Source organism: Pseudoruegeria sp. SHC-113, from assembly GCF_025376885.1.
Taxonomy (GTDB): domain Bacteria; phylum Pseudomonadota; class Alphaproteobacteria; order Rhodobacterales; family Rhodobacteraceae; genus Pseudoruegeria.
The window spans coordinates 2393719-2505542 of sequence record NZ_JAHUBR010000001.1; the positions used below are offsets into that span (position 1 = coordinate 2393719).

Annotated in this window: 106 protein-coding genes and 1 tRNA gene (2 of these 107 only partly in view); 50 read left to right on the top strand and 57 right to left on the bottom strand. The window is 64.5% G+C overall.

Going from position 1 to position 111824, the window contains the following annotated elements; all coding sequences use genetic code 11:
- Positions 1-264 carry the 5' portion of a TRAP transporter substrate-binding protein gene (locus KVX96_RS11830; RefSeq protein WP_261194670.1) on the bottom strand. Its footprint begins 819 nt before the window's first position, so only the first 264 of its 1083 coding nucleotides appear in the window; it begins with the start codon at positions 262-264; its stop codon lies beyond the left edge, outside the window.
- A gap of 245 nt (positions 265-509) precedes the next feature.
- Here KVX96_RS11830 and KVX96_RS11835 point away from each other — a divergent pair, with 245 nt between their 5' ends.
- Both KVX96_RS11835 and KVX96_RS11840 read left to right on the top strand, forming a co-directional pair.
- Entirely contained in the window at positions 510-1940 is a 1431-nt protein-coding gene (locus tag KVX96_RS11835; RefSeq protein ID WP_261194671.1) for a cache domain-containing protein, read from the top strand.
- Positions 1937-2578, top strand: coding sequence for a response regulator transcription factor (locus tag KVX96_RS11840; protein WP_261194672.1), 642 nt, complete (start codon positions 1937-1939; stop codon positions 2576-2578). The genes KVX96_RS11835 and KVX96_RS11840 overlap by 4 nt, the downstream gene beginning before the upstream one ends.
- Positions 2579-2587: 9 nt before the next feature.
- On the opposite strand, the gene KVX96_RS11845 is transcribed toward KVX96_RS11840, so the two are convergent.
- On the bottom strand, positions 2588-2944 hold the full coding sequence (locus tag KVX96_RS11845) for a VOC family protein (protein WP_261194674.1): 357 nt from the start codon (positions 2942-2944) through the stop codon (positions 2588-2590).
- A 95-nt stretch (positions 2945-3039) separates the two neighbouring features.
- Here KVX96_RS11845 and KVX96_RS11850 point away from each other — a divergent pair, with 95 nt between their 5' ends.
- The gene (locus KVX96_RS11850) at positions 3040-3774 is read left to right on the top strand and encodes a helix-turn-helix transcriptional regulator (RefSeq protein WP_261194675.1); all 735 of its coding nucleotides are present in this window, start codon (positions 3040-3042) and stop codon (positions 3772-3774) included.
- Between the two features lie 6 nt (positions 3775-3780).
- Here KVX96_RS11850 and KVX96_RS11855 read toward each other — a convergent pair whose 3' ends face one another.
- The 4 genes from KVX96_RS11855 to KVX96_RS11870 all read right to left on the bottom strand — a co-directional run bounded on the left by KVX96_RS11855 (position 3781) and on the right by KVX96_RS11870 (position 6166).
- Positions 3781-4986: an MFS transporter gene (locus KVX96_RS11855; RefSeq protein WP_261194676.1), complete on the bottom strand. Its 1206-nt coding sequence runs from the start codon at positions 4984-4986 to the stop codon at positions 3781-3783.
- Between the two features lie 265 nt (positions 4987-5251).
- Complete coding sequence (locus KVX96_RS11860) at positions 5252-5509, bottom strand: hypothetical protein (RefSeq protein WP_261194677.1); 258 nt, start codon at positions 5507-5509, stop codon at positions 5252-5254.
- Positions 5509-5679 carry a hypothetical protein gene (locus tag KVX96_RS11865; protein WP_261194678.1) on the bottom strand — a complete coding sequence of 57 codons (171 nt, stop codon included), beginning with the start codon at positions 5677-5679 and terminating at the stop codon, positions 5509-5511. Before KVX96_RS11865 ends, KVX96_RS11860 begins: the two co-directional genes overlap by 1 nt.
- Positions 5680-5905: 226 nt before the next feature.
- Positions 5906-6166: a hypothetical protein gene (locus KVX96_RS11870; protein WP_261194679.1), complete on the bottom strand. Its 261-nt coding sequence runs from the start codon at positions 6164-6166 to the stop codon at positions 5906-5908.
- Between the two features lie 459 nt (positions 6167-6625).
- Here KVX96_RS11870 and KVX96_RS11875 point away from each other — a divergent pair, with 459 nt between their 5' ends.
- From KVX96_RS11875 to KVX96_RS11885, 3 genes are all read left to right on the top strand, one after another.
- Positions 6626-8380 (top strand): acetolactate synthase 3 large subunit, encoded by a 1755-nt coding sequence (locus KVX96_RS11875; RefSeq protein ID WP_261194680.1) that lies wholly within the window; start codon positions 6626-6628, stop codon positions 8378-8380.
- 12 nt (positions 8381-8392) lie between these two features.
- Entirely contained in the window at positions 8393-8956 is a 564-nt protein-coding gene (gene ilvN / locus KVX96_RS11880) for an acetolactate synthase small subunit (protein WP_261194681.1), read from the top strand.
- A gap of 156 nt (positions 8957-9112) precedes the next feature.
- Positions 9113-10021: a homocysteine S-methyltransferase family protein gene (locus KVX96_RS11885; protein ID WP_261194682.1), complete on the top strand. Its 909-nt coding sequence runs from the start codon at positions 9113-9115 to the stop codon at positions 10019-10021.
- Between the two features lies 1 nt (position 10022).
- Here KVX96_RS11885 and KVX96_RS11890 read toward each other — a convergent pair whose 3' ends face one another.
- The 8 genes from KVX96_RS11890 to pdxH form a co-directional block, all read right to left on the bottom strand.
- Positions 10023-10265: a hypothetical protein gene (locus KVX96_RS11890; RefSeq protein ID WP_261194684.1), complete on the bottom strand. Its 243-nt coding sequence runs from the start codon at positions 10263-10265 to the stop codon at positions 10023-10025.
- A 477-nt stretch (positions 10266-10742) separates the two neighbouring features.
- Entirely contained in the window at positions 10743-14429 is a 3687-nt protein-coding gene (locus tag KVX96_RS11895; protein WP_261194685.1) for a vitamin B12-dependent ribonucleotide reductase, read from the bottom strand.
- Between the two features lie 443 nt (positions 14430-14872).
- On the bottom strand, positions 14873-15430 hold the full coding sequence (locus KVX96_RS11900; protein ID WP_261194686.1) for a hypothetical protein: 558 nt from the start codon (positions 15428-15430) through the stop codon (positions 14873-14875).
- A complete protein-coding gene (locus KVX96_RS11905; RefSeq protein ID WP_261194687.1) occupies positions 15430-15693 on the bottom strand; it encodes a hypothetical protein in 264 nt (87 codons plus the stop codon). The genes KVX96_RS11900 and KVX96_RS11905 overlap by 1 nt, the downstream gene beginning before the upstream one ends.
- 125 nt (positions 15694-15818) lie before the next feature.
- Positions 15819-15895 (bottom strand) — tRNA-Pro (locus KVX96_RS11910).
- 63 nt (positions 15896-15958) lie between these two features.
- Positions 15959-16441 carry a DUF192 domain-containing protein gene (locus tag KVX96_RS11915; RefSeq protein WP_261194688.1) on the bottom strand — a complete coding sequence of 161 codons (483 nt, stop codon included), beginning with the start codon at positions 16439-16441 and terminating at the stop codon, positions 15959-15961.
- A complete protein-coding gene (locus tag KVX96_RS11920; protein ID WP_261194689.1) occupies positions 16438-16989 on the bottom strand; it encodes a cold-shock protein in 552 nt (183 codons plus the stop codon). Before KVX96_RS11920 ends, KVX96_RS11915 begins: the two co-directional genes overlap by 4 nt.
- Before the next feature lie 121 nt (positions 16990-17110).
- The gene (pdxH, locus tag KVX96_RS11925) at positions 17111-17716 is read right to left on the bottom strand and encodes a pyridoxamine 5'-phosphate oxidase (protein ID WP_261194690.1); all 606 of its coding nucleotides are present in this window, start codon (positions 17714-17716) and stop codon (positions 17111-17113) included.
- Between the two features lie 143 nt (positions 17717-17859).
- Between pdxH and gpt the strand changes: the two genes are divergently transcribed.
- The 4 genes from gpt (at position 17860) to trpE (ending at position 22992) form a co-directional block, all read left to right on the top strand.
- Complete coding sequence (gene gpt, locus KVX96_RS11930) at positions 17860-18363, top strand: xanthine phosphoribosyltransferase (RefSeq protein WP_261194691.1); 504 nt, start codon at positions 17860-17862, stop codon at positions 18361-18363.
- A 13-nt stretch (positions 18364-18376) separates the two neighbouring features.
- Positions 18377-19549, top strand: coding sequence for an aminotransferase (locus KVX96_RS11935; protein WP_261194692.1), 1173 nt, complete (start codon positions 18377-18379; stop codon positions 19547-19549).
- Between the two features lie 67 nt (positions 19550-19616).
- Positions 19617-21470 (top strand): peptidylprolyl isomerase, encoded by a 1854-nt coding sequence (locus KVX96_RS11940; protein WP_261194694.1) that lies wholly within the window; start codon positions 19617-19619, stop codon positions 21468-21470.
- Positions 21471-21480: 10 nt separating this feature from the next.
- Positions 21481-22992 (top strand): anthranilate synthase component I, encoded by a 1512-nt coding sequence (trpE, locus tag KVX96_RS11945; RefSeq protein WP_261194696.1) that lies wholly within the window; start codon positions 21481-21483, stop codon positions 22990-22992.
- Between the two features lie 124 nt (positions 22993-23116).
- Here trpE and KVX96_RS11950 read toward each other — a convergent pair whose 3' ends face one another.
- Entirely contained in the window at positions 23117-23905 is a 789-nt protein-coding gene (locus KVX96_RS11950; protein WP_261194697.1) for a sulfotransferase, read from the bottom strand.
- Between the two features lie 14 nt (positions 23906-23919).
- Positions 23920-25632 carry a divergent polysaccharide deacteylase family protein gene (locus KVX96_RS11955; protein WP_261194700.1) on the bottom strand — a complete coding sequence of 571 codons (1713 nt, stop codon included), beginning with the start codon at positions 25630-25632 and terminating at the stop codon, positions 23920-23922.
- A 134-nt stretch (positions 25633-25766) separates the two neighbouring features.
- Here KVX96_RS11955 and KVX96_RS11960 point away from each other — a divergent pair, with 134 nt between their 5' ends.
- From KVX96_RS11960 to lexA, 6 genes are all read left to right on the top strand, one after another.
- Positions 25767-26348, top strand: a complete 582-nt coding sequence (locus KVX96_RS11960) for an aminodeoxychorismate/anthranilate synthase component II (RefSeq protein ID WP_261194701.1) — start codon at positions 25767-25769, stop codon at positions 26346-26348.
- Positions 26345-27364, top strand: a complete 1020-nt coding sequence (gene trpD, locus KVX96_RS11965; protein WP_261194702.1) for an anthranilate phosphoribosyltransferase — start codon at positions 26345-26347, stop codon at positions 27362-27364. The genes KVX96_RS11960 and trpD overlap by 4 nt, the downstream gene beginning before the upstream one ends.
- Before the next feature lies 1 nt (position 27365).
- A complete protein-coding gene (trpC, locus tag KVX96_RS11970) occupies positions 27366-28175 on the top strand; it encodes an indole-3-glycerol phosphate synthase TrpC (RefSeq protein WP_261194703.1) in 810 nt (269 codons plus the stop codon).
- Complete coding sequence (moaC, locus tag KVX96_RS11975; protein WP_261194704.1) at positions 28175-28657, top strand: cyclic pyranopterin monophosphate synthase MoaC; 483 nt, start codon at positions 28175-28177, stop codon at positions 28655-28657. Before trpC ends, moaC begins: the two co-directional genes overlap by 1 nt.
- A gap of 1 nt (position 28658) precedes the next feature.
- Positions 28659-29843 carry a gephyrin-like molybdotransferase Glp gene (gene glp / locus KVX96_RS11980; protein WP_261194705.1) on the top strand — a complete coding sequence of 395 codons (1185 nt, stop codon included), beginning with the start codon at positions 28659-28661 and terminating at the stop codon, positions 29841-29843.
- 137 nt (positions 29844-29980) lie between these two features.
- Complete coding sequence (gene lexA, locus KVX96_RS11985) at positions 29981-30679, top strand: transcriptional repressor LexA (protein WP_261194706.1); 699 nt, start codon at positions 29981-29983, stop codon at positions 30677-30679.
- On the opposite strand, the gene KVX96_RS11990 is transcribed toward lexA, so the two are convergent.
- Positions 30676-32763: a ComEC/Rec2 family competence protein gene (locus KVX96_RS11990; protein WP_261194707.1), complete on the bottom strand. Its 2088-nt coding sequence runs from the start codon at positions 32761-32763 to the stop codon at positions 30676-30678. The two genes, lexA and KVX96_RS11990, sit on opposite strands and share 4 nt — an antisense overlap.
- 80 nt (positions 32764-32843) lie before the next feature.
- Between KVX96_RS11990 and gltX the strand changes: the two genes are divergently transcribed.
- Together gltX and gltA are read left to right on the top strand one after the other, a co-directional pair.
- Positions 32844-34250 carry a glutamate--tRNA ligase gene (gltX, locus tag KVX96_RS11995; RefSeq protein WP_261194708.1) on the top strand — a complete coding sequence of 469 codons (1407 nt, stop codon included), beginning with the start codon at positions 32844-32846 and terminating at the stop codon, positions 34248-34250.
- An 89-nt stretch (positions 34251-34339) separates the two neighbouring features.
- The gene (gene gltA, locus KVX96_RS12000) at positions 34340-35635 is read left to right on the top strand and encodes a citrate synthase (protein WP_261194709.1); all 1296 of its coding nucleotides are present in this window, start codon (positions 34340-34342) and stop codon (positions 35633-35635) included.
- A gap of 191 nt (positions 35636-35826) precedes the next feature.
- Here the strand turns inward: gltA and KVX96_RS12005 are convergent, their stop codons facing one another.
- From KVX96_RS12005 to KVX96_RS12050, 10 genes are all read right to left on the bottom strand, one after another.
- Positions 35827-36603 (bottom strand): enoyl-CoA hydratase-related protein, encoded by a 777-nt coding sequence (locus tag KVX96_RS12005; protein ID WP_261194711.1) that lies wholly within the window; start codon positions 36601-36603, stop codon positions 35827-35829.
- A gap of 78 nt (positions 36604-36681) precedes the next feature.
- Positions 36682-37158, bottom strand: coding sequence for a cytochrome c-type biogenesis protein CcmH (locus KVX96_RS12010; protein ID WP_261194712.1), 477 nt, complete (start codon positions 37156-37158; stop codon positions 36682-36684).
- A gap of 4 nt (positions 37159-37162) precedes the next feature.
- Entirely contained in the window at positions 37163-39139 is a 1977-nt protein-coding gene (locus KVX96_RS12015; protein ID WP_261194714.1) for a heme lyase CcmF/NrfE family subunit, read from the bottom strand.
- 198 nt (positions 39140-39337) lie between these two features.
- The gene (locus tag KVX96_RS12020; RefSeq protein ID WP_261194715.1) at positions 39338-39871 is read right to left on the bottom strand and encodes a holin family protein; all 534 of its coding nucleotides are present in this window, start codon (positions 39869-39871) and stop codon (positions 39338-39340) included.
- Positions 39862-40473, bottom strand: a complete 612-nt coding sequence (locus KVX96_RS12025) for a holin-associated N-acetylmuramidase (RefSeq protein WP_261194716.1) — start codon at positions 40471-40473, stop codon at positions 39862-39864. The genes KVX96_RS12020 and KVX96_RS12025 overlap by 10 nt, the downstream gene beginning before the upstream one ends.
- 66 nt (positions 40474-40539) lie before the next feature.
- Positions 40540-40986, bottom strand: coding sequence for a cytochrome c maturation protein CcmE (gene ccmE, locus KVX96_RS12030; RefSeq protein WP_261194717.1), 447 nt, complete (start codon positions 40984-40986; stop codon positions 40540-40542).
- Positions 40987-41010: 24 nt separating this feature from the next.
- Positions 41011-42039: an N-acetyl-gamma-glutamyl-phosphate reductase gene (gene argC, locus KVX96_RS12035; protein ID WP_261194718.1), complete on the bottom strand. Its 1029-nt coding sequence runs from the start codon at positions 42037-42039 to the stop codon at positions 41011-41013.
- A gap of 57 nt (positions 42040-42096) precedes the next feature.
- Positions 42097-42909 (bottom strand): glutamate racemase, encoded by an 813-nt coding sequence (murI, locus tag KVX96_RS12040; protein WP_261194719.1) that lies wholly within the window; start codon positions 42907-42909, stop codon positions 42097-42099.
- Positions 42910-43797 (bottom strand): lysophospholipid acyltransferase family protein, encoded by an 888-nt coding sequence (locus tag KVX96_RS12045; RefSeq protein ID WP_261194721.1) that lies wholly within the window; start codon positions 43795-43797, stop codon positions 42910-42912.
- Positions 43798-43923: 126 nt separating this feature from the next.
- A complete protein-coding gene (locus tag KVX96_RS12050; RefSeq protein WP_261194722.1) occupies positions 43924-47343 on the bottom strand; it encodes an indolepyruvate ferredoxin oxidoreductase family protein in 3420 nt (1139 codons plus the stop codon).
- 159 nt (positions 47344-47502) lie between these two features.
- On the opposite strand from KVX96_RS12050, the gene KVX96_RS12055 reads away from it, so the two are divergent.
- From KVX96_RS12055 to KVX96_RS12080, 6 genes are all read left to right on the top strand, one after another.
- A complete protein-coding gene (locus tag KVX96_RS12055) occupies positions 47503-48420 on the top strand; it encodes a LysR family transcriptional regulator (protein ID WP_261194723.1) in 918 nt (305 codons plus the stop codon).
- A gap of 627 nt (positions 48421-49047) precedes the next feature.
- Positions 49048-51207 (top strand): phosphoribosylformylglycinamidine synthase subunit PurL, encoded by a 2160-nt coding sequence (purL, locus tag KVX96_RS12060; RefSeq protein WP_261194724.1) that lies wholly within the window; start codon positions 49048-49050, stop codon positions 51205-51207.
- Positions 51188-51745, top strand: a complete 558-nt coding sequence (locus KVX96_RS12065) for a hypothetical protein (RefSeq protein WP_261194725.1) — start codon at positions 51188-51190, stop codon at positions 51743-51745. The genes purL and KVX96_RS12065 overlap by 20 nt, the downstream gene beginning before the upstream one ends.
- Before the next feature lie 29 nt (positions 51746-51774).
- The gene (locus tag KVX96_RS12070; protein WP_261194727.1) at positions 51775-52017 is read left to right on the top strand and encodes a BolA/IbaG family iron-sulfur metabolism protein; all 243 of its coding nucleotides are present in this window, start codon (positions 51775-51777) and stop codon (positions 52015-52017) included.
- 24 nt (positions 52018-52041) lie between these two features.
- A complete protein-coding gene (gene grxD / locus KVX96_RS12075) occupies positions 52042-52404 on the top strand; it encodes a Grx4 family monothiol glutaredoxin (protein ID WP_261194728.1) in 363 nt (120 codons plus the stop codon).
- Between the two features lie 274 nt (positions 52405-52678).
- Complete coding sequence (locus KVX96_RS12080) at positions 52679-53026, top strand: DUF6693 family protein (protein ID WP_261194730.1); 348 nt, start codon at positions 52679-52681, stop codon at positions 53024-53026.
- Positions 53027-53036: 10 nt separating this feature from the next.
- Here KVX96_RS12080 and KVX96_RS12085 read toward each other — a convergent pair whose 3' ends face one another.
- The 4 genes from KVX96_RS12085 to KVX96_RS12100 form a co-directional block, all read right to left on the bottom strand.
- A complete protein-coding gene (locus KVX96_RS12085) occupies positions 53037-54002 on the bottom strand; it encodes a Gfo/Idh/MocA family protein (protein ID WP_261194731.1) in 966 nt (321 codons plus the stop codon).
- 57 nt (positions 54003-54059) lie between these two features.
- The gene (gene rpoH / locus KVX96_RS12090) at positions 54060-54956 is read right to left on the bottom strand and encodes an RNA polymerase sigma factor RpoH (protein ID WP_261194732.1); all 897 of its coding nucleotides are present in this window, start codon (positions 54954-54956) and stop codon (positions 54060-54062) included.
- 195 nt (positions 54957-55151) lie between these two features.
- A complete protein-coding gene (cls, locus tag KVX96_RS12095) occupies positions 55152-56591 on the bottom strand; it encodes a cardiolipin synthase (RefSeq protein WP_261194733.1) in 1440 nt (479 codons plus the stop codon).
- A gap of 35 nt (positions 56592-56626) precedes the next feature.
- On the bottom strand, positions 56627-57673 hold the full coding sequence (locus tag KVX96_RS12100) for an RluA family pseudouridine synthase (protein ID WP_261194734.1): 1047 nt from the start codon (positions 57671-57673) through the stop codon (positions 56627-56629).
- Between KVX96_RS12100 and KVX96_RS12105 the strand changes: the two genes are divergently transcribed.
- Positions 57672-57989, top strand: a complete 318-nt coding sequence (locus tag KVX96_RS12105) for a DUF6476 family protein (protein ID WP_261194735.1) — start codon at positions 57672-57674, stop codon at positions 57987-57989. The two genes, KVX96_RS12100 and KVX96_RS12105, sit on opposite strands and share 2 nt — an antisense overlap.
- Before the next feature lie 205 nt (positions 57990-58194).
- Here the strand turns inward: KVX96_RS12105 and KVX96_RS12110 are convergent, their stop codons facing one another.
- The 5 genes from KVX96_RS12110 to KVX96_RS12130 form a co-directional block, all read right to left on the bottom strand.
- On the bottom strand, positions 58195-59742 hold the full coding sequence (locus KVX96_RS12110; RefSeq protein ID WP_261194736.1) for a phospholipase D family protein: 1548 nt from the start codon (positions 59740-59742) through the stop codon (positions 58195-58197).
- A 62-nt stretch (positions 59743-59804) separates the two neighbouring features.
- A complete protein-coding gene (locus tag KVX96_RS12115; protein WP_261194737.1) occupies positions 59805-61400 on the bottom strand; it encodes a glycoside hydrolase family 43 protein in 1596 nt (531 codons plus the stop codon).
- A gap of 928 nt (positions 61401-62328) precedes the next feature.
- Positions 62329-62772, bottom strand: coding sequence for a MarR family winged helix-turn-helix transcriptional regulator (locus tag KVX96_RS12120; protein WP_261194738.1), 444 nt, complete (start codon positions 62770-62772; stop codon positions 62329-62331).
- Positions 62773-62897: 125 nt separating this feature from the next.
- Positions 62898-64022 carry a Gfo/Idh/MocA family protein gene (locus tag KVX96_RS12125; protein ID WP_261194739.1) on the bottom strand — a complete coding sequence of 375 codons (1125 nt, stop codon included), beginning with the start codon at positions 64020-64022 and terminating at the stop codon, positions 62898-62900.
- Between the two features lie 21 nt (positions 64023-64043).
- Positions 64044-64745, bottom strand: coding sequence for a GntR family transcriptional regulator (locus KVX96_RS12130; RefSeq protein ID WP_261194740.1), 702 nt, complete (start codon positions 64743-64745; stop codon positions 64044-64046).
- Between the two features lie 102 nt (positions 64746-64847).
- Between KVX96_RS12130 and KVX96_RS12135 the strand changes: the two genes are divergently transcribed.
- The 6 genes from KVX96_RS12135 to dctP all read left to right on the top strand — a co-directional run bounded on the left by KVX96_RS12135 (position 64848) and on the right by dctP (position 70476).
- Positions 64848-66005: an LLM class flavin-dependent oxidoreductase gene (locus KVX96_RS12135; RefSeq protein WP_261194742.1), complete on the top strand. Its 1158-nt coding sequence runs from the start codon at positions 64848-64850 to the stop codon at positions 66003-66005.
- On the top strand, positions 66005-66898 hold the full coding sequence (locus KVX96_RS12140) for an aldo/keto reductase family oxidoreductase (RefSeq protein ID WP_261194743.1): 894 nt from the start codon (positions 66005-66007) through the stop codon (positions 66896-66898). The genes KVX96_RS12135 and KVX96_RS12140 overlap by 1 nt, the downstream gene beginning before the upstream one ends.
- The gene (locus KVX96_RS12145; protein ID WP_409977106.1) at positions 66898-67419 is read left to right on the top strand and encodes a flavin reductase family protein; all 522 of its coding nucleotides are present in this window, start codon (positions 66898-66900) and stop codon (positions 67417-67419) included. The genes KVX96_RS12140 and KVX96_RS12145 overlap by 1 nt, the downstream gene beginning before the upstream one ends.
- A 90-nt stretch (positions 67420-67509) precedes the next feature.
- Entirely contained in the window at positions 67510-68094 is a 585-nt protein-coding gene (locus tag KVX96_RS12150; RefSeq protein WP_261194745.1) for a TRAP transporter small permease, read from the top strand.
- A gap of 1 nt (position 68095) precedes the next feature.
- Positions 68096-69385: a TRAP transporter large permease gene (locus KVX96_RS12155; RefSeq protein ID WP_261194747.1), complete on the top strand. Its 1290-nt coding sequence runs from the start codon at positions 68096-68098 to the stop codon at positions 69383-69385.
- A gap of 32 nt (positions 69386-69417) precedes the next feature.
- Positions 69418-70476, top strand: coding sequence for a TRAP transporter substrate-binding protein DctP (gene dctP, locus KVX96_RS12160; protein ID WP_261194748.1), 1059 nt, complete (start codon positions 69418-69420; stop codon positions 70474-70476).
- 68 nt (positions 70477-70544) lie between these two features.
- Here dctP and KVX96_RS12165 read toward each other — a convergent pair whose 3' ends face one another.
- The 5 genes from KVX96_RS12165 to KVX96_RS12185 form a co-directional block, all read right to left on the bottom strand.
- Positions 70545-71858: a multicopper oxidase family protein gene (locus KVX96_RS12165; protein WP_261194749.1), complete on the bottom strand. Its 1314-nt coding sequence runs from the start codon at positions 71856-71858 to the stop codon at positions 70545-70547.
- 157 nt (positions 71859-72015) lie between these two features.
- Positions 72016-72189, bottom strand: coding sequence for a hypothetical protein (locus tag KVX96_RS12170; protein ID WP_261194750.1), 174 nt, complete (start codon positions 72187-72189; stop codon positions 72016-72018).
- A gap of 3 nt (positions 72190-72192) precedes the next feature.
- Positions 72193-72486 carry a hypothetical protein gene (locus KVX96_RS12175; protein ID WP_261194751.1) on the bottom strand — a complete coding sequence of 98 codons (294 nt, stop codon included), beginning with the start codon at positions 72484-72486 and terminating at the stop codon, positions 72193-72195.
- Positions 72487-72530: 44 nt separating this feature from the next.
- Positions 72531-73160 (bottom strand): hypothetical protein, encoded by a 630-nt coding sequence (locus tag KVX96_RS12180; RefSeq protein WP_261194752.1) that lies wholly within the window; start codon positions 73158-73160, stop codon positions 72531-72533.
- 173 nt (positions 73161-73333) lie between these two features.
- Positions 73334-73804 (bottom strand): tetratricopeptide repeat protein, encoded by a 471-nt coding sequence (locus KVX96_RS12185; protein WP_261194753.1) that lies wholly within the window; start codon positions 73802-73804, stop codon positions 73334-73336.
- A 51-nt stretch (positions 73805-73855) separates the two neighbouring features.
- On the opposite strand from KVX96_RS12185, the gene KVX96_RS12190 reads away from it, so the two are divergent.
- Positions 73856-75109, top strand: a complete 1254-nt coding sequence (locus KVX96_RS12190) for a cytochrome-c peroxidase (protein WP_409977124.1) — start codon at positions 73856-73858, stop codon at positions 75107-75109.
- A gap of 172 nt (positions 75110-75281) precedes the next feature.
- On the opposite strand, the gene KVX96_RS12195 is transcribed toward KVX96_RS12190, so the two are convergent.
- Entirely contained in the window at positions 75282-76526 is a 1245-nt protein-coding gene (locus KVX96_RS12195; protein WP_261194754.1) for a glycerate kinase, read from the bottom strand.
- A 240-nt stretch (positions 76527-76766) separates the two neighbouring features.
- Between KVX96_RS12195 and KVX96_RS12200 the strand changes: the two genes are divergently transcribed.
- The 6 genes from KVX96_RS12200 to KVX96_RS12225 all read left to right on the top strand — a co-directional run bounded on the left by KVX96_RS12200 (position 76767) and on the right by KVX96_RS12225 (position 83894).
- Positions 76767-77756: a BMP family protein gene (locus tag KVX96_RS12200; protein ID WP_261194756.1), complete on the top strand. Its 990-nt coding sequence runs from the start codon at positions 76767-76769 to the stop codon at positions 77754-77756.
- Between the two features lie 40 nt (positions 77757-77796).
- Positions 77797-79314 (top strand): ABC transporter ATP-binding protein, encoded by a 1518-nt coding sequence (locus KVX96_RS12205; RefSeq protein WP_261194758.1) that lies wholly within the window; start codon positions 77797-77799, stop codon positions 79312-79314.
- On the top strand, positions 79314-80378 hold the full coding sequence (locus KVX96_RS12210; protein ID WP_261194760.1) for an ABC transporter permease: 1065 nt from the start codon (positions 79314-79316) through the stop codon (positions 80376-80378). The genes KVX96_RS12205 and KVX96_RS12210 overlap by 1 nt, the downstream gene beginning before the upstream one ends.
- On the top strand, positions 80378-81319 hold the full coding sequence (locus KVX96_RS12215; RefSeq protein WP_261195448.1) for an ABC transporter permease: 942 nt from the start codon (positions 80378-80380) through the stop codon (positions 81317-81319). Before KVX96_RS12210 ends, KVX96_RS12215 begins: the two co-directional genes overlap by 1 nt.
- A 115-nt stretch (positions 81320-81434) precedes the next feature.
- The gene (locus KVX96_RS12220; protein WP_261194761.1) at positions 81435-82727 is read left to right on the top strand and encodes an amidohydrolase family protein; all 1293 of its coding nucleotides are present in this window, start codon (positions 81435-81437) and stop codon (positions 82725-82727) included.
- A gap of 108 nt (positions 82728-82835) precedes the next feature.
- Positions 82836-83894 carry a Gfo/Idh/MocA family protein gene (locus tag KVX96_RS12225; RefSeq protein WP_261194763.1) on the top strand — a complete coding sequence of 353 codons (1059 nt, stop codon included), beginning with the start codon at positions 82836-82838 and terminating at the stop codon, positions 83892-83894.
- 85 nt (positions 83895-83979) lie between these two features.
- Here KVX96_RS12225 and KVX96_RS12230 read toward each other — a convergent pair whose 3' ends face one another.
- From KVX96_RS12230 to KVX96_RS12250, 5 genes are all read right to left on the bottom strand, one after another.
- On the bottom strand, positions 83980-86181 hold the full coding sequence (locus KVX96_RS12230; protein WP_261194764.1) for a 3-hydroxyacyl-CoA dehydrogenase NAD-binding domain-containing protein: 2202 nt from the start codon (positions 86179-86181) through the stop codon (positions 83980-83982).
- Positions 86178-86651 (bottom strand): cupin domain-containing protein, encoded by a 474-nt coding sequence (locus KVX96_RS12235; RefSeq protein ID WP_261194765.1) that lies wholly within the window; start codon positions 86649-86651, stop codon positions 86178-86180. Before KVX96_RS12235 ends, KVX96_RS12230 begins: the two co-directional genes overlap by 4 nt.
- A gap of 9 nt (positions 86652-86660) precedes the next feature.
- Positions 86661-87872, bottom strand: a complete 1212-nt coding sequence (locus KVX96_RS12240) for an acetyl-CoA C-acetyltransferase (RefSeq protein WP_261194766.1) — start codon at positions 87870-87872, stop codon at positions 86661-86663.
- Between the two features lie 78 nt (positions 87873-87950).
- Positions 87951-89108, bottom strand: a complete 1158-nt coding sequence (locus tag KVX96_RS12245) for an acyl-CoA dehydrogenase family protein (protein WP_261194767.1) — start codon at positions 89106-89108, stop codon at positions 87951-87953.
- Positions 89109-90884: an acyl-CoA dehydrogenase C-terminal domain-containing protein gene (locus KVX96_RS12250; RefSeq protein ID WP_261194768.1), complete on the bottom strand. Its 1776-nt coding sequence runs from the start codon at positions 90882-90884 to the stop codon at positions 89109-89111.
- A gap of 346 nt (positions 90885-91230) precedes the next feature.
- Here KVX96_RS12250 and KVX96_RS12255 point away from each other — a divergent pair, with 346 nt between their 5' ends.
- The gene (locus KVX96_RS12255) at positions 91231-91518 is read left to right on the top strand and encodes an SCP2 sterol-binding domain-containing protein (protein WP_261194769.1); all 288 of its coding nucleotides are present in this window, start codon (positions 91231-91233) and stop codon (positions 91516-91518) included.
- A 41-nt stretch (positions 91519-91559) separates the two neighbouring features.
- On the opposite strand, the gene KVX96_RS12260 is transcribed toward KVX96_RS12255, so the two are convergent.
- Positions 91560-92003 carry a CoxG family protein gene (locus KVX96_RS12260; protein ID WP_261194770.1) on the bottom strand — a complete coding sequence of 148 codons (444 nt, stop codon included), beginning with the start codon at positions 92001-92003 and terminating at the stop codon, positions 91560-91562.
- A gap of 75 nt (positions 92004-92078) precedes the next feature.
- On the bottom strand, positions 92079-92483 hold the full coding sequence (locus tag KVX96_RS12265) for a hypothetical protein (protein WP_261194771.1): 405 nt from the start codon (positions 92481-92483) through the stop codon (positions 92079-92081).
- Positions 92484-92614: 131 nt separating this feature from the next.
- Here KVX96_RS12265 and KVX96_RS12270 point away from each other — a divergent pair, with 131 nt between their 5' ends.
- The gene (locus tag KVX96_RS12270) at positions 92615-93622 is read left to right on the top strand and encodes a hypothetical protein (RefSeq protein ID WP_261194772.1); all 1008 of its coding nucleotides are present in this window, start codon (positions 92615-92617) and stop codon (positions 93620-93622) included.
- A 5-nt stretch (positions 93623-93627) separates the two neighbouring features.
- On the opposite strand, the gene KVX96_RS12275 is transcribed toward KVX96_RS12270, so the two are convergent.
- Positions 93628-93996, bottom strand: coding sequence for a hypothetical protein (locus KVX96_RS12275; RefSeq protein WP_261194773.1), 369 nt, complete (start codon positions 93994-93996; stop codon positions 93628-93630).
- A gap of 175 nt (positions 93997-94171) precedes the next feature.
- Between KVX96_RS12275 and KVX96_RS12280 the strand changes: the two genes are divergently transcribed.
- Positions 94172-95458, top strand: coding sequence for an O-acetylhomoserine aminocarboxypropyltransferase/cysteine synthase family protein (locus tag KVX96_RS12280; RefSeq protein WP_261194774.1), 1287 nt, complete (start codon positions 94172-94174; stop codon positions 95456-95458).
- Positions 95459-95576: 118 nt separating this feature from the next.
- Here the strand turns inward: KVX96_RS12280 and KVX96_RS12285 are convergent, their stop codons facing one another.
- The gene (locus KVX96_RS12285; RefSeq protein ID WP_261194775.1) at positions 95577-95891 is read right to left on the bottom strand and encodes a DMT family transporter; all 315 of its coding nucleotides are present in this window, start codon (positions 95889-95891) and stop codon (positions 95577-95579) included.
- Between the two features lie 128 nt (positions 95892-96019).
- A complete protein-coding gene (locus KVX96_RS12290) occupies positions 96020-96694 on the bottom strand; it encodes an SIMPL domain-containing protein (protein WP_261194776.1) in 675 nt (224 codons plus the stop codon).
- Positions 96695-96880: 186 nt separating this feature from the next.
- Here KVX96_RS12290 and KVX96_RS12295 point away from each other — a divergent pair, with 186 nt between their 5' ends.
- Positions 96881-99343: a hypothetical protein gene (locus KVX96_RS12295; RefSeq protein WP_261194777.1), complete on the top strand. Its 2463-nt coding sequence runs from the start codon at positions 96881-96883 to the stop codon at positions 99341-99343.
- A gap of 106 nt (positions 99344-99449) precedes the next feature.
- Here the strand turns inward: KVX96_RS12295 and KVX96_RS12300 are convergent, their stop codons facing one another.
- Together KVX96_RS12300 and KVX96_RS12305 are read right to left on the bottom strand one after the other, a co-directional pair.
- Positions 99450-100610, bottom strand: a complete 1161-nt coding sequence (locus KVX96_RS12300; protein ID WP_261194778.1) for a M20 aminoacylase family protein — start codon at positions 100608-100610, stop codon at positions 99450-99452.
- Positions 100611-100679: 69 nt separating this feature from the next.
- On the bottom strand, positions 100680-101561 hold the full coding sequence (locus KVX96_RS12305) for a lytic transglycosylase domain-containing protein (protein ID WP_261194779.1): 882 nt from the start codon (positions 101559-101561) through the stop codon (positions 100680-100682).
- A gap of 130 nt (positions 101562-101691) precedes the next feature.
- Between KVX96_RS12305 and mazG the strand changes: the two genes are divergently transcribed.
- Both mazG and KVX96_RS12315 read left to right on the top strand, forming a co-directional pair.
- Positions 101692-102528, top strand: a complete 837-nt coding sequence (gene mazG, locus KVX96_RS12310) for a nucleoside triphosphate pyrophosphohydrolase (RefSeq protein WP_261194781.1) — start codon at positions 101692-101694, stop codon at positions 102526-102528.
- Between the two features lie 96 nt (positions 102529-102624).
- Positions 102625-103638 carry a Fe(3+) ABC transporter substrate-binding protein gene (locus KVX96_RS12315; RefSeq protein WP_261194782.1) on the top strand — a complete coding sequence of 338 codons (1014 nt, stop codon included), beginning with the start codon at positions 102625-102627 and terminating at the stop codon, positions 103636-103638.
- A 116-nt stretch (positions 103639-103754) separates the two neighbouring features.
- Here KVX96_RS12315 and KVX96_RS12320 read toward each other — a convergent pair whose 3' ends face one another.
- A complete protein-coding gene (locus KVX96_RS12320; RefSeq protein WP_261194784.1) occupies positions 103755-104372 on the bottom strand; it encodes a thermonuclease family protein in 618 nt (205 codons plus the stop codon).
- A gap of 270 nt (positions 104373-104642) precedes the next feature.
- Between KVX96_RS12320 and KVX96_RS12325 the strand changes: the two genes are divergently transcribed.
- From KVX96_RS12325 to KVX96_RS12350, 6 genes are all read left to right on the top strand, one after another.
- Positions 104643-105587, top strand: a complete 945-nt coding sequence (locus KVX96_RS12325) for a nucleoside hydrolase (protein WP_261194786.1) — start codon at positions 104643-104645, stop codon at positions 105585-105587.
- A 199-nt stretch (positions 105588-105786) separates the two neighbouring features.
- Positions 105787-106239: a GNAT family N-acetyltransferase gene (locus KVX96_RS12330; RefSeq protein ID WP_261194788.1), complete on the top strand. Its 453-nt coding sequence runs from the start codon at positions 105787-105789 to the stop codon at positions 106237-106239.
- A 229-nt stretch (positions 106240-106468) separates the two neighbouring features.
- The gene (locus KVX96_RS12335) at positions 106469-107908 is read left to right on the top strand and encodes a protein adenylyltransferase SelO (protein WP_261194789.1); all 1440 of its coding nucleotides are present in this window, start codon (positions 106469-106471) and stop codon (positions 107906-107908) included.
- Positions 107909-107911: 3 nt separating this feature from the next.
- Positions 107912-108604 carry an endonuclease/exonuclease/phosphatase family protein gene (locus tag KVX96_RS12340; protein WP_261194790.1) on the top strand — a complete coding sequence of 231 codons (693 nt, stop codon included), beginning with the start codon at positions 107912-107914 and terminating at the stop codon, positions 108602-108604.
- 78 nt (positions 108605-108682) lie between these two features.
- On the top strand, positions 108683-109930 hold the full coding sequence (locus KVX96_RS12345; RefSeq protein WP_261194791.1) for a cation:proton antiporter: 1248 nt from the start codon (positions 108683-108685) through the stop codon (positions 109928-109930).
- A gap of 88 nt (positions 109931-110018) precedes the next feature.
- Positions 110019-110429: a Fur family transcriptional regulator gene (locus tag KVX96_RS12350; protein WP_261194792.1), complete on the top strand. Its 411-nt coding sequence runs from the start codon at positions 110019-110021 to the stop codon at positions 110427-110429.
- Between the two features lie 122 nt (positions 110430-110551).
- Here the strand turns inward: KVX96_RS12350 and lpxB are convergent, their stop codons facing one another.
- Together lpxB and KVX96_RS12360 are read right to left on the bottom strand one after the other, a co-directional pair.
- Complete coding sequence (gene lpxB, locus KVX96_RS12355; RefSeq protein WP_261194793.1) at positions 110552-111709, bottom strand: lipid-A-disaccharide synthase; 1158 nt, start codon at positions 111707-111709, stop codon at positions 110552-110554.
- On the bottom strand, positions 111694-111824 hold the 3' end of the coding sequence (locus tag KVX96_RS12360; protein ID WP_261194794.1) for an LpxI family protein. 673 nt of this gene lie beyond the right edge of the window; the window shows 131 of its 804 coding nt (coding positions 674-804); its start codon lies beyond the right edge, outside the window — the gene reads right to left on this strand; it ends in the stop codon at positions 111694-111696. The genes lpxB and KVX96_RS12360 overlap by 16 nt, the downstream gene beginning before the upstream one ends.

Genomic DNA, 111824 nt, shown 5'->3' on the forward strand with positions numbered 1-111824 from the left:
GGCGGTCACGGCGTCGAACACTTCGAAAGCGCCAACAAGCTCGCCGGCGTGCTTGACTTCGACTTCCAGCGTGTCGCCGGAGATCATGTTGATATTTTCAGCCGTTTTGTCAGCAGCATCGGCCAGACCGGCAAAGCCGCGCGGCCAGGACGTGACCATCGTGAGCTTGCGCTTGCCCTGGGCGTAGGCCGGAGCGGCCAGCGTTGCAGCGGCGGCAGCGGTGCCACCCAGTGCGCTGGTTTTCAGAAAAGAACGACGATCCATATGTTAACCTCCCAAAGATTGATTGCCCCGGCTGTTCGGGCCCGGGCGGATCGTTTCCAGTGTGGCGGAGCCTAGCGGGGCGCGTGACCTACGGGAATACCCACTCTTACGCAGAGCGCCGGTTTTTTGCGCAAGCCTGCCTACCCAAAAGCCCGTAGTTTTGGCAAAAACCCGAAGAATTGACGCCGCGCGCTCCAGCCCCCATGCTTTCGGGCACCGAGGGGAGCGCGGGGAAGAATCACGTTTTGGCAGCGGCTGACGGATCCATCTGGAGCAGGTTCAAGCTGAACTACGGGCAGAAGATCTTTCTTCTGGCCACGGTGCCGCTCGTGCTGGCGGCGGCGGCCATCGCGCTTCTGGTCGCGCATCAGTCCCGCGCATTGGCCGACCGCGAAATCGCCGCCCTCGAAGAGCATATGATCGCGGCTAAAAAGGCCGAGCTTGAGAATTACATCGCCATCGCGCGCACGGCCTTTTTCAACATCTACGGCCGCGCCCTGCCTGACGACGAAGAGGCCAAGCTTCTCGTGACGCAGATCCTCTCGGCGATGACCTACGGGCAGGACGGCTATTTCTTCGTTTTTGACTACGACGGCAACAATCTCGTCTCGCCGCGCCAGACCTATCTGATCGGCAAGAACTGGACGGGGCTGAAAGATCTGAACGGCGTGCCGATCACCGACGAGCTGATCCGCATCGCGCGCTCGGGCGCGGGCTACCACAGTTTCGACTGGCCCAAGCCCTCCACCCGCGAAACCGCGCGCATGGTCGCCTATGTCGTTGGCCTGCAGGATTGGCAGTGGGCGGTGGGCACCGGCATTTTCATAGACGATGTTCTCGAAACCACGGCCATAGCCCGCGCCGATGTGGAAGCACGCGTGCAGCGCACTTTCGTCTATATCGTGGCCATCACGCTTTCGGCCCTGTTCATGGTGTTCCTTTCGGGCATGATGATCAACATCCGCGAACGCCGTCTGGCCGATGCCAAGCTCAAGGAACTGACCCAGCGCATCTTCGACACGCAGGAAGAGGAACGCGGCCGCGTGGCGCGCGAGCTGCACGATTCCATCAGCCAGATCCTTGTCGGCGTGCGCTATGCGCTGGAACTGGCCCGCCGCCGCTTCGCCACTGCTGATGCGCGCGCCCCCGAAAGCCTCGACAAGGGGATCGACCATCTCAACGGCGCCATTCAGGAAGTGCGCCGCATCAGCCGCGATCTGCGCCCCGGCGTGCTCGACGATCTGGGCCTCGGCCCGGCCCTGCAGTCGCTGACCGAGGAATTCAGCAAGCGCACCGGCATCGAAACCGAGCTGGAAACCGTCGTCTTCCGCAACCGGCTCGATCAGGACGCCAAGATCGCGCTCTACCGCATCGCGCAGGAGGCGCTCACCAACATCGAGCGCCACGCCGAGGCCGACAAGGTCTCGATCAAGCTCTCCGGCCACACCCGCGGTGCGACGATGCGCATACAGGACAATGGCCGCGGCATCCCGCAGACCCGTGGCCGCAGCCAGCCCGTGGAGGGGCTCGGCCTGCGCAACATGATGGAACGGATCGAACAGCTCGACGGCAGCCTCCGCGTGCTCTCCAGCCGCTCCGGCACCGTCATCGAGGCGCAGGTGCCGCTCAGCCACCTGCTGCCGCCCGAAGGCAAGAACACGAAAGAAACCGCATGACGAAAACCCGTGTCGTGATCGTGGACGATCACCCGATGGTCACCGAAGGCATTCAGGCCATTCTCGAAACCTACGACGATATCGAGATCGTGGGCACGCTCACCAACGGGCAGGAGGCGATCGACAGTGTCGTGGCGCTGGCGCCGGACGTGATGCTGCTGGATCTGAACATGCCGCTGGTGAACGGGCTCTCGGCCACCGAGATCATCCTCGAAAAGCGTCCCGAAACCCGCATCCTGATCCTGTCGATGCATGACAGCGCCGAGTATATTTCCACCGCGCTCTCCCACGGCGCGCTCGGCTACGTGCTGAAGGATGTGCCCACCGAGGAAATCAAAACGGCCATCGACACTGTGATGGAGGGCGAGCAGTACCTCTGCACCGGCGCCAACGCCGCGCTCACCCCCAAAACAGCCGACGGGCGCGAACCGCTCACCAGCCGCGAGCAGACGATCCTGCTGCAGCTGGCGCAGGGCAAATCCAACAAGGACGTGGCCCTCGCCCTAGACATCTCGGTGCGCACGGTGGAAACCCACCGCAAGAACATCAAGCGCAAGCTCGGCATCAGCTCCACCGCCGGCCTCACCCGCTACGCGCTCGAACACGGCATGTTGCAGGGCACCGGCGTGAGCCTTTAGGCGCGCGCCTCAGCAGGCAAAACACAGTTTATTGCCGTCAGGATCCCGCACATAGGCCGAATATTTCGGCCCACGTGGCCCTGGCGCGCCTTCGCAGGTGCCACCCAATTCCAGTGCACGGCCATGCAGCAGCCGAACCTTCGCCTCGCTGTCCAGCGCGAAGCCGATCATCGTGCCATTTCCATTGCTGGCCGCTGCCCCGTCAAAGGGCCGCGCCACGGCAAAGGCAAACCCTTCGCCCAGCCAGTAGATCATCCGCTCCGACGGCATGAGGCGGCTCAGGCCCTCGCCCTCAAACAGCGCGTCATAGAAGGCTCCGGCGGCGGCAAGATCGTCGGTTCCGAAAACCGCGTAGTTCAACATCATGGCAAAAGCTCCTGGTCTTGTTTTCTGAAAGGCGGCTGTGCCCGCCCTGCCCCGTTTCTATGGATAAAGCTGCCATTTTGTGGCTTATTTAATAAATGCCCCGCTCAGATACCCTCTCCCGCCTGCAGCGGCTGGAGGCCATCGCCGTCCTGCTCAAGCAGGGCACGCCCTGCACCGTTGCCGATCTGGCCCGGCAGTTCGCCGTCAGCCCGCGCACCATCGCGCGCGATCTGGCGCTGATGCGCGAACAGGGCCTGCAGATCGACGCGGATCGGGGCCGGGGCGGCGGCGTGCGGCTGGATCGTCACTGGGGCGTGGGGCGGCTGACCCTGCAGTATGACGAGGCGGTCGATCTGCTGATCAGCATTGCCGTGGCCGAGAAGATGGATTCGCCCCTCTTCCTCGCACGCCTCGGCGCGGTGCGGCGGCAGCTGGTGGCCTCCTTCTCACCGGACATGCGCCACCGGGTGGAGAGATTGAAATCGCGAATCCTGATCGGGCAGACGGCCTCGCCTATGGTGCAATCCGGCCACGCCCGCCCGGCCGAGCGCGTGGTGCAGAACCTGCACCGGGCCTTCATTGCGCAGCGGCAGCTCGAGATCCGCTACAGGCGCGAAGACGGCACCGAAACGGTGCGCGTGATCGAGCCCCATTACCTGCTGCTCACCTATCCGGCCTGGTATGTGGTCGCCTTCGATCACCTGCGCGCGGCCCCACGGCTGTTCCGGGCCGACAGGATTCTGGCGGCGTCAGAGCTGTCTGCCGGGTTCAGACTGAAACCGAAATCCGCCTTCCGCCCCTCGCTACTGGCCGAGGAGCTCCTGGTTTAAACACCTTCAAGAGGTGCCATGCCCCCGCAGCCGCCAAACGAGCGGCAGCATCGCCACCACGAGCACGGCGGAAAACAGGAAGGGGCCGCCGGGCAGATAGGGGCCATTCTCGTCCACCCCGACGCGAAACAGCCCTGTCATTACCAGCGGCGCCACCACGGCCGCCACCGAGGAGAGCGAGGCGATCACCCCCTGCACCACCCCCTGTCGGTCTTCCTCCACCTGGTTGGAGGCCATGGCCGTCAGCAAGGCCGGCACCAGATCCGACAAAGCGGCGAGCAGCAGGAAGATCACCAGCGCGGTCACGGTCTCGGTGAAGCCAAAGCCCACCATGCCCAGAAGCGCTGCGCCCATCCCAAGGCTGAGCGTGCGGAAATCACCCATCAAGCGGATCAGCACCGGCAAAAGCCCGCCCTGCACCATCGCCAGCAACACACCATAGCCCGCCAGCGACAGGCCAATGTAAAGCGTCGACCAGCCGAAGATCTCCCGCGTCCAGAAGGCCCAGAGCGTCGGGTAGACCATATTGGCAAATTCGAAGATGAAGATGCAGAGCAAGGGCACCGCAAGCCCCGGCATCCGGAACGCCTTAAAGATCGCCGCGAAAGGGTTCAGATCGCCCCGGCCAAAACGGCGGCGGCGCTCCGGCGGCAGGCTTTCGGGCAGCACAAATACGCCTAAAAGCGCGTTCAACGCCGAAAGCGCGGCGGCGATCCAGAAAGGCGCGGTCAGGCTGATTTGCGCCGCCAGCCCGCCAAGCGCCGGCCCCAGCACGAACCCGATCCCGAAAGCCGCCCCGATCAGCCCGAAATTCGCCGCCTTCTCCTCGGGCGCGGAAATATCGGCGATATAGGCGGTGGCGGTGATATAGGTCGCGCCTGCCAGCCCCGCGAGCGTGCGCCCCACGAGCAAAAGCCAGAAACTGCCCGCCAGCGCCATGATCACATAGTCCACCGCCAGCATCACCAGTGCCGCGATCAGGATCGGCCGCCGCCCGATGGCATCCGAAATCCCTCCCACGATCGGCCCGCACAAAAACAGCGCCCCCGCGTAGGCCGCCATCAGGATCCCGCCCCAGAAGGCCCCTTGCCCACTGCCACCTGCGCCAACGCGGTCCATCAGCTCGGGCATGATCGGGAAGACGATGCCGATGCCGATCGCATCGATCATCAGTGTCAGAAGAATGAAAACAATGGCGCGGTTGCGAAACATGCCGCCCTATCCGACGCGCGCCCACACAAAGCAAGAAAAATCCCACCCCCTCCTGCCACCCCCTGTCAGCAAAGCGCGCGCACGCTTTTCTTCTGACCGGAAATATCCCGGGGTGCGGGGCAGAGCCCCGCTCGTATCTGTGTGCGGGACAGAGCCCTGCCAAAACCTGCGTGCGGGGCGCAAGCCCCGCGGGACTCCTGTGCGCACAAAAAAGGCACCCCGAAAAGGGGTGCCAGTTTGTGAAACGGTCGCGAAGGACCAAAGATCAGGCAGCGGACCTCGACATCTCCGGGCACACCTCCCGATCGCTGTTCGCGGGGGCCGTGTTACGGTTGGAAACGAACAGCAGCGGAGCGTCGAGGCCCGCCCGGCGTTCGCGGGAACTGAGCGCAGCTGGGGAAACCGACCGGCTCGTGCGAAGCACCGCCAGCGCGGCAACGCGGTTCTCGCGGGCCTTCTCAAGGAGGGAAACGGCGGCCGGCTGGCCGATGGCGGATTTCGCGGGGCGCATGTAGATTTTCATCAGGCCACCTCCCCTTTCGTCAGCAGCACGTCGGTGCTGAAGAACACGCCGTTCACGGTGCGGCGGACGCGGGTGCGGTGGCGGAAATCGTTCATCGAAACGATGTTCGCGGCGCGGGCGGCAAGCGGTTGGGCGTTGCAGTTCGCGGCATGGCGGATGGATGTGTGCATGGTCGGTCTCCCAGGTGTGGTCCGGCGTCTCGGTGCAGCGAGCGGTTAGCCGGTATGGTTGTTGAAAGCGTGCAGACGGACGCTGTACTGGAAAATCCGCTCGATTTCCGAGCCGGGTACTTTGGTGAGCCGGTTTCTCCTGTCGGTTGTATTGACCGGGTGGCAGCCCGCATCACCTTTTGCGTGTTTACTGTGAGCCCTCTTTGGCAGCTGTTTCATGGGTCACTCAGCAGATATTGTATTGTGTCGATAGATTGAAGATTTCCCGCCAATTTGGGCAGGATTCATGCTCAAATGTGGCAAAATCGTGAAATGTCTCTTTTTGATCGTTTTTAAGACATATTGGGCTCTTTTTTTCCCTGCCTTCGCCACGACTGTGGCGGCCACAACCATAAAGAGAGCCATCCGAGCGCCCGAATCCGCCTCTCACGAGCAGAATCGCCCCTCTCAACCCCTTGAGCCACCACGGGAAAGCCAGCCAGCTCATGCGTTGAGTCGGCGGTTGGCGAAAATAAGGCACGGATCGGGCGCCGGGGCTAACCACAGTCAGATCAAGGCCAGGTCCAGATCAGGCCCACGCCCCGCCCCGGGGAATCGCCTTCACGAAGGCCGGGTGCTGCACCGCAGCCCTACACCGCCTTCCCTAGGGTTCACTTTCCCGAAAATACCGCTCACCCCAGCGCGGCGCAATTTTCGGAAAGAAAAACTGCCTCCGAAGTTGTTTTCTTCCCGGTTTTGCCATTGACGCCCCCAGCCCCCCCCCCTAATGTCCCGCGCACGAACTAAGGAGCCTTCGCATGAGCGGCATCGTCGTAACTGTAGGGAAATGGCGCATGGGCCGGTGACGGACACCATAACGGTACCCCATGCGCCCTCGGATCCACCGGGGGCTTTTTTTTGGCTGACGCAAGCGGATAACAGACGCGACAAAGCACGGAGCAAAGAGATGAAACGTCAGATGACCGGAGCGAAAATGGTGGTTCAGGCCCTGAAGGATCAGGGTGTGGACACGGTATTCGGCTATCCCGGCGGCGCTGTGCTACCGATTTATGACGAGATCTTCCTGCAAAACGACATTCGCCACATTCTGGTGCGCCACGAACAGGGCGCGGTCCATGCGGCGGAAGGCTATGCCCGCTCCACCGGCAAGCCCGGCGTTGTTCTGGTGACATCGGGCCCCGGCGCGACGAATGCCGTCACTGGCATCACCGATGCGCTGCTGGATTCGATCCCGCTCGTCGTGCTGACCGGGCAAGTCCCCACTTTCATGATCGGCACCGACGCCTTTCAGGAGGCCGACACCGTGGGCATCACCCGCGCCTGCACCAAGCACAACTGGCTGGTAAAGGACACCGACAAGCTGGCCGAAACGATGCATCAGGCCTTCCATGTCGCCACTTCCGGCCGCCCCGGCCCGGTGCTGATCGACATCCCGAAGGACGTGCAGTTCGCAAACGGCACCTACACGCCGCCGGCGAAGGCCAATAACACCAACTACCAGCCCAAGGTGAAGGGCGATCTGGAGGCGATCCAGCAACTGGCGAGCCTGATCGAAGCCGCCGAGCGGCCTGTGTTCTACACCGGCGGCGGCGTGATCAACTCCGGCCCCGCCGCCAGCCAGCTGCTGCGCGAACTGGTCGATGCCACGGGTTTCCCGATCACCTCCACGCTGATGGGTCTGGGCGCTTATCCGGCCAATGGGGACAAGTGGATCGGCATGCTGGGGATGCACGGGCTCTATGAAGCCAACCTCGCCATGCACGGCTGCGATCTGCTGATCAACATTGGCGCGCGTTTTGACGACCGCATCACCGGCAAGCTGGACAAGTTCAGCCCGCATTCCACCAAGGCCCATATCGACATCGATCCCTCCTCCATCAACAAGGTGATCCATGTGGACGTGCCGATCATCGGCGACGTCGGCCATGTGCTTGAGGATCTGCTGAAGGTCTGGAAGGCTGGTGGCCGCAAGACGAACAAGCCCGCCATCGAGAAATGGTGGACCCAGATCAACGAGTGGAAGAAGGCTGATTGCCTGCGCTACACCAACTCCGAGAAAACGATCAAGCCGCAGTACGCGCTGCAGCGGCTGGAAGAGCTGACGAAAAACCACGACCGCTACATCACCACTGAAGTGGGCCAGCACCAGATGTGGGCGGCACAGTTCCTTGGCTTCAACGATCCCAACCGCTGGATGACGTCCGGCGGCCTCGGCACCATGGGCTACGGCCTGCCCGCCTCCCTCGGCGTGCAGATCGCGCACCCTGATGCGCTGGTGATCAACGTGGCCGGTGAAGCCAGCTGGCTGATGAACATGCAGGAGATGGGCACGGCGGTGCAATACCGCCTGCCGGTGAAGCAGTTCATCCTCAACAACGAGCGCCTCGGTATGGTCCGCCAGTGGCAGGAGCTGCTGCACGGCGAGCGCTACAGCCATTCGTGGTCTGAATCGCTGCCCGATTTCGTGAAACTGGCCGAGGCCTTCGGCTGCAAGGGCATCCTCTGCACCGATCCCGCCGATCTGGACGACGCGATCATGGAGATGCTGAACTACGACGGTCCGGTGATCTTCGATTGCCTCGTCGAGAAGCACGAAAACTGCTTCCCGATGATCCCCTCGGGGGCACCGCACAATGAAATGCTGATGGGCGAGGCGTCCACCAAGGACGCCATCGGCTCCACGGGCGCGGTTCTGGTTTAAGGGGGCAAGCAGATGAACGCACTAAAATTGAAAAAAGGCGTCTCGCGCCACTCCGCCTATAACCTTCGCGATCCCAACGCGGAGATCAACGAAGTCCACACGCTCGCCGTTCTGGTGGCCAACGAGGCCGGCGTGCTCGCGCGCGTGATCGGGCTGTTCTCGGGCCGGGGCTACAACATCGAGAGCCTCACCGTGGCCGAGGTGGATCATCTGGGCCACCGCTCCCGGATCACCATCGTCACCACCGGCACGCCCGCGGTGATCGAGCAGATCAAGGCGCAGCTGGGCCGCATCGTGCCGGTGCATGAGGTGCATGATCTCACCGTGGAAGGGGCCAGCGTGGAGCGCGAGCTTGCGCTGCTGAAAGTGGCCGGCACCGGCGAGAAACGCGTGGAAGCCATGCGGCTGGCTGACATCTTCCGCGCCAATGTGGTCGACTCCACGCTGGAAAGCTTCATCTTCGAGATCACCGGCACCGGCGAGAAGATCGACGCTTTCGCCGAGCTGATGCGCCCCCTTGGGCTGGTGGAGATCGCCCGCACCGGCGTCGCGGCGCTTTCGCGCGGCGCGGCCTGACCGTCAGGCCCCACCCCACCTAACAGGAACCGCCCCGCCGAAAGCCGGGGCGGTTTTTCATTTTCTCCGCCGTCCGTGCTACACTCCGCGGATTTGAAGACATATTTCAGGGAGGAATTGGCGATGCGCGCTCTGCCACAATTGAACGGACAGGACATGACCTGTGCCTGGGGGTTTGAAACCTGGCTGCAATATGTGGACGGCTTCGAGCTGCGCCATTTCTGCGCCTTCGAGCTGCTGAACGACGCGCGTGGCCGCGCCTGTATCGCCGATTACCACCGCAAGGTGATCGAGGCTGCTGTCGCACAGGGCTTCGGCGTGATCAACGACGGGCTGCACTACCGCGCCAGCCGAGATTGGGGCGATCTGATCGGCTTCTCCCGCGCAGCACTGGAAGAGATCAACATCCGTGGCATCGAGTTCTACCGCGAGATCGCCAAACCCTACGACAGCCCCGAGACCCCAATGATCCTCGGGGCCAGCATCGGCCCGCGCGGCGATGCCTACAACATCGGGCGCCTGCCCGATGCGGCGGAAGCCGAGGACTACCACGCTGAGCAGATCCTCACCCTGAAGAAGGCCGGGGCCGACATGGTTTCAGCCGCCACCTTCTCCAGCGTGCAAGAAGCCATCGGCTTCACCCGCGCCGCGCAGGCCGCCGGGATTCCCTGCACCATTTCCTTTGTTGCCAAGGGCGGGCGGTTGCAGGGGGGCGAGCGGCTGGGCGAGGCCATCACGGCCGTGGACGCCGCCACGCAGAAGGGCCCGGCCTACTATACGGTGAACTGCACCCACCCCACCGAATTTGCCGCCGGGTTGTCTGATGAGGCCTGGAGCGCCCGGCTTGGAGGCTTCCTGCCCAACGCCGTGGCGATGGAGCTCCTGAGCCTCTGCAGCCTCGGCCATCTTGAAGACGGCGACCCAAAGGAGTTGGGCGGGCAGATGGCCGATCTGGCACGCCGCTACCCGCAGGCCCATGTCTGGGGCGGCTGCTGCGGCACCGATGCGCGCCACATCGGCGAGATCGCGCGGCAGGTGCGCGCAGTAAGGCAGGCTGCGGCCTGATCTACTGCGCCTTGATCAGGCCTTCCGCAATCGCCGCATCGCGTTCGCTTGCGTCCACCACGCTGTCGCCATTGGCGTCGATCTGGCCAAAGAGCGTGCGAGTCATCTCCGGATGCAGAAGCGTCATCTCCGGGTAGCTCAGGACGCCATCGCCATTGGCATCGCCCTCCAGCGCCGCCAACGCCGCGCCTGCGGCAACGCCGACGGCAACCGCCACGGCGGCATAAGGTGTCTTGCGTTTCATCTGTGTCCTTCCTGCCCGCGCAGCGCTGTTTGCTGCTTGCATCGGTATGTCTTGACATCACCATGAAGGCAGTTCTTCGGCGATGAAAAGGCTCTACCCTCCCGCCCGGCCGGGTTCTGCTCAAGCGATGCTCCGAATGCGCGGCGTTCCGCCGGCAGGCGCCTCTGGTATCAGTCACAACACCCGTATCGGCGATGCGCTGCTCGGCTGCGTCTGACGCGCTTGCGCGCGATTTTCATGCCTCCGGCGGAGATATTTTCAGAACAAAGTGGGGCCCCTTCCTCTCGCCTGAAATACCTCGGGGGTGCGGGGGCAGCGCCCCCGCGTCGCGGCGCAGGCTTTGCCTGCGGCGCACAGAAAATGGGGCGCCGCGAGGCGCCCCAGTTTTGCTGATCAGGCTCATCATTTTACCGCCCGTAGTTTTTTGCCTGTGGCCTGATCCGCGTCAGGGGCGAGCGCACCCGCCCCGTGAACCTGTTAGGAACAACCGGAGGTCGCCCCGCAGGTGTTGCATTTCATGCAGGTGCCGTTGCGCACCAGCGTGTAGTTCCCGCAATCCCCGCAAGGATCGCCCTCGTAGCCCTGCATCTTGGCTTTGGCCCGCGCGTCCATCGTGGTGACGGAGCCGGTGCTGATCGCGGTCGTTGCCTGCGCGCCACCGCCGGTTTCCGGCACCAGCGTCTGGAGCGCCGCCATCGGGTCCGTCGCGCCGGTCAGCGCCGTCGCGCCCATGCCGCCTTGGAGCACCACCAGATCCTGCGGCACACGCTTGCGCAGGTAGCCCGTGGAGGAGATCTGCTTCAGCACCTCCAGCGACCGCGACGCCGCGCTTTCGCTCAGCTCCTTGAGGTTGGAGACGCCCTCGTCCTCGCCACGGCCGATGTCGTCAAAGGTCGCGCCTTCGGGCTTCACATGGGCCAGATCGGTGCGATCGAGGTAAGAGACAGCCAGCTCGCGGAAGATGTAATCCAGGATCGAGGTGGCGTTCTTGATCGAGTCGTTGCCCTGCACCATGCCGGCGGGTTCGAACTTCGTGAAAGTGAAAGCATCCACGAACTCCTCCAGCGGCACGCCGTATTGCAGGCCCACCGACACCGCGATGGCGAAGTTGTTCATCATCGCCCGGAAGCCAGCGCCTTCCTTGTGCATGTCGATGAAGATCTCACCGAGCGAGCCGTCTTTATATTCGCCGGTTCGCAAGTAGACCTTGTGCCCACCCACGATGGCCTTCTGGGTGTAGCCCTTGCGCCGCTCGGGCATCTTCTCCCGCTGGCTCTTGGCGATTTCCTTGACGATGATCTTCTCGACGACCTTCTCGGCCAGCACCGCCGCCTTCTCCTGCATGGAGCCGGTGGCCAGCACCTCTTCGGCCTCCTCGTCGTCTTCCACCAGCGCTGCTGCCAGCGGCTGGCTCAGCTTGGAGCCGTCACGGTAGAGCGCGTTGGCCTTGATGCCGAGGGACCAGGAGAGCTCATAGGCCTTCTGGCAATCCTCGATGGTGGCATCATTGGGCATGTTGATCGTCTTGGAGATCGCGCCGGAAATGAAGCTCTGCGCGGCCGCCATCATGTGGATGTGGCTGTCCACGCTCAGGAAGCGCTTGCCCTTCTTGCCGCAGGGGTTGGCGCAATCGAAGACGGCGTAATGCTCTTCCTTCAGATGCGGCGCGCCCTCGAGCGTCATTGTCCCACAGACGTGATCATTGGCCGCCTCGATCTCGGCGCGGGCAAAGCCCAAGTGGCGCAGAAGGTCGAAGCTCGGGTCGTTCAGCTTGGCCGCCGGGATACCCAGCGTCTTGGTGCAGAACTCCTCGCCCAGCGTCCACTGGTTGAAGACGAAGCGGATGTCAAAAGCCGTCGGCAGGGCCTTTTCGATCTTGTCGATTTCCGCCTGACCAAAACCATGGCCCACCAGTGAGGTGTGGTTGATCCCCGGCGCATTGCCCAGCGAGGCATGGCCGACGGCGTAGGAAACGATCTCTTCGATCTGGGAGGATGTATAGCCGAGCGTCTCCAGCGCCGCCGGGACCGACCGGTTGATGATCTTGAAGTAGCCACCCCCGGCCAGTTTCTTGAACTTCACCAGCGCGAAATCTGGCTCGATCCCGGTGGTGTCGCAATCCATCACGAGGCCGATCGTGCCGGTGGGCGCGATCACTGTGGATTGGGCGTTGCGGTAGCCGTGCAGCTCGCCCTGCGTCAGCGCCTTGTCCCAGGTACGCTTGGCGATCTCCACGAGGCGTGCATCGGGGCAGTTGGCGTGATCGAGCGGCACCGGCTTCACGGCCAGTTCTTCATAGCCGTCCGTCTTGCCATAGGCGGCGGCGCGGTGGTTGCGCATCACCCGCAGCATGTGCTCGGCGTTGCGCTCATAGCCCGCGAAAGCGCCCAGTTCCGAGGCGATCTCGGCGGAGGTCGCGTAGGCTTCGCCCGTCATGATCGCGGTCAGAGCACCAGCCAGCGCCCGGCCCTCATCGGAGTCGTAAGACAGGCCCATGTTCATCAGCAGCCCGCCGATGTTGGCGTAGCCAAGCCCCAGCGTGCGGAAATCGTAAGACAGCTGCGCGATTTCCTTGGAGGGGAACTGCGCCATCGTCACCGAGATTTCCAGCGTCAGCGTCCAGAGCCGCGTGGCGTGGATGTAGTCCTCCACCTGGAACACACCGTCCTTGTAGAAGGTCAGCAGGTTCATCGAGGCCAAGTTACAGGCCGTGTCGTCGAGGAACATGTATTCCGAGCAGGGGTTGGAGCCCCGGATCGCGCCATCTTCCGGGCAGGTGTGCCAGGCGTTGACGGTGTCGTGGAACTGGATGCCCGGATCGGCACAGGCCCAGGCCGCGTGGCCCACCTGCTCCCAGAGGTCGCGTGCCTTGATCGTCTTGGCGATCTTGCCGTCGGTGCGGCGGATCAGCTCCCAATCGGCATCGTCTTTCACGGCCTTCAGGAAGGAGTCCGTCACGCGGATCGAGTTGTTGGAGTTCTGGCCCGAAACAGAGGAATAGGCCTCGGAGTCCCAATCGGTGTTGTAGGTCGGGAATTCGATGCTGTCGTAGCCCTGCTTGGCATAATCCAGCACGCGCTTGATGTATGTTTCCGGAATAGAAACAGACTTCGCGTCTTTCACGGCCGCCTTCAGCGCGTCGTTCACCTTCGGCTCATAGGCGTCCTCGGCGGTGCCATCCCAGCTGCGGATCGCTTTGAAAATGCCGTTGAGCTTCTGCTCGTGCATCTTGGAGCCCGCGACGATGCTCGCCACTTTCTGCTCTTCGATGACCTTCCAGTTGATGAATTCCTCGATGTCCGGGTGGTCGGCATCCACGATCACCATCTTCGCGGCGCGCCGCGTGGTGCCGCCGGATTTGATCGCGCCTGCTGCGCGGTCGCCGATCTTCAGGAAGCCCATGAGGCCCGAGGAGCGCCCGCCACCGGAGAGGCTTTCGCCTTCGGCCCGCAGGGAAGAGAAGTTGGTGCCGGTGCCGGAGCCATATTTGAACAGCCGTGCTTCGCGCACCCAGAGATCCATGATGCCGCCGTCGTTCACCAGATCGTCGCCGACGGACTGGATGAAGCAGGCGTGGGGCTGCGGATGCTCGTAGGAGGATTTGGATTTCGTCAGCTTGCCGGATTTGTAGTCGACGTAGTAGTGCCCCTGCCCCGGGCCATCGATGCCGTAGGCCCAATGCAGGCCGGTGTTGAACCACTGCGGGGAGTTCGGCGCGGCGCGCTGGGTGGCGAGCATGTAACGCATTTCGTCGAAATAGGCGCGGGCGTCCTCTTCGGTGGTGAAGTAGCCGCCCTTCCAGCCCCAATAGGCCCAGGCCCCGGCGAGGCGATCAAACACCTGCTTGGCGGAGGTTTCCCCGCCGATGCGCTCCTCTTCGGGAAGCTCGCTCAGCGCGGCCTCATCGGCCACCGAGCGCCACAGGAACTCCGGCACGTCCTTTTCGCGCACCTGTTTCAGACGCGCCGGAACCCCTGCCTTGCGGAAGTATTTCTGCGCAATCACATCGGAGGCCACCTGGCTCCAGCGGCTCGGAACTTCCATCTCCGGCAGGCTGAAGACGACGGTGCCGTCAGGGTTGCGGATCTCGGAAGAGGTGATGGTGAAAGTGAGCGCGGCGTATGCGTCCTTGCCGGCCTCGGTGAACTGACGTTCGATCTTCATGCGGTCTGCCCCGTGTGTCCCTACGATTCCCGCGGCGAAGACTTCTCCGTCCCTGCCCCGCGATCCCATCCGGCCTTTTGGTTGGCACAAACACACGCTATCGATTGCTTTGCGCTATCGAGTGCCTCCCTTGGGGAAGGCGTCTGGTCTGTCAGCGAGTGCTCTTTATGTGCCGCCACTAAATGTTGTGGGTGTTAGCGCCGGTTCCCACAAACTGACGTATTTTCCGGGGGAAGGTCAACGGAAATTTTGCACCTCAGCTTCGGTTTTTTCCGTTGACGCCGCAGCGTTTTTTCATGCCGCAGCGGCACAGAAGAAAAGGGCGGCCGTCTGGCGTGCATGTGCAGAAACTCGAAAAAACTTCCTTCCGTCAACAGCCTGCGGGGCGCGGTTGAAACACCACGCCCCGCGCCAGAGCCGACTCGCTGCACGTTCAGATGTGTCTATTGATAGATCCGAAGCGCGCTAACGCTCCCATGGGCCACAACCTGCGAGGAAACCTCCCCCTGAGGCACCGTTCCGCTCGAAGGCACCATCATATAGTGGCCGATATCGCTTCCGGCCCACGTCGGCAATTCATTGACGCTCTCATCCACTCCGACGCGCACACCGTTCCAAAGCGCAGAAACCCGCGCCGTGCTTGCCATGTTCACTTCAATGAAGAGGGTACCATATCCCGCGACCGTGCCCGGTGGCGCGACCACCGCCGCAGCCCCGTTGTCGGGCAGCGTGCCCCCCGCGCCAGCCCGGGCCACAAAACTACCGTCGGCGCGAAAGCCGATATAGAGCCCGATCACACTGCCTCCTATTTCGCAGATCACCCCCCCGGCGCTTCCATCGAGCCCTGAGAAAGTAATGGCCATCGCAACATCTGAAGCCCTATCAAGAGTGGTGCCATCCACGACGCTGGGCGCAGGTAGCTCGATCAGCGGTGAACGGCCCAGCTCGGGATCAAAGGGAAGGCTTTGGGCGCCGGGGCCGATCTCACTGCCCGGCTGCATCACCGCAGCCCCCGGATCCCGGTTGCGCTTGTGCCGCTCGCCCAGACCCGGCGGACGCGAATCGGGAAGGCCCCTCCAGCGGCGAGAAAGAGCGTCGCCGTGCTGCCGTCCACGGTGGTGACGTGTAGCGTGCCGGACGTGGCCACGTTGACCGCGCGCGTCACATAGGCGAGATCCCCCGCGTCATCCGGCGTGATCTCCTCGATTGCGGTCAGCGGGCTCTCCAGGCCGACGGTTAAATCGGAAAACTTGTCCTCGGGCATCAGCGGCTCCTTGCTTGGCTGTCTCCATCGCGCCCAAGAGTGTGAAGCAAAGATGAATCCGCGCTGAACGCGGCGCGCGCAGGTGCAGAGAGCAGCCCGGATATCCAAGGATATTCAAAGGAAGATGGTCGGGACGGCAAGATTCGAACTTGCGACCTACGGTACCCAAAACCGTCGCGCTACCAGGCTGCGCTACGCCCCGACTGGCGCGGTTCTAGCGAGGGGGGCCCGGATTGAAAAGAGCGAAAACGCTCGGCAAGAAGGTTCAGCAAGGCCAGGCGGCGGTTTGGGCCGGGATCGACGGGTGGCGCAGTTCCGCCCCCGGGGCGATGCCAATGGCCTTGGCCAGCCCGCCGTTGATCTCCAGCACGAACTGGATGTCCTTGCCGCCCGGAATGGCCGTCAGATCGCCGGGCACCGCGTTGCTGTGCACGTGGCGCACCGTGCCATCGGCGGCGGCGAAGATCATGTCCAGCGGGATCAGGGTGTTCTTCATCCAGAAGGCCACGGATTGCGGTTTTTCATAGACAAACAGCATCCCCGCACCCGAGGCCATGCTCTCGCGGAACATCAGCCCCTGTGCGCGGCTCTCCGGTGTGTCCACCACCTCGACCGTGAAGCGCCCGGTGCCGAAATCGCCCCGAAGCTCCAGCAGATCGGCGCGGCAGGCCTCGGCCATGGCCGGGCCTGCGACAGCAGCCAGAACCAGCCCAAGTACCTGTGCGCGCACCCGGGCCAGAAATCTCATTCCGTCACGTCCGATCCCGCGCCTGTGCGCGCGGCAGCCTCCCAGGAGGCGACATGCGTGGCCATCCGGCCGCGTTTGCCCTCCACAACCCGCAGGCTCACCGCCTCGCCGGGCTGCAGATCCGCAAGGCCCGAGCGCCGCAGCACCTCGACATGAACGAAGACATCATCGGTGCAGCCGAAGATGTTGGCAAAGCCGAAGCCCTTGGATTTGTCGAACCATTTCACCCGCGCAGGGCACAAGGGCTCCGCTTCGAGCGCGTCGGTGTCGAAACCGGCGAGATCCTCAAGAATGGGTTGCCCATCGCCCACCGGCGGCGCGATGCTCAGCACCTCCACCGCCTGCGTGCCACGATCCGTCTCCTGCACCATCACCGTGATCTGCGCGAGATCGGCCACTGAGCTCTGGCCGAAGTTGCGCAGCACATTGGCGTGCAGAAGAATGTCAGGCCCCCCATGTTCGGACACCACGAAGCCGAACCCCTTGCCGGGGTCAAACCACTTCACGTGCCCTTGGACCAGATGTCCCAGGTTTTTTTGTTCAGTCATCCCCATACGCCTAAGTTAAGCGTTTATATTTCCTGCCCGCCCCTATCTGTGCCACAGTTTGGAGATGTTTCAAGGTTAAATTATTTCGGCTCCCGAAAAGCCGGGCGACCGTTGCACAGGTTCACGGGTTGAGCCGTTCCACCTGCCAGCCTGCGTTTTCGGGCGTCTTTACCCAGCGAAAGCGATCGTGCAGGCGGAACGCGCCATCGGCCCAGAACTCGATCTCCACCGGCCGAATGCGAAAGCCGCCCCAGAACGGCGGGCGCGGCGGGTTGGCCCCCTTCTCCGCTGTAATCTTTGCAACTTTTGCCATCAGGCTCGCGCGGGAGGCCAGCGGCGCGGATTGATCCGAGGCCCAGGCCCCGAGCCGGCTCTTGAGCGACCGCGAGGCATAATAGGCATCGGCCTGCGGCCCCTCCTCACGCTCCACATGGCCGCGCACGCGGATCTGGCGGCGCAGGGATTTCCAATGCATCACGAAAGCGGCCTTGCCCGCGGCTTCGATCTCGGCGGCCTTTACGCTGTTGTAATTGGTGTAGAAAACAAAAGCGTCAGCCTCGATGTCCTTCAGCAGCACCATGCGTGCATTGGGCATGCCGTCTGCATCCACCGTGGAAAGCGCGATGGCGTTGGGATCGTTCAGCTCGCTCTCTTCCGCCTCGGCCAGCCAGCTGCGCGCGATCTCGAACGGATCACTGCCGGCGAATTTCCCGCTTCTGTCGGACATGGCTCTTGCTCCCTCGGCCAGCTGCATCGCGCCATATCTAGCGCCGCGTCCTGCGCCCTGCCACTGCAAAGCGCGCGAAAACTGCGTGGACGCAAACCGCCTGCCCGTGGTAACGCAGCCCCTAAAGAACGGGGACAGATGACATGACCGACAGACTACCGCACGAAAAAGGCTTTCACATCAGCTGGGATCAGATCCACCGGGATTCCCGCGCGCTGGCGTGGCGGCTCGATGGGCAGGGCCCGGATGAGGGCGCATGGAAGGCCATCGTGGCGATCACGCGCGGCGGCATGGCACCGGCGATGATCGTGGCGCGCGAGCTGGATGTGCGGGTGATCGACACGATCTCGGTGAAATCCTACGACAAGCAGAACCGCATGGAGGCCAAGGTGCTCAAAGCGCCCGACGCCGAGCTGATGGGCGATGGCACCGGCATCCTGATCGTGGACGATCTGGTGGATTCCGGCAAAACGCTCGAACTGGTGCGCGAGCTCTATCCCAACGCCCATTTCGCCACCGTCTACGCCAAACCCAAGGGCCGCCCGATGGTGGATACCTTCATCACCGAGGTGAGCCAGGACACCTGGATCTTCTTCCCGTGGGATATGGCGCTGCAATACGTCGAACCCTATCGCGGCACCGACTGAGGCCCGCGAAGCGATGCGCCTCAATCCCCGCTTCGCCGAGACAACGCCGCCGCCCGTGATGGAGGCGCGGCGCTGGCTGGAAGGCGTCAGCTTCCCGCCGGAGCGCCCGCTGCTGAATGTCTCGCAGGCTGCGCCGGTGGATCCGCCGCCCCAAGGGCTGCGCGAGGCGCTGGCCGAGGCCGTGCTGAGCGAGGATGCCGCGCATCTCTATGGCCCGGTTCTGGGCCTTCCCGAGCTGCGCGCCGAAGTGGCCAGCCAGTGGTCCGAGACCTACGGCGGCACGATTGCGCCGGAGCAGGTCGCCATTACGTCGGGCTGCAATCAGGCTTTCGTGGCCGCGATGAGCACGCTGGCCGGAGCCGGGGATGAAGTCATCCTGCCAACGCCCTGGTATTTCAACCATAAAATGTGGCTCGACATGCAGGGCGTGCGCACGGTGCCACTGGCCACCGGCGCGGGCCTGCTGCCCGATGCGGACGCGGCGGCAGCGCTGATCACGCCGCGCACCCGGGCCATCGTGCTGGTCACGCCCAACAATCCGGGCGGCGCGGAATATCCGGCCGATCTGGTCCGGACGTTCTTCGAACTGGCCCGCGCACGCGGCATCGCCCTGATCGTGGATGAAACCTACCGCGATTTCGACAGCCGCTCCGGCGCGCCCCATGATCTGTTCTCCGATCCCGATTGGACCGACACGCTGATCCAGCTCTATTCCTTCTCCAAGGCCTATCGCCTCACCGGCCACCGCGTCGGCGCGATGGTGGCCGCGCCTGCGCGGCTGATGGAAGTGGAGAAATTCCTCGACACCGTCGCTATCTGCCCTAACCAGCTGGGCCAACGCGGCGCACTCTGGGGAATGCGCAACCTGCGCCAGTGGCTTGCCGGCGAGCGGGCCGAGATCCTTGCCCGCCGCGCCGCGATCGAGGACGGCTTCCCCCGGCTGGAGGGCTGGAAACTTCTGGGCTGCGGTGCCTATTTCGCTTATGCCGAGCACCCGTTTGCGATGGCCTCGGACGATCTCGCCCGCGCTCTGGTGCGCGACGCGGGCGTGCTTTTGCTGCCCGGCACGATGTTCATGCCGGCAGGCGATCCCGCTGGCCGCCGCCAGCTGCGCATCGCCTTCGCCAACATTGATGCAACCGGCATCGACGCGCTGTTTTCCCGGCTGGAAAGCATCACGTTCTAAGCCTTGCCCCTGCCGGGGCGAGGCAATAAACATCCCTGACGAAACATCACAGCGAGGCGGCCACAACATGGCGAGCGGAACCAAGGGCAAGGCGTCCAATTTCTTTGTCTGGATCATTCTGGTCCTTCTGATCATCGGCCTTGCCGGCTTCGGCGTGACGAATTTCGGCGGCTCGGTGAATTCCGTCGCCGCCGTGGGCGACACCGAGATCGAGATCAACGATTACGCCCGCGAGCTGCAAGCCGAGCTGCGCGCCTTCGAGGCCCAGACGGGCCAGCCCATGACGCTCGCCCAAGCCACCGCCTTCGGGGTGGATCGCGCCGTCATGCAGCGCCTGCTGTCCCGCGCCGCGCTGGAGGAAGAATCCCGCCGCGTCGGCCTGTCTGTCGGTGATGAGGTCGTGGCGCGCGAGCTGCTGCAGATCCCCGCGTTTCAGGGCCTGAACGGGGAGTTTGACCGCGAAGCCTATGCCTTCACCCTGCGCCAGTCCGGGTTGAACGAGAAGGAATTCGAAGAAAACCTGCGCACCGACACGGCCGCCGCGCTGCTGCAGGCCGCCGTGGTGAACGGCGTCGCCGCGCCCGAGGCGCTCACCGATGCGATCCTGTCCTATGTCTCCGAGCAGCGCAGCTTCGAGCTGATCCGCGTCACCCCGGCCGATATGGTCACTGCCGCCGTGGAACCCACCGACGAAGAGCTGCGCGCCCACTACGCCAAGAACGAACCCGCCTACACGCTGCCTGAGCGCAAGAAGATCACCTACGCCTGGGTCACGCCCGACATGCTGCTGGACACCGTGGAGGTGGACGAAGAGGCCCTGCGCGCGCTCTACGCCGAACGCGCCGACCAATACCAGCGCCCGGAGCGCCGCCTCGTGGAACGGCTCGTCTTCGCCGATGAGGCCGCCGCACAGGCCGCCATGGATCGCTTCAACGCCAATGAAGCCACCTTTGAGGAACTCGTCGCCGAGCGCGGCCTCGCGCTGGCCGACATCGATCTGGGCGACATCACTCGCGACGATCTGGGCAACGAGGCCGCGGAAGCGCTCTTCGGCCTGATCGCGCCGGGCGTCGTGGGCCCGCTGCCCTCTTCGCTCGGGCCGGCGCTCTACCGGATGAACGCCATCCTCGCCGCGCAGGAAACCAGCTTTGAAGACGCGCGCGAGGATATGCGCGCCGAGTTCGCCGCCGACCGCGCCCGCCGCGTGATCCTCGACAGCGCCTCCGGCATTGACGATCTGCTCGCCGGTGGCGCGACGCTGGAAGAGCTGGCCGCGGAGACCGATCTGGAGCTTGGCACCATCGACTACTCGATCGACTCTGAGGGCGGCATCGCTGCCTATCAGGCCTTCGCGGAAGCCGCCCGCGCGGTCCAGCAAGGCGATTTCCCAGAGGTCGTGGAACTGGAAGACGGCGGCCTCTTCGCCCTACGCCTTGACGCGGTCGAGCCCCCCACCCTGCAGCCTTTCGAGGACGTGGAGGATCTGGTCTACACCGACTACAAGCGCGCGCTGGAAAACCGCCAGCTGGCGGAACTCGCTGAGGGCCTCGCCCCGCGCTTCACCGGTGCCGCCACGGCCGAAGATCTGGGCTTCACCGCCACGCTGGAAGAGGGCCTCACGCGCGACGCCTTCCTCAACGTCTCTGCCGCCGATCTAATGCCCCGCGTCTTCGAGCTTGCGCTCGGGGAAACCGCTGCGCTCTCCGGCACGGGCGAGGCCTATGTGATCAAGCTCACCGCGATCACCCCGCCGGATCTCGCTGACGCCTCCGTCACCGCCCTGCGCGATGCGCTCAACGCCCAGAGCAGCGAGGCGATTGCGCAGGATCTGCTGGCCGCCTTCATCGGCGCCGTGCAGGCCGATGCGGGCATCGCTCTCAATCAGGCCGCCGTCAACGCGGTCCACGCCCAGTTCCCGTAAGGCCGGTTTCATGTCGCTCACGCCAAGTTTCGAGGCCTTCGAGGCCGGCTATGCCGCAGGCCGCAGCCAGGTTGTCTACACCCGGCTCGCTGCCGATCTGGACACGCCGGTGTCGCTGATGCTCAAGCTCGCCGAGGCCCGCAAGGACAGCTTCATGCTGGAAAGCGTCACCGGCGGCGAGGTGCGCGGGCGCTATTCCATCGTCGGCATGAAGCCGGATCTGATCTGGGAATGCCGCGGCCAGAGCAGCCGCCTGAACCGGCAGGCCCGCTTTGATCGCGACGCCTTCGAGGATGTGCCGGGCGATCCGCTCGCCGCCCTGCGCGCGCTGATCGATGAGAGCCGCATCGACATGCCCGATGAGCTTCCGGCCGCGGCCGCAGGCCTCTTCGGCTATCTCGGCTACGACATGATCCGGCTGGTGGAGCACCTGCCCAACGTGAACCCCGATCCCATCGGCGTGCCGGACGCAATCCTGACGCGCCCCTCGGTGGTGGCCGTGCTCGACGGCGTGAAAGGCGAGGTGACCATCGTGTCGCCTGCCTTCGCAGGCTCCGGGCTTTCGGCCCGCGCCGCCTATGCCCAAGCCGCCGAGCGCGTGATGGACGCCGTGCGCGATCTGGAGCGTCAGGCCGCCGGCGAAAGCCGCAGCCTCGGCACCGAGGCTGAGCTGGGCGCAATCACCTCGAATTTCAGCAAACAGGGCTACATGGAGGCCGTCGAGAAGGCGAAGGAGTATATCCGCGCCGGGGACATCTTCCAAGTCGTGCCCGCGCAGCGCTGGACTCAAGCTTTCCCCCTGCCCCCCTTCGCGCTCTACCGCAGCTTGCGGCGCACCAACCCCTCGCCCTTCATGTTCTTCTTCAACTTCGGCGACTTCCAGGTGGTGGGCGCAAGCCCCGAAATTCTCGTGCGCGTCTTTGACCGCGAGGTCACGATCCGCCCGATCGCGGGCACCCGCCCCCGTGGCGCAACGCCCGAGGAAGACCGCGCGCTGGAGGCCGATCTGCTGGCCGACAAGAAGGAACTGGCCGAGCACCTCATGCTGCTCGATCTGGGCCGCAACGACGTGGGCCGCGTGGCGAAAGTCGGCACCGTGCGCCCGACGGAAGAATTCATCGTCGAGCACTACAGCCACGTGATGCACATCGTCTCCAACGTGGTGGGCGAACTGGCCGAAGATCAGGACGCGCTCTCGGCCTTCTTTGCCGGCATGCCCGCGGGCACCGTCTCCGGCGCACCCAAAGTGCGCGCGATGGAGATCATCGACGAGTTGGAGCCCGAGAAGCGCGGCGTCTACGGCGGCGGCTGCGGCTACTTCGGTGCCAACGGCGACATGGACATGTGCATCGCCCTGCGCACTGCCGTGCTGAAGGACGAAAAACTCTACATCCAGGCCGGCGGCGGCGTTGTCTACGACAGCGATCCGGAAGCCGAGTACATGGAAACCGTCAACAAATCCAAGGCGATCAAAAAGGCCGCCGAGGATGCCGGCCTCTTCACGAACTTTGGCAACAGCTGACCAATAACACCTTAGAGCGGGGCTCTGCCCCGCACCCCGGGATATTTTGGGTCAGAAGAAGGGGCCCCACTTTGTTCTGTAAATATCTCGGGGGAGACGCTGAAGGCGGCGGGGGCAGAGCCCCCTAATCCGCGTAGCCAAGCGCGGTGAGCAGGCTGTCATCAAGCTGCGCCCGAGCCAGGCGCGCCATGCTTTCTTCGAGTTTGTCCCAGGGGGAGCCGGACAAGTAGCGCTGCCGGTAGGCGGCGAAATCCTCGCGCTCCGCCTTCGCGGAGGCCTGCGGGGCGGAGAGCGAGGCAACTTCTATCCCCAACCGGCCACAGGCCGCGCCCATATGGCCTTCGAAATCAGCGAGCAGATCTTCGTAGCGCAGCAGTGTGGCGTTCGGGGTCGCGTTCACGAAACGCAGGTAGCTGCGCGCCTTTCGGCTCCAGAGGTCCAGCGGCGACTCAAGGATGACCGGGCCAAGGCCATCGCGCCCGAGGGTGATCCAGGGCGCGGTGAGGAACGCTTCCAGATCGGCGCGGGGGGGCAGGAGATCGTGGTAAGGGTTGCGGTACAGCGAGAGCAGGAAATGCACCGGGTGTTTGACCACCAGTACGAAGGCGGTTTGTGAAAACCGCGCGTCCGCCTGCAGAGTTTGCGGGCGGATCGCTGTATGTTTCCACCCCATGAAATCGCGCCCGTGTTTTGCAAACAGCCGGTCGAACATCGCCTCCCGCGCCACGGATTGTGCGGCTTCGGGCAGGCGCTCCAGCCGCTCGAAGAAGGCTGGCGGGCAGTGGGTCAGCAGAAATTCCCGATGGTGGATCAGCGTGGCCTGACCCTCCTTTGGGGCGTTTTCAAGAAAGAACGTCTCCAGCCAGTTGGTGCCGCAGTTGCGCTCGCCAAAGACCTTGATGAACGCCGCCACGGCCCGCTTCCCGCCTAGAGCCCCGAGAGCACCGCCGACACCGGCGCGAGTGCCACGCCGGAGGAGCGGTCGTCCAGCACCCATTCCACCAGCGCCTTGATCGTATCGGCGCGGGTGTGGCCCACCATCACCACATGCCCCTCCTGCGCGGCCTTGAAGGCGGCGCGGTTGAGGTAACGCTTCATGGTGGGGATGGACTGTCCATCGGCATCAAAGGTTCGGAAGACAAGCGCCGCCGGCACGCCCTGCCGTTCAGCGATTTGCTGCGCGGCGTTGAGGCCGCGCGGCGTGCTGAGCATCCCCTGCCCATTCGCCCGCGCGATCGCCACAAGCTGCTGCAGGATGGCGCGATCCCCGGACGCGCCCTGCGCCCCGGTTTCAAACAGCGCCACCGCTTCCGGCACCCGCTGGCGGAAGGCTTCCATCGCGATCTCGACTTCCGAAGGCTCCACCCCTTGCGGGAACTCGGTGAGCAGCACCACCTCGAAGCCGGCGGCGCGGTAATCATAGGCGGCGGCGGCGGCATCGGGGCGCGTGGCATCCACGGCGAAGGCCAGCGGCACCGGGAAGCCCGCGAAAGCGGCCGGATCCACCGCGCCGGAGCCATCATCGATCAGCACCACGGCCATGCGCGGCAGGGTCGGATCGTCTTCAAAAGGTTCGGCAAAGGCCTGCAACGCGGGCAGCCCTTCGGCGGGGGCCAGCACGGCGGCTGGCTCGGTGGTTTCCTCCTCCGCCTCGGGCTCGGCCTGCGGCGCGCCACCGATGGTGGGCAGCCGGTTGGTGCGCACTTGCGGGGCGAGATTGGCCATGCCCTCCACCGGCACGCGGATCGGGCTGTCGGCCACATCGCCGGGGGCCTCGGGCGCTTGCGGCGCGGCAGGCTGGCGCGGGCTGTCCGCGCCCCCGAGCGGGGCGGCGGGGCGGCCAGGCATGGCGGCGGGCTCCGGGCGGTCCAGCAGCGCCAGCCTGTCGGCGGCAGGCGCTGTATCCTCTCCGGTGTCGGGCAGCGCGGGAGACGCGCCGCTGTCCGGGGCTTGCGCCAGCGTGCCGGTGTCGGGCGGCGCATCCGTACCCGTGTTCGCCGTGGCCGGGGCCAAGGCCTCGGGTGCCTGCACCGCGACAGGGCCTGCGCCGCCTTCGCTTGGAGCCTGCGGGGCATCTGCCACCGTGCCCGGCGCGGGGTCTGCCGGGGGGGCGAGCGCCTCGGCGCTGCGCACCGGGGCCGGTTGGGCCGGGGCTTCGGCGCTTTGGGGCACGTCCAGCGGCGTGTCGGCTGCCGGGGCGGAGGGGAGCGGGCCTTCGCTGGCTTTGGCCGCGGCTTCGCTGCCTGCGGGCGTTTGCGGAGCTATCGGAGCGGCCCCGCCCTCGCTGCCGGCTGGCGCTTGCAGCGCGCTGGCGGTGTCTGGCGTTTCGGGTCGCCCGAGGCTCTCGGTGGTGTCCGGGGAAAGCTGTGCCGTTTCAGGGCTTTGCGGGGCGGCAACGGCCTGAGGCGTAGGTGCTGCGGCTGGCTCGGCAGCGCTTTGCGCACTGTCGCCCGCGCCGCCAAGCCCGGCCTGCGCGCCTTCGTCCGGCGCCGCCACTTCCCCGGCGGGGCGTTCGATCGCCCCCACCGGCGCGCTTGGCGCGCTCAGCAGCCGTACATCGCTCAGCACAAGGAAAAGCCCGGCGATCACCGCTGATACAACCACGCCCCAGAACACGCCTTCCAGCAATCCGCGCAGCACCCGAGCCTCCGTTATGTTATTGCCTGCATTCAAAAAGGATGTTGCCGGTTCGGGCCTTGACCCTCCCCCATCACTCTGAGCATGTATAACCGCAGAAATTCCCGGGTTCACCCCCATTTGATGAAAGCGCCGCCATGCTGCTCCTGATCGATAATTACGACAGCTTTACCTATAATCTTGTCCATTATCTGGGCGAGCTGGGCGCGGAAGTCGTGGTGAAGCGCAACGACGCGCTGAACGTGCAGGAGGCTATGGCGCTGAATCCGGAAGCGATTCTGCTCTCACCCGGCCCCTGCGATCCTTCGCAAGCCGGGATCTGCCTCGCGCTCACGCAGGCCGCTGCCGAAACCGAGACGCCGCTGATGGGGGTCTGCCTCGGGCATCAGACCATCGGCGAGGCCTTCGGCGGCAAGGTGGTGCGCTGCCATGAGATCGTGCACGGGAAGATGGGCACCATGCATCACGACGCGACAGGCGTCTTTGCCGGGCTGCCCTCGCCCTTTGAGGCCACGCGTTATCACTCGCTGGTGGTGGAACGCGAAAGCCTGCCCGACTGCCTTGAGGTGAACGCCTGGCTGGACGACGGCACCATCATGGGCCTGCGCCACAAGGAGCTTCCCATCCACGGCGTGCAATTCCATCCCGAAAGCATCCGCAGCGAGCATGGCCATGCCCTGCTGCGCAACTTCCTGAATACGGTGAAAGTCCCCGCATGAGCGATGCTATCAAACCGCTGATCGGGGCTGCCGCCGACCGGCCCCTGACCCGTGCCGAGGCCGAAACGGCCTTCCAGATCCTGTTTGACGGCGAAGCCACGCCCAGCCAGATCGGCGGCTTGCTGATGGCGCTGCGCACGCGCGGCGAAACGGTTGAGGAATATGCCGCCGCCGCCGCCGTGATGCGCGCCAAATGCAACGCGGTGCGCGCGCCCGAGGGCGCGATGGACATCGTGGGCACCGGCGGCGATGGCAAGGGCACGCTCAACATCTCCACCGCCACCGCCTTCGTTGTGGCAGGCGCGGGCGTGACGGTCGCCAAACACGGCAACCGCAATCTGTCGTCCAAATCGGGCGCGGCGGACGCGCTTTCGCAGATGGGCATCAACGTGATGGTCGGCCCCGCCGTGGTGGAGCGCGCGATCAACGAGGTCGGCATCGGCTTCATGATGGCCCCGATGCACCACCCCGCGATTGCCCATGTTATGCCCACCCGGCAGGAGCTCGGCACCCGCACGATTTTCAACATTCTTGGCCCCCTCACCAATCCGGCGGGCGTGAAACGCCAGCTAACGGGCGCGTTTTCCAAGGCGCTGATCCGCCCGATGGCTGAAACCCTGCTGCAGCTGGGCTCCGACGCCGCATGGCTCGTACATGGCTCTGACGGCACCGACGAGCTGGCGATTTCCGGGGTGAGTTGGGTCAGCGCGATCGAGAACGGCGCGGTGCGCGATTTCGAGATCTCGCCCGAGGACGCCGGCCTGCCCGAACACCCGTTCGAGGAGATCCTTGGCGGCAGCCCCGAGCACAATGCCCGCGCTTTCGCTGCCCTGCTGGAGGGCGAGCAAAGCGCCTACCGCGACGCGGTTCTGCTGAATGCATCGGCCGCGCTCACCGTGGCGGGCCGCGCGAAGTCTCTCCCCGAAGGGGTTGAAATGGCACGGGAAAGCATTGATGCGGGCCGTGCCAAACAGAAAATCGCCGCCCTGGCCAAACTGACATCGGAGGCCGCGTAACATGGCGACCGTTCTGGACAAGATCAAAGCCTACAAGCTCGAAGAAGTCGCCGCCCGCAAGGCCGAGCGCTCGCTCACCGAAGTAGAGGCGATGGCGCGCATGGCCCCGCCCACGCGCGGCTTTGCCGAGGCGCTGCTGCGCGATGCCAATGGTGGCTACGGGCTGATCGCGGAAGTCAAAAAGGCCAGCCCTTCCAAAGGGTTGATCCGCGCCGATTTCGATCCACCCGCGCTGGCCAAAGCCTATGAGGCAGGCGGGGCGTCCTGCCTGTCCGTGCTGACCGATACGCCCTCCTTTCAGGGCGCGGATGAATTCCTGACCGCCGCGCGCGACGCCACGCATCTGCCCGCCCTGCGCAAGGATTTCATGTATGACGTCTATCAGGTCGCCGAGGCGCGCGCGCTGCATGCCGATTGCATCCTGATCATCATGGCCAGCGTCTCGGACGCGCAGGCGCAGGAGCTTGAATCCGCCGCGTTTGAGTGGGGCATGGACGTGTTGATCGAAGTGCACGACGAGGAAGAGTTGGAGCGCGCCGCAGCACTAAAATCCCCGCTCATGGGCATCAACAACCGCAATCTGAAGACGTTCGAAACAAGCCTCGACACCACCCGCCGCCTTGCGAAACTCGTGCCGATGGATCGCACCATCGTCGCCGAAAGCGGGCTGTCCACCCCGGCCGATCTGGCCGAACTGGCCCGCTACGGCGCGCGTTGCTTCCTGATCGGCGAAAGCCTGATGCGGCAGGAGGATGTGGCGCAGGCCACCAAGGATCTGCTGGCGAACCCGCTGGTTGCCGGGGGCATGTAATGGCGGAAGGCGGCAAGCTCACCCATTTCGACGGCAAGGGCGACGCCCATATGGTGGACGTTTCCGACAAGCCCGTCACGGCGCGGATCGCCGTGGCTGCAGGCGCGGTGAAGATGCAGCCCGAAACCCTTGCGATGATCACCGAGGGGCGCGCCAAGAAGGGCGATGTTCTGGGCGTCGCGCGGCTCGCCGGCATTATGGGCGCCAAGAAAACCGCCGACCTGATCCCGCTCTGCCACCCGCTTCCGATCACCAAGGTCGCGCTGGAGTTCACCCCCGATGAGGCGCTGCCCGGCGTGCGCATCGAGGCCACGGTGAAGACGGGCGGGCAGACAGGCGTGGAGATGGAAGCGCTCACCGCTGTCACCACCGCCGCCCTCACGCTCTATGACATGGTGAAGGCCGTGGAGAAGAGCATGGAGATCACCGACATCCGGCTCGTTCTGAAAGACGGCGGGAAATCAGGCCGTTACGAGGCCTAGGATGATCACCGTCGAGGAGGCCCTTGCCCATGTGCTGTCCCTCGTCGCCCCGCTTGAGGCGGAACCCACACCCCTGATCGAGGCCGCTGGCCGCGTGCTGGCCGCGCCCGTCGTGGCGCAGCGCAACCAGCCGCCCTTTCCTTCGTCGGCGATGGATGGCTACGCCGTGGCGGCTGCTGAAGTAGCGCCGGGCGATCGCTTCACCGTGATCGGCGAAAGCGCGGCAGGCCATGGGTTTGCGGGCCAGCTTGCGGAAGGCCAAGCCGTGCGCATCTTTACCGGCGCGCCGGTGCCCGAGGGCGGACAACGGATCGTCATACAGGAAGATGTGCGCCGCGAGGGTGATCAGATCACTGTAGGCGAAACCCCCGACACCGCCGCCTATATCCGCCCCGCAGGCGGCGATTTTGCCGTGGGCCATGCCCTGCCCGCCCCCCGCGTGCTCTCGCCCACCGATCTCTCGCTGATCGCGGCGATGAACTGCCCCGTGGTGCAGGCCACCCGTCGCCCCGTGGTGGCGCTGATCGCCACCGGCGACGAGCTTGTGATGCCCGGCGAGGCCCCGTTACCCGACCAGATCATCGCCTCCAACAGCTTCGCCCTGAAGGCGCTGTTTGAGGCCCATGGCGCCGAAGTCCGCCTGCTGCCAATAGCGCGGGACACGCGCGAGTCGCTCACCACGGTTTTCGGCCTCACGGAAGGCGCCGACCTGATCGTGACGACCGGCGGCGCTTCCGTCGGCGATCATGATCTGGTGGGGGACGTGGCCCAGTCGCTCGGGATGGAACGCGCCTTTTACAAGGTCGCCATGCGGCCCGGAAAGCCGCTGATGGCCGGGCGCATGGGTGCGGCTGCCATGGTTGGCCTGCCGGGAAACCCGGTGTCCTCCATCGTCTGTGCGCGGATTTTCGTGGTGCCGATGCTGCGCAAGATGCTGGGCCTGCCCTTTGGCCCCGTGCCACGCCGCACCGCGACGCTGGCGGTGGATATCGGCACGAACGGCCCGCGCGAGCACTACATGCGCGCCCGCATCGAAGACGGACGCATCACGCCCTTTGACCGGCAGGATTCCTCCCTGCTCACCATCCTGTCGTCGGCCAATTGCCTGATGGTGCGCGCACCCGGTGAAGGCCCGCTTAAGGCGGGCAGCCCGGTGGACTACATCGCCTTTGGCGCGAGTGATTGACACAAAACAAGAACAACGGTAGAACATGTGCCGAACGCGCCTGAAAGGTGTGGGGTATTGGCCGGGGCAACCGGCGCTGTTTTGCGCCGTGCATCGGTTCGATACGCCCCGCCGCGCGCCAACGGAGGACCGAGCATATGTTGACGAAAAAGCAGCTCGAACTGCTGGAATTCATCCACACCCGCGTCCAGAAAGACGGCGTGCCGCCCTCTTTCGACGAGATGAAAGAAGCGCTGAACCTGCGCTCCAAATCGGGCATCCACCGGCTGATCACGGCGCTGGAAGAGCGCGGCTTCATCCGCAGGCTGGCCCATAAGGCCCGCGCGCTTGAAATCGTGAAGCTGCCGGAAGCGATGGAAAAGAAAGGCTTTTCGCCCCGCGTGGTGGAAGGCGGCGCGCCTGCACCTGCACCGGCGCAACCGGCGGCAAGCCAGCCCGTGAGCAGCGCCGAGGTGATCGATCTGCCGATGATGGGCCGCATCGCCGCCGGCACCCCGATCGAAGCGATCAGCGAAGTCGAACATCACGTCTCGGTGCCCGGGCAGATGCTGTCGGGCAAGGGCGCGCATTACGCGCTTGAAGTCAAAGGCGATTCCATGATCGAGGCCGGGATCAACAACGGCGACATCGTGGTCATCCGCGAAACCTCCACGGCGGAGAACGGCGATATCGTCGTGGCGCTGGTGGAAGGCTATGAGGCGACGCTCAAGCGCTTCCGCCGCCGGGGCAACATGATCGCGCTGGAAGCCGCGAACCCGGCCTATGAAACCCGCGTGCTGCCGGAAGGCCAGGTCACGGTTCAGGGCCGCCTTGTCGGGCTGATCCGTACCTACTAACGGCTCTGGCCGCCCTGCCAAGGGCGGCGCGCGCCAGGGCGGTAGGTGGGCCGCACACGCCAGCCGCCGGGGGCCTCTGCCTCTGGGTAAAGCGCCAGCGCTCCGGTTTGGCGCAAGTCGGCCAGATCGATGAGGTGGCACTGCGCTTCAAGCCCGGCGCGCTGCTCTGGCTCCAACACATCGGCCACGACCACCCAATCCGCCGCCGCGCAGGTCGTGGGCAGCGCAGCCAGCGCTCTCTTACCGGACACCAGCGCAAAGCGCGTCTTCTCAGCCTGCCAGAAGCCTTGTCCATCAGGCGCAAGCCGGTCTGCGGCTTCGGCCTGCGTGTCGGCATCGCCATCGTTTTCAAGCCAGCTTTCAGCCACGAATCCCGCCCCGCGCGGCTTGCTTAAGGCGCGGCCCTCTGACGTGAGGAGACCCAGCAGGCGGCCATCGTCGGCGATCAGCACCGCGGGGCGCTCCACGGTGACCCAAAGGCCAAAGGCGGCGCAGAGGGGCACTAGCCCCAACCAGCGCGCCCGCCCCTGCCAGAGGATGACGAAAAGCGCACCAACGGCCAGCAGGGGCAGCGTGCCCTCCGGCGGCGAGGGGACCAGCCGCACCGCGCCCTCCAAGCCCGAGACCCTCTGCGCAACGAAGAGGATCCAGCGCGCGCCGAGCCCCATCAGCCAGAGCCCCAGCCCCGCGCCGCCCAGCGGGGCCAGTACCGCCGCGAGCACCGCGCCCGGCATCACGACAAGCCCCATCACCGGCACCGCCAGCAGGTTGGCCACCAGCCCGTAGTGGGCGATCTGGTTGAAATGCGCCGCCGCGAAAGGGGCCGTCGCCAGCCCGGCCACGAAAGAGGACACAAAAAGCGCCACCGCGCCGCGCGCCAATCCGTGCGCGGGCCAGACGGGCGCATCGCGCAGGGCTGAAAACACGGCCACCAGTGCCACCGTCGCCGCGAAAGACATCTGGAACCCCGGCGCAGCGAGCGTGTCGGGGCGCAGCAGGAGCAGAATCAGCGCCGCCACGGCCACCGCGCGTAAGGTTATCGCGCGCCGGTCCAGAAGCACCGCGCCGAACATCACCGCCACCATCACGAAGGCCCGCTGCGTGGCGACGCTACCGCCTGACAGCATCAGGTAGAAGCCCCCTGCAGAAAGCGCCACGGCGGCAGCCAGTTTGCGCGTGGGCCAACGCATCGCGAAGGCAGGTGAGAGGCTCATCGCGCTCCAGCAGGTGGCGAAAACAACGCCCGTGAGCATCCCCATATGCAGCCCCGAAATCGCCAGCAGATGCGCAAGGTTTGAACGCCTCAGCGCCTCCAGCGCGCCCACCGAGATATAGCTGCGCTCGCCGGTAAGCACGGCGGCGGCAAAGGCACCCGGATCACCCGCAACACGCGCCGTAGCGGCCTGCGCGATGCGCAGCCGCAGGCGTTGCAGCTTGAGCCAAAGCGTCGGCGGCGGGTCCGACAGCCGCAGCACCGACGTGCGGGTATAGCCCACCGCGCCAAGACGCTCAAAAAAGGCCATACGGCGGAAATCAAAGCCTGCGGGCTCCACCGGGCCGGAGGGCGGCGCGAGATGGCCCGTCAGCATCACCACGCGCCCCGGCACAAGTTCGGTAAACCCCTGATCGCCATGCAGCGAGACCCGCACCCGCGCAGGCACGCGCGCCGGGTCCATCCGCGAAAGCCAGACCTGATCCAGCGTGATCCGTGGCACCTCGCTGTGGGAGCGATCGACCTCGATGATGCGGCCCGTGACCGGCCCGTAATAGCGAAACCCCAACACAGGCTCCGCCACGGATGCAGCCCGAATTGCGCCGACCAATCCGCCAAGAAAAACCAGCGCCAGAAGGCAGAGAACGGGGGCCGCGAGAGGCCGCCGCTCGGCCAAAGCCGCCAACAGCAGCGCCAGCGCCGCCGCCACGGCCAGTGCGGTGAGCCCGGGCTCCCGCAGAAGCGCGAAATAGCCCCCGATCCCGGCGGCCAAGGCAACCGGCGCCCAGTCAAACGCATGGGGCCGCTGCAGGGCCAGCGCCGCCCCCAGCGTCACGCGCAGATCCTGCAGGGGGCGCGGCAGGCGCGGCACTTGTCCTCCCTTTCCGGCGCCTCTAAAACACCGTCAACAGAGCTACCCCATTCCTGGTTTCCGAAAGGTTAACACCCGTCATGTCCGAGCGTCCGGTCGTCACCCGTTTTGCCCCCTCGCCCACCGGCTACCTGCACATCGGCGGCGCGCGCACGGCGCTGTTCAACTGGCTCTATGCCCGTGGCCGGGGCGGCAAGTTCCTGCTGCGCATCGAAGACACCGACCGCGCCCGCTCCACACCGGAAGCCACCGCCGCCATCGGCCGCGGCATGGCCTGGCTGGGGCTGGATTACGACGGAGAGGCAGTGAGCCAGTTCGCCCGCGCCGACCGCCACGCCGAAGTCGCGCGCGAGATGCTCGCCAAGGGCCACGCCTACAAATGCTTCGCCTCGCGAGAAGAGATCGCCGCCTTCCGCGAAGCCGCCCGCGCCGAGGGCCGCTCCACGCTCTACCAAAGCCCCTGGCGGGACGCCGATCCCGCAACCCACCCGGACGCGCCCTACGCGATCCGCCTGCGCGCCCCGCGCGAGGGCGAAACCGTGATCCAGGACGAGGTGCAGGGCACCGTCACCTTCCGCAACGACCAGCTCGACGACATGATCCTGCTGCGCTCCGATGGCACGCCCACCTATATGCTCGCCGTCGTGGTGGACGATCAGGACATGGGTGTCACCCATGTGATCCGGGGCGATGACCACCTCAACAACGCCGCCCGCCAGAGCCAGATCTACAAGGCCATGGGTTGGGAGCTGCCGGTTTACGCGCATATCCCCCTGATCCACGGGCCGGATGGCAAGAAGCTCTCCAAACGCCACGGCGCTCTTGGGGTGGAAGAATACCAGGCCATGGGCTATCCGGCCGCCGGCATGCGCAACTACCTGGCCCGCCTGGGCTGGAGCCACGGCGATGACGAGTTCTTCACCACCGAACAGGCGCTCGCCTGGTTCGATCTCTCCGGAATCGGCAAATCTCCGGCCCGGCTCGACTTCAAGAAACTCGAGAATCTCTGCGGCCAGCATATTGCCGTGACGGAAGATGCTGCACTGCTGCAAGAACTGGAGGCTTTCCTTGAAGTCACCGGCCAGCCTGCCCTCACGGACGCACAGCGCGACGGGATGACGCGCGGCATGTACTGCCTGAAGGAACGCGCGAAGACATTCCCGGAGCTTATTGAAAAAGCAGCCTTTATTCTGACGGACCGCCCGTTGCAGCCAGAGGAGAAAGCCGCGAAATCCCTTGATCCGGTATCCCGTGGTATACTGAAAGAATTGACGCCGCAGTTGCAAAATGCTAGCTGGGAGCGCAACACGCTGGAGGAGCTGATGGGCGCCTTTGCCGAGGCTCAAGGGACGAAGTTCGGCAAGCTGGCCGCCCCCCTGCGCGCCGCCCTCGCGGGCCGCGCGGTAACCCCCAGCGTTTTCGACATGATGCTCGTTCTGGGCCGCGATGAGAGCGTGGCCCGTATCAACGACGCCGCACAGGGGTAAAGGCGTACCGCCACAGGCGCGCCTTCTCCCAAAGAAGCCTGGCCGCCCCGGCGCTTGCCGGCAGGGGCCCATTGCCAAGAGGGTACAGAATGTCTGACACGAAAAAGACGGCGACGCTGAGCATCGGCGACAAGACGCTGGAACTGCCGATCCATACGCCGACCGCTGGTCCGGATGTGATCGACATCCGCCGTCTCTACGCCGATGGCGGCGTTTTCACCTATGACCCGGGGTTCACCTCCACCGCCGCCTGCGAATCCACCATCACCTTCATCGACGGCGACAAGGGCGAGCTTCTGCACCGCGGCTACCCGATCGATCAACTGGCCGGCAAATCCCACTTCCTCGAAGTCTGCTACCTGCTGCTCTACGGCGAGCTGCCCTCCGCTGCCCAGCTCGAGGATTTCGAAAGCCGGGTGACGAACCACACGATGCTGCACGAGCAGATGCAGTATTTCTTCCGGGGCTTCCGCCGCGACGCGCACCCGATGGCCACGATGGTGGGCGTGGTTGGCGCGATGAGCGCCTTCTACCACGATTCCACCGACATCGCCGATCCCTGGCAGCGCGAGGTCGCCTCGATCCGCCTGATCGCCAAAATGCCGACGATCGCCGCCTGGGCCTATAAATACTCGATCGGCCAGCCCTTCGTGTACCCACGCAACGATCTGGACTACGCCTCCAACTTCCTGCGCATGTGCTTTGCCGTTCCGGCCGAAGATTACGAGGTCAACCCGATCCTGAGCCGCGCGATGGACCGGATCTTTACGCTGCACGCCGACCACGAGCAGAACGCCTCCACCTCCACGGTGCGTCTGGCGTCTTCCTCCGGCGCCAACCCCTTTGCCTGTATCGCCGCCGGCATCGCCTGCCTCTGGGGCCCCGCCCACGGCGGCGCCAACCAGGCCTGCCTCGAGATGCTGCGCGAAATCGGCACCGTGGACCGCATCCCCGAGTTCATCGAACGCGCCAAGGACAAGAACGATCCCTTCCGCCTGATGGGCTTCGGTCACCGCGTCTACAAGAACTTCGACCCGCGCGCCAAGGTGATGAAACAGAGCGCCGACGAGGTGCTGGAACTGCTCGGCGTGGAAAACAACCCCACCCTGCAGGTCGCCAAGGAGCTGGAAGCCGCCGCGCTGGCCGATCCTTACTTCGCCGAGAAGAAACTCTTCCCGAACGTGGATTTCTACTCCGGCATCATCCTCGAGGCGATGGGCTTCCCGACCGAGATGTTCACCCCGATCTTCGCGCTCTCGCGCACTGTGGGCTGGATCTCCCAATGGAAAGAGCAGATCTCCGATCCCGGCCTCAAGATCGGCCGCCCGCGCCAGCTCTACACCGGCGAAACCCTGCGCGACTACGTCAACGTGGAAGATCGCTGAGGCTCAAGACGCCGCAGCAAACACAAAAGGGCCGCATCACGCGGCCCTTTTCTTTTGGGGCGCTGCCCCTTTTGACCGTTCCGGCCAATTCACCCCGGGATATTTCGGGTCAGAAGATGGGGGCCCACTTTGTTCCCCAAATATCTCGGGGGAGTCGCCGAAGGCGGCGGGGGCAGAGCCCCCTGCTCGGCTTACCGGCCTTCGAAGCGGGCCGGGCGTTTTTCCATGAACGCCACGACACCTTCGCGGAAATCCCGCGTCTTGCCGCTTTCGCCCTGCAGGTGGGCTTCCAGCTCCAGCTGTTCGGTGAGGCCGTTCTTGTAAGTGGCGCGGATGGCTTCCTTGACGCGGGCATAGGCCGCGGTGGGGCCTGAGGCCAGTTTCTCGGCGCGGGCCTGCCAATGGGCGGCGAAGTCTTCCTCCGGCACGGCTTCCCAGATCATGCCCCAATCGGCGGCCTGGCGGGCCGGGATCGGCTCGGCGAAAAGGGCTGCGCCCATGGCTTTGGCAAAGCCCATCTGGCGCGGCATCCAGTAGGTGCCGCCGGCGTCCGGGATCAGGCCGATGCGAGTGAAGGCCTGCAGGAAGCTTGCTTTCTCCGAGGCGATGACCACGTCGGCAGCCAGCGCAAGGTTGGCTCCGGCCCCGGCGGCGCTGCCGTTGACGGCGGCGATGGTGGGGATGGGGCAATCGTAGATGGCTTCGAGCATCGGCATGTATTCGTCGCGCAGCAGGCGCTCCAGATCCATGTTCAGCACGTTGCTGCGGCTGCCCAGATCCTGCCCGGAACAGAAGGCCTTGCCGCGCCCGGTGATAACCAGCACCCGCGCGCTTTCCTGCGCGGCCTTAACGGCGTGCAGGATCTCTGCGCGCATCTGGGTGTCGAGCGCGTTCATCGCCTCGGGCCGGTCCAGGGTGAGCACCGCAACGCCGCCCCGTTCGCGCAGCTTGATGGCCTGATAGTTCATTGCGGGCATCCCTCTTCATTGCCACTCGTTGCGGCAAAGATAGGGACGGCCCGCGCCAAGCGAAAGCCCAACCCAGCGTTATTGCCCGAGAATATCCTTGAGCCGCGCGGTTTCCTCGGCGCTGAGCGCTTCCGCGCCCTCTGCCGCCACGGCGGCAGCGCTGCGGCGGCGCAGGTAGCCGATGCCGATGGCCAGCGCCACCAGTAGCATCAGGGGCCCGGCGAGCCAGAGCGCGATGTTGGCACCGCGCACCGTGGGCTGCAGCAGCACGTATTCGCCGTAGCGGTCCACGATGAAGTCCATCGCCTCCTCGTCGCTGTCGCCCGCGACGAGGCGTTCGCGCACCAGCAGGCGCAGGTCGCGCGCGAGCCCTGCGTTGCTTTCGTCGATGCTTTCGTTGCGGCAGACAAGGCAGCGCAGGCCCTTGGACAGCTCCCGCGCGCGGGCTTCCAGCACCGGATCCTCCAGCACCTCGTCAGGAAACACCGCGAAGGCGGGCGTAGGCGCGAGCGGCGCAAAAGCCATCGCCAGAAGCAGAGTCAGGATTCGCAGCATCGCCCTACTCCGCCGCCACGGCACCCGAGGGCGCGGTTTTGCGCGCGCCGGCGGCGACGCGGTAGCGGCGGTCGGTGAGGCTCAGCACGCCTCCGAGCGCCATGATGATGGAGCCCGCCCAGATCCAGTTGGCCAGCGGCTTGATATAGGTGCGCACGGCCCAGCCGCCATTGGCCTGCAGATCCCCGATCACGAGGTAGATGTCACGCAAGAACCCGTTGCGGATCGCGGCTTCGGTGGTTGGCATTTTCGCCACCGGGTAGACGCGTTTCTCCGGGCTCAGTACGGCGATAGTGCGGCCATCCTGTTCGACACGCAGATCCGCCATGGTGGAGAGGTAGTTGGGCCCCTGCACATCGCGCACGTCTTCCAGCGTGATTTCATAAGCGCCCACGGTGAAGCTTTCGCCCACCTGCACGACGCGGATGTCTTCTTGCTCCCAAGCAAGCAGGCCCGCAACGCCGATGGTGGTGATGCCGAAGCCGATATGGGCCACGGCCTTGCCCCAATCCGCGCGCGGCAGGTTCTTCAGGCGGCGCAGGCGGCTCGCGGCATCGGCACGCCCGGTGCGCAGCCAGAGATCCACCAGCGCGCCGCTCACGAGCCAGGCCCCGAGGCCGAGCCCAATGGGGCCAAGGGCGGAGCGGCCTGTTTGCATCGCCCAGACAAGAGCCATGACGGCAAGCGAGAACACGAAGGCCCCGCGCAGGCTGCGCAGCACCTTGCCAAGGTTCGCCCGCTTCCACGGCAGGATCGAGCCGATGGGCAAGATGATCGCCAGCGCCACCATGAAGGGGGTGAAGGCCATGTTGAAGAAGGGCGGGCCGACCGAGAGCTTGCGGTCAAACAGCAGTTCGGCGATCAGCGGCCAGATCGTGCCGAAGAAGACCACAAAGGCCGAGACTGCCAGCAGGATGTTGTTGAACAACAGCGCCCCTTCCCGGCTCACCGGCGCAAAGACACCCTTGGCTTCCATCGCGCCCGCGCGGGCGGCAAACAGCGTGAGCGCGCCGCCCATGAAGAAGGCGAGGATCAGCAGGATGAAGACGCCGCGCTCGGGATCGTTGGCGAAGGCATGCACGCTGGTGATCACGCCGGAGCGCACGATGAAGGTGCCGATCAGCGAGAACCCGAAGGCGAGGATAGCCAGCAGGATCGTCCAGCTTTTCAGGGCTTCGCGCTTCTCCACCACGATGGCGGAGTGCAGCAGGGCCGCCGCGATCAGCCAGGGCATGAAGGAGGCGTTTTCCACCGGATCCCAGAACCAGAAGCCGCCCCAGCCCAGCTCGTAATAGGCCCACCAGGAGCCAAGCGCGATGCCGATGGTGAGGAACATCCAGGCCGCCAACGTCCAGGGGCGCACCCAGCGGCCCCAGGCGGCGTCTACCCGGCCTTCCAGTAGCGCAGCCACGGCGAAGGAGAAGGACATCGAGAGCCCCACGTAGCCGAGGTAGAGGAACGGCGGGTGGAAGGCGAGGCCCGGATCCTGCAGCAGCGGGTTCAGATCCTGCCCGTCAAAGGGCGGCACCGCGAGGCGCAGGAAGGGGTTCGACGTGAAGAGGATGAAGGCGAAGAAAGCCACGGAGACCGAGGATTGCACCGCCAGCACGCGGGCGCGCAGGCGATCCGGCAGGCCTGCGCCAAACCACGCCGCACAGGCCCCAAAGAGCGTCAGGATCAGCACCCAGAGCAGCATCGAGCCCTCGTGGTTGCCCCAGACGCCGCTGACTTTGTAGAGCATCGGCTTCAGCGTGTGGGAGTTCAGCACCACCAGCCGCAGCGAGAAATCCGACACCACGAAGGCGTAGGTAAGCGCGGCGAAGCTGAAGGCGGTAAGCACGAATTGCACCGAGGCCGCCGGGATGGCGAGCGCCATCCAACTGCCCCAGCCTTTGTGGGCACCGATGAGGGGAACGATCGCCTGCACGATGGCAACGACGAAGGCGAGGATAAGGGCGAAGTGGCCAAGCTCTGCAATCATGGCGCAGATTTTAGCGCAAACGGCAAAACCGGCAATGCAAATGCGCGTGGCCGGAGGGGCCAGATTGTCACGCTTTCGTGGGAGCCGGCGGCGCGTCTAGAGCGTTTCGGATCAAATCTGAATCGCTTCTTCGCTGCCTCTCCCTTTGGTCGAACGCGAAAAGCGATGCAGAATGTTTCAGGTTATATCCGAAACGCTTCAGCCTGCGTCGCGCTGCCAATCGGCAAGGGCCGGGTTGTCGTGCAGAGCTTCTTCCGCGGGCGGGGCTTCCAGCGCGTCCAGCGCCTCGATATTGCCCATCACGCCCGGCACGCGGCTGTAGGTTTCGGCCAGAGCGCGTTGAAATTCCTGCCCTTTCACCTGATGGCGCGCGCCAAAATAGAAGGAGACGATGATGCCCAGAAGCCACCAGAGCGGCTCCGGCACCAGCGATAGCCCCGCCATGCGTGCCGCGAACCAGACGGGATCGGCCATCGCCGCCACGAACATCGCGAGAATGCCGAACACCAGCGCCGGGCGCGGCACGCGGTTGACCCCATCCATGAAGCGATCAAAGCCGCCCTTGCGGGGCACGGCAAACTCTGCGGCCAGTTGGGAGAGCGCGGCGTTCTGCAGGGTGAAGCCGCGTTGCGCGCTGCTCTCAGCGTTTTCGCGAAACACCTCCACCGTCTCCACAATGGCGTTGCGCCCGCCGCCAAACAGAAGGCTCATCAGCCCTGTCATCATGCCCATGCGGCGATCCTCGCGGCGTGTTGGGCGGCCGTCAGGTGGTATTTGGCCGAGATGAACTCCTCCGCCCGGCGGATCCAGCCACCCTTGCCACCATCGCGGCGGCGGGCGTATTTGCGGCTGGCGGGGCGGGCATCGGCGAGCGCGTAGTAGTAGTTGCGCCGCTCGATCCCGTAAGCATCGGCCAGATGGCGCGGCGCGCGGGCGTAGGCGGCTTTGGACACGGCGGCGGTCTGCGGGCCGATCACCCCGTCCACCGCGCAGTCAAACGCCATCTTGCGAAACATCCGCTGCAGGATCTTCACCGCGTTGCTGCCCGCGTTCACATACATGTCGAACACGCTGGCCTGCAGCGCCTCGGGCAGAAGCGCGATGCCGGGGCGCTCGAAATAATGCTTCAGGAAGATCTCCACCGCCTGATCGCGCGAAAGCCGGCGCACGTCGGCGGCATCCACGTCGCCATCGCCATCCAGATCCAGCCCCAGACGGCGCATCGTATGGATGGTGACGCCGTAGTTCGTCGCCCCGCCCGGATCGTCGGGATCGTTCACGTAACCGCCCTCACGGGCGATGATGGCCTCTGCAATGGCGCGTACATCGGGCATGAAAAAAGGCTCCCCAGCGTATCTCAGACGCCGGGAAGCCTTGATCAGAACCGGTTAAGAGCGGCTTCAGCTATCGTCCGATGGCTGGTAGACACCCTGCTCCTTGAGCGCGTCCACCACCTCTTTCGGCATGTAGGTCTCATCGTGTTTGGCAAGGATTTCCGTGGCTTCGAAGGTGCCGTTCACGTAAGAGCCGGTGCCCACCATGCCTTGCCCCTCTTCAAAGAGGTCGGGCAGGATGCCGGTGAAGGTGACAGGCACGGAGGCCCCGCCATCGGTGACCATGAAGCGGATCGCCTCGCCCTGCCCGCGCTCCAGCGTGCCTTCCTCCACCAGCCCGCCGATGCGGAAGACCTCGCCCGGCTCGGGCGGGGCTTCCACCACCTGCGAGGGGCTGCGGAAGAAGTTGATGCCATCGCGCAAGGCATAGCCGATCAGCGCCGTTGAGAGCAGAAGCGCCACCGCGGCGACGATGATCACCTGAATTCTGCGTTGCTTCTTGAGCCCTTTCACGGCGCGATCTCCTTCATTCTTTCGTTACGGGAACAGCGGGGCCAGCATCAGCCCCGTCGTCTCCTCAATGCCGAGCATCAGGTTGGCGTTCTGCAGCGCCTGACCGGACGAGCCCTTCGTCAGGTTGTCCAGCGCGGCGATCACGATGGCGCGGCCCTCGATCCGGTCCGCCACAACGCCGATATGGCAGAAGTTGCTGCCCCGGATGTGGCGGGTGGAGGGGTGCTCGCCGAACGGCAGCACTTCGATGAAAGGCTCCTCCCCGTAAGCGCCCGCAAGCACCGCGTGGATCTCCGCCGCATCGCCCTTTACGTATACGGTGGCGAGGATGCCGCGGTTGGCGGGCACCAGATGCGGGGTGAACTGGATCTTCACAGGGCGGCCCGCGATGGCCGAGAATTCCTGATCGAACTCGCCCAGGTGCCGGTGCGTGCCGCCAGCCGCATAGGCGTGGTAGCCTTCAGACAGCTCGGCATGCAGGAGGTTTTCCTTCAAGCTGCGCCCGGCGCCAGACACGGCAGCCTTCAGATCGAGGATGATCTCGTCCAGATCGATCACGCCGGCCTCGATCAGCGGGCGCAGGGCGAACTGGCCGGTGGCCGCGTTGCAGCCCGTGCCTGCCACGAGCCGGGCCTGCCTGATCTCTTCACGGTAGAATTCGGTAAGCCCGTAAACGGCCTCGGCCTGCTGCTCCAGCGCGGCATGGGGGCCGCCGTACCATTTTGCGTAGGCCTCGGGATCGCGCAGCCGGAAATCGGCGGAAAGATCGACGATTTTCAAATGCTTGGGCAATTCGCGGATCACCGCCTGGCTGGTGGCGTGGGGCAGCGCGCAGAAGCACAGATCCACGCCTGCGAAATCGATCTCGTCAATGGTGACAAGCGTGGGCAGATCGAGATGGCGCAGATGCGGGAAGACGCTGGCCATGGTCTGGCCCGCCTTGCGATCCGCCGACAGCGCGACGATCTCCATCTCGGGGTGGGTGGCGATCAGCCGGACAAGCTCGGCGCCGGTGTAGCCGGAGGCACCCAGAATGGCGATTTTATGGGTCATGATGCTGACCTTTCGAAGACTTGGGGAAGATGTAGGATCAAAGCGGCGCGGCCGCAATCAGGCGGCCTGAAACGTGATCTTTCGTCGCAAGAAGCGGGTGGCCCTGTCAGACACGCGCGCCGGATCGCCGGTGGTGAGGAACAGGCTTTCTTCACCGGGGCCGCGCATCTTGGGGTGGCGTTTCAGGTAATCCTCCAGCGAGGCGGCCACGAGATTGGCCTGGCTGAACACCTGCACCTGCGGGCCGAGGGCGGCCTGGAAAGCTTCCTCCATCAGCGGGTAATGGGTGCAACCCAGAATGGCGGCCTCAGGCTCGGGCATGCGCCGCTGCAGCGCTTCCACATGAGAGCGCACCATGGCTTCGGCGAGGATCTCGTCGCCCTCCTCAATCGCGTCCACAAGCCCGCCACAGGGCTGGGCCTCAACATCCACACCGATGGCGCGGAAGGCCAGCTCGCGCTGGAAGGCCCGGCTGCGCACGGTGGCGGGCGTGGCAAAGAGCGCCACGTGCTTCACGCCCACTTCGCGCGGCGGGGAGTTGTCGCCCCACTGCCGCTCGGTCAGCGCTTCGATCAGGGGCACGAAGACGCCAAGCACGCGCTTCTCGGGCGGCACCCAGCTTTCCTGCATCCGGCGCAGGGCGGCGGCCGAGGCCGTATTGCAGGCCAGGATCACCAGATCGCAGCCGGCCTCCCAGAGCCGCTCCACGGCGGCGGTGGTGAGGGCGTAGATGTCCTCTGCGTCGCGCACGCCGTAGGGCGCATGGGCGTTGTCGCCGAAATAGACGAAGGGCACGTCCGGCAGACGTTTGCTCACCGCGTCCAGCACGGTCAGGCCACCAAGGCCAGAATCAAAAATACCGACAGCCATCTACTTGCCCAAAACCTTGTATTTGTCCTCGAATTCAAAGCCGTATTCGAGCGATTTCAACGGGGTTGGGGATAGCTCATACGTGGCTTTGCGCAGGAAATCCATCATGGCTTTGGGATCGCGGGAAAGTTCGCGCAGTTTTTGCGGATCGATCGGCGCGCCCACGCTGATGCGCACCGGCGCATTGGTGCGTTTCTTGAACTCCTTGATCAGCAAGCCCAGCCGCAGGGTCTGGTGCAGGTGGCTGGCGATCTGGAACAGGCGCGAGTTGTGGCCTTCAAAGAAGATCGGCACCACCGTGGCATCGGACCGCGCCACCATCTTGGCGGTGAAATTGCGCCAGCCCGGATCCATCGGCTTGGCGAAAGGCGTGGCGGCGGTGGAGACGGTGCCGCCCGGAAAGATGCCGATGGCCCCACCCTGCCCCAGAAACCGCAGCGCTTCGGTGCGGGTTTCGAGGTTGAGCTTCATCGCCTCCTTGGTGGCGTCAAAACTGATCGGCAGGATGAAGCGGTTCAGATCCTCGGCCTTCTGAAACACGTTGTTGGCCATGATGCGGAAATCGCCGCGCGTGGTGGCAAGGATATGCCCCATCATCAGCCCGTCGAGAATGCCGTAAGGGTGATTGGAGACAAGGATCAGCGGCCCTTCGCGCGGGATCGCCTGCAGCGAGCCCTGCACCACGTCAAGGCTCAGCCCGTAGCGCCCCATCATCACCTGCCAGAAATCCGCACCATTGGCGACGTCCAGCTCATAGCCCCGCGCGCGTCGGATCAGCCCCATGCGCCCGGTGGCGTTCTCCAGTACGCGGATCACCGCACGGCCGCCCTTGGTGGCGGCGGAAGAGGCATAGCTGATGTCTCTGGCAACGCGGGATGTGGATGTCATCGGCGTTCGTCTCGCTAAGGTGCCATCTGGCGCATGGCCTGCACATAATGGGGTGCGCGAGTCCATGCCAGAGGCGATGACGTTTTCACGACACCGCCTCCGGATTTTCGCCGATCTGTGCTGCGTTCAGGCCGCAACCGGCGTAGCGGCGGGCTTGCCGGACCGGATCTCGGCCAGAAGCTCCTCTCGGCGCAGCATGGCGGCTTTCTCGGCGGCTTCCTTCACCGGGCCGAAACCACGGATCTGCAGGGGAATGCGCGCAAGCTCGCAGGCGGCCTGCAACGTGGCAGGCTTCACGAGGTGGATCACCTCGGCCATGTCGGCCTCATACTGCCGGATCAGAGCACGTTCGCGCTTGCGCTCCGCCGTGTAGCCAAAGGGATCAAACGGCGTGCCGCGCAGGCGCTTTAGTCGGGCCAGCATGCGGAAGGTCCGCAGCATCCCCGGCCCATAGGCCTTTTTAAGCGGGCGGCCGTTGGAGCCCTCTTTGGAGAGCAGCGGCGGGGCGAGGTGGAAGGTCATCTTGAACTCGCCGTCAAACTGCGCGCGGGCCTTCTCTTCGCTGTCCAGATGCAGGCGGGCGACCTCGTATTCGTCCTTGTAGGCCAGCGCCTTGTGGTAGCCCAGCGCCACGGCCTCGCGCAGTTCGGGGTTCTCCACCTTCTCAAGGAAGGTCTGGTAGCGGCGGGCAAGGCGGGCGTTCTGATAGGCGGTCAGATGCGTGGCGCGGAAGGCGATCTTTTCTTCCAGCGTCTTGGGCTTTTGCACAACCTTCGGCGCGGCCAGCGCGGCGGCGTCTTCCGGGTGAGCCACGGCCCAGCGCCCGATCTCAAACGCCTTCTTGTTGCCTTCCACGGCGGCCTTGTTCATCTCGATGGCAGTGAGGATGGCTTCGCGGGAGAGCGGCACCAGCCCCTGCTGCCAGGCCGCGCCCAGCATGATCATGTTGGAGAAGATGCTGTCGCCCAGCGCCTTGGCGGCCAGATCGGAGGCGTCAAACATCGCCAGACGATCCTGTAGACGCGCCTGCAGCGCCAGTTCCAGCCGCTCGGTGGGCAGGCGGAAATCGGCGTTGCGGGTGAAATCGCCGGTGATGATCTCATGGCTGTTCACCACAGCCCCGGTGCGCCCCGTGCGCATCAGGCCAATCGTCTTGGCCCCGGCCGTCACCACCAGATCGCCGCCGATCACCGCATCGGCCTCTCCTGTGGCCACGCGGATCGCGGAAATATCCTCGGGCTTGTTGGCCAGACGGCAATGGATATGCACCGCGCCGCCCTTCTGGGCGAGGCCGGCCATCTCCATCATGCCCGCGCCCTTGCCGTCCAGATGCGCGGCCATCGCAAGGATCGCCCCGATGGTGACAACGCCTGTGCCCCCCACCCCGGTGATCACCACGTTATGGGTGCCGTTGATCGCGGGCAGGTCGGGCTCCGCCAGATCGGGCAGCTTGAACTCGGCGGCCTTCTCCTTGCGCAGGGTGGCCCCTTCCAGCGTGATGAAGGACGGGCAGAAGCCGTTCACGCAGGAAAAATCCTTGTTGCAGGAGGATTGATCGATGGCGCGCTTGCGGCCCAGCTCGGTTTCCACCGGCACGATGGAGACGCAGTTGCTCTGCACCCCGCAATCGCCGCAGCCTTCGCAAACGTCGGTGTTGATGAACACCCGCTTGTCCGGGTCGGGGAAGCTGCCCCGCTTGCGGCGGCGGCGTTTCTCGGCGGCGCAGGTCTGGATGTAGATGATGGCGGAAACGCCCTTCACCTCGGCCATCTCGCGCTGGATCTTCATCAGATCGGCGCGCTCGGCCTTGCGGATCCCGGTGGGGAAGCCCGCGAAATCGACTTCCTCCTTGGCGTCATAGACAACCGCGATCTCCTGCACACCCATGGCGCGGATCTCCTGCGCGATGCGCTGCGGGGTCAGATCGCCCTCGTTCTCCTGCCCGCCCGTCATGGCGACGGCATCGTTGAAGAGGATCTTGTAGGTGATGTTGGCATCCGAGGCGAGCGCGGCACGGATCGCCTGTACGCCCGAGTGGTTGTAAGTGCCATCGCCAAGGTTCTGGAACACATGCGGACGGCTGGAGAAGGGGGCCTCCCCGATCCAGTTCGCCCCCTCGCCCCCCATATGGGTGAAGCCCGAGGTCTCGCGGTCCATCCACAGGGTCATGATGTGGCAGCCGATCCCGGCATAGGCGCGGCTGCCATCCGGCAGCTTGGTGGAGGAGTTATGCGGGCAGCCCGAGCAGAAGTAGGGCGTGCGGGTGGCGATCTCTTCGGCGTTGTCGGCGCGCTGTGCCTCCACAAGGCTCGCAAGCCCGGCCTTGATGCGGTCGGTGCCGCGCCCTTCCTCCACGAGGATGCCGCCGATCTTCTCGGCGATCATCACCGGATCCAGCGCGGCGCGCGTCGGGAAGAGCTCATCGCGGTGCATGCCGCCCGCGCCGCCCTTGTACCAGCCATAGACGCGGCGGCCCTGGCGATCATCAAAGATCGCTTCCTTGATCTGAACCTCGATCAGCTTGCGCTTCTCTTCCACCACCACGATCAGCTCAAGATCCTCGGCCCAGTCGTGGAAGCCCTTCATGTCCATCGGGAAGGTCTGGCCGATCTTGTAGGTGGTGATCCCAAGCCGCTCGGCCTCGGCCTCGTCGATCCCCAGAAGCTGCAGCGCATGGGTGAGATCGAGCCAGTTCTTGCCCGCCGCCACGAAACCGATCTTCGCCCCCGGCTTACCCCAGACGCGCTTGTCCATCTTGTTGGCATGGGAGAACGCTTCCGCCGCGAAACGCTTGTAATCGATCATCCGCGCCTCTTGCGGCACCCAGTGATCGTTGAGCCGGATGTTGAGCCCGCCCTGCGGCATCTCGAACTCCGGCAGGACGAATTGCATCCGGTCGGGGCTGCCATCGACCACGCTGGTGACCTCGATCGTGTCCTTCATCACCTTGAGCCCGGCCCAGACCCCGGCAAAGCGGGAGAGCGCAAAGCCGTAGAGGCCGTAATCCAGAATCTCCTGCACACCCGCAGGCGAGAGCACCGGCATATAGGCATCCACCATCGCCCAGTCGGACTGGTGGCACACGGTGGAGCTTTCCCCGGTGTGATCATCCCCCATCGCCATCAGCACGCCGCCATGCTTGCTGGTGCCCGCCATATTAGCGTGGCGCATCACGTCGCCGGTGCGGTCCACGCCGGGGCCCTTGCCGTACCAGAGGCCAAAGACGCCATCATGCACGCCCTCCCCGCGCAGCTCTGCCTGCTGGGTGCCCCAGAGCGCGGTGGCGGCGAGATCCTCGTTCAGGCCGGGGTGAAACTTGATGTCGGCGGCTTCCAGATCCTTCTTCGCCTTGCTCATCATCAGATCCACCGCGCCAAGGGGCGAGCCGCGATAGCCCGACACATAGCCTGCCGTGTTCAGCCCGGCAGCCGTATCGCGTGCCTTCTGCATCAACATGAGGCGCACCAGCGCCTGCGTGCCATTGAGCAGAACCGGGGATTTTGTGAGATCGTAGCGGTCGTGGAGCGAAACGGGTTGCTGTGTCATGCTTTCCTCCCAACAGGACATTAGCTTACCACTATTTTAGGTCAAAAATGCTGACCTACAATCGAAAATTGACGCCTTGTCACGGTTTTATTAAGAGCCGGCCCCTAAAGAAATAATTGTGCTATACAGGCGCCAGACAGGGAAACGGTTCGGAAGAAAATGGACTGGGATAAGCTAAGAATATTTCATGCGGTGGCAGATGCGGGCAGCCTCACACACGCCGGGGAAACACTTCACCTCTCGCAATCGGCCGTCAGCCGGCAGATTCGCGCCCTTGAGGAAAGCCTCGGAACCACGCTGTTCCACCGCCACGCGCGCGGGCTGATTCTCACCGAACAGGGCGAGCTGCTGTTTGACGCCACCTCCTCCATGACGCGCCGGCTCGATGCGGCCTCTGCCCGCATCCGCGACAGCGAGGATGAGGTGTTCGGCGAGCTGCGTGTCACCACCACGCTGGGCTTTGGCACGCTCTGGCTCGCCCCGCGCCTGCCCAAGCTCTATGAGAAATACCCCGAACTGAAGATCGACCTTATGCTCGAAGAGCGGGTTCTGGATCTGCCCATGCGCGAAGCCGATGTGGCGATCCGCATGAAGGAGCCCAGCCAGGCCGATCTGATCCGCCGCCGCCTGATGAGCGTGAGCATGCGCCTCTACGCCACCAAGGAATACCTCGATCGCAACGGCCGCCCCGAAACGATGGAGGATCTCTCGACCCATCGGCTGATCTGTCAGAACGTCTCTGCCGCACAGGTAAGCGCGGGCACCAACCTCGTGAAGGAACTGCTCACCTACGACATGCGCTCCACCCTCACGGTGAACAACTACTTCGGCGTGCTGCAGGGGGTGATCAACCATCTCGGCATCGGGGTGCTGCCGGATTACGTCTCCGAGATGTTCGTGGAAGATCGTGTGGGCCTGCCCGCGCTGGAGCGTGTTCTGCCGGAAGTGGAATCCTCAGAGATCCCGGTCTACCTCGCCTACCCGGAAGAGCTGCGCCACTCGCAGCGGATCGCGGCGTTCCGCGATTTCGTCACACAGGAAATCATGGAGTATCGCAAGCGCACACGCGACGATTGAGCCCGCCATGGCGCGGCTATCCCCTTCTTTTTATGGAACGGAGCAGCCCTCAGCGCGCAACCATCACTCTGGCAATCTGTGGCAGCCATGCATCAAACGCATATCGGCTTTGCTGCAATGCGACATTTTTCTTCTTGAATGGGGTGAGTCTGCCCCATAAATAGCAATCAGCAGCGGCAATAGAGTTCGCTCTTGCCGCTACTACCTCCCTGTTGGACTTAGGCCGAGCTTTGTCTCGGCCTTTTTTTTCGCGCTTTTTGCAGTGCCGCACGGGAGCATCGCACCAAAACCCCAATTCAAGGCGCTTTGAAAGATGCTGTGCCCGCACCATTTTGCAAGTGCAGAAAAAGCGCAAAGGTGACGTAAGGGCATCCCCGCAAGCGCGCATGGCTTGCCCAAAGCCGCAGCGCGCTTCCGCAGCGCCTGCTGAAAACACCGGCAAAATTTGAACGAATGGTCAGCTATTACAGTGCCTAACGCCACTTCAGCACACCCCCGCCGCACCTCAGACGCAAATAACATCGGGAATCGCCCGGATTCGCCCCGTCTGCGGCGCAGCGCCCCTTTTCCCGCGCCCGCAACTGCCCTAAGAGAGCGCCAGACTTCCGCGAGCAAGGGCCGATACGCATGCAAGAACCCGCCATCACCGAAGATCTGATCGCCAGCCACGGGCTGTCCCCGGATGAATACGCGCGCATCCTCGAGATCATCGGACGTGAACCGACCTTCACCGAGCTTGGCATCTTCTCGGCCATGTGGAACGAGCACTGCTCTTACAAATCCTCCAAGAAGTGGCTGCGCACCCTGCCCACCGAAGGCCCGCAGGTGATCTGCGGCCCCGGCGAGAACGCAGGCGTCGTGGACATCGGCGATGGTCAGGCCGTCGTCTTCAAGATGGAAAGCCACAACCACCCCTCCTACATCGAGCCCTATCAGGGCGCGGCCACCGGCGTGGGCGGCATCCTGCGCGATGTTTTCACCATGGGTGCCCGCCCCATCGCCGCGATGAACGCGCTTTCCTTTGGCGAGCCGAGCCATCCGAAAACGCGCCAGCTGGTGAACGGCGTGGTGGAAGGCGTGGGCGGCTACGGCAACTGCTTCGGCGTGCCCACCGTGGGCGGCGAAGTCCGCTTCCACCCCGCCTATAACGGCAACTGCCTCGTGAACGCCTTCGCCGCCGGCCTCGCGCCTGCCGATGGCATCTTCTACTCCGCCGCCTCCGGCGTGGGCATGCCGGTGGTCTACCTCGGCGCCAAGACGGGCCGCGACGGCGTGGGCGGGGCCACCATGGCCTCTGCCGAATTTGACGACACCATCGAGGAAAAGCGCCCCACGGTGCAGGTGGGCGACCCCTTCACCGAAAAGCGCCTGATGGAAGCCTGCCTTGAGCTGATGCAGACAGGCGCAGTGATCTCCATTCAGGATATGGGCGCAGCGGGCCTCACCTGCTCCGCCGTGGAAATGGGCGACAAGGGCAAGCTGGGCATCCGTCTGCAGCTTGAAAACGTGCCCCAGCGCGAAGTGGACATGACGGCCTACGAGATGATGCTCTCGGAAAGCCAGGAGCGCATGCTCATGGTGCTCAAGCCCGAGAAAGAGGCCGAGGCACGGGCCGTCTTTGAGAAATGGGATCTGGATTTCGCCATCGTCGGCGAGACCATCGCCGAGGATCGCTTCCTGATCGAGCACAATGGCGTGGTGAAAGCCGATCTGCCGCTCTCCAAGCTCTCCTCCACCGCACCTGAATACGATCGCCCCTGGGTGGCGACGCCCGCTGCCGATCCGCTCGGCGATGTGCCGGAGGTGAACCCGATCGATGGTCTGCGCGCCCTGCTCGCCTCGCCGAACTACGCTGGCAAGCAGTGGGTCTATGAGCAATACGACACGATGGTCATGGCCGACACCGCCCGCACCCCGGGCCTTGGCGCGGGCATCGTGCGCGTGCACGGCTCCGGCAAGGCGCTGGCCTTCACCTCCGACGTGACCCCGCGCTACGTGAAAGCCAACCCCACCGAGGGCGGCAAGCAGGCGGTGGCCGAAGCCTACCGCAACCTCACCGCCGTGGGCGCGAAGCCTCTGGCGACGACGGACAACCTCAACTTCGGCAACCCGGAGAAGCCCGAGATCATGGGCCAGTTCGTGGGCGCGATCAAAGGCATCGGCGCCGCCTGCGCGGCGCTGGATATGCCCATCGTTTCCGGCAACGTCTCGCTCTACAACGAAACGGATGGCTCCGCGATCCTGCCCACCCCGACCATCGGGGCCGTGGGGCTGATCGCCAATGTGGAGGAGGCCATTACCGGGCAGGTCCGCGAGGGTCATGTGGCGCTCGTTCTGGGGGCCACGGCGGGCCATCTGGGCCAGTCCGCGCTGCTGGCCGAGGTCTTCAACCGCGAAGAGGGCGATGCCCCGGCGGTGGATCTGGAGGCCGAGCGGGCCCATGGTGATTTCATCCGCGCCAATGCCGCGCTGATCACCGCCTGCACCGATCTTGCCGATGGCGGGCTGGCGCTTGCCGCTTTCGAGCTGGCCGAGGCGGCCTCCGTGGGCGTGGTGCTGGAGAGCGGCGAGACGCCCTTCCTCTTTGGCGAAGATCAGGCCCGCTACCTGATCGCCTGCAACTTCGATCAGGCCGAAGCCCTGATGGCCGCCGCCGCACAGGCCGGGCTGCATCTGGAAAGCGTGGGTCGTTTTGGCGGCTCCGAGGTGAGCCTTGGCGGCACCGCCGCACCGCTCGCCGATCTGGCCGCAACCTTCCGGACGAGCTTTGCAGAGGCCGTCGCCTGATCCCGCCTTTCAGGCAGAGTGCGGCCAATGCGCCGCGCTCTGCTGCCTTGCGCTGCATTTCGATGCCGGGGATCGCTTCGCGATAGACAAGCCCGCAGGCACCCCCTGCCCCAATCTCGCAGGCCATCTTTGCTCCATCCACGATCACCTCACGAAGGCTGGGTTTCCCGGCTGCGTGGCCTATGATTGCACCGGCGCGGGGCAACGGGTGACGCAGGAGCTGTTTGCCGGGGCCAGCTGGCGCGACGATCCTTCGCTGATCGCACCGATGATGGAAGGCTTTCGCCTGATGCGCCGCCTGCAGGAAGCTCTGCAGATGCTGGCGCTGGCCGCAGAGCTTCCGCTGTCGCCAGCCTCTGCCACGGAATGTGCCGCCCTGCGGCTGCGCCTCGCGGACCCGGCGGAGGGCTGGAGCCTGCCCGCCCTGCACAAGCTTGAGGCAGAGCGGGTGTTTGACGCGGTCACGACCTTCCTGAAATCGCTGCGCAGCGAGATTGCCGCGCCGGGCTCCCTTGCAGAGCCCCGCGCGCAGGACTAGGTTCGCCACAAGAGGAAAGGAACCCACCGATGGCCATGCAGGCAGAAGAGATCGAATCCCTGATCCGCGCCGCCTTCCCGGCAGCGAAAATCACCATCACGGACCTCGCAGGCGACGGCAATCACTACGCCGCCGAGGTCATCGACGAAAGCTTCCGCGGCCAGAACCGTGTTCAGCAGCAACGCGCCGTCTACGCCGCCCTTCAGGGCAAGATGGACGGCAGCCACGGCGAGCTGCACGCGCTGGCCCTCACCACAAAGGCACCGGCCTGAGGGCCGCAGGAAAGGACGCAACCCATGTCTGACGCGCAGACCCAGATCGACGAAACCGTGAAAGCCCACGACGTGGTGCTTTTCATGAAGGGCACCAAATCCATGCCGCAATGCGGCTTCTCCTCCCGCGTGGCGGGCGTGCTGAACTACATGGGCGTGGATTATGCCGATGTGAACGTGCTGGCCGATGAGGCGATCCGCTCCGGCATCAAGGAATATTCCGACTGGCCGACGATCCCGCAGCTCTACGTGAAGGGCGAATTCGTGGGCGGATGCGATATCGTCACCGAGATGACGCTCTCGGGCGAACTGGACACGCTGTTTGAGGAAAGCGGCGTCACCTACAACAAAGAAGCCGCTGACAAGATCCGCGAAGCAAACGCCTGATCCGGCTGGCATTCGTATGCTGAAACCCCGCGTCTCTGGCGCGGGGTTTTCTTTTTTCACCGGAGCGCCAGCTCCGGTTCGCCCCCATTTCAGGTGAACCGCCCGGCGGCACGCCGGGCAGCGCCCGCCCCGCCCCACGGGCGGGCGCTGCCCTCCGTTCCCCTGCCAATGCCAGCACAGGGCGTGGCAGGCAAAATAGGACGAAAGACAGCTTGCACACCAAGCGCTTCCCGCGTTCAACTCGGGCACACCCGTTTCAGCCAAGAGTTGCCCGATGCCTTCCGTTCTTCACAATGCCTTCCGCCTGCAATGCGATTTCTCCGTCGCCGACGCGATCCTGAACGCGATCCTCTGGTTCGTGCTCACCATCATCACGCTGGGCCTCGCCGCCTTCCTCTTTCCCTTCTACCTGCCGAAAGTGGTGCTGAACAAAACGCAAGTCATCGATCTGGACGGCAACCGCGTCGGCCAGATGGTCTGCGACATCTCGCTGGGCAATGTGATCGTCTCGGCGCTGATCTGGTGGGTCCTGACGATCCTCACGCTGGGGCTCGCCTATTTCGTCTACATCTACCGCGTCTACCGGATCATCCTGAACGAAACCCGGCTGCAGTTCGACTAAACCCCAGCCCCTACTCCGCCGCGAAGATCATATCGATCATCGCCTGCGTTCCGCGGGAGAACTCAAGCGGGCACGGATAGTCCGCGCCTTCACGCACAGAGCGGCCGAAATTCTCCACCTGCAACATGTAGTGGTTTACGCCCGGAAAGCGCTCGATGCGCTTGGCCATGCCGGGCTGATCCACCACGATCTCGGCCTGGGAATAGACATTGGCGTTGAAGGGCGCGGTGAGGCGCACGATGCCTTCTGTGCCGTGAAACGTCATCTCCTGACGCGGGAACATGCGCATCGACACCGTTGCCGCATAGGTGAAGGAGGGAAACTGGGCCTGCGCGTGGCTCACCACGTCCACGCCGTTTTCCCGCATGATCTGCGCCGTGGCGCTCACCGGCTCCTCGCCCGTCACGAAACGGGCCGAGCCGTAGGTATAGACGCCAATATCCGGGATCGCGCCGCCGCCGGTCTCGGGGCGGTTGCGGATGTTGCTGGTGTCGGCGCGGTTGTCGTAGCTGAAGAAGCCGTCCACATGGAGCAGATCGCCGATCGCGCCGGTCTGCACCAACTCGCGCGCACGCTGCCATTGCGGGTGGTGGACGATCATATAGGCCTCCGCCACGAGAAGGCCCGAGGCATCGCGCAGGGCGATCAGCTCGTCGATTTCTTCGGCCTTCATCGCGATGGGCTTTTCACAGAGCACATGCTTTCCGACCGCCACCGCCTTCTTCACCCATTCCACGTGCAGATGGTTGGGCAGCGGGATGTAGACCGCATCGATCGACGGATCGGCCAGCAGATCCTCATAGGAAAGATGCACCTTAAGATCCGGGCAGAATTCCTTGAAGCCTTGGGCTTTTTCCTCAGCAGAAGTAGCCAGCGCCGCCAGCCGCGCGCCCTTGGCGGCATGGATCGCCGGCGCCATATGCTCCCGCGCGAATTTGGCCGCGCCCAAAATGCCCCAGTTCACAACAGCTTGCATGAAAATAGCCTCCCTGATTTCGCAGGGAGGCTACCATCAAGCGGCGAAGGCGCAAGGTCAGACAGGCGTGAGCATGCCCTTTTCCCGCGCCAGATCGCGCATTTTCTTCTGCAGCTTTTCAAACGCCCGCACCTCGATCTGGCGGATGCGCTCGCGGCTCACGTCGTATTGGCCCGAAAGCTCCTCCAGAGTCACCGGCTGATCCTGCAGACGGCGCTGCAGGAGGATATCCTTCTCGCGGTCGTTCAGAACCTCCATTGCCTCGGCCAGAAGCTCCCGACGGCCTTCCAGCTCGTCCCGGGCCTCGTAATCGGCCGCCTGGTTGGCGTCCTCATCCTCGAGCCAGTCCTGCCACTCGGTGGCGCCATCGCCATCGGCCCCGATCATCGCGTTGAGCGAAGCATCCCCCCCCGACATCCGCCGGTTCATGGAGATCACCTCATCCTCGGTGACGTTCAGATCCTCGGCGATCTTCTTCACGTTCTCCGGGCGCAGATCACCGTCTTCCAGCGCGCCGATACGGGATTTCGCCTTGCGCAGGTTGAAGAACAGCTTCTTCTGGGCGCTGGTGGTGCCAAGCTTGACCATTGACCACGACCGCAGCACATATTCCTGAATGCTGGCGCGGATCCACCACATGGCATAGGTCGCCAGGCGGAAGCCTTTCTCAGGGTCGAACTTCTTGACGGCCTGCATCAGGCCCACGTTAGCCTCCGAGATCACCTCGGCCTGCGGCAGGCCGTAGCCCCGGTAACCCATGGCGATCTTGGCCGCGAGGCGCAGGTGGCTCGTGACCATTTTATGGGCCGCCTCGGTGTCACCGCGCTCCACCCAGGCTTTCGCCAGCATGTATTCCTCTTCAGGCTCCAGCATGGGGAACTTGCGGATTTCCTGAAGGTAACGGTTGAGGCCCTGCTCCGGTGACGGTGCGGGAAGATTGGCGTAATTGCTCATGAGTGCTCCCCCTTTCTTGTCCCAATGTTTATCCTGTTAACATGCCAGATAGTCATCCGGCACAGGCGGTTCAATACCCCACGAAAATGGTTTTCGATCACGGGCATGATGTTTGAACGCAGCATGCGCCGGTTTCCGGCGGGCTGCCAGCCCTGTTTCAGCCGCGTCACGCGGGTGTGACGCCGCTTGAAGCCTTCAGAGCAGCGGGCCCATGGTGGCGAATAGATTGTTCATCAGCTTGCGATGCATCGGCCATGTCTCCACTTCCGCCAGCGTGACCTGATCGCTGTCGGCCAGATACTCGGCCTGTCGCGCGTCAATGGCCCCGGTGAGCGCCGGATCGCTGGCCAGAATACAGTTCTCGAAATTGATGTCGAAGCTGCGCCGGTCGAGATTGGCGGAGCCAAAGAGTGCCACCTCGCCGTCCACCGTCAGGATCTTGGAGTGCAAAAGCCCCGGCGTGTATTCGTGGATCTCAACACCGCAGCGCAGAAGCGAGAGGTAATAGCTGTGAGACGCCAGCCGCACGAGGCCGGAATCGTTGCGCTTGGGCAGGATCAGCCGCACCTTCACTCCGCGCATCGCCGCCGAGCACAGCCGCCCGTTCAGCGCCTCGCTGGGCACGTAGTAAGGCGTTGTCACCGTCACCTCGCGCTGCGCGCTGGCGACAAGGTTCTGGAAAATATCCGGCACCGCCTGAAAGCTCTCGGTGGGGCCGGTGCCGATCACGATGGCCGGGAAGCCGCCTTGCGTGTAGGGCATCGGGTCATCCAGCAAATGTGCGATGGATTCACCGGTGTGGCTCTCCCAGTCGCCGGCAAACACCACCTGGTTCTGCCAGACAACCGGCCCGGTGAGCCGCACCATGATGTCGACCCAAGGCGCGAATTTCGGCTTAACGCGAAACTCCGGATCGGCGCAGTTCTGGCTGCCACAATAGGTGATCTTATTGTCGATCACCACGATCTTGCGGTGGTTGCGGATGTCCATCCGCTTGAACAGCAGGTGGACCCAGGCCTGCCGCAGCGAGAAGGCCACGCCGCATTTTACCCCGGCCTGCGCCATGACCTCCCAGTAATCGGAGTCCAGCATGGCGCGCGAGCCCATGCCATCGGCCATCACCCGCACCGTCACCCCGCGCGCGGCCGCCCGCACGCAGGCATCCACCACTTTCAGCCCGTTTGTGTCGGTGAGCCAGATGTAAAAAAGCAGATGAACGTGATCCTGCGCCGCGTCGATATCGGCCACCATGCGGTCGATCGCGTCATTGGAATTTTCCGCCAGTTCCGCCGTATTGCCATCCGCGGGCTGGAACCCGTTGACCGACTGTGCCCGCGCGAAGGCCTGCCGATGCAAAAGCGGGATCTCCGGCTTGGGCAGCGGCGGCTGGCCCGGCGGCGTTTTGGGCAGCGCGCTGATGATGCTCTGCATCCGCGCCACGTCCTTGCGGCCGAAACTCACCTCGCCAAAGAGGAAATACAGCAGGATGCCGAGCCACGGGATCGCCAGCACGCAGACGATCCACGCCAGCCGCGCGGCAGGGGCACGGTTCTCGCGCAGCAGGACGCGTGCCACGGTGAGAAGCTGCAACCCGTAGCTGATCAGCCACCAGGTCTCCAGTTCCAGTTCGGGCATGCCCTTCTCCTTCCACCGTGGCCGCGCAGATGCGACTAGCCTGCGGCGGGGGTGCGAAGTTTGTCAATAAGCTCAACCATATCCGCCGGCAGCGGGGCCTCGAAGCGCAGCACCTCGCCGCTCACCGGATGGATAAAGCCCAGCGTTGCTGCATGGAGCGCCTGCCGCGGGAAAGCGCGCACCGCCTCGATGGCGGCGGGCGAAAGCGCCTTGGCGTTGAGCTTGCGCTTGCCGCCATAGGTGGGATCGCCGATCAGCCCGTGGCCGGCATGGGCCATATGCACCCGGATTTGGTGGGTGCGGCCCGTTTCCAGCCAGCACTCCATCAGCGCCACGACGCCCGGCGTGCCGAAGCTCTCTACGATCCGCACCCGCGTCACCGCGTGGCGACCGCCGGAGAAGTAAACCGCCTGCTTCTGGCGGTCCGTCTTGTGGCGGGCCAACTGGGTGGTGACCTTCAGGATATTGCCTGGCTCGAAGGAGACACCCTTCACCCCGCGCAAACGCGGATCATTGGCATCCGGCACACCGTATACCACGGCGTTGTAATGGCGCTCCACCGTATGTTTCTCGAACTGCTCCGCCAACCCGTGGTGGGCGCGATCGCTCTTGGCAACAACGAGCAGGCCTGAGGTTTCCTTGTCGATCCGGTGCACGATGCCCGGGCGCTTCATGCCGCCCACACCGGAAAGCGCGTCGCCGCAATGATGCAGCAACGCGTTTACGAGTGTGCCCGAGGGCGTGCCTGGCGCCGGGTGGACGACCATGCCGACGGGCTTGTTGACGACGATCAGGTCCTCGTCTTCGAACAGGATCTCCAGCGGGATGTCCTCGGGCAGAATGTGGCTTTCGGCGGCCTCGGCAAGGCGGATCTCGATCTCTTCGCCTTCGGCCACTTTGGCCCGCGGATCGGTGAGCGCCTCGCCGGCCCGCAGCACGTCGCCTGCTTCGATCAGCTTGGCAAGGCGCGAGCGGCTCAGGGCGGCTTCCTCTGGCACGTCGCGCGAAAGCGCCTTATCAAGGCGGCGCGGCGGATCGGCCGCGATGGTGACGCGCAGGGTGGTGATGGTCGGCTCGGACATGAAACAGGATACTCCGGAACCGGACGTGGATCCGGCGATGGTGCGATTTCTGCGCTGGCTGGTGCTGGCGCTCACGGGGACGATGATCGCAGGCGTTGTAATCATCATCGCTCTGATTGTCATCCGCTTCCGCGAAGTGCGCGAAAGCCCCGACCTGCCCGCCAGTATTGCCCTGCCGCAAGGCACCAAAGCCATCGCCTTCACGCAGGCACCGGATTGGTACGCTGTCGTGACAGAAGAAAACGAGATCCTGATTTTTGACCGCAAGACAGGCGCGCTTGCCCAGACAGTGGCGCTGGAGCAACTGCCGTATTAAGGGGCTCTGCCCCCGCCCCCTTCGGGGCCTCCCCCGAGATATTTACAGAACAAAGTGGGGCCCCTTCATCTTGGCCCAAATATCCCGGGGCGCGGGGCAGCGTCCCGCGTTTTACCTGCGTGCGGGGCAGCGCCCCGCATCTAACCTGCGTGCGGGGCAGCGCCGCGCATGAAACCTGCGCGCGAGGCGGTAGCCTCGCGAGAGGTTACAGCTGGCCTTCCACTGGAAGGAAGCGCGCGGCACCCGCGAGGAAGCGCGCGAAGAAGCTTGCGTCCGGTTCGCGGGTATAAAGCTCGTTGCGCCCGGCGCCGGTGTAGCGCCAGCGCAGGTTTCCTTTCTCATCCAGTTCTACCTGGTAGGTGTAATCGTCGATGCCCTCGTCAAAGGCCTTGGCAAAGCGCGCACCGCTCACGGGATCGTCGATGAACATGCCCACTTCGGTGTTCACCTTGATCGAGCGCGGATCGAAATTGAGCGAGCCGACGAAGACGTAACGGCGGTCAACCACGGCGGCTTTGGTGTGCATCGTGAGGCGGATGGGAGACTCCGGCGGCACTTCGCCCAAAATCGTAGGCGCATCGTAGCGCACCTCGTAGAGCTCAACACCGGCGGCGGCGAGCCGTTTGCGGTAGGGTGTGTAGCCGCCATGCACATAGGCGTGGTTGGTGGCGGCGAGCGAATTTGTGACCACGCGCACTTTCACGCCTGTTGCAGCGAGTCGTTCGAAGAAATCAGTGCCATAGTCCTGCGGCACGAAATAGGGCGTGTAGAGGATCACCTCCTCGCGGGCATTGCCCATGAGGTTGAAAAGCGCATCCGAGGTTGTCCGCTCGCCGTCCGTCACCCGCACGCGCAGTTTGTCAGGCGGATCGGTGACGAGTTTCGCATGCCCAAAGGACAGGAACCGTTTGCCCTCGCGCAGCTCGCGCAGGATCGGGGCCTGCATCGCCTTGCGGTAGATCCCGGCTTCCGCTGTTGCCGCCCGCCGTTCGAACGCCCGGCGCGCCTCAGTCAGCTCCTCTTCGGTGACGCGCACGTTCAGCCGATTGACGGGCACTGACCACGCGTCGTTCCAGAACAGATCAAAGGCCTCCGACATGGCCGCTACGCTGGGGCCGGCGACGAACATGTCGAAATCGGCGAATTCCGAGGAGGTATCGAGCTGGTAATATTCATCCGCGATGTTGCGCCCGCCGATGATCGCTGCGCCGCCATCGGCGATGAACAGCTTGTTGTGCATGCGGCGGTTCACCCGGCCGAAATCCAGCAGGTAGTTGACCACAGTGGGTGACCGGCGGCTCATCGGGTTGAAGATGCGCAGCTCGAGATTGGGGTGGTTGTCCAGCACGGCGAGTTGAGTGTCGGTGCTGGTGGTGAACACATCATCCAGCAGGAGCCGGACGCGCACGCCCCGCTCGGCTGCCTCGAGCAGTTTCAGGCCGATCAGCGCCCCGGCCTGATCGGGCTTGCCAAGGAAATACTGCAGATCCAGCGTCTCTTGCGCATCCTCGATCAGGCGCAGCCGGGCGGCGAGCGCGTCATTGCCGTCGGCCATGGGCACGAAGACGGATTTGCCCGGCACGTCGCGCCGCAGATCGCGGTTGACCTTGGCGACATTACCGACCTGTGCCGGCGGCGCGGCGCGGGAGGCGGGCGGCGGTGGATCGAACGGCACGTAGGTGCAGCCGGCCAGCCCCACGGAGAGGGCCAAAGCCCCCGCGAACACCCGACTCAGCCTTTGATTTGCCACCATCTGCCACCCTTGCCCTGTTTTTTTCAGGATAGGGGCAGCAGCCGCCTGCCTGCAAGCGCCCCTTAGCTTGCCGCCGCGCCAGACCGGTAGCGGAAGTTGCGGAAATCCGCAGGTGCGGCGCGCCCAGAGAGATCCTGCGCCGCCATCCCAAGGAAGGTGCCAGTGAAGCTCGAATGCTCCCCGCGCCCGCCTTCATCCGAGAGCACCCCGGCATCCAGTTCCGGGCCGATCTCCTGCCACGCACCGCCCGGCAGCCGGTAGCGGAACTGCAGCACCGCACCCCGGATGTCGAGCCCCAGCGCAAGCGGGCCCTCCGGCACCGCGATGCCATCGCCGATGGGGAAGCTCAAGCCCCCCTCGGGCCAATCGCCCGCGCAGGACTGGATCATCAGCACCGGCGCGCCGTCATCGCCGCGGCTCAGGCAGAGGTAATGCAGCTTGTGGCGGTTGTAATAGGCGGTGAGCCCGGCTTGCGCCTGGAAATCGGCCGGGGTGAACTCAAGCTCCACCTCGGCGCTGCAATGGGCCTCCGTCTGGCGGCGGGCCACCAGCGCCTGTTCGAACCAGCTGCCAAGGCCCTCGCGTCCGAAGAGGCGCAGCCAGCCGGGGCGCGCGGTGAAGGAGAAGAGCCGGTCGGCTTCCGGGCTGCGCGGCCATTGGAAATCCATCGGCAAAGGGCCTTGCGCAAAGGGAAAAGTCACATCCTCTGCGATCGGCGCCCCGCTGCCGGATGGCGCCATGCCGCCGCCCTTGCGGTAAAGCCAGCCATCGGCGCGCCATTCGACCTCCTCAAGGCCGGTTTCTCGCCCCATCTGGCACTGGTTGCGCCCCGGCAAGGGGCGGCCGCAGAGGAAGGTGTGGAACCAGCGCCCGTCCGGTGTGCTGACAAGCTGGCCGTGGCCGACCCGCTGCAGCGCGTTTTCTGGTGCAAACCGCGCGGTGAGCACGTGATCTTCGGGGTGGGTTTCGTAAGGGCCCGTCAGCGCATCCGCGCGGGAATAGGTGACAGCGTGCTCATAGCCCGTCCCGCCTTCGGCAGTGCAGAGATAGTAGCGGCCCGCGTGTTTGAACAGATGCGCGCCTTCCGTCATCCCCAGCGGGCTGCCGTGATAGAGCGTGTGCCGCTCGCCGATCAGACGACCCTCTTCAGGACTGTATTCCTGCGCGACGATGCCGCCGAACAGCCCGCGCGGCGGATCGCGGTGGGCCTGCGTGCCGCGATGATCCCAGATCTCGTTCAGGAGCCACTTGCGCCCGTCGTCGTCGTGAAACAGCGAGGGATCGAAGCCCGAAGAGTTCAGGTAGACCGGATCGGACCACGGCCCCTCGATGCTGGGCGCGGTGACAACGTAGTTGTGGGCGTCCTTGTAGTTGCCATCCATCCGCTTGACGTCGGTATAGACGAGCCAGAACAGCCCGTCGGCATAGGAGAGGCAGGGCGCCCAGATGCCGCCGGAATCGGGATTGCCGCGCATGTCGAGCTGGCTGGCGCGATCCAGCGGCATCGCCGCGATCTCCCAGTGGTCCAGATCCTCGGACCGGTAGATGCGCACGCCCGGATACCATTCGAAGGTGGAGGTGGCGATGTAATAGGTGCTGCCCGCCCGGCAGATCGAAGGATCGGGGTTGAACCCCCGCAGAATCGGATTGTCGGCCATGGCGCTGTGCCTCCTCGCGTCGCGTTTCGCCGTCAGCCTACAGCCCCGCGGCGGCGGCCTTCGGCCAAACCTTGCCGGGATGCGGGGGGGTCATGGGCTGACTTCTGCCTATGTAAACGATTACAAGCCTGTTTGAAACGGAATTTCGGAAAGTGTTGAAAAATTTCATCACCCCCTATTGACGGTTTTGCCCCACCACCCCATATCCGTTTTGTCAACAAGAGGTGACGAACCAGAACCCTCCTCCCTCACCCTGGTTCGCACCGGTCCTGTTTGTACCGATCGCAGCTTCCGCGTTGCCCTCTGATGGACGCGCGATCACCTGTAACGAGTGACGTGTTGGCACCTGTCCGGTGCGGAGGCCTGTCCCTGTCTCCGCACCGGACCTACTCTCAAAACTTAAGTTCCGCCTGCCTTTGCATCATTCCCCGATGTCACTCACTCCGGGCAGGCTGATCGCCCCGAACTTCCCTCCCGGTGGTTCGGGGCTTTTTCTTTTCTGCCATCCCCCTAATCCACGCCCTCGCAATAAACCGCAAAAATGACGTGGCGTCACTTCATCATGCAAGGTTGATAGTGTGGCCGGAAGGCCCCATATCCCTGTTGTCAGACACAGAGATCAATGACCCATCGTTTTCTCTCGTTTTCCCAGGGTTGGCGATCTTCCGGCGGATGGCAGATATGGCGGTTTTCCTGTTTCCCGCCAGTTCTGCGGAAGGCATCCGCCGGGGCTGACCCAGCAAAGCGATGACCTCGCCACTTGGTGGCACTGGGGAAAGACCTTGAACAAGGCGCTTTTGCCGCCAGCGGCATGCTGGACATCGCTTGACCTGCCGCGTGCCCGGATGGGGATCAGGGACCGCGGAAAACGCCGCATCCGGCCAGCCTGTGCCGGGTGCGGCATTTGCATTTCAGCTGTCAGCAGATGTCAGAATTCGCGCGCGATTTTTTCCAGCGTCGCGCGCAGCTCTTCCAGCTTTTCACGCCCGACGATCTCGGCCATGCGTTCTTCGGCGGCCATGAAGCTGCGCGAATGCTTGGTGCGCAGCTCGTGGCCCAGCTTGCTCATGCTTGCCACCTTGTCGCGCTTGCTGCCTTCGACGAAGTCGAACTCGATCAGCCCTTTTTCCAACAGCCGCTGCACCGAGCTATGGGCCGCCTGCCGGGAAATCCCTTGCGCTTCGGAGAGATCGTTCAGCGTGCGCGGGCGGCGCACGATGTGCTGGAGGGTGCGAATGTCGGAAGGGCGCACCGCCATCGAGCCCTCCTTGTCGCGGATCTGCTGAGCCAGCGTATCCATATGCTCCACGACGTCCTGCACGAGGCCGCGAATGGTGTTGAGTGGCGGGTCGATCTTGATTTCGTCAGTCATGGTTGCCGCTAGCCCGAAATGAACGCACCGCGCAAGAGAGCGCGGTGCATTGTTGGCAGAGCGTGTGCATTGTGCAACGGGATTGTGACACCGTGCCCGCCACGCTGGCAGAGCGGCAACGGCGCTCAGCCCGCCTTGGCCGCATCCGGCATCAAGGACGACAGGTAAATCGCCTGCCCCGTGCGCGCGCTTTCCTGTGCCGCCAGCCCCATGGCCACCGCCATCGCGCCATCTTGCAGGGTGACTTCCGGCGCAGCCTCGCCGCGCACCACGGCGTGGAACTTCTGGTGCTGGTAGAAGGTGGAACCGTTGTGATCGCCCGCCTCAAGGATGGTGGGATCCACCGGAATATCCAGCACGCGCGGGCCTTTGGGCAGGCGCGGGCTGACGATCACCTGCGGCACCGGCGCCTCGCCCAGATCCTTCGGCCAGAACCGCCCCGGCCCCGGCACGAGGCATTCGATCTTGCCCGCAGGCCCCACGGCGGAGATCTCCTCCTGATAGCGCGAGCCCTCGGCGAACATGCACAGCTCCAACATCGCGCGCGCGCCATTGGCGAAATCCACGATCACGTAGCCGTTGTCCCAGATGTCGGAGACCGCGCCTTCATAGACCTCATCCTTGTGGTTCACGTCCTGCCCGGCAGAGGCCATCACCCGCACCGGCTCGCTTTTCAGGGCCAGCCGCATCAGATCGAAGAAATGGCAGCATTTCTCAACCAGCGTGCCGCCGGATTTGGCGTTGAAGCGGTTCCAGTTGCCCACCTTGTGCAGGAAGGGGAAGCGGTGCTCGCGGATGGTGAACATGCGGATCCCGCCCGTCACCGCCTCGGCATCCTCCAGCAGCTTCGCCACCGGCGGCATGTAGCGGTACTCCATCGCCACCCAGACCGGCGCCGGGTAGCTTTCCATGAAGGCCTGCACCCGCGCGGCATCCTCGTTGGCGGTGTAGAGCGGCTTCTCCACCAGAATTGGCAGCGCACGGGTGGCGGCGATCTCTTCCAGCTGGCTGACGTGCAGGTAGTTGGGCGACACGATCAGCAGGCAATCCAGATCCTTGATGGCCAGCAGCTCGGCGATGGACTCGCAAAAGCGCACGCCCGGCACCAGCGCTTCGCATTCGGCGCGCATGCCTGCATCAGGCTCGATGATCGCTTCCACGCGGCCACCCGGCAAAAGCTGGATGTTGCGGATGTGCTCCTGCCCCATCATGCCGCAGCCGATGATTCCGTAACTGACTGTCTCTGTCATGGTCGTGTCCTATGTCGGGCTTTACTTGAGGCGCGCGATGTAGCGCGCGGTTGTGTGGTCAAACCAGGTGCGCGAGTATTCCACGCGCGTTTCATCGCGGGACCAGCTGATCCGCTCGATGAAACCGGACGCTGCGCCGGGCGCGAGGCCGAAAGCGGCGGGCGCCCAGTCGGGCACATCGCTCACGCCCACTTTATCCTCGGCGCGGGCGATCCAGAGGCCCAGCCGGGTGCGGTAGTAGAGATAGAGCGATTCCGAGAGGTCTTCCGGCGGGATGCGGCGGGCGTGGCTGCCGTCGAGCCAGATCTCCTCCACCGCGGCGGGCTGCCCGTTGAGTTTGCGCAGACGGCGGATTCGGTGCCCCTCTTCCGAGGGGCCGAAACCGGGGAAATCGGCGGGCTTGGGCAGGCGCTCTACCGACAGGATCTCGGCCGTAGGAAGGCCGCCGCCGTCCTTCAATTCGAGCTTCAGGAAGGCATAAACGCTGATCGCCTCTTCCTTGGCGCGCACGTAGTTTCCGGAACCCTGAATGCGATCCAGCATCCCCTTTTCCGTGAGGTCTGCCAAAGCCTTACGCAGGGTGCCCACCGAGGTGTTCAGAGTCTGCGCCATCTCCCGTTCGGGCGGCAAACGCTCACCGTCACGCAGGCGCCCTGCCCTGATCTCGCGGATCAGAAGCTCGCTCAATTGGACGTAGAGCGGCAGGGCTGTCTGGCTTCTCATGTGGCATTCCCGAGGCGCTGGAAAAAAATTGATACACCATTGATCTACATCAAAGCGGGTGCTACGCAAGAAGAAATTTCGAAGGTCCCCGGAGGAGTTCAGATGACCATCGTCCCCATCACATCGCCCGATCTCGATGCTGCGGAGGTCTCGTGGTTTTCGGCGCTTTGCTCCGATGATTACCAGTTCCTGGGCGTGCCGGACGGCGCTTTGCGCTCCTCGTGGGAGCATTGCTCCGACATCGTGAAAGAGGCCGAATCGCAGGGCTTTCGCAACATCCTCTGCCCCTCATCCTACCAGGTCGGGCAGGACACGCTCTCCTTCGTGGCGGGCTGCGCGCCGATCACCGAGAAGATCAACATGCTGGCCGCCGTGCGCTGCGGTGAAGTGCAGCCGATCATGCTGGCCCGCACGTTGGCCACGCTCGATCACATGCTGAAGGGCCGCCTGACGGTCAACATCATCTCTTCCGATTTCCCCGGCGAAGTGGCCGACAGCGCCTACCGCTACCAGCGCTCCAAGGAAGTGGTGGAGATCCTCAAACAGGCCTGGACGCAGGACGAAATCACCTACAAAGGCGAGGTCTACAACTTCGAAGGCCTCACCACCGACCCCGCCAAACCCTACCAGCAAAACGGCGGGCCGCTGCTTTACTTCGGCGGCTACTCCCCCGCCGCGCTCGACCTCTGTGCGCAGCACTGTGACGTCTATCTCATGTGGCCGGAAACCAAGGACGATCTGGCCGGCCGCATGAAGGCCGTGCACGAACGCGCCGCCGCCTATGGCCGCACGCTCGATTATGGCCTTCGCGTCCATGTCATCGTGCGCGACACAGAGGCCGAAGCGAAAGAATACGCCCAGTACATCGTCTCCAAGCTCGACGAGGAACAGGGCAAGACGATCCGCGAACGCGCGCTGGATTCGGGCTCGCTTGGCGTCAGCCATCAGGCCAAGAACCGCGAGATCGCCGATATGGAAGGCTTCATCGAGCCCCACCTCTGGACGGGCGTTGGCCGGGCGCGCTCGGGCTGCGGCGCGGCGCTCGTGGGCTCCACCGATCAGGTGCTGAGCGAGATGGAAGCCTATCAGAAAATGGGCATCCGGGCCTTCATCCTCTCGGGCTATCCGCATATCGAGGAGTGCAAGCATTTCGGCAGCCGCGTGCTGCCGCAGATGAAAACCTGCTCGCTGCCCGAAGCTTATGGGCGCGTGCCCACCGAAACACCTATGACGCCGCTAGGCGCAGGAGTCCGCCGCTGATGAAACGCGCAACCCTTTCCGAAGGTCTCGAATTTTCCCGCATCGTCTATGGGATGTGGCGGCTTGCCGAGGCCGAGGATACCTCCCCCGCCCATGTGCAGGCCAAGATCGAAGCCTGCCTTGAGCAGGGGATCACGACTTTTGACCAGGCCGACATCTACGGCGGCTACCAGTCCGAGGCGGTGATGGGCGAGGCCATGAAGGTGGCCCCTTCCCTGCGCGACAAGATGGAAATCGTCACCAAATGCGACATCGTCCTGCCGATGGGCCCTTTCGCCCACAAGCCGGTGAAGATGTATGACACCAGCCGCGCCCATATCGTCGGCTCGCTGGAGGCCTCGCTGAAGGCGATGGCAATCGATCGCGTCGATCTGCTGCTGATCCACCGCCCCGATCCCTTCATGGATCCGGCCGAAACCGGCGCTGCGCTCGATGAGGTCGTGGCCTCCGGCAAAGCCAAGGCCGTTGGCGTTTCCAACTTCAAGCTGCACGACTGGACGCTGCTGCAATCCAACATGGAAAGCCCGCTCGTCACCAACCAGATCGAGATCAGCCTGCTGGCCCATGAGGCGCTCACCAATGGCGATCTCGCCTATCTGCAGGAGCGCAAGATCAAGCCGATGGCGTGGTCCCCGCTCGCAGGCGGCGCGCTGTTTGCGCCGGAGAATGCCAAGCTTTTCAAGATGCTGCAGGACGTCGGCGCAGAATTCGGCGTGGATGCCACCGCCGTGGCCGTGGCCTGGCTGCTGGCCCATCCGGCGGGCATCCTGCCGGTGCTGGGGACGAATAATCTGGACCGCATCCGCGGGCTGGGCGATGCTCTGAAGGTCGAGATGACGCGTGAGCTTTGGTTCACGCTCTACACCGAGGCCCTCGGAGACGAGGTGCCCTGATGGCAGACGGAGGCCTGACCCACACCATGGAAAGCTTCACCCCCGGCCCGGACACCGCCAAGACGTTCCGCAATTCACTGGGGCGCTTCGCGACAGGCGTGACGGTCGTCACCGCGCGCACGGCAAACGGGCCGATCGGCATCACCGCCAACAGCTTCGCCTCTGTTTCGCTGGATCCGCCGCTGGTGCTCTGGTCCCCGGCCAAGGCGTCCAAGCGCTATGACGCCTTCATTGCGGCGCAGGATTTCGCGATCCATGTTTTGGGCGAAGATCAGATGGAGCTTTGCGAAACTTTTGCACGGCCCGATCATACATTCGATGGGCTCGACTGGGCGGATTGCGACGATGGCGTTCCGCTGCTGGCGGGCTGCCTCGCACGGTTCGAATGTCGCAAATACGCCGAATACGAAGGCGGCGACCATTCGATCATCGTGGGCCGCGTGAAACGCGCGTCCCTGCGGGAAGGCGCACCGCTGCTGTTTTCCAGCGGCCAGTTCGGGCATTTCGCGCCCGGACATTAAAACAGGCGCAGGCCGGGAGGAGGACACCCGGCCGCGTTTCAAGCCTCCGGCTTCTCAGAACCCGCCGGGGCACCAAAGGGAGGAAGGCGCATGGCGCTGTTGTTCGGGCTTCTGACGCCCCTGCAACTGGTGAACGATATCGTGCTGCGCATCGGACGCTGGTTCGGTGTGGTGGCCGTGGGCCTTATGGTCTTCGCGATCCTGTTGCAGGTTTTCTTCCGCTACGTGCTCAATAACGCCCTGCCCTGGCCCGATGAGGCCGCGCGCTTCATGATGCTCTGGATGACGGGCCTCGTGGCCCCTTCGGCCTATCGTCAGGGTGGCTTCGTGGCCATCGACATGCTCGGGCAAGCCCTGCCCAAACGCGCGGGCGCGCTGCTGGCGCTCGCGCTCTTCGTGCTGTCGCTGCTGGTGCTGATCGTCGGCGTGCAGCTTGGCTACAAACACGTCAATTCCGGCTGGCTGTTCAACTCCTCTTCGCTGCGCCTGCCGCTGCAGTACATCGGCGGCGAGTCCATCCGCATCAAGCTGGCGTGGATGTATATGTCGCTCTTCGTCGGGATGATCCTGCTGATCTCCGTCAACATCGAGCTGATCCTGCGCAACCTGATTTCCCTTCTGGGCGGGGCGGAACGCCTGCGCCCGATCCCCGGCACACTCGCAGGAGCGGATTGATATGCTCGTCTGGTTTCTTCCGCTCTTCCTCGTCTTCCTGATGATCGGCCTGCCGGTCTTCTTCGGCATGCTCGCCGCCCCCGGCCTTCTGCTGTGGCTGAACGGGCAGGAACGCGACCTCGCCCTGCTCTATCGCAATGTTTACAACGGGATGGACAGCTTCCCACTGATGGCGATCCCCTTCTTCATGCTCGCGGGCGAGCTGATGAACAAGGGCGGCATCACCGAGCGGCTGGTGGAGTTTTCCCAAGCCATGATGGGGCACCTGCGCGGCGGGCTCGCCCATGTGAACGTGCTCTCCTCGATGCTCTTCGCGGGCCTCTCCGGCTCCGCCGTAGCCGACACTTCCGCGCTCGGCTCCATGCTGATCCCGGCGATGGAAAAGCAGGGCTACACCCGCCGTTTCGCCGCTGCGATCACCGCCGCCTCTTCCGTCATCGGCCCGATCATTCCGCCCTCGGGCATCATGATCATCTATGCCTACGTGATGGGCGAAAGCGTCGCCGCGCTCTTCCTTGCGGGCATTGTGCCCGGTGCGCTCGTGGGCATCGGCCTGATGCTGATGATCAAGTTCCAGGCCAACCGCTACGATTTCCCGGTGGCCTCGCGCAAATACACATGGCCTGAGCGTGGTCAGGCAAGCCTGAAGGCCTTCTTCCCGCTGATGACCCCGGTGATCATCCTTGGCGGCATCCTTGCGGGCGTATTCACCCCCACCGAGGCCGCCGCCGTGGCCGTGCTCTACGCGCTGGTGATCGGGCTTTTCGTCCTACGCACCATCCGCTTTGTCGAGATCCCCTCGATCTTCTACCGCGCGGCCTTCACCTCTTCCGTGGTGCTGCTGCTCGTGGGCGCGGCCATGGCCTTCAAAACGGTCGTCAGCCTCAGCCACACGCCGGAGATCCTTGCCGAGTTCATCCTTGGCCTCAGCCAGAACCCGCTGATCCTGCTGTTCCTGATCAACGTGCTTCTGTTCATCGTGGGCATGTTCCTCGATGCCGGCCCGGCGATCATCATCCTTGGCCCGATCCTTGGCCCCATCTTCGTGGACCTCGGCGTGGACCCGGTGCATTTCGCGATCATCATGAGCGTGAACCTCACCGTGGGCCTAGCCACGCCGCCCATGGGTCTTGTGCTCTTCGTTGCCTCTTCGGTTTCAGGCGAGCGCGTCGAAACCATCGCCAAGGCCATTCTGCCCTTCTTGGCCGTCGAGATCGTAGTGATCTTCCTGATCACCTATTTCCCGGCCATTTCCATGACAATCCCCCGCCTTACGGGGTTTGTGAATTGACCCGAAACGCAAAAAACAGGGAGGTTTTTTACATGCTCAAGGGTACACTCAAGTCGCTCATGGTGGCGACGATGCTGGCAGGCACCGCCATGTCGGCCGCGGCCGCGGATTTCACCCTCCGCGCCACCGCCAACTCCAACGAAAACGACGAGGATTATGACGGTCTCGTCGTCTTCAAGAACTACGTGGAAAGCGCCTCCAACGGCGCCATCGAGGTGGAGCTGTTCATCGGCACCCAGCTCTGCGGCAACGGCGCGGAATGCCTTCAGGGTGTGGCCGACGGCTCCATCGACGTCTACGTCTCCACCTCCGGCGGCGCGGCAGGCATCTTCCCCTACGTGCAGGTGCTCGACCTGCCCTACCTGATGGCCGATGACCGCGTGGCCGAGGCCGTCATGCAGGGTGATTTCACCCGCAAGATGCGGGATATGGCGCTGGAAGATTCCAACGGCATGATCCGCCTGATGACGATCGGCAACACCGGCGGCTGGCGCAACTTCGCCAACACCAAGCGCCGTGTGGCCATGCCGTCCGACATGGAAGGCCTGAAGATCCGCACCGTGGTCGCGGACCTGCCGCAGGAGCTGGTGAAAGCGCTTGGCGCCTCGCCGACCCCGATCCCGTGGCCCGAGCTGTTCACCTCGCTGCAAACCGGCGTCGTGGAAGGCTCCAAGAACGGCATCACCGACATCATGGGTATGAAGTTCCCGGAAGCCGGCCTGCAATACGTCACGCTCGACGGCCACGCCTACATGGGCGCGCTGTGGTGGATGAACAACGACAAGTTCCTCTCCATGCCGGAAGACATGCGCCGCGTTGTGGTCGATGGCTTCTACGCGCTGCAGCAGGCCACTTTCGCCTCGCCGAAGCGTAAATCCATCCAGGCCTACGAAGATTTCGTGGCCGGTGGCGGCGATCTCTACGTGCCAACTCCGGACGAGAAAGCCGCCTTCAAAGAGGCCGCAGCCCCGGTGTTTGACTGGTTCAAAGCCAACATCGACGGCGGCGAGGAAATCTTCACCGCCCTTACCGAGGCCGTTGCCGAAGCCGAAGCCGGCATCGACGCGGGCCGGATGAAAGACCTGCAGTAAGTTTCTTCTCACCGAGAAACGAGAAAGGCGCCGGACCCCGGCGCCTTTTTTCGTTTTCGGTGCGCGGCTTAGGCCACGTCAAACCACGTCATCATGCCCGCCATCTGGTGGCTCAGCATGTGGCAATGCACCATCCATTTGCCGGGATTGTCCGCATGAAGCGCTACCTCGGCGCGCGCGCCGGCCTCGATCAAGATGGTATCGCGCATCGGGCCATAGCCAGCCGCCAGCACCTCGCGGAAGTGGTGGCCGTGCAGGTGGATCGCATGGGGAAAGGCGGTGTCGTTGATCATCGTGATCTGCACGGTTTCACCGCGCGAGAGGTTCAGCCACGGCTCGCGCGTCATGCCCGCCACACCATTCAGTGCCCAGGCCTGCCCGGCCTGTACCAATTCACGGATCGTTTTCACCTCGCCATCGTGCATGGCCTGCGCCATGCCGCCCATCGCACCGCCCTCCATAAGCAAGGGTTCGCGCCGGGTGTCGGCGGTGACCTCCGGCAGGATCACCGGGTTCGGCGGCAAGGGCGCGGGTGCGTTGCGTCGGGCGCGGCTGCCGACAACCACCGGAAGGTCGACAAGCGCATAGCCGCCATCGCGCTCGTGCTGCACGAGCGTGGCTAAAGCACCCTCCTCTGCGGTGACATCCACGAAAAGTTCCGCCCGCTGCGCCGGGGCGAGCACGATTTGGCCCAGCGGTTCAGGCGCGCCCAGCGGCATACCGTCCAGCGCCATGACCCAGCCGTCCATGCCCTGCAGCGAAAGGGTCAGAATGCGATCCGTGGAGGGGTTGATCAGCCGGAGGCGCAGCCGGTCGTGGCGGCGCACCTGATCCAACTGCGGGCGCAGGAAGGCTTGCGTGAAATTCCCGATCCGCCCGCCGTGAGAGAGATCATGCATCTGCCCGAAGCTTTCGTGGATCTGCGCATCTTCTGTCATCCGCCAGTCATCGACGACGACGACGACATCCGCATCCACATCTGGCGCATCCGCCTCCTCGACGATCAGCGGCCCGAAAAGCCCGCGCGCCAGTTGCTCCTGACTTCGGTTATGGGAGTGATACCAATAGGTTCCGGCATCCGGCACGGTGAAATCATAGGCAAACTCACCCCCTGTCAGCACCGCTTCCTGCGTCATGCCGGGCACGCCGTCCATCGCGTTGTCGATGCGAATGCCGTGCCAATGGATCGCCGTGGGCTGGGCCAGTTCGTTGCGCAAGAGCCGCTGCACCCGCGCGCCCTGCGGCACCCGGATCACAGGCCCGGGCACCGAGCCGTCATAGCCCCAGATCGCGGTTTTGGGGTAGCCTTCGGGCGCAATCTGAACCCGCCCCAAACGGGCGGTGATGGGCTGAAACTGCGCAACGGAAGCAAAAGCGGGCACTGCACCTGCTGACGCCACCACAGATGCCGCTGCCCCAAAAAGCGTTTCGCGCCGCGTGACTCTCATGCCCTTGCTCCCTAGTCGCTCCCTTTCCCTGCCAGATAGTGTTTCCAGCAGGGGGAAGGTCAAGCGACGGGATGCTGCGCGTAGGGCCCTTCTACGCGGGCCAGATCAGGTTGAAAACGAAAACAACAAGCGCCACCGCCACAACAACTTTCCAGTTGAACCTGCGCTCCTCGCCCTGTTTCAACACGCCGAATTTATAGAGCCCCCAATAGGTTGCGAAAATCAGGAGCGCGGTGACGAGCGCATGGGCCAGATTGATATGCATGGCTCAGCAATCGCCCGAAGGCAGCATCGTCACATCCGAATAGCGCCCGTCCGAGGTGGTGATCCGCGCGCACGCGCCGGTGGAGCGGTTGAACCAATAGCTTGTCAGCCCCTCACTGCGCACGTTCTCATAGCCAAGCGCCTGAATGCCCATCTCGGCCTGACCGGCCCGCGCGCCTTCAAATGAGCTCAGATCGCTCGCGCTGCCCACCGCGGGCTGGCCCGGCTCAGGCTCTTCCACACAGGCTACGAGCGTGACAATTGCGAGGTCGAAACCGGCAAGGGTTTGAAATTTCAATATATTTCTCCTTTGGTTCTGCGCACGTCGCGCGCCTTTGGGTGTTATTCAATTCCGAAAATGACGTTGTAGCCGCGGGTTTCGTTGCTGCGGTTGATGACTTCCACCACATGCTCCCCGGATTGCCAAAGCTGGCCCCGGTACTCCTGATCCGTGGAGATCATGTCGAGCAGAAAAGAGCCATCCGGGTTGAAGATCTGGAACTCCAGCGCCGGGCCTTTAGCCGCGACGCGCACATAGAGGAATTGCCCGTCCTTGGCGCCAAGTGTGTAGCGGTGGGAGGCCCCCGTCGGCAGGCTGCCCGTCAGCTCCGCGCCCGTTGTGCCGGGCGCAAAGCGCACGGCTTCCGTCACTGTTTCGCCCGCGCCAGCCGGAGCCCCCGCCATCGCGCCTTCGCCATCGTCGGCGGCATTCACGACGCGCAGTTCTTCTACCGCGCCATCGGAGTAGGCAAGGCAGCTCCAGACGGTGCCGCCCAGATCGCGCAAGGTTACCAGCGTCGCCGCCTCGGAGAATTCGGATGAAAGTACTTCCCCGCCCTGCCCGTCCGGCCCACCAACCTTGCGCAGTTGATCGATACAGCCGTCAATGGCCTCCTGTTCAGCGGCATTGGCCACGCCTGCAGCGAGAATGAGCCCGCAGGCCAAGCCGATACGTTTCAAATTCCAAGTCATAATACGCCTCCCTCAACCAATACCGACTAAGCTTATGGTTGCACCAAATCCTGTCAACCGGCCGGCGCTCCGGCTGTGGGTCGTCTCACGCCGAAGCAGCCGCGTTTTCTGGCGAAGAAAACAGGAAATCTGACGCTCTGGCGCTATACAAATACAGGAAAAGCCGCGAAAATTCAGCGGAACGGATACATCCAGACCCTGTAATCATCGACGAGAACATGCGCTTTATCGATCTGCTCCTGCGTCATCTTCTTGATGACCTCCTCCTGCGAAATCGCCGCGTCGGGATCGCCGCCAATGGCGCTCAGAACATACCACATGTAGGCGCGCATGAGGTCGGGCTCAGGCATCCCGAGGCCGACCTCGTAGTACCAGCCCACACCGGATTGCGCCCCCGGATGGCCCTTGAGCGCGGAGCGCAGATACCATTCAAACGCCCGCTCGTAATCCTGCTCGACCCCAAGGCCAAGCGCGTACATGACGCCGATCAGCTCCTCGGCATCGGCATTGCCCGAGCGCGCGGCCGGCCAGAGCGCCTCGCGCGCCTCGGCAAATTGCCCGGCCTCCATCATGTCACGCGCCTCCTCGATGTCGGCCTTCGCGGGCAGCGCCAGAAGAAACAGGGCAAGAAGAGCATTACGCATCTGATTTTCCTTTGTTTTCTGGGGCTCAGCCTACCGCTTTCCGCCAGTGAAATAAAGCGTTTGGGGCCGGAAGATTTCATCGAATTCGACCCTCAAAAGGCCAAGATCGGCCAGCTGTTGTTTTACGACAAGATCCTCTCGGGCAACCGCAACATCTCCTGCGGAACGTGCCACCACCACGATCTGGGCGGCACCGATGGGCTGTCGCTCGGGATCGGCGAAGGCGGCGTCGGGCTTGGGCCGGAGCGCACCGCGGGCACCGGCGGCGATCGCATCAAGAAGCGCGTGCCGCGCAATGCGCCCGCGCTCTGGAATCTGGGCGCGAAAGAGGTGCGGGTGCTGTTTCACGACGGGCGGCTGGAGATCTCTGATCTCTACGGTAACGGGTTTGACTCTCCGGCCGAGGAATGGCTGCCGCAGGGGCTGGAGTCGATCCTCGCCGCGCAGGCCGTGTTCCCGATGGTGGCGCAGTTCGAAATGGCCGGTAACCCGAAGGAGAACGAGATCGCCGGGGCCGTTCATGACCGGATCGACGCCGCATGGCCGATCATCGCCAAACGGGTGCGGATCATCCCGGAATATGGCCGGATGTTCGTGGAGGCGTTTGATCATATCGACAGCCCCGAGCAGGTCACCATCGTGGAGATCGCCAATGCCATCGCCGCCTTTGAAGGCACCGAGTGGCAGAGCTATGATTCCCCTTTTGATCAATGGCTTGCGGGCGATACTTCAGCCTTGAGCGATGCGCAGGAGCGCGGACGGGCGCTGTTCTTCGGCGAGGCGGGCTGTTCGGGGTGCCACGCCGGGCCGCGCTTCACCGATCAGGCCTTCCGCGCCCTCGGCCTGCCCGCCTTCGGCCCCGGCCGCACCCGGCGCTTTGATCCCATGCCGCGCGATGTGGGGCGCATGGGGGCGACGGATGATCTGGAAGACGCCTACCGCTTCCGCACGCCTTCTCTGCGCAACGTCGCGCTCACCGCGCCCTACGGCCACAACGGCGCCTACGCCACGCTGGAGCAGATGGTGCGCCACCACAGCGATCCTGAAGCCGCCCGCGCCGCGTGGCGGGAGGCCGATGCCCGCCTGCCCGACGCGCCCTGGCTTTCGGCCATCGATTTCGTGATCCGTACCGATGCGCGCGAGATGGACCGGCAGGCGGCGGTGCTTGACATCGAGCCGCTGCGCCTGAGCGAGGATCAGATTTCGGACGTGGTCGCCTTCCTGCATGCGCTCACTGGCGAAACCGCGCTTGACCGCCCGTTGGGGCGGCCCGATCGGGTGCCCAGTGGGCTGCCGGTGGATTGACTGAGCAACGCACGACGGTCGTTTTGTTGCGCGGCACAACTCAAATGCCCCGCGCAACGGGAACCGTTGCGCCGCGCCGACCCGCCCCGTCAAACCGTAGGTTTGCCTCCGGCAAAACGGGCGGCGCGATTGCGCCCCCCTCGGGTCGGCGCTCCCGTTCAACCGCTAGCGCCTAAACCCTTATCAACACCTGCAAATCCGCAACATTGGTGCCCGTCGCACCCGTCATCAGCAGATCGCCGGACGCCTGCAGCGCGTGGTAGCTGTCGTTGTTGTCGAGCCGCGCTTTCGGGTCCACCCCTGCCGCGCGCATCCGCTCCAGCGTGCCGCTGTCCACTACGGCCCCGGCCGCATCACAGGGGCCGTCGCGCCCATCTGTGCCGCCAGACAGAAACACCCAGCTGCCCGCAGCCCAGCCCGCCTGCTCCGCCAGCAGCGCGACCCGCAGCGCCAGCTCCTGATTGCGTCCGCCAAGGCCCTTGCCTTTCAGCACGACCGTCGTTTCGCCGCCAAAGAGATGGATACCGGGCCGCTTTGCCTCCGCCATCACCCGTGCAGCTGCCTTGGAAACGTCGCCCACCAGCGCCGGTTCGTGCTGGATCGCCCCGGCCCCGGCCTCTGCCGTCATCGCCGCGAGGCTGATCGCGTTGGAGCCCACAAGCCTGTTTTGCGCCTTGGGCGGCGCGTTGGCGGCCTCCAGCGTTTCAAGGTGCTCGCGCACCGCCTCGGGCAGCTTCGCCCAGACGCCACGCTCCTTCAGGATCGCCTCGGCATCGGCCTTGCTGCCGATCGGGGCCACCGTGGGGCCGGAGGCGATCACCCGCAGATCATCGCCCACCACATCCGACAGGATCAGCGCGCGCACCGGCGCGGGCGCGGCTGCTGCGCTCAAACCGCCACCCTTCAGGCGCGAAAGCTGCTGGCGCACGAGGTTCATCTCGCCGATGTCGGCCCCGCTGGCGAGAAGCAGCCGGTTCACCGTGGCCTTATCCGTAAGGCTCACCCCCGGCACGGGCGCAGGCAGTAGAGCAGAGCCGCCGCCACTGATCAGCGCCAAAACGCGGTCCTGCGGTCCGAGACCGTCCAGCGCGTCAAGCACCGCCTGGCTCGCCCTGGCCCCGCCCTCATCGGGCACCGGATGGCCGGCGGCAAAGACCTGCGCGCCCGCCAGAACGCCTGCATTCTCATAGTTCGTCACCACCAGCACGTCGCGCGGGGCGGGCACATGGGCCATGGCGGCCTCGGCCATGCGCATCGCCGCCTTGCCGACGGCCACCACCAGCGTGCGCCCGCCTGCGCCCGGCGCGGCTACTGGGGCTTCGGAAAGCGCCTCCGTCACGGCGGCAAAGGGATCGGCCGCCGCCACACCCGCCTGAAAGATCGCCTCGGCCCGCGCCCGCATCTGCGCTGTGTTCATGGCATGCCCCCTGTCTGCCCTGCCCGACTCTGCCCCTGTCCGGGGCCCTTGGAGCGGATACTGGCTTAAAGCTTCCGTAACGCCAAGGGCAGCCGCCGCAGCCAAGCGCTGAAAAAATGGACGCTTTTCAGCAGCCTGCGCAAAGCCGCCTCAGAGCCCGGCGGATAATCCTTGACCGATTGGTCAGAGAATAGGCAGCCTTGCGCCATAGCTACACCAATAAGCAACGGGGAATCTGCCATGAGTCATTTCACCACCTGGAGCCGCCGGGCCGTTCTGGGCGCCGTCGTCGCCGCCACGGCCGGGCTGGCCGCAGGCGTTGCGGCCGCCGAGAAGATCAAGGTCGCCGCGATCTACACGCTGCCCGTGGAGCAGCAGTGGATCAGCCGCATCCACAAGGCGCTCAATGCAGCCGCCGAAGGCGGAGCCATCGAATACACCTACTCCGAGAACGTCGCCAACACAGATTACGAGCGGGTGATGCGCGAGTATGCGGAAGCCGGCCAGCAGCTCATCGTAGGCGAGGTTTTCGGCCTTGAGCGCGCCGCCCGCAGCGTTGCCGCCGACTACCCCGAAACCGCCTTCCTCATGGGCTCTTCCTTCGGCCCCGTCGCGCCGAATTTCAGCGTGTTCGACAACTGGATCCACGAGCCCTCCTACCTCACCGGCATGATCGCGGGCTCCATGACCGAGAGCAACACCATCGGCATGGTCGGCGGCTACGCCATCCCCGAGGTGAACCGCCTGATGCACGCCTTCATGGACGGCGCGCGCGAGGTGAACCCGGATGTGAAGTTCCTCGTGAATTTCATCGACAGCTGGTACGATCCGCCCAAGGCCAAGGAAGCCGCTTTCGCGATGATGGATGCGGGGGCAGACATCATGTACGCCGAGCGTTTCGGCGTGGCCGATGCCGCCGTGGAGCGCGGTGTGAAGGCCGTGGGCAACGTGATCGACACCTCGCAGGATTACCCCGGCACGATCCTCGGCTCCGCCATCTGGCACATGGAGCCCACGATCAACCGCGCCATCGAAGCCGTGGCCCAAGGCAGCTTTGAAGCCGCCGATTACGGCCAGTTCAGCTTCATGCAATACGGCGGCGGCTCGCTGATCGCCGATCCGGCGCTGGTGCCCGAAGAGGTGATGACAAAGGTCGCCGAGAAGGAGCGCGAGATCCTTGACGGGATGTTCCGCGTGAACGTCAACGACGCCTCCCCCGTCTCCAACTGATCCGAAGGCCGGGCCGCCCCGCGTGGCCCGGCAGCCCCCCATGGAGAAAGACATCGTTCTGGCCCTTTCCGGGCTGACCAAACGGTTCGGCCCCGTGCTGGCGGCCGATCAGATCAGCCTGACCTTGCGCCGGGGCGAAGTGCTCGCCCTGCTGGGCGAAAACGGCGCAGGCAAGACGACGCTGATGAACATGCTCTTCGGCCACTACACGCCTGATGCGGGCCATGTGGAGGTGAGCGATTTCAAAGGCGGCACCCTGCGCCTGCCTCCCGGCCATCCGCAGGCCGCCATCGATGCCGGGGTCGGCATGGTGCACCAGCATTTCACGCTCGCCGAGAACCTGAACGTGATCGACAACATCCTGCTCGGCTCAGAGCCGCTTTTCGCCTTCCGCCGCGATCACAAGGCGGCACGGGAAAAGGTGCGCAAGCTGATGGAGGACACCGGCCTGCATGTCCCGATGGAGGCCCGCGTGGGCGAGCTGTCGGTGGGCGAGCGGCAGCGCGTCGAGATCCTGAAAGCTCTCTTCCGCGAGACCCGCATCCTCGTGCTTGATGAGCCCACCGCCGTGCTCACCCCGCAGGAGGCCGACGGGCTGTTTGTCGCCTTGCGCGCCATCGTCAAACGCGGGCTCTCGGTGATCTTCATTTCCCACAAGATGCGGGAAGTCTTGAGTTTTTCAGATCGCATCGCCGTGCTGCGCCATGGGGTGAAAGTGGGCGAAATGGCCACGGCAGACGCCGACCGCGCCGCCATCGCCCGCATGATGGTGGGGGCGGAAACCGAACTGCCCGAGCGCGACACCGTCTCCCCCGGCGCACCGATCCTGAGGTTTTCGGACGTCCACCTGCCCGGCGAAGGCGCGCGGGCCGGGCTGAACGGCGCAAGCTTCACCCTGCATGAGGGCGAGGTTCTGGGCATCGCGGGCGTCTCCGGCAATGGCCAATCCGCACTCGCGCGGCTGATCTCGGGCCTTGCCGCGCCAATGGGCGGGGCGATGGAGCTGATGGGCCAGTCGATCACCACCGCCAGCCCCGCCGCGATGATCAAGGCAGGGGTGGGCCGCATCCCCGAAGATCGCCACCACGACGGCGTGATTTCGGCGATGAGCGTGGCCGAAAACATGGTGCTGGAGCGGCTGGACGACCCGGAGATCCAGACGCGCGGCTTTCTGAACAAGCCCGCCATGAAGGCCAATGCCGAGCGGCTTTCAAGCGAATACGACGTGCGCGGCCCCGGTATCTCCGCCCGCGCCACGCTGCTTTCGGGCGGCAACATCCAGAAGCTGATCCTTGCCCGCGTGCTGGACCGCGCGCCCAAACTGATCCTTGCCAACCAGCCCACGCGGGGGCTGGATTTCGGGGCTGCCGGAGACGTGGGCCGCCGCCTGCTTGCAGCGCGCCGCGAGGGCGCGGGCGTGATCCTGATCAGCGAGGATCTTGATGAAATCCTTCAACTGGCAGACCGCATCCTCGTGATGCATTCCGGCCAGTTGAGCGAGACCGACAGCCGCGATCGCGCGGCCATCGGCCTTTTGATGGCGGGGCAGGCAGCCTGATGCAGATCGAACAAAGACAATCACAGAACCCATTGATCGGGCTCCTTGTTCCCGTTGCGAGCGCCCTCGTGGCGCTGGCGCTGGCGGCGATCCCGCTGGCCTTCGCCGGGGCCGACATCGGCGCAGCCTACCAGCAGATGTGGCAGGGCGTCTTCGGCTCCCGTTTCGCCTTCACCGAGATGCTCACCCGCGCCACGCCGCTGATCTTCACAGGCCTCGCCGCCGCCATCGCCTTTCAGGCGCGGCTCTGGAACATCGGCGCGGAAGGGCAGCTCTATCTTGGCGCGCTGGCCGCTGTCTGGGTCGGCACCGGCATGATCGACGGGCCGATGGTCTTGATGATCCCGCTGGTGATCTTCGCAGGCGCCGTGGCCGGCGGGCTGGGCATGGTTGGCCCCGCCTATTTGCGCACGCGGTTTGGCGCGGATGAGGTTGTCACCTCGCTCCTGCTGAACTTCATCATCCTGATCTTTGTGCAGATGATGCTGGAGGGCCCGTTCAAGGATCCGATGGGGCTGGGCTGGCCGCAAAGCGAGCCCATCATCGAGGCCGCCGCCCTGCCCAAGCTGATGCCGAAGATGCGCATTCACGCCGGGCTGATCCTCGCGCTGATCTGCGCGGTGGTGGCGCAGGTGATGCTGACGCGCTCCACCTGGGGCTTTCGCGTGCGCGCTGTGGGGGCAAACCCGGCCGCCGCGCGCCACGCCGGAATCAACGTCAATCGCACGCTGATGGGCGTCGCCATGATCTCCGGCGCGCTGGCCGGGCTGGCGGGCGTGTCGGAAGTCGCCGGGCTGAAGGGCTACCTGACGGCGGATCTCTCGCCGGGCTTCGGCTACACAGGCATCGTTGTCGCCATGCTCGCGGGGCTTTCGCCGGTGGGCGTGGTGATCTCCGCCCTCTTCATCGCCTCGGTCTTCGTGGGCGCGGACAGCATGAGCCGCGCCATGGGCGTTTCGAGCTACCTGGCCGATCTCACCGTGGCGCTTTCGCTGATCTGCGTGATCGTGGGCGGCTTCTTCGGGCGCTTCCGCATCCGCTTCGGCCAGGGAGCGGCGGCATGATGGACATCCTGCAGATCTTCCTCTCCGAAAGCTTCTGGGCGGCGTCCTTACGCATCGCCACGCCGCTGATCTTCGGCGTCATGGGCGCGCTGCTCTGCGAGCGCGCGGGCGTGTTGAACCTCGGCATCGAAGGCATCTTCGCCGCCGGGGCCATGGCCGGCTGGATGGCCGTTTGGCTCGGCGCGCCGCTTTGGCTCGGCGTCGGGGCGGCTGCCTGCGCCGGGGCGTTCTTCGGCGCGTTGCACGCCACGCTCACGGTGCCGCTGGGGCTGTCCCAGCACGTCTCGGGGCTTGGCATCACCATGCTGGCGACCTCGGCAAGCTATTTCCTCTACCGCACCGCCCTGCCCGACGTCACCTCGCCCCCGCGCATCACCCCTTTCCAGCCGCTGAACTGGCCCGTGGTGAGCGACATTCCCTTCATCGGGCCGGTCTTCTTCGGCCAGACGGCCCTCACGTGGCTTGCGCTCTTCACCGTGCTCGCCGTCTGGTGGCTGCTGGCGCGCACGCCGCTGGGGGTGGCGCTGAAGGCGGTGGGCGACAACCCCGATGCGGTGAACGCGCAGGGCCTCTCCGTTTACCGCCTGCGCTTTGGCGCGGTGATGGCGGGCTCGGCTTTGATGGCCATAGGCGGGGCCTTCCTGACGATGAGCGCCTTTGACGCCTTCTTCTTCGGCATGGTCAACGGGCGCGGCTGGATCTGCATTGCGCTGGTGATTTTTGCAAGCTGGCGCCCGGGCCGCGCGCTCTTCGGCGCGATCCTCTTTGGCATGTTCGACGCGCTGCAGGTGCGCTTGCAGACCGAAGCGGGCGCGGTGGTGCCGAGCCAGGTCTTCCTGATGACGCCTTATGTGCTTTCGATCATCGCGCTGGTGCTGGTGGCCCGGAAGGCCGATTATCCCCGCGCGCTGCTGCAGCCCTGGTTCAAGGGGCAACGATAAACACCACGTCTCGCCCGGCGCACGCCGGGCAGCCCCCGGCCGCCCCCACGGGCGGGGGCTTTCAGCCCCACTCCCGCGGCCGGGGACCGCCCTACCGTTTCGAGAGCGCCCGAATATGTTCGACCTCCTAATCACTAACGCCACCCTACCGGACGGGCGCACGGGCCAGTCCATCGCCTGCACAAACGGCAAGATCATCGCCATCGCGCCGGACCTGCCTCATGAGGCGGGTGAAATCCTCGACGCCACCGGCCTCCTCGTCGCGCCACCCTTCGTGGATCCGCATTTCCACATGGACGCCACGCTGTCGCTCGGAACGCCCCGGCTCAACACCTCCGGCACACTGCTGGAAGGCATCGCGCTCTGGGGCGAACTGAAGCCGGTGCAGAGCATCGACCAGATCATCGCGCGCGCTCTAAGCTACTGCGATCTGGCCGTCTCCAAGGGCATGGGCGCGATCCGCACCCACGTGGACATCTGCGACGACGAACTCAAAGGCGTACAGGCGCTGCTGGAGGTGCGCGAGGCGATCAAACCCTATCTCGATCTGCAGCTCGTCGCCTTCCCGCAGGACGGCGTTCTGCGGGATCCAACCGCCCACGCCAACCTGATCCGCGCGCTGGACATGGGGGTGGAGATCGTCGGCGGCATCCCTCATTTCGAACGCACCATGGAGCAAGGTGCCGAAAGCGTGCGCCTGCTGTGTGAGATCGCAGCGGAGCGCGGGCTGATGGTGGACATGCATTGCGATGAGACCGACGATCCCATGAGCCGCCACGTGGAGACGCTGGCGGCTGAAACCATCCGGCTGGGCCTGCAGGGCCGCGTGGCCGGCAGCCACCTGACGTCCATGCACTCGATGGACAACTACTACGTCTCCAAACTGATCCCTTTGATCGCGGAAAGCGGGATGCACGCGATCCCCAACCCGCTGATTAACATCATGCTGCAGGGCCGCCATGACAGCTACCCCAAGCGGCGCGGCCAGACCCGCGTGCGCGAGCTGCGCGATGCCGGGATCAACGTGGGCTTCGGCTCCGATTGCGTGATGGATCCGTGGTATTCGCTGGGCACCGGCGACATGCTGGACGTCGCCTTCATGGGGCTGCACGTGGGCCAGCTTTCAAGCCGCGCCGACATGCGCTGGTGCTTTGACGCGGTGACGGTGAATTCCGCCAAAGCCATGGGGCTGGAAGGCTACGGGCTGGTGGTGGGCTGCGATGCGAGCTTCAACATCCTGCAGGCCGCAGACCCGATCGAGACCATCCGCCTGCGCGCCACGCGGCTTTCGGTGGTGCGCAAGGGCAAGGTGATTGCCCGCACCGCGCCCAGCAAAACCGCGCTGGACCTGCCGGGGCGGCCCGAAGAGTTGCGGCCGGAAACCTACGCCCCGAAGGCCGCAGAGTAGAACGGACAATCGCCGCGCCGCGGCGCGGGTAAACCTATTCGCGACATACGGAAAAATCAGATTGGATCGGCGCAAGCGCGTCCTCCATAGAAAGAAGGACAAGAAACGATGGCCAAATCGGCAGACCAAGGGCGCGTCGGTGTCGCGCTGATCGGGGCGGGCATGATCGCAAGAACCCACGTGGCCGCCTTATCGGGCGCGCAGGGCGTGGCGCGGCTTGCAACCATCGTTTCACGCAGGCCCGAGCGCGCGCGTCCTCTTGCCGAATACTACGATGGCGATGCCCCAAGCTTTTCGGCCGATCTTTCGGCGGTTGCGGCAGACCCGTCCATTCCTGTCGCCATCGTTGCAACCCCTCCGCGTGTGCGCAAAGCGGTGATCGAGGAACTGGCCAAGGCCGGCACGCATATTCTTCTGGAGAAGCCCGTCGCGCGGAGCCCGGACGAGGCGCTTGAAATCGTCGAGATCTGTGAGCGCGAAGGCGTGATGCTCGGGGTTCTGTTTCAACACAGGATGCGCGCCCCCTCGCTTGCGGCAGCCCGCCATGTTGCAAGCGGTGCGCTCGGGAAACTCGGCGTTGTGGAAATCGCCGTGCCCTTGTGGCGCGATCAATCCTACTACGATGAGCTAGGCCGTGGCACCTATGCTCGGGATGGCGGCGGCGTCATGATCACCAACGCGATCCACAGCATCGATCTTGCGCTCAGCCTGACCGGCCCTGTGACCCGTGTACAGGCCATGACGGCAACCTCCCCCCTGCACCGGATGGAAGCCGAGGATTTCGCGGTCGCCGGATTGCAGTTCGCAAGCGGGGCCGTCGGCTCTTTCGTCGCCAGCACCGCCATGTTCCCACACCGGACCGAAGTCATCCGGCTTCATTTCGAGAACGCGAGCCTGAAACTGGACAAAAACGCGCTTGAAATCAGTTGGCGCGATGGGCGCAGCGAATTGGAAGCACAGGATGCCGCACACGAAACCTTGAGCGCGCAAGCGGGCGGCAGGCACGAATGGCATCAAGCCGTGATCGAGGATTTCATCGACGCCCTGCGCCACGGCCGCAAACCGATGGTCACCGGGCGCGAAGCGCTCATCTCCCAACGCCTGATTGCGGCAATAGAGACATCCTCGCGCACCGGACGCCCCGTCGATTTAACAGAGGAGGCTTAGCCCCCGGCCGGCATCTGCTCTCTGGCCCCAAACAAAAAAGCCGGCCCCGAAAGGCCGGCTCTTCTTTTCAGTTGCTAGAACCCGATCAGGCGGCTTGCGCCGTCTTGTCGAAGCGCACGTAGAAGCTTTCGCCTTTCGCCGCCATTTCGCGCAGCAGTGCAGGCGTTTGGAAGCGCTCGCCGTAGGTCGCCGTCAAGTAGTCCGTCATCTCGACGGCCTTCTTAGCGCCGAGGATGTCGAGCCAGCTGAACGGGCCGCCGGACCAGGGCATGAAACCCCAGCCGAGGATCGCGCCCACGTCGCCTTCGCGGATGTCTTCCAGCACGCCGCTTTCCAGCGCGCGGACGGCTTCCAGCGTCTGCGCCATGGCGAGGCGGTTCTGCACATCTTCAAAGCTCGGCTGCTCTGCCGCCACCGGCCAGTTCTCGGCCAGACCTTCCCAAAGGAAGCCGCGCTTGCCTTTGTCGTCGTAGTCGTAGAAGCCGGCGTTGGATTTGCGGCCCAGACGGCCTTCGTCAAACAGCTTGAACAGCACGTCGTCCGAGGGGCTCTCCGGGTAGGCATCGCCCATCGCGGCCTTGGTCGCCTTGGCGATTTTCACACCGAGGTCGATGGAGGTCTCGTCGGTCAACTGCAGCGGGCCAAGCGGCATGCCGAGCTGTTTCGCCGCGTTCTCGATCACCGCCGGGCTCACGCCCTCGGCCACCATGCGCACACCCTCGTTGATGTAGGGGATGATGCAGCGGTTGGCGTAGAAGAAGCGCTCGTCGTTCACTACGATGGGCGTCTTCTTGATCTGACGCACGAAGTCGAGCGCCTTGGCCACGGCTTCCGGCCCTGTGTTCGCGCCCTTGATGATCTCCACGAGGTTCATCTTGTGCACGGGCGAGAAGAAGTGGATGCCGATGAAGCGCTCATCGTTGCGCGAGGCTTTCGCCAGTTCGGTGATCGGCAGGGTGGAGGTGTTGGTGGCGAAGATTGCATCGGCATCAAGACGTGCCTCGGCTTCCTTCGTCACGCCGGCCTTCACGCCCACATCCTCGAACACCGCTTCCACGATCAGGTCACAGCCCTTCAGATCGTCGTAGTTGTCGGTCGCCTTGATGCGGCCCAGAACCTCGGCCTTCTTCTCTTCGGTCACCTTCTTGCGCTTGATGCCGCCGTCCAGAATGCTCTCGGCATGGGCTTTGCCCTTGTCGGCAGACTCCTGCTTCATGTCCAGCAGCACGACCTCGATACCGACGTTGGCGGAGACGTAAGCAATGCCTGCGCCCATCATGCCTGCGCCCAGAACGCCGAGCTTCTTCACGCTCATGTCGGCCACGCCCTCGGGGCGGACCGCGCCTTTTTCCAGTGCACCCTTGTTGATGAAGAGCGAGCGGATCATGGCGGCGGAGGACGGGTTCATCAGAACCTTGGTGAACTGGCGGGCCTCGATTTTCAGTGCCACTTCGGTGGGCACCTGCGCGGCTTCATACATCACCTGAATGGCCGCCTTGGCCGCCGGGTAGGCGCCTTGCGTCTTGCTCTGCACGATGGCGGACATGCCCACGTAGGTCATGAAGCCGGCCGGGTGATAGGGCGCGCCTCCGGGCATCTTGTAGCCCTTGGCATCCCAGGGTTTCACCAGATCGGCCGGTTTGGCGTTTTTCACCCAGTCCTTGGCGGTGGCGATCAGTTCGTCTTCGGCCACGACCTCTTCGATCACGCCCAGAGCCTTGGCTTTTTTCGGGTCCAGCGCCTTGCCTTCAAGGATCAGGGAAGAGGCGTTCATCGCGCCCAGCTTCTTCGTCAGGCGCACGGTGCCGCCGCCGCCGGGGAAGATGCCGACCATGATTTCGGGCAAGCCGATGCGGCCCTTGCCTTCAGCGGCAAAGATGCGGTGCGTAGCGAGCGGCAGTTCGAGGCCAAGGCCAAGCGCCGTGCCCTTGATCGCCGCGACGATCGGCTTGCCGCCTTTCTTGGTCTTCTTGTCCATGCCCGCCAGTTCGATCTTGCGGAACAGTTCATGGATTTTCATGGTGCCGTCAAAAACGCCCTGCGCCGGGTTCTCGGCGTTGGCGGTTTTCATCTTGGCCAGAACGTTCAGATCCATACCGGCGGCGAAATCGCGCTTGCCGGTGGTGATCACGGCGCCCTTGATGGCCTCGTCGCTCAGCACCCTCTCGATGTGGGCATCCAGTTCGGCGAGCCCTTCCTCAGAGCCCACGTTCATGGATTTGCCTTCGCAATCCCAGGTGATGGTGGCGATGCCGTCGGCATCTACGTCAAAGTGAAAATCGGTCATTCTTTCTCTCCCTCGTAGGGCGATCCGTCCTTGTGGGTGAAGCGGGCTTGGCCCCCCTCCATATGCACCTCAAGGTCGATGTCGGAATAGGTTGCGCGCTCAGGGTCCATCTTGGAGCCCACCACGAGAAACGCCGCCGCCTGATCCGTGCGGTTGATGAAATGATGGCCGTTTGCCTCCCCTGCAGGGAACGCGGCGCAGTCGCCCACGGCCATCTCTGTTTCGCCTTCATCCATCACGAGCGTGCAGACGCCCTCTGTCACCATCACGAATTCATCTTCGCGGTGGTGCCAGTGGCGCAGGGACGACACCGCCCCCGGCGCAAGCTGCACGAGGTTGACGCCAAACTGCGTCAGCCCCCCGGCCTGCCCGAGACGCTGTGAAGTGCGCCCCGCAACCATCGCGGCATAGGGTGCCGGATAGATGGAGCCCGTCTTCACAGGTGCCTTCTCCTTGTCGATCACGCCCATGATGTCAGATCACACGCGTTCGATGACGGTGGCAGCGCCCATGCCGGCAGCAACGCAGAGCGTGGCCATGCCAACGCCCTTGCCGGTGCGCTCCAGTTCATCAAGCAGCGTGCCGATGATCATCGCGCCGGTTGCGCCCAGCGGGTGGCCCATGGCAATCGCGCCGCCGTTCACGTTGACCTTGTCGTGGTCCACATCGAACGCCTGCATGAAGCGCAGCACAACGGCGGCGAAGGCTTCGTTGACCTCGAACAGGTCGATGTCGTTGATGCCCATGCCGGTTTCGCGCAGCAGCTTTTCCGTCATCGGCACGGGGCCGGTGAGGTTCATCGTCGGGTCGGTGCCGATCTTGCCGGTGTAGGTGATCTTGGCGCGCGGCTTCAGGCCGTATTTCTCGCCGTATTCCTTGGAGCCGATCAGCAGCGCTGCCGCACCATCCACGATGCCCGAGGAGTTCCCGGCGTGGTGGACGTGGTTCACCTTCTCAAGGTGCGGGTATTTCATCGTGACGAGGTTATCAAACCCCGGCATCACGGTGCCCATATCGGCGAAGGCCGCTTTCAGCCCGCCGAGGGACTGCATATCGGTGCCGGGGCGCATGTATTCGTCGTGGTCGAGGATCGTCAGGCCGCAGTCATCCTTGATCGGCACCACAGAGTTGGCGAAGCGCTTCTCTTCCCAGGCCTTGGCGGCGCGTTTCTGGGACTCCACGGAGTAGAGATCGCAGTCTTCGCGAGAGAAGCCGTATTCGGTGGCGATGATGTCCGAGGAGATGCCCTGCGGCACGAAGTAGGTTTTCTGGGCGAGGTAGGGATCCACCGCCATGGCACCGCCATCGGAGCCCATGGCCACGCGGCCCATCATCTCGACACCACCGGCGATATAGGCTTCGCCAGCGCCGCCTTTCACCTGGTTGGCGGCAAGGTTCACGGCTTCCATGCCGGAGGCGCAAAAGCGGTTGATCGAGAGGCCGGGCACCTGCTCGTCGAAATCGGAATAGAGCACGGAGGCGCGCGCGAGGCAGGCGCCGTTCTCGCCAACCTGGGTCACGTTGCCCCAGATCACATCCTCAACGGATTTCGTGTCGAGGTTGTTGCGCTCCTTGATCGTGTTGAGCACCTTGGCGCCCAGCGCCACCGAGGTGACCTCGTGCAGGCTGCCATCGGGCCGCCCCTTGCCCCGCGGGGAGCGAATGGCATCGTAAATATAGGCTTCGGACATCACGTCCTCCCTTCCAAATTGGATCTTTCCATCAGGCGGCCCGGGCCTCGAGCCGCCGAAACTTCTCTCAGGAACGCATCAAAGGTCGCGCGCGACCAGTTCCTTCATGATTTCGTTCGTGCCGCCGTAAATCCGCTGCACGCGGGCGTCGGTCCACATTTCGGCAACCGGGTATTCCGTCATGAAACCATAGCCGCCGTGCAGCTGCACGCATTCGTCGATCACCGCGTTCTGCTCGTCCGTCACGTAGTATTTGCAGGCCGCCGCTGTGGCGACGTCGAGCTTGCCCTGAAGATGGGCCACCATGCAGGCATCAAAGAAGCTGCGGGCCACCATCGTACGGGTCTTGCACTCGGCGAGCTTGAAGCGGGTGTTCTGGAACTGCATGAGGTTTCCGCCGAAGGCTTCGCGCTCCTTGCAATAGGTGATCGTGCGCTCCACCGCGCCTTCCATCGCGCCGATGGCACCGGCGGCGATCACGAGGCGCTCCTGCGGGAGCTGATCCATCATCTGGTAAAAGCCCTTGCCTTCTTCAAGGCCCAGCAGGTTTTCCGGGCGCAGCTCGACGTTGTCGAAAAACAGCTCGCTCGTATCGGCGGCCTTCATGCCCACCTTGTCGAGGTTGCGGCCCCGGCTGAAGCCCTTGCCTTCGCTTTCCGCGGCCTCGACCATCATCAACGAGATGCCCTTGGCGCGTTCCTTGGGATCGGTCTTGCAGGCCACGAGGATCAGATCGGCGTGCTGGCCGTTGGTGATGAAGGTCTTCTGGCCGGAGAGCTTGTAAACATTGCCCTCCTTCACGGCCTTCGTCTTCATCGCCTGCAGATCGCTGCCCGCGCCCGGCTCCGTCATGGCCAGCGCGGCGACAAGCTCGCCCGTGGCCATTTTCGGCAGCCAGCGCTGCTTCTGATCTTCGGTGCCGTAGGCGGTGATGTAATGGGCCACGATCGCGGAGTGGATCGGGTTGCCCCAGCTCGCGATATTGCCCTTGCCGCTTTCGATGGTGATCACGGCCTCATGGCCGAAATCGCCCCCGGCCCCGCCGAATTCTTCCGGCACCGAGGCGCAGAGGAGCCCAAGCTCCCCCGCTTCGTTCCAGCTTTCGCGGTCCATCATCCCGGCTTTGCGCCAGGCCTCGAACTTCGGGGCCCAACGCTCGGCGATGAACTGGGCGGTCATCTCGCCCAGCATCGCGTGTTCCTCCGTCATCCACGGAGATGACAGAGTGCCCAGCATTTAAAACGCCTCCGCGTCCAGCGCCATCACCGTCTCCGGGCCGCTTTCGATGCGGGCGCGGTGCATTTTGATGGCGGGCATCATGCGGGCCATGAAGTAACGGCCCGTCGTCAGCTTGTTCTGGTAGAAGGCTTCTTCCGAGGTGCCGGCGGCAAGCGCGATATTGGCCGCTTTCGCCATCTGGCCCCACATCAGCCCCAAGCAGACGTAGCCGAAGAGATGCAGGAAGTCGTTGGAGCCCGCCAACGCGGCGTTCGGGTTCTTCATGCCGTTTTGCATGAAATACATCATGCAGGCCTGCAGATCCTTGCTGGCATCCTTCAGAGGCTCGATGAAATCCTTCATCGCCTCGTCTTCCTTGTTCTCGCCGATGAAGCCCTTGACCATCTCGAAGAAGGCCATGGCGGGCTTGCCACCATCGGCCGCCAGCTTGCGGCCCACGAGATCAAGCGCCTGCACGCCGTTCGCGCCTTCGTAGATCATGGCGATCCGCGCATCACGGGCGAACTGGCTCATGCCCCATTCTTCGATGTAGCCATGGCCACCATAGACCTGCTGGGCCTGAATGGTCATGTCAAAGCCCTTGTCGGTCAGGAAACCCTTCACAACCGGGGTCAGCAGCGAGATCAGGCCGTCGGCGTCCTTGTCGCCATCGCGGTGGGCCTGGTCGATCATCATGGCGGACCAGAGGATGAAGGCACGGCCGCCTTCCACGAAGCTCTTCTGATCCATCAGCGAGCGGCGGATATCCGGGTGCACGATCAGCGGATCGGCGGGGCCGTCCGGGTTCTTCGCGCCGGTCACATCGCGGCCCTGCAGGCGGTCCTTGGCGTAGGCCACGGCGTTTTCATAGGCCACGGAGGCCTGCGCGAGGCCCTGCATGCCCACGCCGAGGCGCGCTTCGTTCATCATAGTGAACATCGCGCGCATGCCCTTGTGCTCTTCGCCGAGCAGGAAGCCGGTGGCGCCGTCGTAGTTCATCACGCAGGTGGAGTTGCCGTGGATGCCCATCTTCTCTTCGATGTTGCCCACAGCCACGCCGTTGCGCGCGCCCAGCGAGCCGTCTTCGTTGACCATGTATTTCGGCACGATGAAGAGCGACACACCCTTGATGCCTTCCGGGCCGCCCACGATCTTGGCCAGCACGAGGTGGATGATGTTCTCGCTCATGTCGTGTTCGCCGGCGGAGATGAAGATCTTCTGGCCGGTGATCTTGTAAGAGCCATCTTCCTGCGGCTCTGCCTTGGTGCGCATCAGGCCCAGATCGGTGCCGCAGTGGGGCTCCGTCAGGTTCATGGTGCCCGTCCATTCACAGGTGGCCATGTTGGGCAGGTAGGTTTGCTTCTGCTGATCGGAGCCGTGAGCGTAGATCGCGGAGGCCGCGCCGTGGGTCAGGCCGCCGTACATCGCGAAGGCCATGTTAGCGGAGCTCATCATCTCACCAATAGCGGTGTTGAGCACGATCGGCATGCCCTGCCCGCCGTATTCCGGATCCATGTCCATGCCGTACCAGCCGCCGAGGCGCACTTCGTCAAAAGCTTTCTTAAAGCCGGTGGGCGTGGTCACCACACCGTTTTCCAGCTTGCAGCCCTCTTTGTCGCCCACCACGTTCAGCGGGGCCAGCACATCGCGGCTGATCTTGGCGGCTTCTTCCAGAACGGCGCCGGTGAAATCCTCGGCCAGATCGTCAAAGCCGGGGATCGGGCTTTCGTGCACTTTCAGGACGTCATGCAGGACGAACTGCAGATCGCGGGTCGGAGCGTTGTATGTCGGCATTGGTCTCTCCCAAAATTCGCGGATGCGCCGACTCAACTTTGGGGAGGTTCGCAAAGCCACCCCCCCGCCGCTCCCCGGCGCCCTTGGCTTTCCTGCATAATATGACAGACCGTGGGGGGGCGGTTTCAAGGCGAAAACTTCACGCGCACGTCAAGTCACGCAACGTCGTTTTTGCAGCTAAGCCATTCTAAGAAAAAGGACGTAGCGTCGCGCATTTGAGAAAAAGCTTGCGCGAATTGGCGGCAAGCCTCACGCCCATGGGCAAGCATGCGACTGCGGGGCTGACAGAGACAGCGCGGCGGGGCATAGATTGACGATTACACAGCGCGAAACCGAGGCAAGGCATATGTCGGAATTCATTCAGAAGGTCATCAACGGCTTCAACAAGAACCTCTCCGGCAAGGAGATCGACGCGAGCTTCAAGTTCGTCTTCCCCGAAGGCACTGTCTTCGTGGACGAAAACGGCGCGCGCGAGGAAGACGCCCCGGCCGATTGCACGCTTACCATGAAGAGCGAGGTGTTCACCGGGCTCATCAAAGGCGAGGTCAACCCGGCCAAGGCTTTCATGCTGGGCAAGATCAAGGTCTCGGGCAACGTAATGAAAGCCCGAAAGCTGGGCGAGTTGCTCGGCTGATCGAAATGCAGTGCGCGGGCCTTAAGCCCGCGCAGGCTGGCTTACTCTGCGTCCATCAGGGTGGCGAAGCTTTCGAAGAATTTGCCCGAAAGCTTCTTGGCCGTGCTCTGGATCAGGCGGCTGCCAAGCTGGGCGATCTTGCCGCCCACATCGGCCTTGGCGGTGTAGCGCAGCAGCGTGCCATCGCCGTCTTCCTCAAGCACCACATCCGCGCCACCCTTGGCAAAACCGGCCGCGCCGCCGTTGCCTTGCCCCGCCAGCGAAAACGCATGGGGCGCGCCGTCGCGGTCCAGCGTCACCTCGCCGCCGAACTTGGCCTTCACCGGGCCGATCTTCAGCACGACCTTGGCTTCCAGCTGATCTTCGCTCACCTGCGTGAGTTCCTCGCAGCCGGGGATGCATTGCTTCAGCACCTCGGGATCATTCAGCGCCGCGTAGACGGCGTTCAGCGGCGCGTTGATGCGGATTTCGTCGCTCAGCTCCATGGCCGGCCTCCCTTTTATGCCAGTTCGCGGCCATGAAAGGCGCAAAGCCGCGCGATGCGCAACCGGTAAAGCGTTCTACGGCATCAGCACGGCGGCGCGCTCATAACTGGCCTCGGCGGTTTCGCCATCATCATAAGTGATGCGCACCTGCACCTGTTCCACATGGCCAAGCGGCATCGGCTCATAGGATTCCCGGCCATCGGCCTTGATCGCGTTGGGCTGGGCCTCGGCCTCGTAGCAGTCCTCCACCGTCCAGACCGCCATTTCGCCCCCGTTCACCGCATATTCGATCTGCGACAGCCCGCAGCGCCAGGCCTCCAAATGGGTGAAGTAGAGCAGATCCTCACCCTCATATTCGCGCAGAGCGATCCAATTGCCGCGCGTCGCCTCAAGGATCGGGCGCACCTCGGCGGCGGTGGTGAAATTCTGGGCATTCGCAGGAACGGCGGCCAGAAGCAGCAGGGCCAGAAATATGCGCATGAATGTCTCCTTTCGGGCAGCTTGGCAAAACACGCCGGAAATCTGTGGCTTGCGGAGAGAATACGGGTTCAGGCGCGGCGGGCGAGCCCCTATAGTCCAAGCAACGACACTTTCGACCAGGCCATCCCAGCATGACAGAGACCGCCGCAAAAAGCCAAAGCTACAACGTGGCCATCGTCGGCCAGCACGGGCGGCTGCAATATGAGGCGCTGCTGTTTCTGGCGAGCTTCCGCGCGGCGAACCCGGATTTCACCGGCAAGCTCTTTGTGCTGGAACCGCAGAAAACCGACAAATGGTGGAATGACCCTCGCATCCGCGACGAAGACGTCCGCGCGCTCATCACCGATGAATTCGGCGCCGAGATCCTGCCGTTCGAGAACCACCACTTCGGCGAATCCTACCCCTATGGCAACAAGATCGAAGGCTTGCTCGCCCTGCCCGAGGGTGAGCCCTTCGTGTTCTTCGACACCGACACGCTCGTCACCGGGCCGCTGTCGCGCGTGCCGTTTGATTTTGACCGCCCCTCGGCCTCGATGCGCCGCGAAGGCACATGGCCCACGATCGAGCTTTACGGCCCCGGCTATACCGAAATCTGGAAATCGCTCTACGACAAATTCGAGCTGGAGTTCGAAAGCTCGCTGGACCTCTCCAAACCCAACGAGTTCTGGGAGCGCTACCTCTATTTCAACGCGGGCTGGTTCTTCTACCGTTGCCCGAAAGCCTTCGGAGAACGCTTTCTTGAGTATGCGCTGGCAATCCGCGATGACGCGCCCGAAGCGCTCGTCTGCCAGAACCTTGACCCCTGGCTCGATCAGGTGGCACTGCCGCTTGTGATCCATTCCTTCGGCGGCGGGCGGGACACCATCCCGCCGGGCTTGCTCGATGGCGAAATCACCTGCCATTACCGCGTGCTGCCCATGGCCTATGCCCGCGAGGATGATCTTGTGATCACAACTCTGGAAACGGTAACTGCGCCCAACAAGATCAAGAAAACGTTGAAGAAATACGACGCGATGAAGCGGATGATCTATCAGGGCCGCGGCCAGAAAGTGCGCGCCATGTTTGATCGCGAAAACCTGCCCCATCGGGAGCAGGCCATTCGCAACCAGATCAAGCGCGCCAATTTCTGGATGCGCTAAACGCTTTAGATCAGCGTGTCGTCAAAGCCGCCGGGCGCGCCGGTTTTCACCATACGCTGGAAACCGCCGTCGGTGCCGAAGGTGCATTGGTAGTATTCGAACAGATCATTGCCGAAGGGCACCGTCACGTTCACTTCATAGCGGCCGTCAATCAGAGCGGCTTCGGTGGTGCGGATCGAGGTGGCGTCCACCGTCGTCGTGTCCGAGACGCTGCCCCGGCAGAAGGCGGGCATGTCCACCACGGCCAGCACCTGCGGCGCGCCGTTGCGGCTGCGGTTGGGATCTTCCGGGTTGGAGGACGGCACTTGCGAATTGCCCGAGCACGCGGCCAGCGCGGTGAGAATTCCGAGGCTGATGAGGGCGTTGCGGCGCATTGTTGACTCCGTTCTGCGGGAAAGGCGTTCCCCCGTTTGAACATTCGTTCCGCGCCAAGGTCAAGCGCTACGCCCCGGCACAGGCGAATCCCGCGCCCTGCTGTGACTTGCATGTTGTGGGGCCAGAAGCCTTGCCCTAACGTGACCGGCGACATTCCATTTGGGAGGAAAAGTGATGAGTGATGCCAAGCCCCAGGGCTTTGATACCCTGCAGATCCACGCCGGCGCGGCCCCCGATCCGGCCACCGGCGCGCGGCAGGTGCCGATCTACCAGACGACGGCCTATGTGTTCCGCGATGCTGAGCACGCCGCCGCGCTCTTCAACCTGCAGGAAGTGGGCTACATCTACTCCCGCCTGACCAACCCGACGGTGGGCGCGCTGGCCGATCGCATCTGCGCGCTGGAAGGCGGCACTGGTGCTGTCTGCTGCTCTTCGGGACATGCCGCACAGATCATGGCGCTCTTTCCGCTTATGGGGCCGGGCAAGAATATCGTCGCTTCCACAAGGCTTTACGGCGGGACCGTCACGCAGTTCTCGCAGACGATCAAGCGCTTCGGCTGGTCCTGCACCTTCGTTGATTTCGAAGATCACGCCGCCCTGCGCGCCGCCATCGATGACGACACCCGCGCGATCTTCTGTGAATCCATCGCCAACCCGGGCGGCTACATCACCGATCTGGACGCGATTTCGGCGATCTCCGATGAGGCCGGCCTGCCGCTGATCGTCGACAACACTTCGGCTTCGCCCTACCTCTGCAACCCGATCAAGCACGGCGCGACGCTGGTGGTGCATTCCACCACAAAATATCTCACAGGCAACGGCACCGTCACCGGCGGCTGCATCGTGGATTCCGGCAATTTCGACTGGTCGGCCTCCGGCAAGTTCCCCTCGCTGAGCGAGCCCGAGCCCGCCTACCACGGCCTCACCTTCCACGCCGCGCTTGGGCCGATGGCCTATACGTTCCACTCCATCGCCGTGGGCCTGCGCGATCTGGGCATGACGATGAACCCGCAGGGCGCGCATTACACGCTGATGGGCATCGAAACGCTCTCGCTGCGGATGCAGAAGCACGTGGAGAATGCCCAGAAAGTGGCCAGCTGGCTGGAAAGCCACACGGCGGTGGAGCGCGTGACCTACGCGGGCCTGCCCTCCTCGCCCTATGCCGAGCGCGCCAAGCGGATCTGCCCGCGCGGGGCGGGCGGCCTGTTCACCGTCGCGCTGAAGGGCGGCTATGACGCCTGCGTCAAGCTGGTGGACAGCCTTGAGCTGTTCTCCCATGTCGCCAACCTCGGCGATGCGCGTTCGCTGGTGATCCACTCGGCCTCCACCACCCACCGACAGCTTTCGCCGGAGCAGCAGGAGGCCGCAGGGGCCGCGCCCAACGTGGTGCGCCTGTCGATCGGGATCGAGGATCCGGCCGACATCATCGCCGATCTGGAGCAGGCGCTGGCGAAGGTGTGATGAGATCGCCCGTCACGCAAGTGACGGGCACGCGCCTGCCCGCCCCACGGCGGGCGCGTTCCGCACCCGCCCGGGCAGCCGCTCAGCACCAAGTCTAAAAAGCCTTAAAAGCAGAGTGTTAGCTGGCGATCTTCATCAGGAGTATGCCGCCCACGATCATCAAGGCCGCCAGCAGGCGTAGCGGCGTGGCGGCCTCGCCCAGCATCACGACGCCGAGAACGAAGGCCCCGACAGCGCCGATCCCCGTCCAGATCGTATAAGCCGTGCCCAGGGGCAGGCTGCGCATGGCATAGGCCAGCAGGAGGAAACTTCCGAGCATGCCGAGGATTGTGATCACGCTTGGACCAAGCAGCGTGAACCCGACCGATTTCTTCATGAAATAGGCCCAGAGAATTTCAAACAGTCCGGCGGTGAAGAGTGCAAACCAGGCCATGAAACGGCCCTCCTTTCAGGTGTGGGCCGGGCCGTCCCGGATGTGCAGGCAAAGGCGCGGGTCGTCCCGCACCGTGCCGATTTATGGGCCTGCGCAGCGCCCGTCAAGGGCTGCGCGCAAGCGCGCGGTTACTGGCCGCCTTCGATGGCGTAAACCATTGTCACCGTTGCGGAAATCGTCACCTCACCTTCCGCGATGGGCACCGAATCCCGCGCCATGGCGGCGGCTTCCATCATCCGCAATTGGGGCCGGTAGCTGCCATTCTCCGTGAGCGACACAAGATCGCCCAGCTCCACGCCTGCCGCCTCGGCATAAAGCTCCGCCCGCGCACGGGCCTCGGCCACGGCCGCGCGGCGGGCCTCATCCGAAAGCGCGCTGTCGTCAGCAAGGCCGAACTGCAGCCCCTGGAAGGTGTTGGCCCCCTGCTGCACGACGCTGTCCAACACGCCGCCTAGCTGCGCCAGATCCCGCACCCGCACCGTCACCGTGTTGTTGGCCACGAAGCCGGTGATCTCGGGCTGGCTGCCATCATTCTTGTGGTGCCAGCGCGGCGAGAGGTTGAGGCCGCGCGTCTGCACGTCCCGGCCCTCGATGCCGCTTTCGGACAGCTCCGCCAGCACAAGCGCCATACGTTCGGAATTGGCATTGAGCGCTTCTGCGCCGGTCTTGCCTTCCGTGGTGACGCCCAGCGTGATCGTGGCCATGTCCGGCACCGCCGCCACCTGCCCTTCGGCGGTGATGGTGATCAGGCGCGGCAGCTCTTCGGCGAGCGCCGGAAGAGGCAGGAGAAAAGGCAGTGTCATCAGAAGCTTGCGCATCGGTCTTCCTTCAGGTGTTGGCAAGGGACTTACCCCAGCATGTAAGCATCGCAGGAAGGCGCTGCAGAAGTTTCCGTCTGGTTTCGGCCCGATGCGCGATTTCTTGCCTTTCGGCTGGCGGGCGGCAATGGCATCTTCTGGCACAGGCCTGTTTCGTGGTAGGAAAATTGCATGTTGCCCGGTTACGCTCTCAACCTTTCGCACAGCGGCATCGGCCTTCTGCGGCGCGTGGAAGGCGGCTGGGAAAGCGTGGGCGATGTGTCGCTGGCCTCCGGCACGCTTGGCGAGGATCTGAAAGCCCTGCGCGCCAAGGCCCGCAAGGGGCGCAGCGATGCGTTTTTCTGCAAACTCGTGATCCCCAATTCCGAGGTGCTTTACACCGAGGTTGCGGCCCCCGGCCCCAGCGATGCGGAGCGGCTCGTGCAGATCCGCGAGGCGCTGGAAGGCCTGACCCCCTATTCGGTCGATGAGCTGGCCTTCGACTGGCGCCTGCAAGGCGACAGGGCACAGGTGGCGGCGGTGGCCCAGATGACCCTGCGCGAGGCGGAGGGCTTCGCGCTGGATCACAAGTTCCCGCCGGCCTGTTTCGTAGCGATCCCCGAAGGAAGCGCTTTTGAAGGCGAGCCCTTCTTCGGCCTGCCCCATGCCCGCCCCGAGGGCCTGAGCGTCGCGCGCGACGCTGAGGCCATCGTGATCCTGCCCGCCGTGGCCGCGAAACCCGAAAGCCCCGCGAAGCCGGACGCCAAACCCGCGCCGCCCGCTGAGGCTGTTGAAGCAGAGACAGCCGCTGTACCGGTTCTGGAAACCGCCCTCCCTGCCGCACCGGAGCGCCAGGCCCCCGAGGCTCCCGCGTCGGACGTCGCGCAGCCTGAGACACCGGAAAGCCCCAAGGCGCTCGCCGCCGCGCTTGCGCCGCGCTTCACGCTGATGGAGAGCCCGGAGGCCTTTGAAGGCCCGGACGAGGCCGCCCCGGCCCCGGAAAGCCCTGCGGATGTGCCGGAAGACGACGCCCCGGCAGAAGGCATCCCCGCCTTCGTGCGCGCGGGCGACAGCCTTGCCCCGGCACAGCCCAAACCGGCACAGTCCAAACCGGAAAAGCCGCCTGCCAAGCCAGCCCCGAAGCCCGAAGTGTCCGCCGCTGCCCTCGTCGCCGCGCGCGATGATCTGGCCGAGGGCGAAACCGCCCTCCCACTGCGCAGCGCCAAGGATCCCTTCCCCCTGCCGCAGTTCCCGGCCAAGGGTCAGGGGCGCGCGGAGCTGCGCCGTAAGCTCCTGCCCATTGGTGGCCTCGCCGCCACGCTGGCGCTTCTCTTTATCGGCGCGCAGTTCTTCGGCGCGCCCAACCCGGTGGACCTGCTGCGCAGCGAAGCGCCTGAGGCCGCGCTCACGCCACAGGACGAAACCGCGAACATCGATCTTGCCGCCTTGCCGGAGGCCGAGGTCAGCGCCCTGCCCGAGCCCGCCCTGATCGAAGGGGCCGAGAGCGGCGGGGCCGCGCCGACAGAAGAAGGCACCGTGGTTCTGGCGAGCCTGCCTGAAGCCACAGCGCCAGTGCTGCTGCCCGAGCTCCCCGAAGGCGAAACGATAGCCCCTCAGGCGGAGCAGGCCCCCGACGCCCCCGCAACACCTGCGGAACAGGCGCCCGACACCTCCCTTGCCGACGGCCCGCGCCTGAACCTGCTGCAGGGCCCCGGCTCGACGGATTCGCTCTATGTGGCCTCCATCGATCCCACCACCGAAGCCTCGGACGCCGTGGCCCTGCCCGCACCCGACAGCTTTGCAACTGACGCGCCGCTCGCCGCGCGCAGCAACCCGGCCGATGCGGCCACGCAATTCGCGCTGGACGAAAACGGCTGGGTGATCCCGACTCCGCAAGGCGCGCTGACGCCCGATGGCGTGCGCGTCTTTGCCGGCAGCCCCGCCAAACGCGCCGCCCTGCGGCCCGAGGGGCTTGCGCCGGTGGATCTGCTGACCGAGGCCGATCCGCTGGAGGGCTTCCGCCCTGCCGCGCGCCCGGGTGATCTGGTGGAATCCGAGGAACGCAGCCGCCTTGGCGGGCGCACGCTGGCCCAGCTTGGCACCCTGCGTCCGGCTCCGCGCCCCGCCGAAGTCGCCGCCGTCGCCGCCGCGATCGCTGATGCGCAGGAGGCCGCCGAAGCTCCGCCCCCCGAAAGCAACCTGTTTGACCTGCCCACCGAACGTGCGATAGCCCGTTCGCCGCGTCCCCGCGTGCGCCCCGAAATCGAGGTGCGCCGAGTCGCCACTGCCGCTCCTACCGCCACGGCTCCCGCGCCCACCGCGCGCAGCTCTGACGGCGGCGCAGAGGAGACAGGGGGCCGTACGACGGGGCAGAGCTTGTCGCGTCAGGAGATCAACTCGAAGACAACAACGGCGGCAAGCGTGGCACAGCAGGCAACCCTGAAGAATGCGATCAACCTCGGCAAGATCAACCTGATCGGCGTCTATGGCTCTGACAAGAACCGCCGGGCGCTGATCCGGCTGTCGAGCGGGCGCTACGTGAAGGTGAAAGTGGGCGACCGCGTGGATGGCGGGCAGGTCGCGGCCATCGGCAGCAACGAACTGCGCTACGTGAAAAGCGGGCGCAACATCACGCTGACAATGCCGAAGGGCTGAGGGGCGCCTCAGGTCTTGGCAGATTGCCCCTTGGGCAAGGTTCAATCAATGATAAGGTCCCGGCCCGCAAAGCGGACCGGATAAATCGTATTGTGCGAGTCATGCCTCAGAGAGGCTGCGCCCGCTCGACGATCTGGGCAAAGAAGCTTGCGCCGATGGGGCTGATCTCGTCGTTGAAATCATAGGCCGGGTGGTGGCACACCGGCCCGTCGCCCTGGCCGAGGAACAGGTAAGCCCCCGGCGTGCGCTCCAGCATATAGGCGAAATCCTCAGAGCCCATCTGCTTGGGCGCATCCCCAACGACGGCCGCCTCTCCGGCCACGGCCCGGGCCACGGAGAGCGCAAACTCGGCCTGATCCGCATCATTGATGGTGGGCGGGTAATCCCGGCGGTAGATGATCTGTGCTTCGACCCCGAAGGCCGCCGCCTGCCCTTCGGCCAGCGCGCGGATACGGGACTCGGCCACATCGCGCACCTCGGGGCTGAAGCAGCGCACCGTCCCGCCGATGAAGGCGGTTTCAGGCACCACGTTCAACGCCTTGCCCGCATGGATCGAGGTGACCGAAAGCACGATGTCGTCGATGGCCGAGACGTTGCGGCTCACCACCGTGGGCAGGGCCTGCGCCAGCGCTGCCACCGCAGGGATCGGATCCACTGTATCCTCCGGCATGGCCGCATGGCCGCCCCGGCCCTTGAAGGTGATCTCAAACTCATCCACTGCCGCCATGATCGGCCCCGGCGTGGAGTGGAAATGGCCGACGGGGATGTTGGGCGCGTTGTGCAGTGCGAAGACGCGCGCCAGGCCGAAGCGCTCCATCACGCCCTCTTCCACCATCACGCCCGCGCCGCCGCCGTCTTCCTCGGCCGGCTGGAAGATCAGCACGGCACGGCCCTTGAAACGACGGGTCTCGGCCAGATATTTCGCCGCGCCCAGCAGCATCGTGGTGTGGCCGTCATGGCCGCAGGCATGCATGTTGCCTTCGGTTTCAGAAGAGTAATCAACGCCGCTTTCCTCAAAGATCGGCAAAGCGTCCATATCGGCGCGCAGGCCGATCGTAGGGCCGTCGCCCTGCCCGTTGATCACGGCCACGACGCCCGAGGTGGCAATGCCCTCGTGGATCTCGTCCACACCGAACTCCCGCAGCCGCTCCACCACGAAAGCAGCCGTCTTGTGGCAGTCGAACTTCAGCTCCGGGTTGCGGTGCAGCCAGCGCCGCCATGTCTTCATCTCTTCGGCGTAATCGGCGATGCGGTTGATCACGGGCATGGGGGCTCTCCTGTCTGCTTGGCTCCTTGCTAGCGCGGCCAGCGGCACGCGCAAGGGCAATGTTCAATCTCAGTTGCGAAACACCGCACAGATGCAGCCGGCCCGGCGCAAGCTGCTGCAGTAGGTGCTGGCGCTGCGTAGGGAGGAGCGCCCGATGCGGGCCATGTAATAGCCCTTCACCGGGCTCACGCGGTTCTTCACGAAGATGAAATCCGGCTCTTCCCCGGCCACTTCCGCCGCGCAGCGTCGGGTGTTCTGCTGAAAGCGCGCAAGCGAGGCCTCGGGCGTCACCCCATAGGCCAGTTGCACGCCGAAAGGCTCGCGCCGGGGCGTAGGCCGCACCGGGGGCGAGAGTTTACGCGCCCGCGCCATAGCGTGGCAGGCCGGGGCAAACGGCTTTGCAGCGTCAAGACGGAAATCCGGCGCTTCAGGCGGCGCATCGCGCCATGTTTCGGCAGGCCGCGCGGTGATGATGCGCACGTAGGCGATGGTTTCAGACGCAAGCCCGGCGCGCCCGGCCACAAAGCGCTCGGCCCGGTTCTCTCCGCCATTATAGGCCACGGCGGCCAGCCCCGGATTGCCGAAGCGGCGCTGCAGCTCGCCGAGGTATTCGGCGGAATGTTCCAGCGCCAGCGCCGGGTTGAACGGATCGGCAAGCCCGCGCAGCTTGGCCGTAGAGGGGATGAACTGCGCGATCCCCAGCGCATTGGCCGGGCTCACGGCGTTCGGGTCGAAGCGGCTCTCCTGCCAGATCAGCCGCGCGAAGAAATGTGCGTCGAGCCCATGGCGGGCGGCGGCGCTTTCGATCAACTGGCAGGTATCAAAGGTGAAATGCGCCTCCCGGATGCACTCCACATGGCCCCATTTGCCTTGCGTGCAGGCGCGATCCGGCGGCTCCGCGCGCAAAGGCACAGGCATCAGCAGGATCAAAAGAGCCAGAAGAAACCGCATCACAAACACTCGCGCACAACAGCCCCACCCTGCCCCGCAACGCCGCAGGCCTCAAGCGCGCAGACACCGGCGGGGCTTCACATTTTCCGCGCCCCTTGCTTAAACCAAGCTGCCAGCAACGGAGCCGACCATGCACACCCCCCTGCCCAAAGCCCAAAGCGACGCCCTTGTGTTCGATCCCGAAGGCGGCCTGCCCCGCCTGCGCGAGATCATGCGCCGCCTGCGCGACCGAGAAACGGGCTGCCCGTGGGACATCGAACAGGATTTCGCCACCATCGCGCCCTACACCATCGAGGAGGCCTATGAGGTCGCCGATGCGATCGAACGCGCGGCCTTTGGCGAGTTGGAGGGCGAGTTGGGCGATCTTCTCTTCCAGACCGTCTACCACACGCAGATGGCGGAGGAGGCCGGGCATTTCAGTTTTGATGACGTGGTGAAAAACATCTCCGACAAGATGGTCGCCCGCCACCCCCATGTCTTCGGCGATGAGAGCAACCAGAAATCGGCAGAGCAGCAGACCCGCGACTGGGAAGCCCAGAAGGCCAAGGAGCGCGCTGGCCGCGCCGAGAAAGGCACGCTCGATGGCGTCGCCGTGGGCCTTCCGGCGCTGCTGCGCGCGCTGAAGCTGCAATCGCGCGCCGCGCGGGTGGGGTTTGACTGGCCCTCCACCGAGAACGTGCTCGACAAGCTGCTGGAGGAAAGCCGCGAGCTGGTGGAGGCGCGCGACAGGCTGACCCAGGACAAGGTGGAAGAGGAGTTCGGCGATCTGCTCTTCGTCATGGCCAACCTCGGCCGCCACCTCGGGCTGGACCCGGAAAGTGCCCTGCGCGCCGCCAACGCAAAATTCACCCGACGCTTTGAAAAGGTTGAAGAAAAACTGAAAACACGCGGCAAGACCCCGGCCCAGTCCACGCTGGAAGAGATGGATGCGCTCTGGGATGAGGCCAAGGCGGAGGAGCGCAGATAGCAGACGGATTTATTCCCAAGTGAAATAATCACCTATTGACCCGATCAAAATAGTCGGGTTTACAGGCCGGGAGAAATCCAACCAGAGGACATCCCCATGTTCACCCCTTTCCGCACCACCGCCCTCGCCCTGGTCGCCGTGGCCACCGCCGCGCCCGCACTGGCTGAGGAGGTCAACGTCTACTCCTACCGCCAGCCCGAACTGATCAAGCCGCTCACCGATGCTTTCACCGAGGAAACCGGCATCACCGTCAACGTGGCCTTCCTTGAGAAAGGCATGATCGAGCGCCTGCAGGCCGAGGGCGAACGCTCCCCGGCGGACGTCGTGCTCACCGTGGACATCTCCCGCCTTGCCGGCGTCGTGGAAGCCGGGCTGACGCAAGCCGTCACCTCCGAAACGCTGGAAGCCAACGTGCCCGGGCAATACCGCGACCCCGAGAACCACTGGTTCGGCCTCACCACCCGCGCCCGCATAGTTTACGCCTCCAAGGAGCGCGTGGCCGAGGGCGAAGTGACGACCTACGAGGATCTGGCCGATCCGAAATGGCAGGGCCGCATCTGCATCCGCTCCGGCACCAACGCCTATAACGTCGCCCTCACCGCCGCCCACCTGTACCACCACGGCGAAGAGGCCACGAAAGACTGGCTGGAAGGCGTGAAAGCCAACCTCGCCCGCAAACCGCAGGGCAACGACCGCGCGCAGGTGAAAGCGATCTGGGCCGGCGAATGCGACATCTCCGTGGGCAACACCTACTACATGGGCAAGATGCTGGAAGATCCCGAGCAACAAGCCTGGGCCGACAGCGTCAACATCGTCTTCCCGGAATTCGAAGGCCACGGCACGCACGTAAACATCTCCGGCGTGGCGATGACGAAAGCCGCCCCCAACGCCGAGAACGCGCTGAAATTCATGGAATTCCTGACCTCGCCGAAGGCGCAGGAAATTTACGGCGCGGCCAACTACGAATACCCGATCGCCCCGGGCACGGAAGCCGTGGATCTCGTCAAGGGCTGGGGCGCCTTCTCGGCAGACCCGGTGAACCTGATGGAGCTCGCCAAACTCCGCCCCGACGCGCTGAAACTGATCGAAACGGTCGATTTCGACGGCTGATCGGTCAGGTCAGGGAAACAGGAAACGCCGCCCCGGTTGGGGCGGCGTTTTTGCGTTTGGATTGGCGAAGCACCGCCGAAGCGACCGTTCTTTCACAAACAAGACGCTTTGCTGGCTTAGGGCCCAGCCTTTTGCTTTTCTTCGAACCGTTTCCAAACGCCCATATGCCCTTTCTGGCGCGCGGCGGCGAGGAACAGTTTCTTCCGCACCCCTTCCACTTCCAAGTCACTGTATTTGCCACCAGAGAATTTAGGCCAATCCAGAGCCAAGCCCTCCTTAACCATTTCTGCGGACAAATCGCGCCCATCAGCAAGAAAACAGCGCGCCACAACGCGCCCATATTCGTCGGTGTCGGTCACCTCTGCCCTGACCTCTTGCCCCTTGCAAAGGCTGTGGAGCGCCCACTTTGCCTTCTTACCATATGGGTGATCCAACTCGGGAGCGTCGACCCCAAACAACCGAATCTGGGTCGAGCCGATTTTAATCGTGTCGCCATCGGTCACCCACGCGGAACCGACCAAAACCGTTTCCGGAGGGGCAGGCTTTGATGTTGACTCGTCAAAGGGTGCGGGCTGTGCTTCTACCTTCGAAGGAGCAACCGGCTTGGAAGCAGGGTGAACCTGTTCGTCCGGACGCATGGTTTTCAGTGGAATCGTTTTCTTTGTGCGCTTTCCATTTCGGCTGTTGAGCAGTGCAAACCCAACGACAACCAAGGCAACGAACAGCAGTTCCATATTTTGAGTTTTCCTTTGGCCTGCGAATATCTCACCGACCTCAGGTTGCTACCGAGCCGTAAATATTCTTTTGAATTTCGGCCAAAGTATTAATCACCATTCGCCAGATGTTCAAAGCATCGAGTGGGGTTAACAGAAAAAGTTGTCAACCAATTCCTGCCACTCAGCCAATACACTCAGACCGGCAGTTTCTATTGCGCGCGCCCCCTTGCCATTCCCCTCCACCTCCGCCACGCTCCGCTTCTTTGACACCCGTTCAGGAGCTTCCCCATGCCTGCCCCGCGCAAGATCATCATCGATACGGACCCCGGACAGGACGACGCCGTCGCGATCCTTCTGGCGCTGGCCAGCCCGGAAGAGATCGAGCTGCTCGGCATCACCGCCGTAGCCGGGAATGTGCCCCTGCCGCTCACGCAGAAGAACGCGCGGATTGTTTGTGAGCTGGCGGGCAAGCCCGAGGTCAAGGTCTTTGCGGGCTGCGATACGCCCATGCACCGGCCTCTGGTGACGGCGGAGCATGTCCACGGCAAGACGGGGCTGGATGGCCCCACCCTGCCCGATCCCACCATGCCGCTGCAGCCCCAGCACGGGGTGGATTTCATCATCGACACCTTACGCGCGCACCCCAAAGGCACGGTGACGCTCTGCCCCCTTGGCCCCCTCACCAACATCGCGCAGGCCTTCGCGCAGGCGCCGGATGTGGTTGAGAAGGTTCAGGAAATCGTAATGATGGGCGGCGCCTATTTCGAGGTGGGCAACATCACCCCGGCCGCAGAGTTCAACATCTACGTCGATCCCGACGCGGCCAAGATCGTCTTTGCCTCCGGCGTGCCCATCGTGGTGATGCCGCTGGACGTGACCCACAAGGCGCTTGTCACCAAGCCGCGCAACGATGCTTTCCGCGCCCTTGGCACCCCCGTGGGGGCGGCCGTGGCCGAGATGACGGATTTCTTCGAGCGCTTCGACAAGGAGAAATACGGCTCCTCCGGCGCGCCGCTGCATGATCCTTGCGTCACCGCCTATCTGATCCGGCCCGAGCTGTTCACGGGCCGCCATATCAACGTGGAGATCGAGGTGGAGTCCGAGCTGACGCTGGGCATGACGGTGGCCGACTGGTGGGGCGTGACGGACCGCGCGCCCAACGCGACCTTCATGGGCGATGTGGATGCCGACGGTTTCTTTGCCCTGCTGACAGAGCGCCTCGCGCGGCTGTAGCGCCTGTTTCGCCCGGCGGCACGCCGGGCAGCCCCCGCCCGCCCCACAGGCGGGGGCTATCGCCCCCACCTCGGGCGTGGGCCGCCCGGCTCGGCATCCTGCGCCTGCCAGATTTTGCCCATTGCCGCTGCGCAGGCGCATTCCTCGTGCATCAAGCGCCGGAATGCGCCATGAAGGGCGTCGAAGGAGACCCAAGCCCATGAGCGCCAAGCTGCATCTGGCCAAGCCCGAAGATCTGGACCGCCTTGCCGGCCTCGTCGCCCGCTACCATGCGTTCGAGGGCATCACACAGAGCGAAGACAAACGCCGCGCCGCGCTGCAGCCCTTGCTGGAGGGCACGCCCCACGGCATCGCCTACCTCATCGGCCCGCGCACCGCGCCGGTGGGCTATATCGTGATCAGCTTCGGCTATTCGGTGGAGCTGGGCGGGATCGACGGTTTTGTCGATGAGTTCTTCATCCGCGAAAAGCTGCGAGGCCGTGGCCTTGGCGGAGAGGTGCTGCGCACGCTGCTGCCCGCGCTGGCCGATCACGGGGTGAAGGCGCTGCATCTGGAAGTGGAGCGTGGCAATGAGCGCGCCCGCGGGCTCTATGCGCGACTGGGGTTCGAGAACCGCGAGACATACCACCTGATGACGCGTATTCTGGGCTGAGTGCTGCACCTAAATGGCCTTATGCGTTGAAGTATCGCCCGCCCAACAGGCACTGTTGGGCCCCGCCGTTCCGCCCCCTCGGGGCGGCGCGATTGCGCCACCCCGCGGAAGCGGCGCTCGACCACAAACGAACGAAAGAGACATTTTATGGGTTCCTGAGCGTCGTGCTTTGTCTGGCAATTTCTTGCCCCAGCGCTTACCTCAGGACTGACGCAGAAGAGCCCGCCCCATGACCCTGACTTTCGCCTTTGACAACAGCTACGCCACGCTCCCTGAGCGCTTCTATACGCGGCTTGGCCCCACGCCAGTGCGCGCGCCGGAGCTGATCAAGGTGAACCACGCGCTGGCGCGGGATCTGGGGCTGGATCCAGCCGCGCTGGAAAGCCCCGAAGGCGTGGCGGTGCTGGCCGGAAACGCCGTGCCGCAAGGGGCTGATCCACTGGCGCAGGCCTATGCCGGGCACCAGTTCGGCGGCTTCTCTCCGCAGCTGGGCGACGGGCGGGCGCTTCTGCTGGGTGAAGTGCAGGACAAAAGCGGCAACCGCTTTGACATACAGCTCAAGGGCTCCGGCCCCACGCCCTACAGCCGCCGGGGCGATGGCCGCGCCTGGCTTGGCCCTGTGTTGCGCGAGTATCTGGTGAGCGAGGCGATGCATGCCCTTGGCATCCCCACCACCCGCGCGCTGGCCGCCGTCACCACGGGCGAGCCTGTTTTCCGCGAAACACCCCTGCCCGGCGCGGTGCTGACCCGCGTGGCCGCCTCCCACATCCGTGTGGGCACCTTCCAGTATTTCGCCGCGCGCAACGATGGCGAGGCGCTGCGGCTGCTCACCGATCACGTGATCGCCCGCCACTACCCGGACGCAGACGGCCCGCTCGGCCTGCTCAAAGTGGTGAGCGCCGCGCAGGCACGGCTGGTGGCGCAATGGATGGGCGTGGGCTTCATCCATGGCGTGATGAACACCGACAACACCCAGATCGCGGGCGAAACCATCGATTACGGCCCTTGCGCCTTCATGGACGCCTACCACCCGGCCACCGTCTATTCCTCCATCGATCGCGGCGGGCGCTATGCCTACCAGAACCAGCCCGACATCCTGCTCTGGAACCTCGCCCAGCTTGCCACGGCACTGGTGCCGATCATGGGTGCGGATGGCGAGGCCGCCGTGGCCGAGGCGAGCGAGGTTCTGCAGGGCTTCGGCGCGCAGTTCCGCACCGAGTGGCTGGCGCTGTTTTCAGGCAAGATCGGTCTGGAGACAGCGCAAGAAGGCGATGAGGCGCTGATCGTGGCGCTGCTTCACGCCATGAGCGCCGGTCAGGCCGATTTCACCAATACGTTCCGCGCTCTTGGCACGACCCGCGCGCGCGACCACTTCCTTGAGCCAGAGGCCTTTGACCAATGGGAGGCCGACTGGCACGCCCGCCTCGCGCAAGAGGGCGCGTCGCCGGACAGCGCCCGTGCCCGCATGGAATCCGTGAACCCGGCCTATATCCCGCGCAACCACCGGATCGAACAGGCCATCGAAGCCGCCGTCGCCGGGGATTATGCCCCGTTCGAGCGGCTCAACACCGTGCTTGCCACCCCCTTCACCGAACAGCCCGGCGCGGAAGGTTATGCCCGCCCGCCGCTGCAGGAGGAAGTGGTGCAGGCCACTTTCTGCGGCACCTGATCCATGCGTCTGGCCAGCTATAACATCCGCAAATGCCTCGGCACGGACCGCAAACGCGCGCCGGGCCGCGTGATCGAGGTGATCAACGGGCTTTCGGCCGATGTCGTCGTGCTGCAGGAGGCCGACCACCGCCTTGGCCCCCGCCCCGCCGCCCTGCCCGAAGGCACGATCCGCTCTTACAGCGATTTCACCCCCGTGGAGCTGGCCGAAAACGATGTGAGCCTTGGCTGGCACGGCAATGCGATCCTGCTGAAAAAGGGCCTGCGTGCAACGCGGGTCGAGCGGCTCGAGCTGCCTGGGCTGGAGCCGCGCGGTGCGGTGATGGTGGAGGCCGAGAGCGCGGAAGGCAAATTGCGCGTCATCGGCACGCATCTTGGCCTCTTGCGCCGCTACCGGCTGATGCAGCTGGAAACCATTGCCGCCGCGCTCAAAACGCTGGCCCCGATGCCCACCGCCATCCTCGGCGATTTCAACGAATGGAGCGCCCACGGCGGCATGGAGCCTTTGAACGATCTGTACCACGTCCACGCGCCGGGCCTGAGCTATCACGCCCGCCGCCCCGTGGCCCGGCTCGACCGGGTTGCGCTGAACGACACCGCCCATCTGCTACGTGCCGGCGTGGAGAAGGGCGAGTTGGCGCAGCTTGCCTCCGACCACCTGCCGATCTGGGCGGACGTGCGCCTGCGCAACGAGTGACGCCGCCCCGCGCTCAGGCTTGGCCGGATTTCGGCGCCGTGCTAAGGGTTTAGCTCCAAATCCCACGGGGCGCGCGCCATGAACATCCTGCAACTGACTTCGCTCATCATCGTTCTTGCAGGGCTGTTCGGCTCGATCAATTACCTCTTCCTGCGCCTGCCCGGCACCATCGGCATTCTCGTGGTGGCGCTTTTCGCCTCGCTCACGATCATCGGCATCGATCTGGTCTACCCCGCCTTCGCCATCGACGACATGATCCGTTCCACCGTCATGGGGCTCGATTTCTCCGATGCGCTGCTTGAGGGGATGCTGGGGCTGCTGCTCTTTGCCGGGGCGCTCCATGTGAAAGTGAGCGATCTGCGGCGCGAATGGGCCGTGGTGGCGCTCATGGCGACGCTGGGCGTCGGACTCTCCACCGCCATCGTGGGCTTCGGCTTTTCGTGGATCACCGGGATGCCGCTGCTGATCGCACTCGTGTTCGGCGCGCTGATCTCCCCCACCGATCCCGTCGCCGTGCTGGGCGTGCTGCGCGAGGCCAACCTGCCGAAATCTCTGGAAACCCAGATCGCGGGGGAATCGCTGTTCAACGATGGCGTGGGCTATGTCGTCTTCCTCGTGCTCGCAGGCCTCGCCTTCCCCGCGCCGGGCCATCACGAGCTGGATGCCGCCGGAATCACGCTGCTGTTTCTGCAGGAGGCCCTTGGCGGCGCGGCCCTTGGTGCGGTGCTCGGTTGGCTCGTCTTCCGGCTGATGCGGCGGATCGATGATTACGCGCTGGAGGTGCTGCTCACACTGGGGCTGGCCTTCGGCGGCTATGAGCTGGCCGTGGCGCTGCATGTCTCTGCCCCAATCATGGCCGTGGTGGCCGGGCTTTTCATCGGCGATACGGGCATGACCCACGGCATGAGCGAGCAGACCCGCAAGTATGTGGATCATTTCTGGGAGATGGTCGACGAAATCCTGAACGCGGTGCTCTTCCTGATGATCGGTTTCGAGGTCTTTGCCGTCACCTTTTCCTCGGACGCTTTGCTGGCCTCGGTCTTTGCCATCGGCCTTGCGCTGCTCGCCCGTCTGGCGGCCGTGGCCGTGCCGGTGCTGCTGCTGCGCCCCTTCCGCGGCTTTGCCCCCGGTGTGATCCCGATCATGACATGGGGCGGCCTGAAGGGCGGCATCTCAGTTGCGCTGGCGCTCTCACTGCCCGACAGCGAATGGAAGCCGCTGATCCTCACCGCGACCTATGTGATCGTCGTCTTCTCGATCATCGTGCAGGGGCTGACGGTGGCAAGGCTGGCCCAGAAGGTGGGCCGCGAGCCGGAGCTGATCTGAGGCTTTTCACCCGCGCCCCGGCACAATAGGCTGGCCCTCAAGGGGGCGCTGGTCTAGGAAGCGCGCCACACCGCGAGACGAGAGACGCATGACCGAGACGATCCTTGAGCGCTGCGAAGCCAAGGGGCTGCGCCTGACGGAGCAACGCCGCACGATTGCGGCCGTGTTGCAGGAGGCCGAGGATCACCCCGACGCCGAAGAGCTCTACGCCCGTGCCTCAGCCGTGGATCCGAAGATCTCGCTCGCCACGGTCTACCGCACGGTGAAGCTCTTTGAAGAGAAGGGTATTCTCGACAAGCACGAGTTCGGCGACGGGCGCGCGCGGTATGAAACGGCAGACCGCGAGCACCACGATCACCTGATCGACATCACCACCGGCGATGTGATCGAGTTCGTGGACCCGGAGATCGAAGCCTTGCAGGAAAAGATCGCCGAGAAGCTGGGCTACAAGCTCAAGGGGCACCGGCTGGAGCTGTTTGGCGTGCCGCTGAAGAAGTGAGGCGACGCCTAGCCCAGCGAGAATCTGGCCCACGCCTCCACGCTCAACCCTTTTGCACAACAGGCACTGTTGTGCCGCGCCGTCCCGCCCCCACGGGGCGGCGCTTGACCTCTCATGTTCAGCTAGTGGCCTTCTAGCCCGCGCAGCACAGCCCTTGCCGCCCGAAGCCCCGGATCTTCCTGCCCGCGCCCCAGCCGCTCCATCGTGAGCGCCATAGCCTCGCTCTGCGCGCCGGGATCTTCCAGCACGTCCAGCAGCGCGCCCGCGATCCGGTCCGGCACGCAGTCCGCGCCCAGATACTCCGGCACCGCACGGCTTTCGCTCACAAGGTTCACCAGCGTGACGGTATCGACCTTCAGCATCCGCGCGATGATCTGGCGGGTGAGCCAGTTCATATCGTAGGCGATGACCATGGGCGTAGCAGCCGCCGCCAGCTCGAGCGAGACAGTGCCCGAAGCCGCCAGCGCGACATCCGCCGCGCGAAACGCTGCCCGCTTGGCCGCCGGATCCTGCGCCGAAATCACCTGCACGCGGCCCGGCCACTGGCTTGTGACCTCGCGCACCAGATCCTCCACCGGCCCGGCCGCGGGCACCACGATCCGCGCGTTCTGGCGCTGCGCCAGAACCGGCACGAGCGCCTGCCCGAAGGTCTCCGCAAGCCGGCTCACCTCGCCCCGGCGCGAGCCGGGTAGCACAAGGATCAGCGGCGCGCCGGGCAGCATCCCGAGGCTATCGCGGAAAGCCTCCGCCTCCTCGCCCGTGGCCTGCGGCTCCGCCACCACCGGGTGGCCGACGAAATCACAGGCCATCCCGGCGGCTTCCATATAGGGCGGCTCGAAAGGAAACAGCGCCAGAACGTGATCGATCACCTTCGCCATCTTCGCCGCGCGCCCTTCGCGCCAGGCCCAGACGGTGGGGGCGACGTAGTGCACGGTCCGGATGCCTGAGGCGGCCTTTACGAGCTTGGCCACCCGCAGCGAGAAATCCGGCGCGTCGATGGTGATCAGCACATCGGGTTTCTGGGCCAGAACGGCCTCGGCTGTCTCGCGGATGCGGCGCTTCAGGTGGCGGTATTTCGGCAGCACCTCCACGAGGCCCATCACCGAAAGCTCCTCCATCGGGAACTGGCTCTTGAGCCCCTGCGCCTGCATCTGCGCGCCGCCAATGCCTGCGAACGCCACATCCGGGCGTAGGGTTTTGAGCCCTTCCATGAGCGCACCGCCAAGCTTGTCGCCCGAGGGCTCGCCCGCAAGGATGAAGACCTTCATGGCGCGTCCCATGCGGCAAGGAACATGCCGCGCGCCTCGACTTCGGCGGCGATCTTGACGCGGTCGATCAGCAGCACGCTGCCTGCGCGCACGAAAATCCCGGCCAGCCCCGCCTCGGCGGCCTTGC

What these genes read in the sequence shown, in the direction of transcription:
- KVX96_RS12205 (WP_261194758.1), top strand. Translation starts at nt 77,797, where the DNA reads ATGGAGAAAGACATCGTTCTGGCCCTTTCCGGGCTGACCAAACGGTTC.
- grxD (WP_261194728.1), top strand. Translation starts at nt 52,042, where the DNA reads ATGTCTGACGCGCAGACCCAGATCGACGAAACCGTGAAAGCCCACGAC.
- moaC (WP_261194704.1), top strand. Translation starts at nt 28,175, where the DNA reads ATGGCGGAAGGCGGCAAGCTCACCCATTTCGACGGCAAGGGCGACGCC.
- trpD (WP_261194702.1), top strand. Translation starts at nt 26,345, where the DNA reads ATGAGCGATGCTATCAAACCGCTGATCGGGGCTGCCGCCGACCGGCCC.
- KVX96_RS11940 (WP_261194694.1), top strand. Translation starts at nt 19,617, where the DNA reads ATGGCGAGCGGAACCAAGGGCAAGGCGTCCAATTTCTTTGTCTGGATC.
- KVX96_RS12050 (WP_261194722.1), bottom strand. Translation starts at nt 47,343, where the DNA reads ATGACACAGCAACCCGTTTCGCTCCACGACCGCTACGATCTCACAAAA.
- KVX96_RS11960 (WP_261194701.1), top strand. Translation starts at nt 25,767, where the DNA reads ATGCTGCTCCTGATCGATAATTACGACAGCTTTACCTATAATCTTGTC.
- trpE (WP_261194696.1), top strand. Translation starts at nt 21,481, where the DNA reads ATGTCGCTCACGCCAAGTTTCGAGGCCTTCGAGGCCGGCTATGCCGCA.
- KVX96_RS12180 (WP_261194752.1), bottom strand. Translation starts at nt 73,160, where the DNA reads ATGACTTGGAATTTGAAACGTATCGGCTTGGCCTGCGGGCTCATTCTC.
- KVX96_RS12140 (WP_261194743.1), top strand. Translation starts at nt 66,005, where the DNA reads ATGAAACGCGCAACCCTTTCCGAAGGTCTCGAATTTTCCCGCATCGTC.
- murI (WP_261194719.1), bottom strand. Translation starts at nt 42,909, where the DNA reads ATGGCTGTCGGTATTTTTGATTCTGGCCTTGGTGGCCTGACCGTGCTG.
- KVX96_RS12265 (WP_261194771.1), bottom strand. Translation starts at nt 92,483, where the DNA reads ATGCGCATATTTCTGGCCCTGCTGCTTCTGGCCGCCGTTCCTGCGAAT.
- KVX96_RS12280 (WP_261194774.1), top strand. Translation starts at nt 94,172, where the DNA reads ATGAGTGATGCCAAGCCCCAGGGCTTTGATACCCTGCAGATCCACGCC.
- KVX96_RS11865 (WP_261194678.1), bottom strand. Translation starts at nt 5,679, where the DNA reads ATGCACACATCCATCCGCCATGCCGCGAACTGCAACGCCCAACCGCTT.
- KVX96_RS12025 (WP_261194716.1), bottom strand. Translation starts at nt 40,473, where the DNA reads ATGCCCGATGTACGCGCCATTGCAGAGGCCATCATCGCCCGTGAGGGC.
- KVX96_RS11905 (WP_261194687.1), bottom strand. Translation starts at nt 15,693, where the DNA reads ATGCCCGAGGACAAGTTTTCCGATTTAACCGTCGGCCTGGAGAGCCCG.
- KVX96_RS12250 (WP_261194768.1), bottom strand. Translation starts at nt 90,884, where the DNA reads ATGCCGACATACAACGCTCCGACCCGCGATCTGCAGTTCGTCCTGCAT.
- dctP (WP_261194748.1), top strand. Translation starts at nt 69,418, where the DNA reads ATGCTCAAGGGTACACTCAAGTCGCTCATGGTGGCGACGATGCTGGCA.
- KVX96_RS12100 (WP_261194734.1), bottom strand. Translation starts at nt 57,673, where the DNA reads ATGTCCGAGCCGACCATCACCACCCTGCGCGTCACCATCGCGGCCGAT.
- KVX96_RS11860 (WP_261194677.1), bottom strand. Translation starts at nt 5,509, where the DNA reads ATGAAAATCTACATGCGCCCCGCGAAATCCGCCATCGGCCAGCCGGCC.
- rpoH (WP_261194732.1), bottom strand. Translation starts at nt 54,956, where the DNA reads ATGAGCAATTACGCCAATCTTCCCGCACCGTCACCGGAGCAGGGCCTC.
- mazG (WP_261194781.1), top strand. Translation starts at nt 101,692, where the DNA reads ATGCACACCCCCCTGCCCAAAGCCCAAAGCGACGCCCTTGTGTTCGAT.
- KVX96_RS12015 (WP_261194714.1), bottom strand. Translation starts at nt 39,139, where the DNA reads ATGATTGCAGAGCTTGGCCACTTCGCCCTTATCCTCGCCTTCGTCGTT.
- KVX96_RS12115 (WP_261194737.1), bottom strand. Translation starts at nt 61,400, where the DNA reads ATGGCCGACAATCCGATTCTGCGGGGGTTCAACCCCGATCCTTCGATC.
- KVX96_RS12325 (WP_261194786.1), top strand. Translation starts at nt 104,643, where the DNA reads ATGCCTGCCCCGCGCAAGATCATCATCGATACGGACCCCGGACAGGAC.
- KVX96_RS12335 (WP_261194789.1), top strand. Translation starts at nt 106,469, where the DNA reads ATGACCCTGACTTTCGCCTTTGACAACAGCTACGCCACGCTCCCTGAG.
- KVX96_RS11900 (WP_261194686.1), bottom strand. Translation starts at nt 15,430, where the DNA reads ATGCAGCCGGGCAGTGAGATCGGCCCCGGCGCCCAAAGCCTTCCCTTT.
- KVX96_RS12295 (WP_261194777.1), top strand. Translation starts at nt 96,881, where the DNA reads ATGTTGCCCGGTTACGCTCTCAACCTTTCGCACAGCGGCATCGGCCTT.
- KVX96_RS12130 (WP_261194740.1), bottom strand. Translation starts at nt 64,745, where the DNA reads ATGAGAAGCCAGACAGCCCTGCCGCTCTACGTCCAATTGAGCGAGCTT.
- KVX96_RS12185 (WP_261194753.1), bottom strand. Translation starts at nt 73,804, where the DNA reads ATGCGTAATGCTCTTCTTGCCCTGTTTCTTCTGGCGCTGCCCGCGAAG.
- KVX96_RS12195 (WP_261194754.1), bottom strand. Translation starts at nt 76,526, where the DNA reads ATGAACACAGCGCAGATGCGGGCGCGGGCCGAGGCGATCTTTCAGGCG.
- KVX96_RS11855 (WP_261194676.1), bottom strand. Translation starts at nt 4,986, where the DNA reads ATGTTTCGCAACCGCGCCATTGTTTTCATTCTTCTGACACTGATGATC.
- lexA (WP_261194706.1), top strand. Translation starts at nt 29,981, where the DNA reads ATGTTGACGAAAAAGCAGCTCGAACTGCTGGAATTCATCCACACCCGC.
- KVX96_RS11850 (WP_261194675.1), top strand. Translation starts at nt 3,040, where the DNA reads ATGCCCCGCTCAGATACCCTCTCCCGCCTGCAGCGGCTGGAGGCCATC.
- KVX96_RS12070 (WP_261194727.1), top strand. Translation starts at nt 51,775, where the DNA reads ATGGCCATGCAGGCAGAAGAGATCGAATCCCTGATCCGCGCCGCCTTC.
- KVX96_RS12350 (WP_261194792.1), top strand. Translation starts at nt 110,019, where the DNA reads ATGACCGAGACGATCCTTGAGCGCTGCGAAGCCAAGGGGCTGCGCCTG.
- KVX96_RS12305 (WP_261194779.1), bottom strand. Translation starts at nt 101,561, where the DNA reads ATGCGGTTTCTTCTGGCTCTTTTGATCCTGCTGATGCCTGTGCCTTTG.
- KVX96_RS12200 (WP_261194756.1), top strand. Translation starts at nt 76,767, where the DNA reads ATGAGTCATTTCACCACCTGGAGCCGCCGGGCCGTTCTGGGCGCCGTC.
- KVX96_RS12155 (WP_261194747.1), top strand. Translation starts at nt 68,096, where the DNA reads ATGCTCGTCTGGTTTCTTCCGCTCTTCCTCGTCTTCCTGATGATCGGC.
- KVX96_RS12330 (WP_261194788.1), top strand. Translation starts at nt 105,787, where the DNA reads ATGAGCGCCAAGCTGCATCTGGCCAAGCCCGAAGATCTGGACCGCCTT.
- KVX96_RS12170 (WP_261194750.1), bottom strand. Translation starts at nt 72,189, where the DNA reads ATGCATATCAATCTGGCCCATGCGCTCGTCACCGCGCTCCTGATTTTC.
- KVX96_RS12055 (WP_261194723.1), top strand. Translation starts at nt 47,503, where the DNA reads ATGGACTGGGATAAGCTAAGAATATTTCATGCGGTGGCAGATGCGGGC.
- KVX96_RS12220 (WP_261194761.1), top strand. Translation starts at nt 81,435, where the DNA reads ATGTTCGACCTCCTAATCACTAACGCCACCCTACCGGACGGGCGCACG.
- KVX96_RS12135 (WP_261194742.1), top strand. Translation starts at nt 64,848, where the DNA reads ATGACCATCGTCCCCATCACATCGCCCGATCTCGATGCTGCGGAGGTC.
- KVX96_RS12285 (WP_261194775.1), bottom strand. Translation starts at nt 95,891, where the DNA reads ATGGCCTGGTTTGCACTCTTCACCGCCGGACTGTTTGAAATTCTCTGG.
- purL (WP_261194724.1), top strand. Translation starts at nt 49,048, where the DNA reads ATGCAAGAACCCGCCATCACCGAAGATCTGATCGCCAGCCACGGGCTG.
- KVX96_RS11915 (WP_261194688.1), bottom strand. Translation starts at nt 16,441, where the DNA reads ATGAGATTTCTGGCCCGGGTGCGCGCACAGGTACTTGGGCTGGTTCTG.
- gltX (WP_261194708.1), top strand. Translation starts at nt 32,844, where the DNA reads ATGTCCGAGCGTCCGGTCGTCACCCGTTTTGCCCCCTCGCCCACCGGC.
- KVX96_RS12005 (WP_261194711.1), bottom strand. Translation starts at nt 36,603, where the DNA reads ATGAACTATCAGGCCATCAAGCTGCGCGAACGGGGCGGCGTTGCGGTG.
- KVX96_RS12210 (WP_261194760.1), top strand. Translation starts at nt 79,314, where the DNA reads ATGCAGATCGAACAAAGACAATCACAGAACCCATTGATCGGGCTCCTT.
- KVX96_RS12110 (WP_261194736.1), bottom strand. Translation starts at nt 59,742, where the DNA reads ATGGTGGCAAATCAAAGGCTGAGTCGGGTGTTCGCGGGGGCTTTGGCC.
- KVX96_RS11890 (WP_261194684.1), bottom strand. Translation starts at nt 10,265, where the DNA reads ATGAAACGCAAGACACCTTATGCCGCCGTGGCGGTTGCCGTCGGCGTT.
- KVX96_RS12215 (WP_261195448.1), top strand. Translation starts at nt 80,378, where the DNA reads ATGGACATCCTGCAGATCTTCCTCTCCGAAAGCTTCTGGGCGGCGTCC.
- KVX96_RS12345 (WP_261194791.1), top strand. Translation starts at nt 108,683, where the DNA reads ATGAACATCCTGCAACTGACTTCGCTCATCATCGTTCTTGCAGGGCTG.
- KVX96_RS12105 (WP_261194735.1), top strand. Translation starts at nt 57,672, where the DNA reads ATGAAACAGGATACTCCGGAACCGGACGTGGATCCGGCGATGGTGCGA.
- argC (WP_261194718.1), bottom strand. Translation starts at nt 42,039, where the DNA reads ATGACCCATAAAATCGCCATTCTGGGTGCCTCCGGCTACACCGGCGCC.
- KVX96_RS12145 (WP_409977106.1), top strand. Translation starts at nt 66,898, where the DNA reads ATGGCAGACGGAGGCCTGACCCACACCATGGAAAGCTTCACCCCCGGC.
- KVX96_RS12080 (WP_261194730.1), top strand. Translation starts at nt 52,679, where the DNA reads ATGCCTTCCGTTCTTCACAATGCCTTCCGCCTGCAATGCGATTTCTCC.
- KVX96_RS12340 (WP_261194790.1), top strand. Translation starts at nt 107,912, where the DNA reads ATGCGTCTGGCCAGCTATAACATCCGCAAATGCCTCGGCACGGACCGC.
- KVX96_RS11895 (WP_261194685.1), bottom strand. Translation starts at nt 14,429, where the DNA reads ATGAAGATCGAACGTCAGTTCACCGAGGCCGGCAAGGACGCATACGCC.
- KVX96_RS12245 (WP_261194767.1), bottom strand. Translation starts at nt 89,108, where the DNA reads ATGCTGGGCACTCTGTCATCTCCGTGGATGACGGAGGAACACGCGATG.
- KVX96_RS12275 (WP_261194773.1), bottom strand. Translation starts at nt 93,996, where the DNA reads ATGCGCCGCAACGCCCTCATCAGCCTCGGAATTCTCACCGCGCTGGCC.
- KVX96_RS11870 (WP_261194679.1), bottom strand. Translation starts at nt 6,166, where the DNA reads ATGAGCTGGCTGGCTTTCCCGTGGTGGCTCAAGGGGTTGAGAGGGGCG.
- KVX96_RS12225 (WP_261194763.1), top strand. Translation starts at nt 82,836, where the DNA reads ATGGCCAAATCGGCAGACCAAGGGCGCGTCGGTGTCGCGCTGATCGGG.
- cls (WP_261194733.1), bottom strand. Translation starts at nt 56,591, where the DNA reads ATGCCCGAACTGGAACTGGAGACCTGGTGGCTGATCAGCTACGGGTTG.
- glp (WP_261194705.1), top strand. Translation starts at nt 28,659, where the DNA reads ATGATCACCGTCGAGGAGGCCCTTGCCCATGTGCTGTCCCTCGTCGCC.
- KVX96_RS12230 (WP_261194764.1), bottom strand. Translation starts at nt 86,181, where the DNA reads ATGACCGATTTTCACTTTGACGTAGATGCCGACGGCATCGCCACCATC.
- KVX96_RS12020 (WP_261194715.1), bottom strand. Translation starts at nt 39,871, where the DNA reads ATGGGCATGATGACAGGGCTGATGAGCCTTCTGTTTGGCGGCGGGCGC.
- KVX96_RS12045 (WP_261194721.1), bottom strand. Translation starts at nt 43,797, where the DNA reads ATGACATCCACATCCCGCGTTGCCAGAGACATCAGCTATGCCTCTTCC.
- KVX96_RS12235 (WP_261194765.1), bottom strand. Translation starts at nt 86,651, where the DNA reads ATGGGCGTGATCGACAAGGAGAAGGCACCTGTGAAGACGGGCTCCATC.
- ilvN (WP_261194681.1), top strand. Translation starts at nt 8,393, where the DNA reads ATGAACGCACTAAAATTGAAAAAAGGCGTCTCGCGCCACTCCGCCTAT.
- KVX96_RS12270 (WP_261194772.1), top strand. Translation starts at nt 92,615, where the DNA reads ATGACAGAGACCGCCGCAAAAAGCCAAAGCTACAACGTGGCCATCGTC.
- trpC (WP_261194703.1), top strand. Translation starts at nt 27,366, where the DNA reads ATGGCGACCGTTCTGGACAAGATCAAAGCCTACAAGCTCGAAGAAGTC.
- KVX96_RS12260 (WP_261194770.1), bottom strand. Translation starts at nt 92,003, where the DNA reads ATGGAGCTGAGCGACGAAATCCGCATCAACGCGCCGCTGAACGCCGTC.
- KVX96_RS12240 (WP_261194766.1), bottom strand. Translation starts at nt 87,872, where the DNA reads ATGTCCGAAGCCTATATTTACGATGCCATTCGCTCCCCGCGGGGCAAG.
- KVX96_RS12300 (WP_261194778.1), bottom strand. Translation starts at nt 100,610, where the DNA reads ATGCCCGTGATCAACCGCATCGCCGATTACGCCGAAGAGATGAAGACA.
- KVX96_RS12125 (WP_261194739.1), bottom strand. Translation starts at nt 64,022, where the DNA reads ATGACAGAGACAGTCAGTTACGGAATCATCGGCTGCGGCATGATGGGG.
- KVX96_RS12255 (WP_261194769.1), top strand. Translation starts at nt 91,231, where the DNA reads ATGTCGGAATTCATTCAGAAGGTCATCAACGGCTTCAACAAGAACCTC.
- pdxH (WP_261194690.1), bottom strand. Translation starts at nt 17,716, where the DNA reads ATGTCCGACAGAAGCGGGAAATTCGCCGGCAGTGATCCGTTCGAGATC.
- KVX96_RS11840 (WP_261194672.1), top strand. Translation starts at nt 1,937, where the DNA reads ATGACGAAAACCCGTGTCGTGATCGTGGACGATCACCCGATGGTCACC.
- KVX96_RS12320 (WP_261194784.1), bottom strand. Translation starts at nt 104,372, where the DNA reads ATGGAACTGCTGTTCGTTGCCTTGGTTGTCGTTGGGTTTGCACTGCTC.
- KVX96_RS12120 (WP_261194738.1), bottom strand. Translation starts at nt 62,772, where the DNA reads ATGACTGACGAAATCAAGATCGACCCGCCACTCAACACCATTCGCGGC.
- gltA (WP_261194709.1), top strand. Translation starts at nt 34,340, where the DNA reads ATGTCTGACACGAAAAAGACGGCGACGCTGAGCATCGGCGACAAGACG.
- KVX96_RS12315 (WP_261194782.1), top strand. Translation starts at nt 102,625, where the DNA reads ATGTTCACCCCTTTCCGCACCACCGCCCTCGCCCTGGTCGCCGTGGCC.
- lpxB (WP_261194793.1), bottom strand. Translation starts at nt 111,709, where the DNA reads ATGGGACGCGCCATGAAGGTCTTCATCCTTGCGGGCGAGCCCTCGGGC.
- KVX96_RS12085 (WP_261194731.1), bottom strand. Translation starts at nt 54,002, where the DNA reads ATGCAAGCTGTTGTGAACTGGGGCATTTTGGGCGCGGCCAAATTCGCG.
- KVX96_RS11845 (WP_261194674.1), bottom strand. Translation starts at nt 2,944, where the DNA reads ATGATGTTGAACTACGCGGTTTTCGGAACCGACGATCTTGCCGCCGCC.
- KVX96_RS12150 (WP_261194745.1), top strand. Translation starts at nt 67,510, where the DNA reads ATGGCGCTGTTGTTCGGGCTTCTGACGCCCCTGCAACTGGTGAACGAT.
- gpt (WP_261194691.1), top strand. Translation starts at nt 17,860, where the DNA reads ATGACCGACAGACTACCGCACGAAAAAGGCTTTCACATCAGCTGGGAT.
- KVX96_RS11920 (WP_261194689.1), bottom strand. Translation starts at nt 16,989, where the DNA reads ATGACTGAACAAAAAAACCTGGGACATCTGGTCCAAGGGCACGTGAAG.
- KVX96_RS11935 (WP_261194692.1), top strand. Translation starts at nt 18,377, where the DNA reads ATGCGCCTCAATCCCCGCTTCGCCGAGACAACGCCGCCGCCCGTGATG.
- KVX96_RS11875 (WP_261194680.1), top strand. Translation starts at nt 6,626, where the DNA reads ATGAAACGTCAGATGACCGGAGCGAAAATGGTGGTTCAGGCCCTGAAG.
- KVX96_RS11885 (WP_261194682.1), top strand. Translation starts at nt 9,113, where the DNA reads ATGACCTGTGCCTGGGGGTTTGAAACCTGGCTGCAATATGTGGACGGC.
- KVX96_RS12010 (WP_261194712.1), bottom strand. Translation starts at nt 37,158, where the DNA reads ATGCTGCGAATCCTGACTCTGCTTCTGGCGATGGCTTTTGCGCCGCTC.
- KVX96_RS12290 (WP_261194776.1), bottom strand. Translation starts at nt 96,694, where the DNA reads ATGACACTGCCTTTTCTCCTGCCTCTTCCGGCGCTCGCCGAAGAGCTG.